This is a genomic window from Flavobacterium fontis, from assembly GCF_900129405.1.
In the GTDB taxonomy this organism is placed as follows: Bacteria; Bacteroidota; Bacteroidia; order Flavobacteriales; family Flavobacteriaceae; genus Flavobacterium; species Flavobacterium fontis.
In genome coordinates, this window is sequence record NZ_FQVQ01000011.1 from 1 (window position 1) to 113,893 (window position 113,893).

At 41.1% G+C, this 113,893-nt stretch carries 88 protein-coding genes, 1 pseudogene and 1 CRISPR repeat array; of the genes and pseudogenes, 34 read left to right on the forward strand and 55 right to left on the reverse strand.

What is annotated here, in order from left to right:
• Positions 1-5,638, reverse strand: a pseudogene (locus tag BUC17_RS09510) (hypothetical protein); the annotation flags it as partial.
• A 155-nt stretch (positions 5,639-5,793) separates the two neighbouring features.
• Here BUC17_RS09510 and folE point away from each other — a divergent pair.
• From folE to lgt, 4 genes are all read left to right on the forward strand, one after another.
• Positions 5,794-6,465 carry a GTP cyclohydrolase I FolE gene (folE, locus tag BUC17_RS09515; RefSeq protein WP_073363708.1) on the forward strand — a complete coding sequence of 224 codons (672 nt, stop codon included), beginning with the start codon at positions 5,794-5,796 and terminating at the stop codon, positions 6,463-6,465.
• Between the two features lie 5 nt (positions 6,466-6,470).
• Positions 6,471-7,955, forward strand: coding sequence for a cysteine--tRNA ligase (gene cysS, locus BUC17_RS09520; RefSeq protein WP_073363711.1), 1,485 nt, complete (start codon positions 6,471-6,473; stop codon positions 7,953-7,955).
• 4 nt (positions 7,956-7,959) lie between these two features.
• Entirely contained in the window at positions 7,960-8,205 is a 246-nt protein-coding gene (gene yidD, locus BUC17_RS09525) for a membrane protein insertion efficiency factor YidD (RefSeq protein ID WP_073363713.1), read from the forward strand.
• A gap of 65 nt (positions 8,206-8,270) precedes the next feature.
• Positions 8,271-9,197: a prolipoprotein diacylglyceryl transferase gene (gene lgt, locus BUC17_RS09530; protein WP_073363715.1), complete on the forward strand. Its 927-nt coding sequence runs from the start codon at positions 8,271-8,273 to the stop codon at positions 9,195-9,197.
• A gap of 284 nt (positions 9,198-9,481) precedes the next feature.
• Here lgt and secDF read toward each other — a convergent pair whose 3' ends face one another.
• The 8 genes from secDF to BUC17_RS09570 all read right to left on the reverse strand — a co-directional run bounded on the left by secDF (position 9,482) and on the right by BUC17_RS09570 (position 24,923).
• Positions 9,482-12,517 (reverse strand): protein translocase subunit SecDF, encoded by a 3,036-nt coding sequence (gene secDF, locus BUC17_RS09535; RefSeq protein WP_073363717.1) that lies wholly within the window; start codon positions 12,515-12,517, stop codon positions 9,482-9,484.
• Between the two features lie 222 nt (positions 12,518-12,739).
• Positions 12,740-13,675, reverse strand: coding sequence for a malate dehydrogenase (locus BUC17_RS09540; RefSeq protein WP_073363719.1), 936 nt, complete (start codon positions 13,673-13,675; stop codon positions 12,740-12,742).
• Between the two features lie 151 nt (positions 13,676-13,826).
• Complete coding sequence (gyrB, locus tag BUC17_RS09545; RefSeq protein WP_073363721.1) at positions 13,827-15,767, reverse strand: DNA topoisomerase (ATP-hydrolyzing) subunit B; 1,941 nt, start codon at positions 15,765-15,767, stop codon at positions 13,827-13,829.
• A 317-nt stretch (positions 15,768-16,084) separates the two neighbouring features.
• Entirely contained in the window at positions 16,085-17,701 is a 1,617-nt protein-coding gene (asnB, locus tag BUC17_RS09550) for an asparagine synthase B (protein ID WP_073363723.1), read from the reverse strand.
• Positions 17,702-17,872: 171 nt separating this feature from the next.
• Positions 17,873-19,609, reverse strand: coding sequence for a hypothetical protein (locus BUC17_RS09555; protein WP_143161771.1), 1,737 nt, complete (start codon positions 19,607-19,609; stop codon positions 17,873-17,875).
• Positions 19,610-19,630: 21 nt separating this feature from the next.
• Entirely contained in the window at positions 19,631-20,074 is a 444-nt protein-coding gene (locus BUC17_RS09560; protein ID WP_073363727.1) for a hypothetical protein, read from the reverse strand.
• A gap of 56 nt (positions 20,075-20,130) precedes the next feature.
• A complete protein-coding gene (locus tag BUC17_RS09565; protein WP_234977700.1) occupies positions 20,131-21,900 on the reverse strand; it encodes a TonB-dependent receptor in 1,770 nt (589 codons plus the stop codon).
• Between the two features lie 8 nt (positions 21,901-21,908).
• The gene (locus tag BUC17_RS09570; RefSeq protein ID WP_073363729.1) at positions 21,909-24,923 is read right to left on the reverse strand and encodes a tetratricopeptide repeat protein; all 3,015 of its coding nucleotides are present in this window, start codon (positions 24,921-24,923) and stop codon (positions 21,909-21,911) included.
• 258 nt (positions 24,924-25,181) lie between these two features.
• Here BUC17_RS09570 and BUC17_RS09575 point away from each other — a divergent pair, with 258 nt between their 5' ends.
• Genes BUC17_RS09575 through BUC17_RS09585 form a run of 3 tightly spaced genes read left to right on the forward strand, consistent with a single transcriptional unit; the run spans position 25,182 to position 27,894 of the window.
• On the forward strand, positions 25,182-25,865 hold the full coding sequence (locus BUC17_RS09575) for a cell division ATP-binding protein FtsE (RefSeq protein ID WP_073363731.1): 684 nt from the start codon (positions 25,182-25,184) through the stop codon (positions 25,863-25,865).
• A gap of 3 nt (positions 25,866-25,868) precedes the next feature.
• Entirely contained in the window at positions 25,869-26,972 is a 1,104-nt protein-coding gene (locus BUC17_RS09580; protein WP_143161772.1) for a glycosyltransferase, read from the forward strand.
• On the forward strand, positions 26,959-27,894 hold the full coding sequence (locus BUC17_RS09585) for a glycosyltransferase family 2 protein (RefSeq protein ID WP_073363735.1): 936 nt from the start codon (positions 26,959-26,961) through the stop codon (positions 27,892-27,894). The genes BUC17_RS09580 and BUC17_RS09585 overlap by 14 nt, the downstream gene beginning before the upstream one ends.
• Here BUC17_RS09585 and BUC17_RS09590 read toward each other — a convergent pair.
• Together BUC17_RS09590 and BUC17_RS09595 are read right to left on the reverse strand one after the other, a co-directional pair.
• Positions 27,891-28,289 (reverse strand): sugar 3,4-ketoisomerase, encoded by a 399-nt coding sequence (locus tag BUC17_RS09590; RefSeq protein ID WP_073363891.1) that lies wholly within the window; start codon positions 28,287-28,289, stop codon positions 27,891-27,893. The two genes, BUC17_RS09585 and BUC17_RS09590, sit on opposite strands and share 4 nt — an antisense overlap.
• Entirely contained in the window at positions 28,286-29,395 is a 1,110-nt protein-coding gene (locus BUC17_RS09595; RefSeq protein WP_073363737.1) for a glycosyltransferase, read from the reverse strand. The genes BUC17_RS09590 and BUC17_RS09595 overlap by 4 nt, the downstream gene beginning before the upstream one ends.
• 32 nt (positions 29,396-29,427) lie before the next feature.
• On the opposite strand from BUC17_RS09595, the gene BUC17_RS09600 reads away from it, so the two are divergent.
• Genes BUC17_RS09600 through BUC17_RS09615 form a run of 4 tightly spaced genes read left to right on the forward strand, consistent with a single transcriptional unit; the run spans position 29,428 to position 33,601 of the window.
• Positions 29,428-30,576, forward strand: coding sequence for a glycosyltransferase (locus tag BUC17_RS09600; protein ID WP_073363740.1), 1,149 nt, complete (start codon positions 29,428-29,430; stop codon positions 30,574-30,576).
• 17 nt (positions 30,577-30,593) lie between these two features.
• Positions 30,594-32,207 (forward strand): hypothetical protein, encoded by a 1,614-nt coding sequence (locus tag BUC17_RS09605; RefSeq protein ID WP_073363742.1) that lies wholly within the window; start codon positions 30,594-30,596, stop codon positions 32,205-32,207.
• The gene (locus BUC17_RS09610) at positions 32,164-33,024 is read left to right on the forward strand and encodes a UbiA prenyltransferase family protein (protein WP_073363744.1); all 861 of its coding nucleotides are present in this window, start codon (positions 32,164-32,166) and stop codon (positions 33,022-33,024) included. The genes BUC17_RS09605 and BUC17_RS09610 overlap by 44 nt, the downstream gene beginning before the upstream one ends.
• On the forward strand, positions 33,017-33,601 hold the full coding sequence (locus BUC17_RS09615) for an HAD family hydrolase (protein WP_073363747.1): 585 nt from the start codon (positions 33,017-33,019) through the stop codon (positions 33,599-33,601). The genes BUC17_RS09610 and BUC17_RS09615 overlap by 8 nt, the downstream gene beginning before the upstream one ends.
• Here BUC17_RS09615 and BUC17_RS09620 read toward each other — a convergent pair.
• From BUC17_RS09620 to BUC17_RS09630, 3 genes are read right to left on the reverse strand one after another with little or no spacing between them, the layout of a single operon-like run.
• Positions 33,563-34,828: an O-antigen translocase gene (locus BUC17_RS09620; protein WP_143161773.1), complete on the reverse strand. Its 1,266-nt coding sequence runs from the start codon at positions 34,826-34,828 to the stop codon at positions 33,563-33,565. The two genes, BUC17_RS09615 and BUC17_RS09620, sit on opposite strands and share 39 nt — an antisense overlap.
• Positions 34,825-35,910 (reverse strand): DegT/DnrJ/EryC1/StrS family aminotransferase, encoded by a 1,086-nt coding sequence (locus BUC17_RS09625; protein WP_073363752.1) that lies wholly within the window; start codon positions 35,908-35,910, stop codon positions 34,825-34,827. Before BUC17_RS09625 ends, BUC17_RS09620 begins: the two co-directional genes overlap by 4 nt.
• A complete protein-coding gene (locus BUC17_RS09630) occupies positions 35,907-36,878 on the reverse strand; it encodes a GNAT family N-acetyltransferase (protein WP_073363754.1) in 972 nt (323 codons plus the stop codon). The genes BUC17_RS09625 and BUC17_RS09630 overlap by 4 nt, the downstream gene beginning before the upstream one ends.
• A 109-nt stretch (positions 36,879-36,987) precedes the next feature.
• On the opposite strand from BUC17_RS09630, the gene BUC17_RS09635 reads away from it, so the two are divergent.
• From BUC17_RS09635 to BUC17_RS09665, 7 genes are all read left to right on the forward strand, one after another.
• Positions 36,988-38,799 carry a T9SS type B sorting domain-containing protein gene (locus tag BUC17_RS09635; RefSeq protein WP_073363756.1) on the forward strand — a complete coding sequence of 604 codons (1,812 nt, stop codon included), beginning with the start codon at positions 36,988-36,990 and terminating at the stop codon, positions 38,797-38,799.
• Positions 38,800-38,844: 45 nt separating this feature from the next.
• Positions 38,845-39,636: a TrmH family RNA methyltransferase gene (locus BUC17_RS09640; protein WP_073363894.1), complete on the forward strand. Its 792-nt coding sequence runs from the start codon at positions 38,845-38,847 to the stop codon at positions 39,634-39,636.
• A 12-nt stretch (positions 39,637-39,648) separates the two neighbouring features.
• Positions 39,649-41,199 carry a serine hydrolase gene (locus BUC17_RS09645; RefSeq protein ID WP_073363758.1) on the forward strand — a complete coding sequence of 517 codons (1,551 nt, stop codon included), beginning with the start codon at positions 39,649-39,651 and terminating at the stop codon, positions 41,197-41,199.
• Between the two features lie 160 nt (positions 41,200-41,359).
• Positions 41,360-43,072 (forward strand): T6SS effector amidase Tae4 family protein, encoded by a 1,713-nt coding sequence (locus BUC17_RS09650; protein WP_159433944.1) that lies wholly within the window; start codon positions 41,360-41,362, stop codon positions 43,070-43,072.
• Positions 43,057-43,503 (forward strand): hypothetical protein, encoded by a 447-nt coding sequence (locus tag BUC17_RS09655; RefSeq protein WP_073363763.1) that lies wholly within the window; start codon positions 43,057-43,059, stop codon positions 43,501-43,503. Before BUC17_RS09650 ends, BUC17_RS09655 begins: the two co-directional genes overlap by 16 nt.
• 118 nt (positions 43,504-43,621) lie before the next feature.
• Positions 43,622-45,838, forward strand: coding sequence for a RelA/SpoT family protein (locus tag BUC17_RS09660; RefSeq protein ID WP_073363765.1), 2,217 nt, complete (start codon positions 43,622-43,624; stop codon positions 45,836-45,838).
• A 148-nt stretch (positions 45,839-45,986) separates the two neighbouring features.
• Complete coding sequence (locus BUC17_RS09665; protein ID WP_073363896.1) at positions 45,987-46,856, forward strand: HAEPLYID family protein; 870 nt, start codon at positions 45,987-45,989, stop codon at positions 46,854-46,856.
• A 17-nt stretch (positions 46,857-46,873) separates the two neighbouring features.
• Here BUC17_RS09665 and BUC17_RS09670 read toward each other — a convergent pair whose 3' ends face one another.
• The 3 genes from BUC17_RS09670 to BUC17_RS09680 all read right to left on the reverse strand — a co-directional run bounded on the left by BUC17_RS09670 (position 46,874) and on the right by BUC17_RS09680 (position 48,678).
• Complete coding sequence (locus tag BUC17_RS09670) at positions 46,874-47,086, reverse strand: hypothetical protein (RefSeq protein ID WP_073363768.1); 213 nt, start codon at positions 47,084-47,086, stop codon at positions 46,874-46,876.
• 14 nt (positions 47,087-47,100) lie between these two features.
• Positions 47,101-48,216 carry a DEAD/DEAH box helicase gene (locus BUC17_RS09675; protein ID WP_073363771.1) on the reverse strand — a complete coding sequence of 372 codons (1,116 nt, stop codon included), beginning with the start codon at positions 48,214-48,216 and terminating at the stop codon, positions 47,101-47,103.
• Between the two features lie 171 nt (positions 48,217-48,387).
• Positions 48,388-48,678, reverse strand: a complete 291-nt coding sequence (locus BUC17_RS09680) for an RNA recognition motif domain-containing protein (RefSeq protein WP_073363772.1) — start codon at positions 48,676-48,678, stop codon at positions 48,388-48,390.
• Between the two features lie 376 nt (positions 48,679-49,054).
• Between BUC17_RS09680 and BUC17_RS09685 the strand changes: the two genes are divergently transcribed.
• Positions 49,055-49,507 carry a Fur family transcriptional regulator gene (locus BUC17_RS09685; RefSeq protein ID WP_073363774.1) on the forward strand — a complete coding sequence of 151 codons (453 nt, stop codon included), beginning with the start codon at positions 49,055-49,057 and terminating at the stop codon, positions 49,505-49,507.
• 26 nt (positions 49,508-49,533) lie between these two features.
• A complete protein-coding gene (locus tag BUC17_RS09690; protein WP_073363776.1) occupies positions 49,534-50,805 on the forward strand; it encodes an adenylosuccinate synthase in 1,272 nt (423 codons plus the stop codon).
• Positions 50,806-50,841: 36 nt separating this feature from the next.
• Here the strand turns inward: BUC17_RS09690 and BUC17_RS09695 are convergent, their stop codons facing one another.
• Positions 50,842-52,704 (reverse strand): alpha-amylase family glycosyl hydrolase, encoded by a 1,863-nt coding sequence (locus BUC17_RS09695; protein ID WP_083544878.1) that lies wholly within the window; start codon positions 52,702-52,704, stop codon positions 50,842-50,844.
• Positions 52,705-52,836: 132 nt separating this feature from the next.
• On the opposite strand from BUC17_RS09695, the gene BUC17_RS09700 reads away from it, so the two are divergent.
• The 6 genes from BUC17_RS09700 to hemN all read left to right on the forward strand — a co-directional run bounded on the left by BUC17_RS09700 (position 52,837) and on the right by hemN (position 61,705).
• Entirely contained in the window at positions 52,837-54,474 is a 1,638-nt protein-coding gene (locus tag BUC17_RS09700; protein WP_073363780.1) for an OstA-like protein, read from the forward strand.
• Between the two features lie 20 nt (positions 54,475-54,494).
• Complete coding sequence (locus tag BUC17_RS09705; RefSeq protein ID WP_073363782.1) at positions 54,495-55,706, forward strand: aspartate aminotransferase family protein; 1,212 nt, start codon at positions 54,495-54,497, stop codon at positions 55,704-55,706.
• A 94-nt stretch (positions 55,707-55,800) separates the two neighbouring features.
• Positions 55,801-57,195, forward strand: coding sequence for a tetratricopeptide repeat protein (locus BUC17_RS09710; RefSeq protein WP_073363784.1), 1,395 nt, complete (start codon positions 55,801-55,803; stop codon positions 57,193-57,195).
• Positions 57,195-57,953, forward strand: a complete 759-nt coding sequence (locus tag BUC17_RS09715) for a shikimate dehydrogenase family protein (protein ID WP_073363787.1) — start codon at positions 57,195-57,197, stop codon at positions 57,951-57,953. Before BUC17_RS09710 ends, BUC17_RS09715 begins: the two co-directional genes overlap by 1 nt.
• 118 nt (positions 57,954-58,071) lie before the next feature.
• Entirely contained in the window at positions 58,072-60,261 is a 2,190-nt protein-coding gene (locus BUC17_RS09720) for a DUF349 domain-containing protein (protein ID WP_234977701.1), read from the forward strand.
• Positions 60,262-60,340: 79 nt separating this feature from the next.
• Entirely contained in the window at positions 60,341-61,705 is a 1,365-nt protein-coding gene (gene hemN / locus BUC17_RS09725) for an oxygen-independent coproporphyrinogen III oxidase (protein WP_073363789.1), read from the forward strand.
• 405 nt (positions 61,706-62,110) lie between these two features.
• Here the strand turns inward: hemN and BUC17_RS09735 are convergent, their stop codons facing one another.
• The 10 genes from BUC17_RS09735 to BUC17_RS09780 all read right to left on the reverse strand — a co-directional run bounded on the left by BUC17_RS09735 (position 62,111) and on the right by BUC17_RS09780 (position 72,895).
• Positions 62,111-62,818 carry a nuclease-related domain-containing protein gene (locus BUC17_RS09735; RefSeq protein ID WP_073363793.1) on the reverse strand — a complete coding sequence of 236 codons (708 nt, stop codon included), beginning with the start codon at positions 62,816-62,818 and terminating at the stop codon, positions 62,111-62,113.
• 925 nt (positions 62,819-63,743) lie between these two features.
• Positions 63,744-63,974, reverse strand: coding sequence for an HP1242/YdcH family protein (locus tag BUC17_RS09740; RefSeq protein WP_083544872.1), 231 nt, complete (start codon positions 63,972-63,974; stop codon positions 63,744-63,746).
• A gap of 24 nt (positions 63,975-63,998) precedes the next feature.
• Complete coding sequence (locus tag BUC17_RS09745) at positions 63,999-64,700, reverse strand: sulfite exporter TauE/SafE family protein (RefSeq protein WP_073363797.1); 702 nt, start codon at positions 64,698-64,700, stop codon at positions 63,999-64,001.
• A 3-nt stretch (positions 64,701-64,703) separates the two neighbouring features.
• Positions 64,704-65,150 (reverse strand): FixH family protein, encoded by a 447-nt coding sequence (locus BUC17_RS09750; protein ID WP_073363800.1) that lies wholly within the window; start codon positions 65,148-65,150, stop codon positions 64,704-64,706.
• A gap of 275 nt (positions 65,151-65,425) precedes the next feature.
• Entirely contained in the window at positions 65,426-66,850 is a 1,425-nt protein-coding gene (gene ccoG / locus BUC17_RS09755; protein ID WP_073363802.1) for a cytochrome c oxidase accessory protein CcoG, read from the reverse strand.
• 59 nt (positions 66,851-66,909) lie between these two features.
• Positions 66,910-67,845: a cbb3-type cytochrome c oxidase N-terminal domain-containing protein gene (locus BUC17_RS09760; RefSeq protein WP_073363804.1), complete on the reverse strand. Its 936-nt coding sequence runs from the start codon at positions 67,843-67,845 to the stop codon at positions 66,910-66,912.
• On the reverse strand, positions 67,845-68,042 hold the full coding sequence (locus tag BUC17_RS09765) for a cytochrome C oxidase subunit IV (RefSeq protein ID WP_073363806.1): 198 nt from the start codon (positions 68,040-68,042) through the stop codon (positions 67,845-67,847). Before BUC17_RS09765 ends, BUC17_RS09760 begins: the two co-directional genes overlap by 1 nt.
• Positions 68,043-68,047: 5 nt before the next feature.
• A complete protein-coding gene (gene ccoN / locus BUC17_RS09770; RefSeq protein ID WP_073363808.1) occupies positions 68,048-70,225 on the reverse strand; it encodes a cytochrome-c oxidase, cbb3-type subunit I in 2,178 nt (725 codons plus the stop codon).
• A 2-nt stretch (positions 70,226-70,227) separates the two neighbouring features.
• Complete coding sequence (gene ccoS / locus BUC17_RS09775) at positions 70,228-70,422, reverse strand: cbb3-type cytochrome oxidase assembly protein CcoS (RefSeq protein WP_073363810.1); 195 nt, start codon at positions 70,420-70,422, stop codon at positions 70,228-70,230.
• A 61-nt stretch (positions 70,423-70,483) separates the two neighbouring features.
• On the reverse strand, positions 70,484-72,895 hold the full coding sequence (locus BUC17_RS09780; protein ID WP_073363812.1) for a heavy metal translocating P-type ATPase: 2,412 nt from the start codon (positions 72,893-72,895) through the stop codon (positions 70,484-70,486).
• A gap of 124 nt (positions 72,896-73,019) precedes the next feature.
• Between BUC17_RS09780 and BUC17_RS09785 the strand changes: the two genes are divergently transcribed.
• Positions 73,020-73,700 carry a Crp/Fnr family transcriptional regulator gene (locus tag BUC17_RS09785; RefSeq protein ID WP_073363815.1) on the forward strand — a complete coding sequence of 227 codons (681 nt, stop codon included), beginning with the start codon at positions 73,020-73,022 and terminating at the stop codon, positions 73,698-73,700.
• Positions 73,701-74,188: 488 nt separating this feature from the next.
• On the opposite strand, the gene BUC17_RS09790 is transcribed toward BUC17_RS09785, so the two are convergent.
• The 6 genes from BUC17_RS09790 to BUC17_RS09815 form a co-directional block, all read right to left on the reverse strand.
• Positions 74,189-75,625 carry an APC family permease gene (locus BUC17_RS09790; protein ID WP_073363817.1) on the reverse strand — a complete coding sequence of 479 codons (1,437 nt, stop codon included), beginning with the start codon at positions 75,623-75,625 and terminating at the stop codon, positions 74,189-74,191.
• A 194-nt stretch (positions 75,626-75,819) separates the two neighbouring features.
• Complete coding sequence (gene mazG / locus BUC17_RS09795) at positions 75,820-76,593, reverse strand: nucleoside triphosphate pyrophosphohydrolase (protein WP_073363819.1); 774 nt, start codon at positions 76,591-76,593, stop codon at positions 75,820-75,822.
• An 80-nt stretch (positions 76,594-76,673) separates the two neighbouring features.
• Complete coding sequence (locus BUC17_RS09800) at positions 76,674-77,147, reverse strand: DUF5606 family protein (RefSeq protein ID WP_073363821.1); 474 nt, start codon at positions 77,145-77,147, stop codon at positions 76,674-76,676.
• Between the two features lie 45 nt (positions 77,148-77,192).
• Entirely contained in the window at positions 77,193-77,780 is a 588-nt protein-coding gene (gene def, locus BUC17_RS09805) for a peptide deformylase (protein WP_073363823.1), read from the reverse strand.
• Between the two features lie 57 nt (positions 77,781-77,837).
• Complete coding sequence (ruvX, locus tag BUC17_RS09810) at positions 77,838-78,254, reverse strand: Holliday junction resolvase RuvX (RefSeq protein ID WP_073363825.1); 417 nt, start codon at positions 78,252-78,254, stop codon at positions 77,838-77,840.
• 16 nt (positions 78,255-78,270) lie between these two features.
• Positions 78,271-79,119 (reverse strand): copper resistance protein NlpE N-terminal domain-containing protein, encoded by an 849-nt coding sequence (locus BUC17_RS09815; protein WP_073363827.1) that lies wholly within the window; start codon positions 79,117-79,119, stop codon positions 78,271-78,273.
• Positions 79,120-79,227: 108 nt separating this feature from the next.
• On the opposite strand from BUC17_RS09815, the gene BUC17_RS09820 reads away from it, so the two are divergent.
• The 3 genes from BUC17_RS09820 (at position 79,228) to BUC17_RS09830 (ending at position 82,179) form a co-directional block, all read left to right on the forward strand.
• Positions 79,228-80,112 carry a hypothetical protein gene (locus BUC17_RS09820; RefSeq protein ID WP_073363829.1) on the forward strand — a complete coding sequence of 295 codons (885 nt, stop codon included), beginning with the start codon at positions 79,228-79,230 and terminating at the stop codon, positions 80,110-80,112.
• A 41-nt stretch (positions 80,113-80,153) separates the two neighbouring features.
• Entirely contained in the window at positions 80,154-80,969 is an 816-nt protein-coding gene (locus BUC17_RS09825) for a 2,3,4,5-tetrahydropyridine-2,6-dicarboxylate N-succinyltransferase (protein WP_073363900.1), read from the forward strand.
• Positions 80,970-81,612: 643 nt separating this feature from the next.
• The gene (locus BUC17_RS09830; protein ID WP_073363831.1) at positions 81,613-82,179 is read left to right on the forward strand and encodes a 5'-methylthioadenosine/S-adenosylhomocysteine nucleosidase family protein; all 567 of its coding nucleotides are present in this window, start codon (positions 81,613-81,615) and stop codon (positions 82,177-82,179) included.
• A gap of 337 nt (positions 82,180-82,516) precedes the next feature.
• On the opposite strand, the gene BUC17_RS09835 is transcribed toward BUC17_RS09830, so the two are convergent.
• Together BUC17_RS09835 and BUC17_RS09840 are read right to left on the reverse strand one after the other, a co-directional pair.
• Positions 82,517-82,702 (reverse strand): hypothetical protein, encoded by a 186-nt coding sequence (locus BUC17_RS09835; protein WP_073363833.1) that lies wholly within the window; start codon positions 82,700-82,702, stop codon positions 82,517-82,519.
• A gap of 94 nt (positions 82,703-82,796) precedes the next feature.
• Positions 82,797-83,561, reverse strand: coding sequence for a patatin-like phospholipase domain-containing protein (locus BUC17_RS09840; RefSeq protein ID WP_073363835.1), 765 nt, complete (start codon positions 83,559-83,561; stop codon positions 82,797-82,799).
• A gap of 252 nt (positions 83,562-83,813) precedes the next feature.
• Here BUC17_RS09840 and BUC17_RS09845 point away from each other — a divergent pair, with 252 nt between their 5' ends.
• A complete protein-coding gene (locus BUC17_RS09845) occupies positions 83,814-84,011 on the forward strand; it encodes a hypothetical protein (protein WP_073363837.1) in 198 nt (65 codons plus the stop codon).
• 336 nt (positions 84,012-84,347) lie between these two features.
• On the opposite strand, the gene BUC17_RS09850 is transcribed toward BUC17_RS09845, so the two are convergent.
• The 4 genes from BUC17_RS09850 to BUC17_RS09870 form a co-directional block, all read right to left on the reverse strand.
• Positions 84,348-85,382 (reverse strand): PorP/SprF family type IX secretion system membrane protein, encoded by a 1,035-nt coding sequence (locus BUC17_RS09850; protein WP_073363839.1) that lies wholly within the window; start codon positions 85,380-85,382, stop codon positions 84,348-84,350.
• A 4-nt stretch (positions 85,383-85,386) separates the two neighbouring features.
• The gene (locus BUC17_RS09855) at positions 85,387-92,034 is read right to left on the reverse strand and encodes a PKD-like domain-containing protein (protein WP_083544874.1); all 6,648 of its coding nucleotides are present in this window, start codon (positions 92,032-92,034) and stop codon (positions 85,387-85,389) included.
• 266 nt (positions 92,035-92,300) lie between these two features.
• A complete protein-coding gene (locus BUC17_RS09865) occupies positions 92,301-92,702 on the reverse strand; it encodes a hypothetical protein (protein WP_073363845.1) in 402 nt (133 codons plus the stop codon).
• A gap of 3 nt (positions 92,703-92,705) precedes the next feature.
• Positions 92,706-93,509, reverse strand: coding sequence for an endonuclease/exonuclease/phosphatase family protein (locus tag BUC17_RS09870; protein ID WP_073363847.1), 804 nt, complete (start codon positions 93,507-93,509; stop codon positions 92,706-92,708).
• Between the two features lie 100 nt (positions 93,510-93,609).
• Here BUC17_RS09870 and cas1 point away from each other — a divergent pair, with 100 nt between their 5' ends.
• Both cas1 and cas2 read left to right on the forward strand, forming a co-directional pair.
• Positions 93,610-94,497 (forward strand): type II CRISPR-associated endonuclease Cas1, encoded by an 888-nt coding sequence (gene cas1 / locus BUC17_RS09875; protein ID WP_073363849.1) that lies wholly within the window; start codon positions 93,610-93,612, stop codon positions 94,495-94,497.
• Entirely contained in the window at positions 94,488-94,817 is a 330-nt protein-coding gene (gene cas2, locus BUC17_RS09880; protein WP_073363851.1) for a CRISPR-associated endonuclease Cas2, read from the forward strand. The genes cas1 and cas2 overlap by 10 nt, the downstream gene beginning before the upstream one ends.
• Before the next feature lie 105 nt (positions 94,818-94,922).
• Positions 94,923-95,996: direct repeats of the CRISPR family, unit length 36 nt; unit sequence AATATCGTTGTTTCCAATCTTTAATCAAACCACAAC.
• 850 nt (positions 95,997-96,846) lie between these two features.
• Here the strand turns inward: cas2 and BUC17_RS09885 are convergent.
• The 15 genes from BUC17_RS09885 to BUC17_RS14105 form a co-directional block, all read right to left on the reverse strand.
• Complete coding sequence (locus BUC17_RS09885; protein WP_073363853.1) at positions 96,847-97,143, reverse strand: type II toxin-antitoxin system RelE/ParE family toxin; 297 nt, start codon at positions 97,141-97,143, stop codon at positions 96,847-96,849.
• The gene (locus BUC17_RS09890; RefSeq protein ID WP_073363855.1) at positions 97,136-97,378 is read right to left on the reverse strand and encodes a ribbon-helix-helix domain-containing protein; all 243 of its coding nucleotides are present in this window, start codon (positions 97,376-97,378) and stop codon (positions 97,136-97,138) included. Before BUC17_RS09890 ends, BUC17_RS09885 begins: the two co-directional genes overlap by 8 nt.
• Positions 97,379-97,423: 45 nt before the next feature.
• Positions 97,424-99,289, reverse strand: coding sequence for a type II CRISPR RNA-guided endonuclease Cas9 (cas9, locus tag BUC17_RS09895; RefSeq protein ID WP_073363858.1), 1,866 nt, complete (start codon positions 99,287-99,289; stop codon positions 97,424-97,426).
• A gap of 135 nt (positions 99,290-99,424) precedes the next feature.
• Positions 99,425-100,792, reverse strand: coding sequence for a type II CRISPR RNA-guided endonuclease Cas9 (cas9, locus tag BUC17_RS09900; protein WP_073363860.1), 1,368 nt, complete (start codon positions 100,790-100,792; stop codon positions 99,425-99,427).
• Between the two features lie 229 nt (positions 100,793-101,021).
• Positions 101,022-102,068 (reverse strand): type I restriction endonuclease, encoded by a 1,047-nt coding sequence (locus BUC17_RS09905; protein WP_073363863.1) that lies wholly within the window; start codon positions 102,066-102,068, stop codon positions 101,022-101,024.
• 115 nt (positions 102,069-102,183) lie between these two features.
• On the reverse strand, positions 102,184-102,456 hold the full coding sequence (locus BUC17_RS14100; RefSeq protein ID WP_073363865.1) for a hypothetical protein: 273 nt from the start codon (positions 102,454-102,456) through the stop codon (positions 102,184-102,186).
• A gap of 83 nt (positions 102,457-102,539) precedes the next feature.
• Positions 102,540-103,481 carry a ligand-gated ion channel gene (locus BUC17_RS09915; protein ID WP_143161774.1) on the reverse strand — a complete coding sequence of 314 codons (942 nt, stop codon included), beginning with the start codon at positions 103,479-103,481 and terminating at the stop codon, positions 102,540-102,542.
• Positions 103,482-103,991 (reverse strand): hypothetical protein, encoded by a 510-nt coding sequence (locus tag BUC17_RS09920; RefSeq protein WP_073363870.1) that lies wholly within the window; start codon positions 103,989-103,991, stop codon positions 103,482-103,484.
• Between the two features lies 1 nt (position 103,992).
• Positions 103,993-105,732 (reverse strand): hypothetical protein, encoded by a 1,740-nt coding sequence (locus BUC17_RS09925; protein WP_073363872.1) that lies wholly within the window; start codon positions 105,730-105,732, stop codon positions 103,993-103,995.
• The gene (locus BUC17_RS09930) at positions 105,733-107,277 is read right to left on the reverse strand and encodes a DUF4407 domain-containing protein (RefSeq protein WP_073363875.1); all 1,545 of its coding nucleotides are present in this window, start codon (positions 107,275-107,277) and stop codon (positions 105,733-105,735) included.
• The gene (locus tag BUC17_RS09935; RefSeq protein WP_234977702.1) at positions 107,277-108,362 is read right to left on the reverse strand and encodes a DUF4407 domain-containing protein; all 1,086 of its coding nucleotides are present in this window, start codon (positions 108,360-108,362) and stop codon (positions 107,277-107,279) included. The genes BUC17_RS09930 and BUC17_RS09935 overlap by 1 nt, the downstream gene beginning before the upstream one ends.
• Positions 108,363-108,478: 116 nt before the next feature.
• On the reverse strand, positions 108,479-108,964 hold the full coding sequence (locus BUC17_RS09940) for a hypothetical protein (RefSeq protein ID WP_073363877.1): 486 nt from the start codon (positions 108,962-108,964) through the stop codon (positions 108,479-108,481).
• Positions 108,965-109,255: 291 nt separating this feature from the next.
• Entirely contained in the window at positions 109,256-109,921 is a 666-nt protein-coding gene (locus BUC17_RS09945) for a helix-turn-helix domain-containing protein (RefSeq protein ID WP_073363879.1), read from the reverse strand.
• Positions 109,922-109,924: 3 nt separating this feature from the next.
• The gene (locus BUC17_RS09950) at positions 109,925-111,574 is read right to left on the reverse strand and encodes a tetratricopeptide repeat-containing sensor histidine kinase (RefSeq protein WP_073363881.1); all 1,650 of its coding nucleotides are present in this window, start codon (positions 111,572-111,574) and stop codon (positions 109,925-109,927) included.
• A 36-nt stretch (positions 111,575-111,610) separates the two neighbouring features.
• On the reverse strand, positions 111,611-111,781 hold the full coding sequence (locus BUC17_RS14105) for a hypothetical protein (RefSeq protein WP_159433945.1): 171 nt from the start codon (positions 111,779-111,781) through the stop codon (positions 111,611-111,613).
• 341 nt (positions 111,782-112,122) lie between these two features.
• Between BUC17_RS14105 and BUC17_RS09955 the strand changes: the two genes are divergently transcribed.
• Complete coding sequence (locus BUC17_RS09955) at positions 112,123-113,004, forward strand: hypothetical protein (RefSeq protein ID WP_073363883.1); 882 nt, start codon at positions 112,123-112,125, stop codon at positions 113,002-113,004.
• Positions 113,005-113,893 lie beyond the last annotated feature (889 nt).

Here is a 113,893-nt window from a genome sequence, read left to right on the forward strand (position 1 = left end):
ACGTATCGGTTGGATTCACGGTAATGGTTCCCGTTAAGGAAGGGAAACCACATGCACCACCTGTTGTTGTCACAGTATACGTGTACGGTGAACCCGCTGCTGAAACAGGGGACCCGTTTATCGTTACCGTATTTCCAGTAACCGTAGCGGTCACTCCATTGGGCAATCCCGTTACTGTAGCTCCTGTAGCTGTTCCACCGAAAGTATAGGTGATAGCGTTGATTGCTCCGTTTTCACATACCGTTTGTGCCGCAGTAGCAGGCGCTGATGTCAGTGCTAAGGTTGCCAACGGTTGAACTGTAATCGTTCCCGTTAAGGTAGGAGCGCCACAAGTGCCCCCAGTAGTTGCTACATTGAATGTATACGGTGAACCCGCCAAAACACTAGGAGTTCCACTTATAATTACTGAATTTCCTGAAATCGAGGAAGAAACTCCTGTTGGAAGTCCAGTAACCGTGGCTCCAGTTGCCGAACCTCCAAAAGTGTACACAATATTGGTAATAGGTTCATTGATACAAACTGTTTGATTGGCCAAAAATGGCGTTGAACTTAACACGAGAGTGGCACCAATATTAACAGTAATCGATCCTGCTAGAGAAGGTGCACCACAATTTCCACCTGTCGTTGTTATGGTATAATTAAAGGGCGAACCTGCATTATTGGTAGGAGTTCCAGAGATAGTGGCAACATTACCCACTACTTGAACCGTTACACCTGGAGGTAAACCTACAACGTTTACACCGGTTGCTGTTCCACCAAAAGTGTATACAATATCTGTTATTGGAGTATTCACACACAAGGTTTGATTGGTAGTCGTTGCAGCAGATGTTAAAACAAGCGTTGCTTGAGGTTGTACCGTTAAGGTAGCTGTTAAGGATGGAGTACCACAATTTCCTCCTGTAGTTTGTATTGTAATGGTAAATGGAGAACCTGTGATTGTCGATGGTGATCCACTGATGGTTAAGGTATTTCCTGAAACAGTTTGATTTAAACCTACAGGTAAACCACTAGCCACAATTCCAGTAGCAGACCCTCCGAAAGTATAAACAATCGGGGTAATAGGTGAATTAACACAAACAGTTTGATTATCTGTTCCAGCGGCTGACGTTAATGAAAGGGTTGTAACTGGATTTACCGTAATCGTACCGGTTAATGAGGGTGTTCCACAATTTCCACCTGTTGTAGATACCGTGTAAGTAAATGGCGAACCAACAGCTGAAGTAGGAGTACCATTGATGGCCACTGTATTACCCGTGACAGTGGCAGAAACACCCGCAGGAAGACCTGCAACTGAAGCCCCCGTTACCGTTCCTCCAAAAGTATAAGTGATTGTATTTATGGGTGAATTAGCACATACTGTTTGGTTAGCCGTAGCTCCAGCAGATGTTAAATTCAATGTCCCAATGGGTTCTATGGTAATTGTTCCCGTTACTGTGGGCGAACCACAACTTCCTCCAGTAGTTGAAACGGTAAACGTGAAAGGAGAACCTGTAGTAGTTGTGGGGGTACCTGAAATTGTCAATGTATTACCCGACACTCCAAAACTAACCCCAGCAGGCAATCCAGAAACTGTAGCTCCAGTAGCCGTTCCACCAAAATTATAAGTGATGGGAACAATAGCCTGATTAAGACAAATGGTTTGATTGGCTGTAGCAGGAGCTGAAGTTAAATTTAAAAAAGCACCCGGATTTACGGTAATCGTTCCTGTAGCAGTTGGATTACCACAACCTACCCCTGTTAACGTTACCGTATAATTGAACGGTGAACCTATAGTAGTTGTGGGTGTACCTGAAATAGTAAGTGTTGTTCCACTCACAGAAAAACTAACTCCTGGGGGTAAGCCTGTAACGTTTGCACCCGTTGCCCCACTGAATGTATAGGTGATGGGTGTGATGGGTGTATTTTCACATACGGTCTGATTTGAAGTAGCTGGTGTAGAAGTCAGTAGTATACTCGCACTTGAAACTACATTTACTTCAATTAACGCAAAAGGCCTACACGTAGGATCACTCGGTGCAGGATTGGCAATTGCATAAACATAGTAGGTTCCCAATACATTGGGCAAAGAACCTGCGGTTCCTAATATACCGGGGTTATACGTAGCCACATTAGAGGCATTGGGTGTAGCATTGCCTAACAATGTTCCGCCCGTATACATATTATTTCCTACCTGAGGTGTTGTAAAATAAACAAAAGAAATCGCGTTGGTTCCTGTAAAAGTCGTAGAAACCGACAATGGATTAACATCAGCACCTAAACACAACGCTTGAGTAGCAGATGGACTAGCGATGGTAGGACACAAAGAACAATCTATCAATGAAATATTAAACGGACGAATACGAATACAACCCGTAAAAATATTGTACAAACTCATGTAAATGGTTTGACTTGTCCCTGAACTCAACACATAAGCTGAAGGATTACCAATTGAATTCGCTGCTAAATTTTCGGCATCCGATTGATTGGTATAATAATACACTTCATAATCACCCGAACCTACTAAAGGACCCAGTACTGTTGGTTCATTGGTAGTTAAATTGAAAACATTGTTGGGCAAACAGTTCTCAATCGCTTGAGCGGGTTGTGTATCATCGGGACTAACCTCAATAGTGATGGGCTTGGTTACGGTGCGAACCGTACCACAAACATTATAACGTACTTGAGCAGTATACGTTTTTGTGGAGGTTGGACAAACCGCAATACTTGGCGTATTTCCAATAACTGTCGCACCATCCAACCATTGAATAGTGGTTAATGAATTCCCTGATGGAGTAAACCGCCAAGATTCATTATTCGCTACCCATGTCCCTGTATTTCGCCCGGGAGGAGTAATTGCTTGTGTACCTGTAGCATTGTGAAGACCTAATACCGCATTACCACTATTCCAGTTTGCACACACTGTACGACGGGTAACGTGAACATCTATAACATTGGTTCCTTCATACAAAACCAACTGACTCTCCTGAAGACCTTGAGCTGTACCACACGAGAATAATGGCATGTTACGCACATTGACAATCAATTTTCGACAAGGAGCAATTCCATCAACAATATAACTGATCTGGACAGCTGGATTCGAAGGTACTGCTGGATTCGTATCCTGCATTGGGAAATAAATCGAATTCCTCCATAAAGGATTCATAGCAGCACTTGGAATAGCTTGGGTAAATGCCCAACCACTCCCCGCACCTGTTGCACATAAACGGGTAGGATCAACTAAAAACGTCAAAAACGTATTGGTTCCTACTTGGAATTGATTGTAACACTGACCATAAAAACTAAAGTTAAAAGGAATATTTACAGGATCTGAAAAACGATCATCTGAAGTACACAAAGCCGTTGCTAATACCCCTAGTGGATTCTCTGGTGCAAACGGAATCGAACTTACTGTGTAGGATGTCGTATCTTTTATATCTAAAAAACTTGCATTCAGTACCGTACAACTGGTATCATTACATAGCAATTGATCGGTCGCTGTGACATCAAAATCATTTGTACAACAATCTGTTATAATAGAAAACACTCCAGGAAACGGGGCTGTTGCAGAACATCCGCTTATGGTATTGGTAATAGTTACCGAATAACTTCCAGGAACTGTTGTATTAAAAGAGGCTACATTTCCGGGTGCAGGTGCTCCCGTTGGAACAGACCAGGTATAGGTATAGGTTCCAGGATAGGAAGGTGTGGCTGTAATTACTGCGGGTGAAGTATCGCCTAAACATTTCACCACATTATTGACCATAACTCCAGGCTGTGGATTCACGGTAATTGTATAAGAAGCCGTCACATCAGCACATCCACTTAAGGATCCCGTGACTGTAATCGTAGCCGTTTGAGGAACTGTCGTACTATTACTTGCTGTGAATGAAGCAATGTTCCCTGTACCTGATCCACCAATAGTTAAATTGGGATTTGAATTGGTCCAAGAAAATGTTGCTCCTGGCTGTGAACTAGTAAATACTTGCGCAGGAACTGTAGCCCCAGTGCAATAGGTTTGATTCGAAGGAACAGAAATCGATAGCGTTGAAACCGTCACTGTCACGGATTGTGTAGCATTACAAGTGACATTGGTTGTGAATGCAATGTCATCCAAAGCAAAGTCATTTCCTGAAGATGCAGTATTGGTATCAATAATGGCAATATCAGCTACTGTACTTGCTCCTGAATTCCAGGTATAAGTTACTTGTGTCCAATTCCCACAAGCAATAGTCGAAGGCGCTTGTGCTACCCCAAGAGAAACGCCATTAATACGTACTTGAAGTGTAGCATAATTTAATAATGCCAAAGATTGAACCCAATAGGAAAAAGTATACACAGAACCAGCCGTTACAGGAACTTGTTGACGCCAAACGATGTCCGTACCACCATTGGAAGTTGAACCATCAACCACCATCATATTCCCTGAACCCGTAGTATGGTCAGGACAATTAGTAAATGCATTAAACCACGTGTTTGGATTGGCAACAATACCATAAATCTTCTGAGTTGAATTGGTATTAACAGGTAGAAAAGCATAGTCCGTATTAAATCCAATATTACCTTGGGTAAAATCACCATTGAATATTAAATTTCGGGTGACGTTCGCAGGGGAAGTTACGGTATAGGTTGTGGTCGCTGTGGGACTCACAACAGGTGTTGCACTCGTAGGGTTGGTTAACGAGGGATCCGCTGGGGAAGCCGTCCATGTGTAGGTAGTTCCACCGTTCACCGATAGAGTAGTATTCCCTCCTGAACAGATGCTCGTATTCGGAGAAACAATCAACGGATTCGCCGCAGGAACAATAGTGACATTATTTTGAGAAGCTGTATTTCCCGCCGTATCGGTTACACTGACGGTGTAAGTACCAACCGGTAAGTTTGGAAAAATACCTGTTGCGTTATTTTGGGTAACTGGTCCCGTAACAGCGAAGTTCGTATAAGGAGCCGTTCCTCCAATTCCATATAAAGCAATAGAGCCCGTAGCGGGAGCTGCACACAACGGACTTACCGTTGAAAATCGAACTCCTAACGGTTGTGGCGGGGGTAAAACGGCTAAATCGTCGATTGCAAAATCATTACCTACAAAACTCGTATTGAAATTACGCAATTCAATATTTACACAAGAATTTGTTGGGGTAAAGGTATAAACGCGCTGCACCCACCCTGCTGTGGTTAAGGGTGCCAACGTTGAAGCGGGTGAAGAGGTCACAGTAGCATTGTTAAACACCACTCGAATATCTGCTTGTGTTGCTGGCCCTGTGACATTGGGAGATATCGAACGCACCCAATACTGAAACGTATAAGTTGCACCAACCACTAAACCACAAACGCCACCACCATTATTTCCAGCTTTCCAAAAACTCGGGTTTCCACCATCGGAACTTCCATCAAACCACAACATATTTCCGGTTCCTGTAGTGTGATCCCCTGTCGAAATAAAGTTGGTCGTATTGTAAGGCTGCGGGTTTGTAGCAACCGCATAATTCCCTGCACTAGTGGTCCCCGTTGGAGCTGGAACAAACGTATATCCTGTTGCATTTATGTTAAAACCTATCCCTACTCCTCCCATTTCAAAATCGCCATTAACCAATAAATTTTGAGCGTTTAACTGGTTAAAAAACAGAGTAATAAAGAATAATTTGAGTGTAAAAAGTTTCATTCGAGCGTAATTTTTAAGGCCTAAAAATAGTTAAAATAAAAGTAACAATTTCTTAAAATTCGCATTTTTTATTTTTGAATGAGAATCTGAGCTTTTTAAGCCATTTATAGCTATCTTTGCGGTTCAATTTTTAGTAAAAAAACGCTTACTTACGCATGATTTCTGAAGATCAATTACACGACGATATTGGCAATAATCACATCGCTACCAATGCGTCTACTCCCCTTCGAACAGATGCTTTTGAACTGACCGAAGATCAAAAAATAGAACTGATAAAAAAAGATGTACAAAACATCCTACATACTTTGGGAATGGATCTCTCCGACGATAGTCTCAAAGGAACACCCAACCGTGTAGCTAAAATGTTTGTGAAGGAAATCTTTGGCGGACTCAATCCCCAAAAAAAACCAAGCTCGTCTACGTTCGAAAATAAATACAAGTACAACGAAATGCTTGTAGAAAAAAACATCACGGTGTATTCTACTTGCGAGCACCACTTACTACCCATTGTGGGACGTGCCCATGTTGCCTACATTTCCAATGGTAAAGTAGTCGGCCTTTCCAAAATGAATCGTATTGTTGACTATTATGCAAAGCGTCCGCAAGTGCAAGAACGACTCACCATACAAATCGTTCATGAATTGCAACAGGTTTTAAACACGGAAGACGTCGCGTGTATCATCGATGCCAAGCATTTATGCGTCAATTCTCGTGGCATTCGCGACATTGAAAGCAGTACAGTTACCGCTGAATTTGGAGGCAAATTCAAAGAAGAAGCCGTTCGCCGTGAATTTTTAGAATATATTAAATTGGATACCCAATTCTAATCCTCATGAATCCTTTATATCAAAACCAAACACTTAAAATTTACAATTCACTCACCGGAAACAAAGAGGTATTCACTCCTTTGGTAGAGGGCAATGTGGGCATGTATGTCTGTGGCCCAACCGTGTATAGCAATGTACACATGGGAAATCTACGGACGTTTATGAGTTTTGATATGATTTACCGTTACCTCACCCACTTGGGCTATAAAGTTCGCTATGTACGTAACATCACCGATGCAGGACACCTCACCGATGATGGGAACGTCGATAACGATCGCTTTGTGAAACAGTCGCGTTTGGAAAAACTCGAACCCATGGAAGTGGTTCAAAAATATACGGTTGATTTTCATCGGGTGCTCGAACTTTTTAATTTGTTACCCCCAAGTATCGAACCCACAGCTACGGGACATATCGTGGAGCAAATAGAACTCACCCAAAAACTAATTGAAACAGGATTTGCTTACGAAAGTAAGGGTTCGGTATATTTTGACGTGCTCGCCTATAACCAAAAAGGGCTCAACTATGGGGCTTTAAGCAACCGTAATATTGAAGAACTTTTGGCCAATACACGGGACTTAGACGGTCAAGATGAAAAGAAAAACCCGCAAGATTTTGCACTCTGGAAAAAAGCCTCCCCTGCACATATTATGCGGTGGAATTCTCCTTGGGGTGAAGGATTTCCGGGTTGGCACCTAGAGTGTACCGCCATGAGCACGAAATACCTTGGCGAACAATTTGATATTCACGGAGGAGGTTTAGATCTTAAATTCCCCCACCACGAATGCGAAGTAGCGCAAGGAAAAGCATGCAATGGGAAAGACCCTGTACGGTACTGGATGCACGCCAATATGCTTACCATGAATGGTTTGCGTATGAGTAAATCTACAGGGAACTATATTCTCCCCATGGATTTATTTGAAGGAACCAATGCTTTTTTTGAAAAAGCTTTTGATCCAGCAGTCGTACGATTTTGCTTTCTGCAAGCACACTACCGAAGCGTACTCGATATTTCCAATGAAGCGATGATGGCTAGTGAAAAAGGATACCAACGCCTTATGGAAGCCATTGATTTGATCGAAAAACTTAAACCAAGTAACACATCCACTTTAGATGTTTCAGCATGGGTAGCGTCTTGTTATGAAGCCATGAACGATGATTTCAACACCACCATTCTCATGGCCCATTTGTTTGAAGGCGTTCGATGGATTAATTTAGTTAATGATCAAAAGGAAACCTTGACTGCTGCAGACATAGAACGTTTGCAACAAACAATGAAGGCCTTTGTTTTTGATGTTTTGGGACTTCGCAATAGTAAAAAAGAAGCCTCTCACAGCGATAAATTATCGGGGGTTATCGAAATGTTAATCGCCATGCGAAACCAAGCTCGAGCCGATAAAAATTGGGGACTTTCCGACGAAATTCGCGATCGTTTGGCCGCTTTGGGAATCACCCTAAAAGACGGAAAAGACGGGACCACATTTACCTTATAAACGCATGCTCAAAAAAATTATCGTAGCACCCCTACTGATAATCATTCGTTTTTATCAAGTAGCCATTTCACCTTTCATGCCCGCTACTTGTCGGTTTCATCCTACTTGTTCCAACTATTGTATCGAAGCGTTACGCATTCACGGTCCTATCAAAGGTTTTTGGTTGGGTCTCAAACGAATCCTATCCTGTCACCCTTGGGGAAAATCGGGCTACGACCCTGTTCCACCAAAAAATCAATCGGATTTATAACATATTTTTAAGGCACACCCCAAATTAATTCCTTATTTTTGGAGGTAATCTAATACCTAAAAACAATGATTTGGAACCCTATGGAAGGTATCCATCTTGGACCCTTGACCATCCGTATTTATAGCCTCATGTTTGTTATCGCCTTTGCGTTGGGGTGGTATATCATGAAACGTATTTATGAAAATGAAAAAGAATCCATGGAAAAATTGGACACTTTGTTCATTTGGACGGTTTTAGCCACTTTATTGGGCGCTCGTTTGGGACAAGTCTTCTTCTACGATTGGGAATATTTTAAAAACCATAAATTAGAAATCCTCCTCCCCTTTCGTTTTGAACCTGAATTTCAATTTACTGGTTTTGCAGGATTAGCGAGTCATGGTGCCGCGATTGCGATCATTATCACGATGTATTTTTACAGTAAAAAAATCATCAATCGACCGTTGCTTTGGGTACTCGATCGTGTAGTTATTCCCGTAGCTAGTGGCGCTGTTTTTGTACGAATCGGAAATTTTTTCAACTCTGAAATTACCGGACTAGCCACAGATGCTTCCAACCCTTTTGCCGTAAAATTTGTGCGAGAATATTACAGTCCCGAAACGATCATGGCCAAAACAGGTATCCCGAATCCCGATGCTGCTTATGATGCCCTAGTCAACAATCCTAAATTTGCTTCCCTCCTCGCTCAGGTACCTTATAGCCATCCCGCGCAATTGTATGAATCGTTTTGTTACATTTTTGTCTTTGCGTTGTTATTCTTTTTGTACTGGCGAACCAAAGCAGCTGAGAAACACGGACTTATCTTTGGGGTGTTCTTAATAGCGCTTTGGTCTATTCGTTTTGTCGTGGAATTTGTCAAGTCGAAACAAGGGGGCTTAGAAGATGTTTTCGGACAGTTTACAACGGGACAATGGTTGAGTATTCCTTTTATACTCGTAGGACTCTATTTCTTATTTATGGCAGAAAAACCGTTACCGGAAGATATAGAATTGTAATCAATTAATTTAGCATAGTCTATAACGCCTTTCGGGGCGTTTTTTTTATGTCCTAAAGAAAGTAAAACCCCTATTTCGAACTTCCCTCATGAAGCGAAAAATCTGTTAACTTAGGTCGATTTCACAACAAAACAAGGGCTGTTTTTACCCCCACATAAAAGAGAACTATATTGCACATAAACTATTCTTGAATTGCGGGAATACAACCCCCAAAGCTTACAAATTTGGGTAAAAAAAAACGCCACTCCCAAAGGAATGGCGCTTTTCTATATAATTTAAATCGCTTATTGTTGATCGGTGAAGTGTCGTTTTTCAATATCATCAATAGCACTCTTATTCATCGTATCAACCAATACTGGTGTTGCAATAAACAAGGAGGAGTACGTACCCACAATAATACCAATCAACATGGCAAATACGAAACCACGAATTGATTCACCGCCAAAGATAAACATGATTAACAATACCATAATCATCGTCAAAGATGTATTCAATGTACGAGATAAGGTTGTATTAATAGAAGCGTTTACAACATCTTTAAAGTGTCCTTTTCGATCACCAGCCAAGAACTCACGTACACGGTCAAATACAATTACCGTATCGTTCATCGAGTATCCAATTACAGTCAAAATCGCAGCAATAAAATGCTGGTCCATTTCCATATGGAACGGTGCATACTTGTAGAATAATGAATACACACCCAATACAAAGATTACATCGTGGAATACCGCAGCAATGGCTCCCAATGAATATTGCCATTTACGGAACGAAATAATCAAATACAATCCAACAATCGCCATAGCACCAATAACCGCCCAGAAAGAGTTGGTTTTGATATCGGCCGAAATCGCAGCCCCCACTTTGGAAGACTGTAAAACACCGATTTTTTTGCCATCGTAATTGTTGATGAATTGCTTATAGGATGTCCCTGGGAAATAACTTTTTAAAGCATTGTAAAGCTTTTCATTAACTTCTTTATCGGTATTGACGGACTCGTCTTTGATTTTGTATTTGGTTGTTAACTTCAACTGGTCGTCATCACCAAAAACTTTGGCTTCTACCGTTGTCCCAAATTCTTTGGTTAAGGCCTCAGCGATTACGGAAGGCTCTACTGCTTTGGTGAACTTCACTTGGAATGTACGTCCACCCACAAAATCAACTCCTTCATCCAATCCATTTAAGTAAAAGGAAACGCAACTTACGATGACCACCAAGGTAGAGAAGATATACGAATACTTTTTAATACCGATATAATCAAAATTGAACCCTGTAAACCAGTTTTTGGTAATTGGGGTAGTAAAGGCCAACGGTTTGTTGCCCGCTACGTCTTTATCAATGAAAATACGTGCAATAAAGATCGAAGTAAACAAAGTTGTAAAAATACCGATCAATAAAGTGGTCGCAAACCCTTGAATAGGACCCGTACCGAAAATGAAAAGAATGGCTCCAGTCAAAACGTGCGTTACGTTGGCATCAATGATTGAACGCATCGCTCCTTTCCATCCGTAGGAGGAACGTACAGCATCGCTCAACGATTTCCCATCACGCAATTCTTCCTTGGCGCGTTCATAAATAATAATGTTGGCATCTACCGCAGTTCCTAAAGTTAATACGATACCGGCAATACCTGGTAAAGTTAATACCGCACCTAAACTAGCTAAAATACCAAACAAGAACAATAAGTTTACAATCAACGCCATGTTGGCATATAAACCAGCTTTGCCGTAGTAGAACATCATCCAGAAACATACTAGGATCAATCCTACGATAGAAGAAATCGTTCCAGCATCGATCGCTTTCTGACCTAATGAAGGTCCAACTACTTCCGATTGAACAATTTCTGCCGCCGCTGGTAATTTACCTGCACGCAATACATTGGCTAAGTCTTTGGTTTCAGCCACATCAAAGTTTCCTGAAATTTCAGAACGTCCACCAGCAATCGGACCCGAAGAAACACCCGGTGCAGAATATACTACATTATCCAAAACAATCGCAATGAATCCTTTGTCGGTGTAAGCTTTTCCAGTCATTTCTTCCCAAACTTTGGCCCCTTGACCGTTCATTTGCATCGAAACCGCTGGTTTACCCATTTGGTCAAACGTATCGCGTGCATCCACAATAACACCACCACTTAAAGGAGCCTTGTTGTCTTTGTTGCCTTTTAAAGCATACAATTCAAACGTTTGACTCTCCTTCTTTGTTTTTGGATCTTTTGTCGTAGTCCCTTTGCTCCATACAAACTTCGCAAAACGCTTGTCGGCTGGAAGTAAGTTGCGAATTTCAGGACGACGTAAATAGTTATTTACCTTGGCCGTATCTTGTACCGCAACAATCGCCAATACAGGTCCGCCACCAATAGATACAAATTTATCCAATAACGGATTGTTGCCTTTGGCTCCTGCCACAGTATCCTTCGATTTGCTGTTACCCAACATCTTCGCGATAGAGTCATTGGCAGAAGGTGCAGCGGTAACCGTTGTTGCTTTTTCAGTCGCTTTCAACGCTTCATTAGCGGTTTGTAAAAAGCCTCCTAACTCATCTACACGGTAGGTTTCCCAGAACTCCAACTGCGCAGTTGACTGTAATAATTTCTTAATACGGTCTTCATCTTTAGCGCCTGGCAATTCGACCAAAATACGTCCGGTTTGTCCTAACTTAGCAATATTTGGTTGGGTTACCCCAAATTTATCAATACGCTTGCGCAATACGCCAAAGGCTGAATCTACGGACTCATCCACTTTACGACGAATGACTTTCTTCACTTGATCATTGGTCATGTTGAAGTTGATTTCATCCGACAAGTTGCGGTTGGCAAAAATATCAGGAGAAGCTAACTTTACAGAAGTCCCCGCGGCTGCCTCATCAAAAGCACGGAAGAAAGCATCCAAATATGACTCGTTTCCTTGTTGAATTTTGGCCGCATTATCCAACGCTTTATTGAAAACTGCGTTTTTAGACTCATTAGCCAAACCACGTAAGACGTCTTTAACAGAAATCTGAAGGATTACGTTAATCCCTCCCTCCAAGTCCAATCCTTTGTTGATTTGTTTGTTGCTTACATCCTCATAGGTGTAGTCGGCAAAACCAAGACTGAAAACCTCTACTTTTTTCAATGAATCCAAATAACTCACCTCCAAGGCATTCAACTCCGGAAGGGGTTGCCCAGGGGTAGGGTTTTTCTTGATTTGTGCCAATTTTTGCTCGGCATATGCCTTGGCGTCTTTCTTAATTCCATTCGCTACAAAAGTGAATGAAAGCTGGTAAATACTTACCAAAGCAAATAAAATTGCAAAAAACTTAACGAGTCCTTTATTCTGCATTACTCCTAAAAATTAATTAATTTTTGTTAACTCTTCACCAAAAACATCCATCGCAGGCTAAGCGGTTGATTCTCAGAAAAAACCAACAGTCTATCCCACAGACAGATTTTTTGAAACGTGCAAATATAAAATTAACCGAATGATTAACAAATTATTTAGACACTTATTATTAAAAAAAAGACCGCAAAATTGCGGTCTCATTTCTATTTCGAAAAGATTAAATTATCCTAAAATCGATTTCAAATCGCCATTCATCGCGCGAACGGCATCGGCACTTTTTGCAAACAAGGCTTTTTCCGCATCGTTCAAGGCAATATCTACAATTTGCTCTACCCCGTTTTTACCAATAATACAAGGTACACCCATACAAATATCGTCTTGACCGTATTCGCCTTCTAACAGTACCGAACATGGAATCATTTTTTTCTGGTCGTTCAAAATGGCATCCACCAAATACGCCACTGAGGCGCCCGGTGCATACCAAGCGGAAGTTCCTAATAATCCCGTTAAGGTAGCCCCGCCAACCATCGTATCGGCCGCTACTTTTGCCAAAGCCTCTTCCGATAAGAATTGTGAAACAGGTACGCCATTGTAGGAAGCCAAACGCGTCAACGGAATCATGGTGGTATCACCGTGTCCGCCAATCACCATCCCTTGAATATCGTTGGCTGGCTTGTCCATCGCTTGCGACAAGAAATATTTGAAACGCGAGCTATCCAACGCACCTCCCATACCGATGATACGGTTTTTCGGTAAGCCCGTTGCTTTCAACGTCAAATAGGTCATCGTGTCCATCGGGTTGGAAACCACCACTACAATCGCATTAGGAGAATGCGCCAACAATTGTTCGGCCACTCCTTTAACGATCCCTGCGTTGATTCCAATCAACTCTTCACGGGTCATCCCCGGTTTTCTTGGAATTCCCGAAGTAATCACCACCACATCACTACCCGCCGTTTTGCTGTAATCGTTGGTGCTTCCAACCACTTTCGTATTAAATCCTAAAGTCGTTTGCGTTTGCATGATATCCATCGCTTTCCCTTCTGCAAAGCCTTCTTTGATATCTACGACCACAATTTCACTGGCAATTCTTCGGTGAGCAATCGCATCTACGCATGTTGCGCCTACGTTTCCTGCTCCTACTATCGTAACTTTCATTGTAAAATGTAATTAATAAGTTTGTATTATTTTTTATTTTTTGAAGCTATTCCCGCTGTCCGTTTCAATCTTTTTTGTTGTACCGTAACCGGATAAAACAAAAAAGGATTTCCACTACCATCGGGGCTAGGACATCCTTTTTCAAATTTCGTTAGGCATCAATTTTCGCGTATACAGCATTTTTCTCGATGAAGTCGCGACGCGGTGGCACCTCATCCCCCATCAACATCGAGAAGATGCGATCGGCTTCGGTGAGGTTGTCAATCGTCACCTGACGCAATGTACGCATACTCGGATCCATTGTAGTTTCCCACAACTGCTCCGCGTTCATTTCTCCCAAACCTTTATACCGTTGTACACTGGTGCCTCCTCCCATTTGTTGCGAAATCAAATCGCGTTGGTCGTCGTTCCATGCATACTCTTTTTTCGTTCCTTTTTTCACCATATACAATGGGGGTGACGCAATATACACGTGTCCCGCCTCAATCAACTCACGCATGAATCGGAAGAAGAACGTCAAAATCAAGGTCGAAATGTGGCTACCGTCCACGTCGGCATCGGTCATGATGATGACTTTGTGGTAACGCAATTTTTCCAAGTTCAACGCCTTACTGTCTTCTTCGGTCCCAATGGTAATACCCAGTGCGGTAAAGATGTTGCGAATCTCTTCGTTTTCAAAAACTTTGTGGTGCATCGCTTTTTCCACATTCAAAATCTTACCGCGTAACGGTAAAATCGCTTGGAAATTTCGATCGCGCCCTTGTTTGGCTGTTCCTCCCGCCGAGTCCCCCTCGACCAAGTAAATCTCACATTTTGCTGGATCTTGTTCGGAACAGTCGGATAATTTCCCTGGCAATCCGCCACCGCCTAAAACGGTTTTGCGTTGCACCATCTCGCGCGCTTTCTTTGCCGCGTGACGTGCTTGTGCTGCCAAAATTACTTTCTGAACAATCGTGCGAGCGTCATTCGGATTTTCTTCCAAATAATTCTCCAACATTTCCGAAACCGCTTGCGATACCGGTGAAACGACCTCACGGTTCCCCAATTTGGTTTTGGTTTGCCCTTCAAATTGCGGTTCGGCTACTTTCACCGAAATAATGGCGGTCAATCCCTCACGGAAATCGTCCCCTGAAATCTCAAATTTCAGTTTGTCCAACATCCCCGAAGCATCGGCATATTTTTTCAACGTACGCGTTAATCCCATACGGAATCCTTGTAGGTGCGTTCCTCCCTCGTGCGTGTTGATATTGTTGACGTAGGAGAAAATATTTTCTGAATAACTATCGTTGTAAATCAAGGCTACTTCCACTGGAATTTCGCCTTTATCATTTTCCATATTGATCACGCTGGCAATGATCGGCATTCGGTTTCCATCCAAGAATTTAACGAATTCTTTCAACCCTTCTTTCGAATGGAACGTTTCGGAAACAGGATTACCTTTATCATCGGTATGACGCAAATCGGTCAAAGTGATGGAAATCCCTTTGTTCAAAAACGACAATTCACGCATACGCGCCGCTAAGGTATCGTACGAATATTCTAAAGTTTGGGTGAAAATCGTACCATCGGGTTTAAACGAAACCGTCGTACCGCGCTTGTCTGTAGTACCAATTTGTTTTACTGGATACAAAGCTTTTCCGCGTTCGTACTCTTGTTCCCATACTTTACCATCGCGGTACACTGTAGCACGCAGATGATCCGAGAGCGCATTCACACACGAAACCCCTACCCCGTGCAAACCACCGGAAACTTTATAGGAATCTTTATCAAACTTCCCTCCAGCTCCAATTTTGGTCATAACCACCTCAAGGGCAGATACACCTTCTTTTTTATGTAAATCCACCGGAATTCCCCGGCCATTATCTTCAACGGTAATCGAATTATCGGCATTAATGGTCACACGAATGGTGTCGCAATGGCCTGCCAAAGCTTCGTCAATGGAATTGTCCACTACTTCATACACCAAATGGTGCAATCCGCGCACGCCTGTATCCCCAATATACATGGAAGGACGCATCCGTACGTGCTCCATTCCCTCTAACGCCTGAATACTGTCGGCGGAATACGCGTTCTTTTTAACTTCTTCGCTCATAAAAAATCTCAGAATTTTGTCTAACACGCAAATATAAAAAATCAAAGACGATTTTAAAGCGCTATAAGGCGATTTATAGGCTAAGTTATCAACATTTATGTTTAATAATCGTTTCGGCTTTTAAATCAAAAATAAAGCCTAAAAAAGACCTATTTTAAATCCTATTTCTATACCCTTGATTTTTAGCGTGCTAGAAAATAAAAATGATAGCCCCCCACAGGAACTCTAATTTTCCTCCCTAAAAACGAAAACGCCTGCAGTGGCAACTACAGGCATTTTCAAACAAACAAACTAAACTTCTAATTGAAAAAAATTATTTACACGGGCAAAGAGGTTTTGGCGATTTCAGGATCTGCTTGCACGTGGGCTGTATTGGCGCGACCGCTAGGATCTTGGTTTTCTTGCCATTTTGGAATCCACTTACGCACGGTTTGTGCTGCACTCATTTGCGGGAAATGTTTGTGGAATATCGTACGGTAGAAATAGGCTTCTTTGGTGGCTGGCGTATTGTACGGGAACAACTCCGCCGCTTGCTCCATCTGCGCATCAGTCACTTGGGCCGCACAGTAGTCAATCAAGGTGTCAATCCAATTGTACCCAACCCCATCTGAAAATTGCTCTTTTTGACGCCACAATACTTCTTGGGGTAAATAAGGTTGCTCGGGTGTATCGAAGGCTTTGCGCAAAATGTATTTCTCTACCCCATCATAGGTTTTAGGCAATTTTTCCTCCCCTTTAATCAACATCGCATAGTCTAAAAAGGCTTTGTCCAAAAACGGAACGCGGGCTTCCAAACCGTGGGCCATAGTCGACTTGTCAGCACGTAACAAATCGGCCGTAAACAACTTCTGTACGCGTTCGATGGTCTCTTTGGTAAAATCAACCGTACTCGGAGCATTTCTAAAATACAAATACCCGCCAAACACCTCATCGGCCCCTTCACCCGATAGCACCACTTTGATCCCGTTTTCGGTAATGGCTTTGGCTAAGAAATACATCGGTGTACTCGCCCGAATGGACGTTACATCGTAGGTTTCTAAATGCCATACTAATTTTTCTAAGATTGCTATCCCTTGTTCAATGGTAAAATGAATCTCATGGTGTTTGGTACCTAAGAATTCAGCTACTTTACGTGCCGCTACCGCATCGGGAGCATTGGGGTCCAACCCGATCGAAAACGAATGCAAGGTTTTGCCTTGTTCTTTCAACAAACGGGAGGCAATAGAGGACGTTAAGGAGGAATCCAAGCCTCCGGATAACAATACGCCAATTGGCACATCACTCATCAAGCGTTTGCGGGTGGCCTCGGTCAATTTTTCGCGAAGCAAAGCTAAATCGGCTTCTTCGACACAAGCGGTATACTCTTCATAAGTTGGATTATAATATTTCACAAAACCCGTTTCAGGGGTGTAATAATGCCCTGGGGGAAAGGTAGAAAAGGTAGTGCACTGATCGGCCAAAGCCTTCATCTCGGAGGCAAAGTACATGCGACCGCGTTCGTCCACTCCATAGTACAACGGTTTTACCCCCAACGGATCGCGTCCAGCAATATAGTTGTCGCCATCGATAACAACAAAGGCAAAATCGCCATCTAGTTGATCGACAAAATCATACCCAAATTCTTCGTACAAATGCACAATAACCTCTGAATCGGATTGGGTACGAAAGGTATGCCCTTTCAACACACCTTCCCGTAACGCATGATGGTTGTATATCTCGCCGTTATGCACCATCCAAGCCGATTTTGTCCCTTGAATGGGCTGCTTACCTGAATGTAAATCTATAATAGACAAGCGTTCATGACTCAAAAAATGGCCTTGTTCCGTGATATGTATATCGCTCTCATCGGGTCCACGATGAGCCATGCGTTTTGACAAAGTTTTAATCAATTGTTCGTCTTTTCCTTTTCCTATAATGGCTAAAAATCCACACATATGCGTTCCTTTTTTTTATTTTTATTATGGAAGCAAAATTGAGGTATAATGTGTTATTTTAAAATCAATAAGCGTGTTTTGGTTTAAAATAAAAACTAAAACACGCTTAATTAAAGTAAAAGTTAAGAAAAGTGATTACTTAACACCGTTCTTGTTTACAAAATGAAAGTCTCATTCCCTACGCACATATCCTTTGGCCGTAAAAGGCAAGGACGCTAAGACCGCATTTAATCGGGCGCCCGCTACTTCCTGTTGTGCTAACTCAGGCAAATTATACACATAGTTCAAATACAAATAATAGAACAATTGCCGGTTGTACACATCCAAATCGGAGGCGGTGATGGCTTCTAAGATGGTTTTCTCAATGTTTTCTCGATCCTGCGATTCGGCCAAAGCACGTCCCATGCGACCAATTGAACCGAAATAATGATGTTGTGACGCTTGGTCAATACGCAACGTTATACCCAAAACCAGGTCGATGAGATTGATGTCTAAAACTTCCAATTCCCGGATGTAGGTTTTACGTCCCGCATAGGCATAACTCCCATCGCTTACACGGTCAAATCGATCGTTCATGATGTCTAAATGACTGCGCAAAAAGATTTCCCAATGGGTTGTTTCTGCGGCGAGTACTGCAATTTCTTGGGCATGGATACGGGGCCTTTGGTCCATACTACAACCGCCAACGACCCGGCGGCGGCGTTTCATTTCGAGCGCTTCCCGAGGTCCTATTGTCCAGGCTATTACACGCTCCAAATTGTCATTGGACTGGGAGTGTGTTTTTGCCTCTTCATACGCACTGTGCAACAAACTGCTAAATTTTTTATCGGTCGCATAAAGGGTTTGAACCCGTTCGGCTAATTGAGATTCCCAAATACTATCTTGGGCTTGGTTGTACCGAAAATTTGCTTCATTTTTATCTATTAACTGTTGTCGCTCTTCTTTAGACATTCGTTGTAAACGTAGATACAATCTAGAAGGTTTGTGGGATTCATAGGGGTATACGGCTACTGCGGTATCAACAGCTGTGGTATCTACAAGGGTAAAGTCAACAGCTGTAGTATCTACCGCAACATAATCGACTTTCTCCATGGAATCATAAGCGATAGCCGCCGTTGTATCGGGAGTTTCGTCATCATTCAATTGATCCAAGGTATAGGCCAACTCATAATCGTAAGGCCTCGGTTTAACTCGGTTATACTTTTTTTCCAAATAACTCCAAAACTTATCAAAAGCTTTGGTGTGTTTGCGGTTAAAAAGTTCATACGAATCGCGCTCTGCTAGCATCACCGTTTGTGTGGTATCGATCATGCACAAAGCATATTGTATGGCCCTCGAATAGTTGGCCGGTAACGAAACTGCTGTTGGCGTGGATGTAAAATAGATCGCGGCGAGGTGTTCACTTTTATCATAATCTGAAACCTCATAGGAATACACCCATTTTTGCGCCAAAGGTTCTTTAAACTGGGACTGAAAATCGGCCAATTCAAATTCTAAATCGTGTTGATCATTGCTGTTCAAATCCAACATTTGCCAACCAATCATGCTTTTTTTTTCGTAATTGGTATAGCGATACTCATGAAGAGGCAACTGGGCAAAAGTTTCAGTTGCGTACTTTTGCCTTAACGTTTCAGGAGCCATTCCAGCCTTCATATCAGCCAAAGCTTCTTTGCATCGCGAGCCGTCTAAAGTCACGTAGTACCCATGGGCTTGGGGCATACTTTGAAAGCGCTTACTGAAATCACAGACTTTGAACTTTAAATTCAAAGAATCAACAATATGCTTTAATTTACCTACGGCGGCTGGGGAATAAATGAGACCGTTTTCGTGTACTTTAAATTCTCCGTAAGACTGAGAACAAACCATTGGGGCGATGCACAAGGCAAGGAGGGTGATACAGTATTTCATGGCGTTACATTTATTGTATAACTACCAAATTGCTGTAATCGTATAATTTTTACCGTTTATTTGTGTAGAAAAACCAACTGTTTGTCCGAATAATGCACTTCCTAAAGGAGCTTGGGGCGAAACGGCCATGATGGTGTGGTCGCCCAATGTGATTTTGGGTAATGCTGCAGCGATAAATAATCTTAGACCGCTTACCTCTACCAGACTTCCCAAGGCGACACGCGTGTGACGAACCGAGGGATCCATGCGATCAATAATGGCTTTTTGTTGACGTACTTCTTGCAACTTCATCGCCAATTTTTCTTGTTCCAAATGCATCATGGATAAGGCAGTTTCATGTTTGTCGCCTGCTGACCCTTTGGCATCGTTTTGCGCTCCATCGGTGAGCTGGGCAATCATATCTTGAAAGACATCCATTCGGTCTTGCAGTAATTGCTGGTAATATGCTTTTATTTCGGACTTCATACATAAAAAAACCTGCAAGAGGATCTTACAGGTTGGGAAAGTTACGATAGAAAAAATTAGAAATCAAACTTAAAATGGGCGCCCAACAAAAGTTGTATGCCTTGCACAGGATAATTGAACCAACGTTGGTAATTTTGATTGGTCAAATTATGTCCGCGTAAGAAAAACGTAATCCGGTCACTATGTTTGTAGCCTACATGCGCGTTGAGATCGATAAAACTTTTTAAAGTAATATCGCGTGTAATAAAGGTAGGTTGCACCACGGCCGCATCATCGGTATAACGGAATTGATCTTTGCGTTCCCCCACAAAAAATACGGAGGCTCCTGCATACCATTTGGGAGTAAACACCACATCAATAGCAGAGCGCATTTCAAGAGCCGGCAAGTTCCATGCTTCTGCTTGTGCATCGGTACTAAAACTGCTTACAGTGGCTTGACCGCTCCATTGTACATTTTTGGAAATATCGGCTTTTAGTTCCCCAAACAGCTGTAACGTATTCAATTTATCATACACTACATTAAAAGAATTTGCCCAAACATACCCGTTGGGATTGGTTGAAAAGCTGTCGTAAACATTGGAGGTAAACAGCGCACGATTGTCTTCTGTAAGGTAAGAAGCCCGCACATTATACCCGATGGTATTGGCTAGTTTTCCTTTTAATCCGACAAAAACATCGTATTTCTGATCGGTGGGAGCAATGGCTAAGGTGGGGGAAACAAAGAAGTTTTCCTGCACAAAATCACGATACGCGTTTTGTTTCAAATTTCCTTCCGCTCCCGCATAGGCAACCATAATATCGCCAACTACTTTATAGCTTACATTGATTTTGGGATAGACAAAAAAGCGACTCTCCCCTCCTTCTGTGGCGGCACTGTAAAAGAATGCTGCCCCTAATTGAGCCGAAAAATCACCGTCGGTTAATTGAAATGAGGGTTGCACGCCGATATTGGCAAACCCGTAATTGATTTCGGTTGCTCCTACATAGCTTCGCGCAAAACTGCCATTGAGGTAATCAAAAACTACATCCAAGCCAATATTTTCACCCGCTACGGGAAAGGCAAAAGAAGGTTTTAGCACGACCCGATTCTCAGCCGAATCAAAACGATCGGAAAAACGAGTAAAGCGCAACATGGCCTCTTTGAAGGCCCCTTGATTGAATCCTACGCGTCCCCCTGCATATAAGGTTTGGTACACTTGTTTGGGTTCGATACCACTGTAAAACAAATCCGCTTGTTCTGAAGTGAGTCCCTCGGTAAAATAACTGTTAATGCCATACCAACGATAGGCCTGCCGCTGGAATCCGCCCTCGGCTGCCCATGACATGGTACTGGATTTCCCCCCGTAGGTAAGGTCCAAACCTGTATTGGAAAATTTATCCTCCAACTCCACATTTTTAATACCACCTTGGGAGGATAAATGACGTAACATCAAACCGAAGTAATTGCCGTCTTCGAAATTGTGGTTTAAAAACAATTCCCCATTGACATTGCCATAATTTCCTGCCGCCAAGGTCGCATAATTGGAAAACAAGCGCGCTTTTGGATCTTGTTCAACAGCGGCAGCCTTCCCTTTGGCTGGGGTAAACGTTGACGCCACGGGAAAAGAAAAAATAGTGTATTGAATGGTTTCCCGTTTGGTAGTTTCTTCATCATCCAAACTGGGCGTTTCTTTCACTTTGAAAGCATCCGAAATTGTGGGCGTATAGGGCTTTACCACATTGACCACTTCGGTGCCGATATTTTCATTTTGTTTTTGGGCATATCCCCCAAAAGCACTCAAGAAAACACTACTTAATAGAATATATTGCAAACGTTTGTTCATCATGGCATCTGTTATTTTTCAAGGGACGAATTGGTTTTTGCTTCTTCAGCTTTGATACGGGTAAGTTCGGCTTGGGCTTCTTGCACCACATCGGCGTACTCGGTAAAGTTTTGGCTCACCCCTTCCAATATAGCGGTGGCTTGGAAACTGTCTTTCAAACCGTAATAATTTTTAGCCATGACAATCAATCCTTTGGCACCAAAATATTTGTAGCCCGAATAATCCTTGGCCAATTTTTGAACCACCTTATTCGATTCGGCAAATTTTCCATCCTTATGTTTAAAATAGGCATCATAATACAAAGCCTCTGCAGCCAATTCACCTTTGGCAATTTTCAACAAATTGGCATAGGCCAAACGCGCTTTGGGTTCGTCGTCCGACTTAATCGCCGAGCGAGCAACGATAATTTGCGCATCGCTCTTTATTTTATTATCTGTTTTTGGATTGGCTAAAACTTTATCAGCATATACAACCGCTTGGGCATAATTCTCGGTTTCGTAATACGCCCGCATCAAGTTGGCTTGCGCAAAGGTTTTGTTTTGTGGAAAATCAGCTTCGGCTTCCAAACGTTCCAAGACAGGCTTCGCGGCCGCATAATTATTCTTTTTCAAATGAATCTCACACAAACGCGCCAAAGATTGTTCGGTAAATTCGTTTTTTGGACGTGCAATCACTTGCTCATAGCGGGGCACAGCATTTTCACTTAACCCATCGGCATAATAGGTTTGCGCTAAATAAAAGTTGGCTTTCAACGCATGAGCACCCTGCGGAAATTTGGCCAAATACCCGTTTAAAGAAGAAATAGCCAACTTGGTATTGTTTTGCAAATATTGCTTTTCGGCAGCTGTATACGTGTCGTCATCCAACTCTTTGTCGGTCACTTCGACAAAATTGAGGGTGCGTACCCAAGAGGCATACTCGTCAACTTTTCCGTTATCGACATAAATTAACCGCGCTGTGGCTACTGCTTCCAAGGCTTCTGGGGTTCCAGGATAATCGGCAGCGACTTTCTTGAATTTGCCTAAAGCTGCCTCGTCTTGATTGCCGTTATAGTACACCAATCCTTGACGCAACACCGCTTTGGCGGCATAGGTTCCACTTGGAAATTCTTTCAACAACGCATCATAAGTTTTGATGGCTAGATCGGCTTTCCCTTCAGTGACATAGGTATTTGCCAATTCAAACAAGGCGTCATCGCGGTAGGGTGAAGACTTAAAACTTTGTAAAAACCGATTGAAGTCCTCAATCTTGCGGTCATTTTTGGACACAAATCCATAACTTATGGCTTTTTGGTAGGCGGCGTAATCGGCATCCACCCCTTTCATATCGATGGCTTTGTTGTAAGCATCCATCGCGGGCCAATATTTGGACGTCACAAAACGGCTGTCCCCTAAGCGCAAATAGGCATCATTCAAACGGGTTCGATCGTCTTTAACGGCATCTATTTGCTTTTGGAAATAATTACCCGCTTGATCGTATTCCTTTTGCTTAAAATAGCAATAGGCAATCGCATAGTTGATGTTTTTGTACTCGGGTGTATTTTTGGCTTCGGCCATGCCCTCAAACTGTTTGAAACTCAATAGTGCCTCTTGGAAATTATTGAACAAATAGTCGATTTCCCCTTTCCAGAAGGTGGCACGCGCCGTAAACTTGGCATCTCGTGGATCGCGAAGAGAGGCTTTAAATAAAACCTGGGCTTCTTTGTAATCACCATCGGTATACAACTCCAAGCCGCGGTAAAACGCTACTTTTTGGTAGGCAGCACGCAATTCTGGCGCTTTATTTTGTTCCAACAAATACAAGGCTTCTTTGTAATTTTTGGAAGTGATGTACGAATTAATCAACAAGCCCTCAACCTCAGCTTTGTTGGGAGAATTTGGATATTTTTTCAAAAACCCCGAAAGTATATCCGGTACACTCTGAAACGAGTTTCCGATATCGTAACTTAATTTGGCGTAATTCAAACTGGCATCTTCTTGAATTTTGAGATCAAAATCCATTTCAGAAGCACTTTTAAAAGCTGTTAAGGCTTGGGGTTTACGTTCGGTACGCATATAGCTCTCACCCAGATGATAATAGGCGTTTTGCGCTACCGCATCTATACCGTCGATGATTTTATTGAACTGTAAAATGGCATTTTCATAATCTTTTTGTTGGTAATAGGTATACCCCAATTGGTAATAATCCGTATTGCTCCATTTGCCCTTTTTGCCTTTGTATTCCTTTAAATAAGGTAAGGCTTCGGCGTAATTTTTAAGGTTAAAATAACTTTCCCCTATAATTTTATTCAACTCCGACTTTTCGGCTGGCGACGATTTGGCCATGGCCGTTTTTCCTTCGGCGATTGCCTTTTCAAAAGCGCCTTGACGGAAACTCATGTCCGCTTGGAAGTATGAAAGCTTCTCTTTGTATTTTTCATCCCCAGCAACTTGCTCAAAATACTTGGAGGCATCTTTAAAATTATCGCCTTCGTAAGCAATCACGCCGAGATAATAACGCGCTTGAGGACCATAGGTTTTGGTATTGGCGACCCGGTTGAAATAAGAGGAGGCTTCTTTAATTTTCTTATCCGCAAAATAGGCATACCCTTTTTGAAAATTGAATTTATCCTGCTGCTCTGGAGTAAGCGTACTTTCGTCAACTTTATCAAAATACGTAAGTGCCCGTCCGAAATCATTTTGTGCAAAATAATAGTGCGCCATGTCGATATACGTTTGGTTCAACTTGGTGCTCGACGGATAATTCGTAGCAAACGCCTCCACCAATTGCGGCGCATCGGGTTGGTTGAGTTGCAAGGCACACGAAGCGATATAGTAGGCGCAATCGGCTTGTATGTCGGGATTCTTTTGACTCCGACGAACCGTTTCAAACAACCACTGGGCCGCTTGGTATTGTTGATCGTTGTACAAAGCAACAGCGCGGTCCATTTCGGAGCGGTTGTGGGTGTATACTGCCGATTGTTGGGCGGTCACTATCGGGGTGACTGCCAAGCCATTAAACAGTAAAAATAATTCTAATTTGCGCATGAGAATCCAATTTAGCGATAATTCAAAAATAAAGTACTCCCTTGGATAACGGGAGGTGCCGATGTTTTATTATAAACATTTTTCTTAACAAAAAGGCAGTGTTGCGTTTCCTTTCTACATCAAATTCAACTCAAAAAAAGCTTGATGCAACCCACTTCCCCATGCGCTCATGGGTAATGGTTTCCGAGTTATTGCTTAAAATTTATTTTGAAAACCTCCGTTATCTTACTACTTTTACCCCACTTAACAATCCTATCTATGTCAAACGCTGTCGTTTCGCTACAACAAGCCACCATTTATCAAGAGAATCGGGTCATCCTATCGCAAGTCAATTTGGAAGTCAATCCGGGTGATTTTTTGTATATCATTGGAAAAAGTGGTACGGGAAAAAGTAGTTTGATGAAAACCTTGTATGGAGATTTGCCGTTAACCCAAGGACAAGGCCATGTGGTGGACTATGATTTGGCTGCTTTGAAGGAAAAAGACATTCCTTTTCTTCGCCGAAAATTGGGCGTAGTATTCCAAGATTTTAAACTCCTCCCCGACCGTAGCATTCAAGAAAACATGTTGTTTGTGCTCAAAGCAACGGGATGGACCGATAAAAATGCGATGCAGGATAAAATCGACGAAGTGCTAACCCATGTGGGCATGAAAGGATTTGCAGCCAAAATGCCGCACCAACTCTCGGGAGGTGAGCAACAACGAGTGGCCATTGCTCGGGCTTTGTTGAATGATCCAGAAGTCATATTAGCCGACGAACCTACCGGAAATCTCGATCCACAAACGAGTGCTGAAGTCCTGGAATTGTTGAAAAAAATTAACGCCAACGGCAAAACCATCATCATGGCGACCCACGATTATGCGTTGTTGTTAAAATATCCTTCCAAAACCTTAAAATGTGAAGACGGAGCCCTGTTTGAAGTGGTTCAAAAAACGGTGTAACTAGTGGCACAAAAGGTCCTAGTCATATCTGGCGTAAGCATGAAAGAAGGCGGAATCCGAACGGTTCTTACCGAAGCTTTAACCGCGCTTAACACGTATGCTTTCGACCATAACCTAAAAGTATATGCTTTGGTTCCTGATGCACAGGATTACGTCTTTTCGCATATCGAGTGCATCGGTTTTCCCAAGGCCAAAAAAAGTTGGTGGAATCGGATTTGGATTGAATATGTAGTATTTAAAAGACTCTCCCAAAAAATAAAACCCGATTTCTGGTTATCTTTACACGACACTACCCCAAATGTAGCATGTCCCAATCGGTTTATGTATGCCCATCATCCTACAGTGGTGTACCAACCAAAATTCAGTGATTGGTATTTTAATTATAAAATCGGGGTTTTTGCCTTACTCTATCATTGGGTTTACCGTTGGAATATTCATAAAAATAAGGCGGTGTTTGTGCAACAGCAATCATTGTATAACTATTTTAAAAAACGAGGCGTTCGCAAAATTATTCGTTGCCCTTGGCAGGAAACCCGTATACCTTCGTTTTCATCGCTCCGGCAAAAACCTGATCGAAAACTGTTATTCTACCCCTTAATTCCTCGGAGTTTTAAAAATGTTGAAATTCTTGGAGAAGCCTTACAATTGCTTTCGCCTGAAGAAAATGCACAATTGGAGATTTGGCTAACATTTTCCAAAAATGAGAATCGATATGCCCGTTACCTTGCACAAAAATACCCCTTGAACAATCTTTGTTTCATTGGAAAACTATCGCGAGAAGAAGTTTTTGCGCACTATGAAATCATGGATGCGTTGATTTTTCCCTCCCGACTTGAAACTTGGGGATTACCCATTAGCGAAGCAAAAGCGATGCAAAAACCGCTATGGGTAGCCGATGTACCGTATGCGCATGAAACGGTAGGCACGTATGAAAATGTCGTATTTTTCAATCCCAATAATCCCCAACAACTAGCCGATACCCTGCGTCAATGGCTACAGGGCAAAGCCGTTTATACCGGTAACCAAGCCGTGCAAGGCGAAGGTCTAGTATTAGAAAATTGGACCGCGATGTTTGACTTTATATGTTCTGCCCATGCCAAAGTTTAGCGTCATCATCCCGCTCTATAACAAGGCGAACTTTATTGCAAGTACCCTTGAAAGCATCATAGTTCAAACGGAACAAGATTTTGAACTTATCATCGTCAATGATGCCTCGACCGATGCAAGTCGTTCTGTTGTAGAAGCCATGAATTTGACCAACGTATGTTGGATTGACCATGAAACCAACCAAGGTTTATCGGCCACACGAAATACTGGAATAAGGGCCGCTCAAGGAACCTATATTACCTTTTTGGATGCTGATGATGTTTGGGAACCCTACTTTTTGGAACGAATTGGACAACTCCAAGCGGATTTTCCAGAAGCGCGAATATGGGCCACTAACTATTGGGAATGGTATGATAATCAACTCCTTTTGCCCCATAATTCAGGACGTCAATGGGAACCGAATTTTAAAGGTATTATCTCATTTTTTAAGGAAAATATTGGGCAAGGAATCTATAACCATGGTAGTGTCTGTTTTCATCGATCTGTTTTTGAAACCGCCGGGTATTACGATACCGGATTAGACTTTTCGGAAGATATCGATTTCAATATTCGCGCCAACTACCATTTTACTTTGGCCTATTCCAATGAACCCTGTATGCGATACCGTATGGCTGTTTCAGGACAAATGACACTGGGGGCGCTAAATCAGCAACGTGTGCCTCATTTTACATCCTATTTGGAATGGGAAAAATCAGATCCTTCTTTAAAAAAATACCTCGATTTTGAACGCTATGTCTTGGTCAAAAAACTGAAAATTTCTGGACGCACTAGCGAAGCTAAACTACTTTTACAACAATTGAATACGGCTCATTTAAATTGGAAACAGCGGCTCCTTCTCCATGCACCAGCTTGGATTTTACAGGGTATTTTAGCACTTAAACGCATTGGAATTCGCTGGGGAATTAAAGTAAGTTCGTATTAAAGCTCCTTGAGGTAATTGAGGTATTCACGATATACCCGAATGTAATCTGCTTCGTCATAGGGTGCAGAAGCGAGTACCATACAAACAGCTCCCGAAGTGAAGTTTTCCAATTCGCGCCAAATATTGTTTTCGATTAACAAACCTTTGTCGGGTCGATTTAAGGTGATGCGTTCAACGTGCTTGCCGTCTTTTAAAACCACATCAAAACTCCCTGAGACAGGTACTAACAATTGTTGTAAGTTCTTGTGTGCATGACCACCTCGCTTGGATCCTGCAGGAACATCATATAAATAATATACCCGTTGAATGGGAAAGGGAATCGTATCCAATTCCACTACAGCCAAGTTCCCTTTGGGATTTTTAATACGAGGGATGTCAATGAGGGTGTACTTCATAGAAATGTTTTGAACCATTGCACCCACTGTTCCCCAATCATAGAAAGATCGAGATGACTCACACTTTGGGACGCATTGGTTTTACAACGTAAATATACGGTTTTATCTTCAATCAAACGATGCATTCCTGAAAGGAAAGCCTCTTCATCCTGATCGGGAATCAGTAATCCGTTATTTTCATGGGAGATTATTTCTGAAGGACCCGAAAAACAATCATAAGAAAGAACGGGTGTTCCTGCAGCTAAAGACTCAATCAAAACGGATGGAAATCCTTCAAAACGACTCGTAAGTGTGGTGTAAAGTGCGTTTTTATAATAGGGAAAAGGATTGGCAACATTGCCCATAAAATGAATCTTTTCTGCGCAAGAAAGGGCCTTAGCTTGAGCCATGATTTCAGTCAAAAGCGGGCCATCGCCTAGCAAAACCAAATGAATGTCCCAACTGGGCAACTTTGAAGCGGCATATAGTGCAATGAGCCGATCAAACTGTTTAACTCCGTCGCGAAAACTCCCCACAGCAAGAATGTATTGGGTAGGTGTTACAACCGATTCCAATTGCCACTCGGCGATTTGTTTAAGGTCAATCGGGTTGTAAAACAATTGACAAGCAGGATAATGATCTTCTGCAATGATTCGTTGTTGTATTGCGCCTGAAACGGCCACGATGGCTTTGGCCTTGTGGTAAATAGCATCACTTATCCAGCGGGGCTTCGGAAAATATAAATGTTTCGCCGAACTGTGCACCATAAGTAAATAAGGCGATCGGTACACCCATCGATGAATGATTAATTCTTGAAAAGGTTTGATTTTTACGCGGTTATCAATAATAAGGTCGAAGGATTCATTCTTAAAAAATGTATTGAACTGTCGAAACCGTTTCAACCGCTGTACCAAACGTCTCCAACCCCGTGCCTTATCATCGCCCCCAACGGCAACAAGTTGACCACAAAAAGGATACGTAACTTGGGGAACCACAACCACATGGTGAACCGAAATTCCTTGCGCTTCAAAGTAACACGAAACTTGCGCAGCCCAACGCTCTGCACCCCCACCAGCGAGCTGATCCGATACAATACATAAGCGTAAGTTTTTGGGTGTCGCGTTCAATTTTTTGTATTTTAGCAACAAATATAACGAAAGTGAGGATATTACTGTTGGGGGAATTCAGCCGGCTGCACAATACGTTGAAAGAAGGGTTGGTAACCCTGGGTCACGAGGTCGTTTTGGTCAACAATGGTGATGGTTTCAAAAACTACCCTGCCGATTATTCGATTCGAGCTCACTTTTTTACCTCCCCCTTAGGAACCTTAATCCGCAAAGCATGGCATCGTCTCTTTCGGTATGATTTGGCCTTACTCGAACATGGTGTACGATGCTGGGGACTCATTCACAAACTAAAGGGGTTTGATATTGTGCAATGCATCAACGAAAAACCCATCCAAACGCTCCCTCGTTTAGAGTATTATTTATTGCAAAAAATTATTCGTCAAAACAAACACTGCTTTCTACTCAGTTGTGGTGTCGATGCGATTAACCTACCGCATTTGTTGGCTCAAAAAGAACGCTACTCCATTTTGACGCCTTATTTTGAAAATCCAACAGCCACGGCACAGGAATATGCTTTCATGTGGGAATACCAAACGCCTTCCCACCAAAAAATTCATCGATTGCTGATGACCCATTGCCAAGGCATAATAGCCTCCGATCTCGATTATGTGGCGCCCCTTCGCAACCATCCCAAATACCTTGGATTAATTCCGAATCCCATCAATACCCAGAAAAATAGCTACACCCCGCCTGCACTCGGCGAAAAAGTAGTTGTTTTTTTAGGGATTAATTCGGGAACTTATCACGTAAAAGGGATTCGTTTTTTTGAAAAAGCATTGCAGGAAATCCAATCCCGATGGGGCGATCGAACCGAAATTATCATCACCCGCGATGTTCCCTATGCAACCTATCACGGGCATTTTCAACGGGCCCATTTATTGTTGGACCAAGTCTATGCGTTGGATCAAGGATACAATGCACTTGAAGCTATGGCCCAAGGGAAGGTGGTTTTCACAGGAGCAGAACAAGAGTTTTTAACGCATTATGGGATACAAGCCAATACGGTAGCCATCAATGCACTGCCCGATGTGGATTATTTGGTGAAACAAATCGAAAGCTTTATTCAATCCCCCGAAAAAATCAAAGAAGTCAGTGAACGTGCCCAGGCATTTATCCGCCAGCACCATGATCACATCACTATTGCCAAAACCTATTGCCAACGATGGGAGTCCGTAATCTAAGTTTTTACCTTGTCCTTATGGCTGGCGCAGCCTATATCGCTACACAGGGGTTGGACCTTTGGGATAGCGGTTACATTATCGGCTACTCTTGGCGCATAGCTGAAGGAGCACTACCCTACAAAGATTTTTTTTACAAAGGTCCACCGGCAACACTCTTTCTTTGGTCGATAGGGGTTAAAGTACTACCCGTTTGGGGACAGTATTATTTTTTAAAACTCATCAATTGGTTGCTTTTCGGTTGGCAAACACAGTTGTGGCTCGCGGGAATTGAGCGTGGTTTGGCGTGGAAAATCCCCAATCGCAACCTTATCGGATGGATTGGTGTTGTTTTTTCTGTTCAGTTTTTTCCCATGTATCCTTGGCCTACCACAGACGGACTGTTGTATAGTGCCATTGCTTTTTATTTGTGGACCTTGTGTTTTAAAACCTATAAAATCAACTTTTACATTCTCTGGATCGGACTTTTTAGTATAGCAGCCGCTTTGACCAAACAATCGTTTTATGCGGTTCCCGTTGCTTTTTTATGTGCCACAGCCCTGCGCTATCCGTGGCGAACCGTGGGGTATCTTTTCCTGAGTCAATTGTTGGGATTGGGATTGTTTCTCGGCGCCCTTACATCCTTTACTCCCTTAGAAAATTTTCTCTCCCACACTACAGGAGAGACCACCCTATCCGCGTTAATTTACAGCGGTGTAATCAATTATTTCACTGCTTATCAAGAAATTGAACTCCTTTGGGCTCCTTTACTTTGTATGGTGTTGGCCTGGGGAATATGGGTGTTGAAAATGCGTTGTCGTTGGGAAAAAAGTTTGCAATTACTTGCATTATGCTTTGGAATTTATGGTATAATTTGGGCGATTGTTGTCTCTTTTCATGAGGGTTCGCGACTCCTCTGGCTTGGAATAGTAATCGGTATGATGGCTTTACTGGGGACCAAAACTAATCGGGACAAAGCCAGTGTTTTCGGCCTCGTTTTGGCAGTGGCTTGGTGTGCCGCCATCAGTTTAGGTTATCCTTTTCCTATTTTAATGGGAACCAGTTTGTTGGTACTTTTCTTGTGGCTTTTACAAATACAATTCCCGTCGTATACCTCACTTGCGCAAGGCCTATTAATCATCGGAATCATTTGTGGAACGGCCTACCAATACCATCCCTATGCCGAACGTCCGCTCAATGAACTGCATTACGACTTGGGCACGGTGAGTCCAAAACTCGCCGGTATAAAAACGAGTAAAGTACATTACGAAAAGTGGCAAGAACTCCAAAAACTCCAGCGTCAATTTCGCCATAAAACACCTATTGTTGCGCCCAATATGGCGTTATTTTATTATGCCATGGACATTCAAAATCCACTCCCAGCCGATTGGTTACTGAATTGGGAAATTCATCGCGATCCCAAAACCCTGCTGGAGATTGCCAGTTCGACAGAAAACGTTATTTTCGTAGAAAAGTCTTTTGTGCGTGGAAATGAACACTTCATGCCCCAAAAACGTGAGGATTTTAGTATGGTTACAGATTATATCGTTCGTCACTTTCGTCTTCAACAGGAAACAAAACATTTTTTGATTTACAACGGAACTCCCTTAGATGCACCCTTACCTCAAACTTCTTCGCCCCGAACATTACCTTAAAAACAGTTTTGTAGGGGCACCGTTATTTTTTGCGGGGCATGAACTCGGAAATGGGATTGCACCTACGATGGGGGCATTTATCGCTTTTTGTGGAATGGCAAGTGCCGTTTACATTTTCAATGATTACCATGATATCGCCGAAGACCGACTGCACCCTGAAAAAAAGAAACGTCCCTTGGCCGCCGGCAGCATTTCGGTGCAATCAGCATGGCGTTTGGGTGGAATAGTAAGCCTACTTGCCCTTGCTTTGGGTTTTTATATTCATCCTGGAGTAGCTGGAGTACTGGGCGTCTATGCCCTACTCAATATCGCTTATACATTACAACTTAAAAAGTGGCCTTACCTCGATATCACCATTATAGCCCTCGGTTTTGTCCTCCGTTTGGTGGCAGGAAGTCAGGCAAGTCAGGCAAACTTATCACCGTGGATTTTGGGAGAAACGTTCCTACTCGCCTTGTTTTTGGCGTTGGCTAAACGACGCACCGAAGTCCTTCTTTATCATCGAGGCCTGGTAACGCGCAAGAATATTGACCGTTATAGACTAAAATGGGTTGATTGTGGACTGATTGTACTGAGTATACTTTTACTTTCGGGCTATATTTGGTATTGCTTTACCCCCGAAGTTATGCGACGCTATGGCTCTGAATGGGTAGTGGTATCGGCGGTTTTTGTGGCGATTGGACTCATACGATACCTCCAATTGGCTTTATTGAAACAAACCCTTAAATCGCCAAATAGTGTCTTGCTTGACGATCGCATTATTCAAGGAGCGCTATTGGGGTGGATTATCTTTTTGGGAGGATTGTTATATGGCTAGTGAAAAATTGATTTTGGTGGACTTTGATCATACCTTGTACCGTCGGGATAGTTTAGTAGAATTTACCCGATACGCGGTGGGAACACGCCGTTGGTTTTGGGGTATAGTCCGATTAATGCCTATACTAATTGGGAATCGAATTCGACTCCGCGATGGAGCTTCTACCAAAGCCGCTTGGTTGCGCTATTTCTTTGGTGGATGGCCTGCCGACACATTTCAAGCCACGGGAAAATCATTTGCATTGCATCAAATTGACCGTCACCTCGACCCAACCCTATACCCGTATCTAAAGACACTACACAACGGCACGATTGTCATTGTCACCGCTTCGGCAGCCGAATGGATTGGGGCTTGGACGGAACGGGAGGGCTTCCAACTTTTAGCCACAAGGTTAAAATATGCCGAAGGAAAATTAAATGGCGAACTGGAGGGGGCCAATTGCAATGGTCCTGAAAAAGTGCAGCGCGTTAAAATGAGTTATGATTTAAACCAATACGCCACCATTGAAGTCTATGGAAAAGGTCGAGGTGACCGTGAACTATTGGGATTGGCGAAAGCGGTACAACAGCACCAATAGCAAAAAATAAACCGCGTAATTTAGGGTATAGGCATACAATAAGCCCAACAGACCATAGCTTGGAATCCACAAGGAACATAAAAAATACAGTAAAGCCAAAGAACCCATTTCGGTGATTAAAAATTGGACTGTTTGTCGCTTCGCAAAAAAACGATACCCCAACAATAAAGCTAAGGCTTTACAAAAATCACCCAACAATTGCCAGATCAATACCGAAGTAATCGGCTGAAATTCATCGGTATATAAAAAAGTAATTAAAGGATTGCGCAACAGGTAAATCAAAAGCAATCCCAATCCAAAAAGCGGTATGATTTTTCCATAATACGCCCGAAAGACTTCTCGATCGGCAGCACGACTTTCGGATTGCACCAGCTTCGGCAAGAAATACAATCCGATAAGGGTAGTGACAAAAACAAAATAAAATCCCGACAATCGATTCAACGCTTCCCAATATCCCGCCTGCTCCAAACCATGAAAAGCAATCAATTTTTTTCGAATTAGAATCAACACCCAAGGGCCTACCACAGAAGATGCTAAGGCCATGAGTGAATAATGACTTAAATCGCGGATAAACGACCATTGAACCCTAAGTTGGAAACGATGTAATGTGTTTCGAAGCGCCCAAGCAGACAACCCAAACGATACCGCGGGGGCAACAACGACGGCCAATAAGGCACCCCAAGTGGCATAAAAGTACACCAACCCAACTGTGGCACCTAATCCTAGAATAGCACCAAAGGTTTGAATTTTCACCACCTCACGAAAAGCCTCCAATCCGTTGAGAATCGCTACCAAAACAATCGCTACCAGATACCAGGGCAATGCTGCGGCAATCCACCACCATAAGGAGGTATCAGCGGTAAATCCTTCTAGCAACATGGGATTCCAAAGCACGGCCAAACTCCCAATTCCCAAGGAAGTTAGAAGCGCAACTGCCGTTAATACAGTCAATACCGTATTTATAAATGCGGCTTGTTTATTGGGATCATTACGGTATTCGGTGGTGTATTTGACAATTCCATTGGTCATGCCAAGCGTGGCAATATTTTCTACGGCAGTGATAAAATTTCGAAGGTTGCCCACCCATGCCATTCCCGTAGGACCGATACATAGGGCTACTACCTTGGCCGAAATTAATCCTGTCCCCATACGCACAAGTACCGACAGGCTATTGAGCGAGGTAATCCGCCAGAGTTCATGTTCTTTTATGTATTGGCGCCATTTCACCCTGGAAATGCATTTAAACAGTCAATAATAACTTGCTGTTCCTCAAAAGTAAGTACAGGACTTATCGGCAAGCTCAACACTTCGCGATGCAACTGTTCAGTCACGGGTAGGGCATCGGTTGCGCTATTTTGTAATGCCGCTTGATTGTGTGGCGCTATAGGATAGTGAATCATGGTTTGAATGCCATTGTCCAGCAAATAGGCTTGCAACGCTTCGCGCTTTGGTGTTCGAATTACATACAAATGAAAAGCATGCAGCGATGGATCAGCCACCTGTGGTAATTGTATTTGGGGATGATTAATTCCTTGAGCATACCGTGCCGCCAATTGGCGACGGTGCTCATTTTCGGCCAATAAATGAGGTAAGCGCACGAGTAAAAATGCCGCTTGGAGTTCATCCAAACGCGAATTGGTACCAGGCAGGGAATGTACATATTTTTCAGGAGAGCCGTAATTGCGAAGAAGGCGAACCTGCGCGGCAACTTCGGCATCATCGGTTACCACAGCCCCAGCATCGCCCAATGCGCCCAAGTTTTTACCGGGATAAAAACTAAATGTTTTACAATAACTTCCAAAAAATGAAATCCCATGGGCTTGGGCAGCGTCTTCAAAAAGCGCTAACTGATGTTCTTCGGCCAAAGCAGCCAAAGCCTCCATCGAAGCCCGTTGACCGTACAAATGCACCACCATAATCCCTTTTACTTTTGGCGTAATTGCCCGTTTTGTTTGTAGGGGACAAAGGGTAAACGTCACAGGATCGGGTTCGACCAACACCGGAACCAAGCCCGCTTGTTGGATGCCCAAAATAGTGGCAATATAGGTATTGGCAGGCACGATGATATGATCGCCTTCCTGCAAACGTCCCAGTTGAATATAAGCCCGGAGTAGTAGTGCAATGGCATCCAATCCGTTGCCAACTCCAATGGCGTAACGAGCGCCGCATAACGAGGCAAATTCAGACTCAAATTGCTGTACCGCGTCGCCCAAGATAAACCATCCTTTGTGGAGCACTTCGTCCAGTTTTTGATGGTAGGCCTCAGTATAGCGCGCGTTTATTTTTTGAAGGTCTAAAAACGGAATCATAGTAAAACCTGACTTAAATGGGTGTGATGTGCGGTGGGGACTTGGTAATAGTGTTGAACAACAGGTTGCGCACCATACGATTCTTTCCAAAACTGTAATCCGCTGTTGACTTGTTTGCCTTGATTTTCATTGGAAATGCCAAAATCAAATACCTCACAATCAGCATATACTTCGGTTATCAAATGATGGTATAAGAAGTCCAAAGCTCCCGTTTCAGAGCGGCGTTGGTCGGCAGCTACATATTGCGGATGGGCTACCCTACCCGTATCAAAAACCGTAGTCCCAGCTACCAATTGCGCTTCTTCATATACGTTAAAATGGCGAATGTGTTTGGGAAATTTTTGATGTAAATAGGTTATTTCTTCCACCGAATGTACCGGTTGCGCTTGATGTCGATCGCGAAGATTGGGAATCAATAAGGTGTGCCAAAATGCCTCAAAATGGGTTTCCTCTACAATCGTAAGTCCGTTTTTTTGTCCTCTACGAATACTCTCCCTGCGGGTTTTACTAATGGCCAACGGCTGCCGCAAATTGACCGTAGCTAATAAATCGGCGCGATGAATTTTTGCCCCACATAACTGCATCAAATAGGCAAGGTCGCCATTGAATTCGCAACAATAAAAGGGAGGAATCTCTTTAAGGTACAATGTTGTAAATCCTTGGGATGCTGCATACGCCAACAAGGCTTTGAATATAGCCAACACCTCCGAAAAATGAAGTCCTTTCGAAAGCACCAATCCCCCATAGGTTAACCCATAATGCGAATAGAGCGCTTCCTCAACTTGATGTGCTGGCAAAACTGCACAGAGTTGCCCATTTTTTTCCACACACAAAGAAGCATCTTGAAATCGATCGGCATGGTACTCCATAAAATGCCGGTGAAACAAAAAAGTACCGTTGCGGGACTGGGCAACAAAAGCATTCCAGGCTTCAAAATCGGCGGAGGTATATGTTCTAACCTGATACAAATCGACTGGCTATCTGTGAATTAAAATGTTTTAAGGGCAACAAACCCTTTTCAAAAATACGCATAAATCAAAATAAATCACTAATTTTCGAAGCATTAAACAAATTTCAATGTCTGTGCGGTTTTTTATACTCTTCGCCTTTTGTATTTTTTTTTCCTGGGAAAACAATGCCCAAAACATCGCCTTATACCAACAATTTAACGGCCGTTACGACTTTACTTTTGTAGGGAACACCCTCAATTTGGGTGAAAATAATACCAGTCAAGGGTGTGCCGAATTGATTGCGCCGTCTTCAAGTGCCGTGATGAATTTAACCCCAAGCCAACAATTGTACAAAGCCTATCTGTACTGGGCTGGCTCGGGATCGGGCGATACTACAGTTCAACTGAACGGACAACCGATTTCTGCGCAACGACTGTTTACCAATACGTTAATCAATAGCGGCCTCACTTATTTTAGTGCTTTTGCCGAAGTTACCGCAGCTGTGGCAAGTACAGGTAATGGAACTTATACGTTATCCGAATTGGATGTTAGCGCTGTGCTGAATTCCAATGCAGGGTATTGCACCAACCGTACCAATTTTGCGGGCTGGACCTTGGTTATCATTTACACCGATCCTTCCCTACCCATCAACCAATTGAATCTTTATGATGGTTTGCAAAATATCCCCACTTCTATTGATATCACGCTGACCAATTTGAATGTGGTAGATAATGACGGAGCCAAAATTGGTTTTGTTGCTTGGGAAGGCGATCGGGGTTTGGCTATCAACGAAAGTTTACGCATCAACGGGACTGTCTTAAGTAATCCGCCACTGAATCCCGCCAACAATGCCTTCAATGGAACCAATAGCGTTACGGGGAGTAACCAATTGTACAATATGGATTTGGACATTTATTCCATTCAAAATAACATCCAATTGGGCGATACTTCAGCCTTGATACAACTCACCTCGGGTCAAGATATGGTGTTGATGAATGTTATTTTAACCACTTTCAACAGTCAACTTCCCGATGCTGTTTTGGCCATTGATGCCATAGAAAAAACCTGTGATTCCAATGTTATCAACGTACAATATACGGTCTCCAATCCCAACGCTACCGACCCCTTACCCGCCAACACCCCGATTGCATTTTATACCGAGGGTATCTTACTAGGACAAACCGCTACGCAAAACATCCTTCCAATCAATGGGACGGAATCGGGACAAATTACGCTAACATTACCCAATACAATTGTTTCCACATTTACGGTCGTGGGCCAGGTAGATGATACCGGCAATGGACAAGGAGTGGTTTTGGAGTTGAACGAAACCAACAATGGAGCTAACTTTTCGGATACGCTGATTTTTAAACCCGAGGTCACTGATTTAGCCCCTTTGGTGAGTTGCAACTTAGGATTCACGCGTGGGATTTTTAATTTTCAAAATTATGCCGATACCGCTTTTGATGCGAGTGAGGCAACGTTTATTGGATTTTATGAAAGCTTGGCCAACGCCGACGCCGGAATAAATTCGATTGCCAATCCAGAGGATTATACGGCTATACAAACACCCCAGACCATTTATTTTCGGGTTGAAAATGCAAGCTGTTATCAAATTGGACAATTTGAGTTACAAACAAAAAATTGCCCCCCAACAATTTACAATTACGTTTCTGCCAACAACGATGGAGCCAATGATTTCTTTACCATTGAAGGACTTTATGGCATTTTTTTTCAATTTGAATTGGAAATCTACAACCGATGGGGGCGTTTGGTTTGGAAAGGAAATCATACACAATCGCCTTGGGACGGATTTGCCAACCAACCCCATACCGTGAGTAACTACATTTCCCCAAAAGGAACCTATTATTACATCCTGAGATTAAACGACCCAGGCTTTCCCGAACCCTACGTTGGTTGGTTGTATTTCACCTTTTAAGGTTTCCTACTTTTCTTGTATTTTAGCCGTTTTAAATCAGTTGTTTTGAAACAAATACAATCGCCACAAAATCCATTGATAAAATCGTTGCTGCTCCTGCAAGAAAAAGCCAAAGCGCGCAAACAATCGGGCACTTTTCTCATTGAAGGCCAGCGGGAAATCACATTGGCTTTGCAAGGAGGATATCAATTGGAAACGGTTTTATTTGTCCCCGAAATGATAGCGACAACATCCCTTCAGTCCCAAGTACCCCAATCGGTAACCTGGATTGAAATCAGTCGAGAAGTCTATCAAAAATTAGCCTATCGCGATACCACAGAGGGAATTATTGCGGTGGCAAAAATGCAAAATCACGAACTCGAGACGTTGATTCTCCCTCAAAACCCGCTGCTACTTGTGGCTGAAGCTATTGAAAAACCTGGAAATCTAGGCGCTTTGTTACGAACTGCCGATGCCGTGGGCGCCGATGCCGTGGTAATTGCCAATCCCAAGACCGATTTGTACAATCCCAACATTGTTCGTTCGAGTGTAGGATGCTTATTTACCAATTCAATTGCTACGGGAACTTCAGCCGAGGTTATTTCTTTTTTACAACAAAAAAATATTGCCATCTACAGTGCCACGCTGCAAAACGCCAATGCCTATCATGAAAATGATTATACCGGACCAACCGCTCTGGTCGTCGGAACAGAAGCCACCGGACTCACTGAAGCGTGGCGTGAAGCCGCAACACAAAACATTATCATTCCCATGTCGGGGACTATCGATTCGATGAATGTCTCGGTAGCCGCCGCAATTTTACTTTTCGAAGCCAAACGTCAACGCGGCTTTACATAAAATCTTTCCCCCATGAAACAACTCTTTTTTTCTATGCTTTTCCTTTCCATAGGAAGTGTACAAGCCCAAATTACTGAAGCGCAAGTCGATGATGTGGTCGAACGAACCCGCAAAGCCTTTAATGTTCCCGGAATCGCCGTGGGCATTGTCAAAGATGGAAAACTTGTACTAGCCAAAGGATATGGAATACGAAATGCCAAAACCCAGGAAAAAGTCGATGCCCAAACCTTATTTGCGGTTGCTTCCAATACCAAAGCCATGACCGCAGCGGCCTTGGGGCAGTTGGTCGACCAAAAAAAAATACACTGGGACGATAAGGTGGTGCAATACCTTCCCAATTTTAAAATGTACAATGCGTATGTAACCGCCGAATTTACCATCAGGGATTTGCTGACGCATCGCAGTGGCTTGGGATTGGGCGCAGGGGATTTGATGATTTGGCCCGACGGACATAATTTCACGCGAAATGATATCGTGCAAAACATCCAGTATTTAAAACCTGTTTCGGGATTCCGAGCCAAATACGATTACGACAACCTGTTGTATATTATTGCAGGCGAAGTTGTTGCAAAAGTAAGTGGTCAATCGTGGAATGCCTATGTGGAACAACATTTGATGACCCCTTTACGCATGTCGCGTAGCGCCACTTCTTGGGAACGGGTAAAAGATACCACCAATTGCAGTGTACCGCATGTGCCTACCGAGAATGGATTACAAGTGATTCCGCGCTACACCAATTCAATTTTTGATGCCGCTGCTGGCGTGTATACCTCGGTTGAAGATTGGAGCCATTGGGTTATAGCGCAGTTGCAACAGGGAACTTATGGCCCTTTGGCAACGGAAACCCTTTTTTCGAAAACCACACACCAAGAAATGTGGAAGCCCCAAACGTTGATGCCTATCAGCGGAGTGGCTCCCTACCGATGCCATTTTAAAGCCTACGGACTGGGCTGGCAATTGACCGATATCAACGGTCATTTACAAGTTTCACACACGGGAGGTTTGGATGGAATGGTCACCCAAACCGTACTGTTTCCTGAGCTGCAACTGGGCATCATCGTGTTTACCAACCAACAAAGTGGCGCTGCTTTTACCGCAATTTCCAACACCATCAAAGATGCCTACTTGGGGTTGCAACACCCCGATCATGTGACCACGCTGCAATCGGATCGTGCCACCAAAGAAGCGCAAGCCGATCAGATTACTGCTACCATCTGGCGTCAAGTAACCGAAAACGAGCAGGTAAAAGGCTATCGCCCGAAAAAATTCATGCTGGGGGAGTATCATGACCCTTGGTTTGGAGCGGTTACCATCAGCGAAGGCAAAAACAAAATATTATTTACCTCCCACCGTTCACCTCGCCTCACAGGAACATTGCACTGGGTGAAAGACGATCACTTTGCCGTAAAATGGTTCAACCGTAGCTTGATGGCCGACGCTCATGTGTATTTTAAACGCAATGCCGATGGAAAACTAATCGGTTTTACCATGGCACCTATTTCGCCATTGACCGATTTTAGTTACGATTTTCAAGATTTGAATTTTTCGAAGGTTACTGATTAATAATTGGATAATATGAAAATGAAAATTCACTTCATATTATTGATTGCTTTTCTATGGCGCAATAAATTCTTTTTAATAGACATGAAATTTTTTATAAAATAATTAATGTTTTAATTTAATGTGTATATTAGCATTATTATTATTTATAATCCTTTTTATTATGAAATTCAAGTACCAAACAGTTAATTTATTTCTATTTTTTTGTTTTTTAACGGTAAGTTGTAGTAAAGATATCTATGAAAATCCCTCAAATAGTCTACAAAGTGAGAAAAAGTTTATTTCTTATGAAGATTTTAAAAGGCATTCAACAGCGTTTAATGTTTATGAAAAATTAAATAGTTCTAATACTAACAATCTAAACAATATTTCATCAAATAATCAAACTAGGTTGATTTATAATGAAGCTTTTAATTTTTTCATTAACACCGACAAAATTTTATTTTTCTCAAATGAAAATCTTACGACTTTCACATTTGAAATTTACAGAAATAGAGTTGATTTCGATAAAAAAGAAAATTTAGTTATATCAGTTAAAGATAACACAATTTACGAGTGTTATATTGCCGAATACTCATTTAACGATAATGAAATAAATCAATTAAATCAAGGTTTTTCATTGTCAAATATAACTGACAAATTGAATCTTAAAACTTTAAATAATATTCAAATAAATAATAACTATGGTGGTACTATTTATCATGATGTTTACGGTAATTGCTACGTAGTTGATAAAATAAATGACTTAGGAAATGGTGAAATAGAAACAACTTTTATTCAGATTAAATGTCCAGAGTCTCTCGATTCTGGTCCTTCAACAGGTGGTTCTAACTCGGGTGGTGTAAATGTCATTATAATAGGTGGCGGAAGTAGTATTAATATTGGTTCAGGCCAATGGATGAGTATAGGTGGTGGTGGGAATGGTGAATTTAACACAATCGGAAATATTAATATCATAACCGACAATCCAAATTCATCTTCTATCCCTTTTTTGATTACTTCACCAGTTTTGGCAGACAACACTAATTCAGGATTAAATTTTGTTTTGGTAAAAGAACTAAAGAAATACATTAATTTAACAAATCAACAATTTAACTTCCTGTTGAATAATAATTCATTTTCTAGTCACTTTTTAAATTATTTAGAAACAAATAATTTTAATTCTGAAAGTATAGAATTTATTGAATGGAGCCTAAATTTTATAATTGAAAATAGTGATATTACTTATGAAGAATTTGAAAATTTCTTTATGAGAGAATCGGAAGGATTAGATGGTGAATATAATGAGAATTATTGGTCCGATCCAAATTTAACTTTTCCAACACAAACTTTACCTAGTTTTGATAATTTTAAAAATTCATGTCCAAGTAAATATAAAAATGGATTGACAGTTTGTACTGAAATAGGTGGTGAGTTATTAACAATGTATAATCAGGTTACATCTAGCGGAAATAAATTTAATACATGCGCTATTAGAATATCGAGAGCATTGAACTATTCGGGCGTTACAATTCCTGCTCTTCCTGATAATCCCAACGGCACAAAAAACACTGTTCAAGGAATGGATGGCAAAAATTACATTATTAATGCTAAAGTTTTGAATAGTTGGTTAAGAAAGACATTCGGAACAAACAATTCAAATTATCATCATTTTGATTCAACACAAGCAGGTGTAAAAGGGAAAAACTTTGTTAATTTAACAGCCGGAATGAATGGAATTTATTCAATGGTTGCATTACCCTCCATCCAATCTACATGGGGTTCTGGTCATGTTGATATCATTGAAAATGGAAATTGTTGGTTAGGAAGTCATTTTTTTGATCCAAATAATAATTTTATTCCTGTAAATTATATAGATATATGGATTTTAGATTGATTAAATTATTATTATTTTTTATATCGGTTTTATTTTTTCTTGGTTGTTCTTCAATTAATTTTGAAAAATACACCCCAAACTTTGGAACTGAAAAGCAAGGTTGGAAAAACAATTTTAAAACGGAGTTTTTTGTCAAATGCCTTCAAAAAGGAATCAATAACGATACACTCACCCGAATATTAACTTCCAAAGACCTATTATATTATAATGCCAATCCGTTGGAATTTCAACACCAATGGGCCGATAGTTTAGCGCTTGCTGTTATTCAAAATCAACCCCTTCCCATTTTTCCCCATTGTGAAGATTGTGATGAATCTCGAGAGGCAAAAAAACGATTCATTTGTGGAAATTGCCTTAATTATTATGCAAGTCGGGAGCTCGATTCCATAGCTGAAGTGGCCTACAAAAAACACATCACTGATAAAAAATAGGAATGCTACTTCTTTCATCATACAATAAAAAATAAAGACGGATATCAATAAAACCTATCTTTCTATCTTGCAAAATTGCCTGAAAAAGTTGTACATTTAGCCAACTAAGCGATTTCCCATGCACGAGATAGATTTAGAAGAAGAAAAAAAAGCCCTAGCACGCGAGTACAAGGAGCTGTTGCGGATTAGTTACCAAACCTTGACCGAGGACGATAAAAAACTGATTCGCAAAGCCTTTGATGTAGCTGTCGATGCTCACAAAGACCAACGTCGGAAGTCGGGAGAAGCCTATATTTTTCATCCCATCGGAGTGGCCAAAATAGTGGCTTCTGAGATTGGTTTGGGTGCTACCGGAATTGCCGCGGCCTTGTTGCACGATGTGGTAGAAGACACGCCCATTTCGGTGGAGGACATTGAGCGCTTGTTCAATCCAAAAATTGCCCAATTAGTAGGTGGATTGACCAAAATTGCACAGGTAAAAAAAGACATGAACATCTCGATGCAGGCGGAGAATTTCCGAAAAATGCTGCTTACGTTAAACGATGATGTTCGGGTAATTCTCATCAAAATCGCCGACCGCTTGCACAACATGCAAACGATGGATTCCATGCCGCAATACAAGCAAGAGAAAATTGCTTCGGAAACTTTATACATCTATGCGCCTCTCGCCCACCGTTTGGGATTGTACAACATCAAAACCCAATTGGAAGATTTGGGGTTGAAATATACCGAACCGACCATTTACAACGACATCGTTAGTAAAATCAAAGAAACCAAAGAAGAGCAAGATGCTTATATCAAAATGGTGTCGGATGTGCTGCGAAAATCTTTGGACGAAGAAGGCATTGAGTATATCATCAAGGGCCGACCCAAATCCATTTATTCGATTCGTCGTAAAATGATGGTGCAGCGCGTGACCTTTGATGAAGTATACGACAAATTTGCATTACGCATTATTTATAAATCCAATACCCACGACGAAAAATTCCTTGCATGGAAAATTTATTCCGTCGTAACCGACCATTATCGTCCGAGTCCGAGCCGTTTGCGCGACTGGATTTCATCGCCCAAATCGACAGGGTATGAAGCCTTGCACATCACCGTCATGGGTCCGAAAGGCCGTTGGGTCGAAATACAAGTTCGAAGCGAACGCATGGACGAAATCGCGGAAAAAGGATACGCGGCGCATTACAAATACAAACAAGGCGCTACGGAAGAATCTGGACTTGAAAAATGGCTGAACTTGTTGAAAGAAGCATTGGAAAACTCAGAATCCAACGCGGTGGATTTTGTGGAGGATTTCAAAATGAACTTGTATGCTAAGGAGATTTTTGTTTTCACCCCCAAAGGCGAAATCAAATCGTTACCAAAAGGAGCTACCTCTCTAGATTTTGCTTTTAGCATCCACTCCGAAATCGGAATCAAAACGCGCGGTACTCGGGTCAATGGACGGTTAGTGCCTTTAAACCATGAACTAAAAAGTGGCGATCAGGTGGAAGTCATCACCTCTCCGCACCAAAAGCCAACGATCAACTGGTTGGACTATGTAACGACTTCCCGTGCGAAAAATAAAATTCGCAGCGTTCTAAACGAAAACACCAAAAAAATTGCTGAAGAAGGCAAAGAATTACTCACGCGAAAACTAAAGCATTTGAAGATTACTTTAAATGAATCGGTGGTGAATGAATTGGTAAATTATTTTAAACTAAAAACCAGTTTAGACCTGTTTTACCGGGTGGGCATTGGCGCCATAGAAAACCAGCAATTAAAAGACTATGCCGCCCAGAAAAGCAATACGTTGATTAATTTCTTTAAGAATAAAATCAAACGCAGCCATAGCAACAATCCCGAGGAAATCAACCGCCCCGAGTTGACAAGCAACTATGACCTATTGGTTTTTGGTAAAGAACAAGACCGCTTGGATTACAAACTGGCATCGTGTTGCAATCCGATTCCGGGAGATGAAGTTTTTGGGTTTGTCACCATCAACGAAGGCATCAAGGTGCATAAAAAGGACTGTCCCAATGCGATTAGCTTACAATCCAATTACGCCTACCGCATTATGCAAGCCCGTTGGATCGATTCGACCAAACAAGAGTTTAAAGTGATGTTAAACATCACAGGCATGGATACGTTGGGCTTAACGAATGAACTCACCAAAGTGATTTCCAACCAAATGCATGTAAACATACAAAGTATTTCCTTGAGTGGCGAAGCGGGAATTTTCAACGGACAAGTTACTGTAATTGTTCAGAACAATCAGATATTAAAGCGCATGATTGAAAATATCAAAAAAATAGACGGTATTGAAAAAGTGTCGCGTGTGTACAGTTAATTTAAATTAAAATTTCTTAAGGTTTGATTTTCAAAAATTAAAGTCGATTTCACTATAATCAGTTGATGCAAGTACTATTATATTTTTGTTAAAAATGCATTACCCAAGACGAAAAAAATTGGGGAAACGTTATTCTTGCAAAAAAAAAATGATGACAAAAGCTTTTCTTTTACTAGGACTTTTACTGATAAGTGGGTTTGGATTTGCCCAAGAGGATAAAGAGTTACAAAACGAAATAAAAGACAGTTTGTACATCCAAGAAATAGAAAACAAATCCAATCCCGACAAAGTGTTGCATGCTGAACCTCTATTTATTGATTTAATTCGTGATTTGGGGGCGCGAAAAGGAGAAAAAGAATGGAATGTTGGAATGGGACTTACCGACAACGGAAACTATGACCGTTATACTGCTCTAGTCGAATATGAGTGGGCACCCGTGGATCGCTTGGGACTGGAAGTTGAACTCCCATTTTCATTTTACTACCCGATTCAGGGGAATACTACAGCACCTGGAAGTAAATTAAATAGTCTTAAAGTAGCGGCACAATATTCATTTTACGTCTCCGAAAAGCATAAAACGAGTATGGCGTTGGGGTACATCCACGAAATTGAACTCAATGAATTTAAACAATACCAAAGCAGCCCTTGGATTACAGGATTTGTGTACAATCCCTTTTTTGTAGCAGCCAAACGTTGGGGCAATAACTTCCACACCTTGTTGTATACAGGACCCGTTGTGGTTCATCATTTTGACAAAAAATCCCAAGACTTATTTTGGCAAATTAATAGCAACTTCCACTATATGATTTCGGGAACACGAAATTTCGTGGGGATAGAATTAAACAAAGTAGCTACAGGTAAAGACTTCGACATGACCATCCGTCCACAAATGCGGGTTGGTATTGCCGATAACTTTATGGTTGGCATCGTTACTGGAATCCCCATTAACCGAGAAAACGAACGTTTTAGTTCATTTCTCCGGTTAATTTATGAGCCTGGACATACCAAAAAGCACTAATTGATTTAGAATCAACGTTAGGGATTTTTTGTTGTTTCTTTTTTAATCACCAGTTTTGGTTCTGGCTTAGTATCGGTAAAATGACCGTTTTCATCCACATAGATGAGCATGCTGTCAAACCCTTTGCCCTTGTTATTGTGCAACTTTCGGTCGGCTTTCTTTTGATCTTTTTCTTTTTGTTTGAGGATTTTTTTCTTGTGTTGTTGTTTTTTGGAAAACGAGTCTGCCATAGAGAATAATCGAATTAATGAGTAAGTTGATGAATGGGTTTGCCATTTTGTTTGACGATTTGACGCCACATAGCCGATTCGTTGGGCGTACAAAAACTAATCGCTTGACCGCTCAATCCAGCGCGACCTGTTCGACCAATACGATGCACATACGTTTCCACTTCGGTCGGTAAGTCGTAATTGATCACCAAAGGCAAGGCTTCGATATCAATACCACGGGCGGCAATGTCGGTAGCCACCATCACTTGAATGGTTTGCGCTTTAAAATCTGCCAATGCTTTTTGACGGGCCGATTGCGACTTGTTGCCGTGAATTGCTGCCGCAGTAACGCCTTGTTTGCTTAATTTTTGAACCAATTTATTAGCACCGTGCTTGGTTTTGGTAAACAACAAACATTGGTGCCCGTTATGATTGCGCAATACCGATAACAAAATCGGTTCTTTATCTTGCGGTTCCACCACATATACGGCCTGTTCTATCACCGCTTTGATCGACGACACCGGTTGCGCATCAACTTGCATGGGATTGTTGAGAAAAAGCGGAATTAATTTGCGAATGGTATCGGGAAATGTAGCTGTAAAAAACAAGGTTTGTCGCTGTTGTGGTAAAAAACGCAATAACGCCTTCATATCGTGAATGAATCCCATGTCGAGCATGCGATCGGCTTCATCCAAAACAAGGGCTTCTAAATGGCGAAGATCGATAAGATTACGGCGTAATAAATCCAATAATCGTCCTGGAGTTGCCACAATAATTGCTGGCTTTTGGTGCAACGCTTGAATTTGTTTTCCTTCTGAAACACCACCAAAAATGGGCTGAGAACGAAAAGGTAATCCCGAACCCAATTGCGTAAACGTAGCTTCAACTTGTAGCGTCAATTCGCGGGTGGGCGTCACCACCAAAACACGAATTTGACCCGAAGTTGTGGGTTTATTTTGGGTTAGTTGTTGTAAAATGGGCAACACGAAAGCAGCGGTTTTTCCGGTTCCTGTTTGCGCACAACCAATGAGATCGTGGCCTTGTAACAAAAGAGGAATGGCTTTCTGTTGAATGAGTGAAGGCTGGGTGTAGCCCGCTTCGGTGATCGCTTTTTGGAGCACGGGAAGCAATGAAAAATCTTGAAATGTCATAGGATCGAATGTAAAATTATATTCGAACTTCCTATAGTATTCGTCTTATGAAGTAGAAAGGGAAAAACAGGATTGACCCACAACGCACAGAACGCCAAAAATGACGTTCTGCCATGTTGTAGGGCTATAGAGCGACTCTTGCACGCCGAAAGGCAAATACCAAGAAGTCGTTTAGTACCTTTTGTACGATTGAAACGAGTTACGCGATTGTGAACGCTCTTCACGAGGACGTGCTTCAGCAACGTTAATGTCAAAATTGTCTACCGAAGTGTTGTTTAATCCTTGAATCGCGCGTTGGCCTTCTTCTTTTTGAGCCATCTCTACGAATGCAAATCCACGAGGACGTCCCGTTTCACGATCAGTAATAATTTTTGCAGAATTAACTTCACCATACGCGCTGAATAATTCGCGCAAATCTGATTCTGAGGTATGGTAGCTCAGGTTGGAAACATAAATGTTCATAATAAAATTGTTTTAATGATTAAAAAAGGCAGTACTGAAACGCCAAAACTGAAAAAGAAAAGAAGTCATTAAAACAAAATTCACTATCCAGAACGAGCATTGGCAGAGAACCAATCGGGTACAAAGGTAGCGGTAAAGTAACGTTTCCGCTTTTTAAAACACATTTATTTTCATTTTTACAGTCATACCAAGGGTTGCCAAAGCAGGTAAAACGAGTAAAAAAGGGATTCCAGCGCTTAAACCAACGATTTTTGAAACTTTAGAGAGGCATATCGTTGCCCAATTTTTACAGTCGTTTTGGGAATGAAAATAGGAATCGTTTAAAAATGAGCGTCAAGTTTTGCCTCTTGGCAACAAAAAAGTATCTTTGTAACCTATGACACAAATTGCTTCGGATAACGCTAAAAATCAGGAGACCGTAAAGAATGTTTTTACGGCCTATTTGGAAACCAACGGGCATCGAAAAACACCCGAACGCTATGCCATTTTACAAGAAATTTACGATAGTGAAGAACATTTTGACATCGAGAATTTGTATATCAAAATGAAAAACAAAAACTATCGGGTGAGTCGAGCGACCTTGTACAATACCATTGAACTCCTTCTCGACTGTGGACTAGTGCGCAAACATCAATTTGGTCAAAATCAGGCGCATTATGAAAAATCATACTTCGACAAGCAACACGATCATATTATTATGACCGATACAGGCGAAGTGATCGAATTTTGTGATCCACGTATTCAAACCATCAAAAAAACCATGGAAGAAATTTTTGGGATAGAAATTCACAACCATTCCCTCTATTTCTACGCCAGTAAAAAAGCATAACTCCACACAACACAAACAACACAACAATGACTGTAGATTTACTGTTAGGATTACAATGGGGTGACGAAGGCAAAGGAAAAATTGTCGACGTACTCACCTCAAAGTATGACATTATTGCCCGTTTTCAGGGCGGACCCAATGCGGGACACACTTTAGAATTTGACGGCATCAAACACGTATTGCGTACTATTCCCTCGGGTATTTTCCATGCCAATTCCATCAATATCATCGGGAATGGTGTGGTGATTGATCCCGTGGTCTTTCAAAAGGAAATTGAAGGCTTGGCAAAATTCAATATGGATATAACGTCCAAATTGTTCATTTCACGAAAAGCACATCTTATTTTACCGACCCACCGTTTATTGGATGCCGCCTCAGAAACCGCCAAAGGAAAAGCCAAAATCGGTTCTACCCTCAAAGGTATTGGTCCAACCTACATGGATAAAACGGGACGCAACGGTATTCGTGTGGGCGACATTGAATTGAATGACTTCAAGGAACGCTACCGACAATTGGCCAACAAACACGAAGAAATGATTAAATTCTACGATGTGGCGATTCAATACAACTTGGCAGAAATGGAAACTGAGTTTTTTGCCGCAATCGAAGCCTTGAAAAAATTGACCTTTATCGACAGTGAAGAATATTTAGCCCAAGCGCAAAAAGCTGGAAAATCCATTTTATGTGAAGGCGCTCAGGGTTCGCTACTCGATGTTGACTTTGGTACCTATCCTTTTGTCACTTCCTCCAATACCACTGCTGCCGGAGCGTGTACCGGATTAGGTATTGCACCCAATAAAATCAAAGACGTTTTCGGAATATTCAAGGCCTACACTACACGAGTAGGAAGTGGCCCCTTCCCTACCGAATTGTTTGATGAAGTCGGCGCTACGATGGCTCGAGTTGGCAACGAATTCGGCTCGGTTACCGGACGCCAACGCCGCTGCGGATGGTTGGACCTCGTGGCGTTAAAATATGCCATTCAAATCAATGGAGTGACCCAATTAATGATGATGAAAGGCGATGTACTTTCGGGATTCGAAACGTTGAAAGTCTGTACCGCTTACCAATACAAAGGGAAAACCATTCACCATTTGCCCTACAATATTGAAGAGGAAAATGTCACGCCAATTTACACGGAATTTAAAGGTTGGAACGCCGATTTAACAGGGTTAACAACCTTTGAGAGCTTGCCGCAAGAGTTAAAAGATTACATCGCATTTATCGAACAGGAAGTCGAAGTACCGATTAAGGTTGTCTCCGTGGGTCCCGATCGAAAACAAACGATAGTGAGATAATAAAAAAAACCGTTCGCATTGAACGGTTTTTTTGTCTTATAACTTTAACACCAAGGACTCACTTCCTTTTAACTTCACTGGAAGTTGCCCTTTGCCTTGACTCACTTTCAAAGAAACCGTAGTGCCGTACAAAACATCTTTTACTGGATACGTACCGTCTTTGAGTCCCCACAACCGAATCAACTCAGCGGGAATTTGCAACGTGTAATCCACCTCACGGTACGAATCAAAATTAGACACAACGATCAACTTCTCCGTGGCCGACCAACGTGCAAAAGCGTATTGTTGTCCGTCGTAATTGGGTGTTGACGCATTGGGTGCGTGTAAGTCCATATAATTGCCCATCACCGCCGAACTTTTGGCACTAAAGGTCAATAATCGTTTGTAGAAATCCCGGAGTGCTTTTTCACTATCCGAAAGTTGTCCGCCATCAAATTTACCGTTGTTCATCCATCGTTGGTGATGCGGTACGCCCACGTAATCAAAAATACTGGTACGTGTTGGTTTTCCAAAACCACCTTCCTCCAAACCGGGTTCGCCTACTTCCTGTCCAAAATAAATCATGATAGGAGCTGAACTCAAAAGGGTTGAAACCACCATTAAGGGTTTCCCGCGTTCCGGAGTTCCCGCAAAATCAACACTTGCCAAACGTTGCTCGTCATGGTTGTCTAAAAAGTGTAACATGTGACGCTCAATATCTTGGTTGCGTTTGCGTATGTCGGTCAATCCATCAGAAAGCGCCTGTCCCCGAATCATTGCTTTCAAATGATCATAGGTTTCCACCTTGTCGTAGAGGTAATCCATTTTACCTTTAAAAATGTAATTGCGGTACTCGTTGGGATTGTATACTTCAGCCAAAAGAAAGGCTTCAGGATTTTTCATTTTGATCGAGGAGTTCAAAAAACTCCAAAATTCATAAGGAACCATTTCAGCCATATCATAACGGAAACCATCGACTCCTTTTTCCAACCAATACATCGCAATTTCGCGAAACTTCAACCACGAATTGGGCACATCCTTGTCTTTCCAATACGCATAATGCTCCGCATAGGTTTTTTTCTCAAAACCCTCAGGCAATTCAGGGAAATCTTTGGAACCATCGGGACGGATACCATAATTTACCTTAACGGTCTCGTACCAATCGTTAATATCAGGCTTTGCCGCTCGAGAGCCGTTTCCGGTCCATTTGGCTGGATTTTCATCAAATTGCCCATCCAATAACGGATGTTCATCCCCGCCAAGAGGCTTGTAATCGGGTGATGTAGGCACTTGAAACGGTTGCCCTGGAATGTAATAAAAATTGTTATTACGGTTGTACTCTTGCGTCACGTCATCGTCTTCCCCAAAGTCTTTTACTCCCTCGGGTTTTGACAAACTCTTGTATTTACGGGCAATGTGGTTGGGAACAATATCAATGATGACTTTCATTCCGTTTTTATGGGTGCGTTCAATCAAGGCCTCAAACTCTTGCAAACGCGTCAAGGGATCGACAGCCAAGTCGGGATTTACATTGTAATAATCCTTCACCGCATAAGGTGAACCCGCACGTCCTTTTACCACATCGGGATCATCGTCACTTATGCCGTAGGGCTTGTAATCGGCTACCACCGCGTGATGGGGCACTCCTGTATACCAAATGTGTGTAACGCCCAACCCTTTGATTTCCTCTAACGCTTTGTCGGTAAAATCATTAAATTTTCCAACGCCATTTTCTTCCTTGGTCCCCCAAGGTTTGTTGGTGGTATTGGTATTGCCAAATAATCGGGTAAAAACTTGATAAACGACTTTTTTCTGTTCCACAGGTGTTACTTTTTTGGGAGGTTGTGATGGAGTTTTGGGGGCTTGTGCTTGAACTTGAAAGGCAAATGCCAAGCCGGCCATCCAGATGTATTTATGCATGGTACATTGTTTTTTCATGATGAAACACAAATATAGAAATTCGTCGGGGATTCTCTAGGCTAATAAAAAAAACTTAATACCGAAAACCAACGGGGGCTTTTTCATAAATTTGCCCCACTAAACTATAGGAATTTGAGACGTATCCTTGTTTTTCTTTTTTTACTACTCGGGTGGTGCCAATATGCCTTGGGGCAACGTCCTCCGGGGAGTATTCAAATTGAAAATGCCGACTTTCAAGACATTAACCAATTTGAAATTCCCGATGCCGTTTTGCTCACGGGAAATGTTCGCGTGCGTCATGAAGGGGTCGTGATGACCTGCAACAAAGCCTATTTTTTTCAGAAAGAAAATTATATCAAAGCCTTTGGACAAGTACAAATGGTGCAAGGCGACACTTTGTACCTCAACAGCACTTATGCCGAATATAACGGAAATGTAAAAAAAGCCTATGCTACGGGGAATGTAATCATGCGCTCCCCCGAATCGAGTTTGGTGACCGATACCATTCATTTTGACCGAATGAAACAAGAAGCCTTTTACAAAACCAAAGGCGTCATTACCAACCGAAATAATACACTCAAAAGCGATGCGGGCACGTATTATGTGAAAGAAAAAAAATACCGTTTTCTTACCGCAGTAGAACTCAAAAACCCGGAATACACAATTCGCTCTAATCACTTGGACTATTATACCAGTTCGGGACATTCGTACCTCTTTGGTCCTTCGACGATCACGGGAAAAGACAACTTTATTTATACCGAAAACGGATTTTACAATACCAAAAAAAATGTCGGTCACTTTCTGAGGAAGTCGTATATCAAATATAAAGACCGGAAAATTGAAGGCGACAGTTTGTATTTTGACCGTACGCGGGAATTCTCTTCGGGGACACGAAACGTCAAAATTACCGATACGATCAACCGCGCCATCATTAAAGGACATTATGCCGAATTGTACAAAAAACAAGATTCCGTGTATATGACCCGTCGTGCCTCGGTGCGCTATTGGGTAGAAAACGACTCGATGTTTGTGCATGCCAAGAAAATCTATCTCACGGGGAAACCGGGAGCGCGAATTATTCGTGGGGAAAAAAATGTGCGGTTTTTCAAAACGGACATGAGTGGAAAATGCGACTCTTTACACTCCGATCAAAAAGTGGCCCTGACCAAACTCATCGGGAAACCGATACTTTGGAATGGCGACAAACAACTCACCGGCGATGTCATGCATCTCATTGGCAATAATGCTACGGAAAAACTCGATTCGCTAAAAGTACTCAACAATGCGTTTATCATTTCCAAAGACACGCTGGGCGCGGGTTTCAATCAGGTTAAAGGAATAAATCTGTATGGAAAGTTTCGGGAAAACAAATTGTATGAAGTCGATGTGGTCAAAAATAACGAAGTCATTTACTTTATGCGAAACGACAAAAACGAACTCATCGGCATCGATAAAACGGCTTGTAGTCGCATAAATATGACCCTCAATGGAAATGATGTCGATACCATTACTTTTTTTGATCGCGTAAACGGAACCTTGTACCCAGAGGAAGATTTTCCCGAGAATGTGCGGAAACTCCGGGGCTTTGTATGGCGCATTGAGGAGCGAATAAATTCCAAAGAAGATATTTTCCCTCCCGAAGAAGCCGAAGCCGAAGCGGCGTTGCAAGAACAAGCGCGCAAAGAGGCTACAAAACCCGCTGTCCCAATGCCTATTCGAAAAGAAACATTGAATTACGACAAAACGAGCCGTTCGACCAAAACGAAATAAAACCTACAACGCTACGGTATATGACCTTGAAATCGGACTTTTTACGATACCAAGCCCAAACCTCACCCTACCCACTCGGGATGGAAGTTTCCCATGCCGTGGGTTCGTATATTTATGACACCCAAAACAAAGCGTATTTGGACTTTGTGGCGGGCGTTTCGGCTTGCTCCCTAGGGCATCAGCATCCACGGGTAAATCAAGCGATTATTGATCAATTGCATAAGTATTCGCATGTTATGGTCTATGGCGAATATGCACAACATCCAGCAACGGAATATTGCAAATTATTGGTGCAAAACTTACCTCCCGAATTAAATAAAGTGTATTTGGTCAATTCAGGGACCGAAGCCACAGAAGGCGCCCTCAAATTGGCCCGCCGCGTTACAGGAAGAAGTCAGCTAATTTCCTGCCACAACGCCTATCACGGCAACACCATGGGATCGATGAGTGTAATGGGGTTTGAAGAGCGCAAACAAATCTTTCGTCCCTTGGTGCCCGATGTCGAATTTATTACGTTCAATAACGAAGCGGATATCGCAAAAATTACCACCCGTACCGCCGGAATTATCTTGGAAAGTATTCAGGGTGGTGCGGGATTTATCCAACCCGAAAATGATTTCTTATTGAAAGTCAAACAGCGTTGTGAAGCTGTAGGAGCCTTGATGATTGTTGATGAAATCCAACCCGGATTTGGACGCACGGGGAAATTATTTGGCTTTGAAAACTATAATGTTGTACCCGATGTGGTCATTATTGGCAAAGGCATGGCAGGAGGTATGCCCGTTGGAGGTTTTATCGCCAACGAACGCTATATGGATTTATTAAGTCACAACCCTAAGCTCGGCCATATCACAACCTTTGGAGGACATCCCGTGATTGCAGCGGCTAGTTTAGCCACGTTGCAAGAAATACTCGAAAAAGACTATGCGGCCCAAGCTTTGGAAAAAGAAAAATTGTTTCGCCGTCTTTTGGTACACCCTTTGATAGAAGAAGTTAGGGGCCGCGGATTAATGTTGGCGGCGATGACCGCTGATCCAGAGATTACGAATCGCGCCATTTTCAAATGCCAAGACAAAGGACTTATCCTATTTTGGTTATTGTTTGAAGGAAAAGCCATACGGATTACCCCACCGCTGACTGTTTCTGAGGCGGAAATTCGCGAAGGTTGTGCCATCCTGTTGGAGGCGTTAGACGAGATTATGACTGAGGATAAGCATGTTACCCTTAGTTAGTGTTAATTAAATTGTTTAAAACAATTCCTGTTTTTTTCCGTTTTTCCTCAAGGGTTACGTACCTTTAAGTAGTGCAACCTAAACCCCAATGACTATGTATTTGAATCACGAAGAAGACGACTACAATTTATCGCTCTCCCGTTTTGAGTCGATGTTGAAAACCAATAAGGTGTTCTTCTTCGATTCGGAGGAGTTTGAAGAGATTATCTTGTATTATTTGGACATGGGAAAAACTAATTTGGCAAAAAAAGCACTCAAATTAGGCTTGGAACAGCATCCAAAATCAACAGGGTTAAAATTGGTTCAAGTAGAAATGTTGGTGTACGAAGACAAGTTGGACGCCGCCGAAAAACTATTGAATGAATTGTATGCCATTGAACCGCACAACGAAGAAATTTATATCCAACGCGCCAGCATTTACTCCAAACGCGACAACCATGAAAAAGCGGTAGCCTGTTTGAAAAAAGCGCTCGAGTATACTGATGACCATGCCGATGTTTACAATTTGATGGGGATGGAATATTTATTTATGGACGATTTAGAATCGGCAAAATCCTGTTTCATTCAATGTTTGGAAGAAGATATTGCAGACCAATCGGCCTTATATAATGTGGTGTATTGTTTTGAATTTCTAGACCAAAATGCCGCCGCTATCGACTATTTGAAAACCTACATTGATCGTAATCCTTACAGTGAAATTGCTTGGCATCAATCGGGACGGTTGTACTATGGGTTAAAAGATTATGAAAATGCCGTACGTGCCTTTGAATTTGCTACCTATATCGACGAGACCTTTGTAGGCGCTTTTATGGAAAAAGGGAAGGCTTTGGAGCGTTTGAAGCGCTACACGGAAGCCATTGAAAGCTACGAGCAAACCCTTGCTTTAGACGACCCAACATCGTATGCTTTGTTGCGAATTGGCAAATGCTACGAAAAAGTGGGCAACAAAGTAGCTGCCCTTAAATATTATAACCAAACCGTCCACGAAGATCCGTTATTGGACAAAGGTTGGATAGCGATTACCGATTTTTATATTCGTCAAAAAAATTATTCCAAAGCGCTCTATTATGTCAATAAAGCCCTCGGAATTGACGATCAAAACAGCAGCTATTGGAAACGGTACGCAACCATCAATAAGGCCCTCTTTTTATTTGAAGAAGCTGAACACGGGTACCGAAAAGCGGTTGAGTTTGGCGATTACGAATTGGATACCTGGTTGTTTTGGGTCGACATGATGTATCAAATGGGTGAAAATGATAATGCGATACTTGCGTTACTTCAAGCCAGTGAATATTTTCCCGAAGCCTATGAAATTGAGTACCGCATGGCAGGCTTGTATTTTACGCTTGAAATGGAAGAAAAAGGAAGTTATCATCTTGCCAATGCCTTGCGGTTGAATGCAACCCATTACACCTTATTGGAAGAGTTGTTTCCGCAAGTGATGGACCTGAATAGCATCCAAAAAGCACTCCGAAAATACCGCAAATAATGGCCCCATCTTCCGAAAAACGCTTTGGCCTTTTGGGACGAAACATTGCGTATTCCTTTTCACGTGGGTATTTTGCAAAAAAGTTTGAAGCGCCGCAATGGCAACACTGTCGCTATGACAATTACGATCTGCCCGAGGCTGCTCAAATTAAACCTTTGTTACAAACCCAACCCTATCTGAATGGCTTAAATGTAACCGTTCCCTACAAAGAAGCCGTCATCCCTTTTTTGGATGATTTGGATCCCATTGCCCGACAAATTGGAGCTGTAAATACGATCCAATGGCTCCCCGATGGTACAACCCTAGGCCACAATACCGATTGGTACGGATTTCAACAAGCATTAGCACCGCACTTAGCGCCCCATCATCAACGCGCCCTCGTCTTGGGAACCGGAGGCGCTGCCAAAGCGATACGTTACGCGTTGCAACATTTGGGTATACCCTACACCTTGGTCAGTCGTTCAGGCGAAGAGGGAACCCTTTCCTACGCCGAAATCACGCCCGAAATCATGCATGCCCACACCCTTGTTATTCAATGTACCCCTTTGGGAACCTTTCCCGAGGTAGAGGCCTGTCCCCCAATACCCTACTCCTATTTTACGCCGCTTCACCTAGCGTTTGATTTGGTATACAATCCGCCTAAAACCCGTTTTTTAACCTTAGCTGAAGCACAAGGCGCTGCCATAGAAAATGGGTATTCCATGTTGGTTCACCAAGCAGAAAAGGCCTGGGAAATCTGGAACAGCACCAACGTATAGCCGTAAATCCTGTCTTTTCAATTTCTTTACACACAGAAACCTAGCTTTTACTTTGAATTTTAGGACGACTTTAGTATCTTTCGCCCTAATTATTGTATAACCCCTACAACCTAAACGAATGTCTGAAGTAGTGAATGACAACCTGAATCCCGAAATGGAGGGTTCAGATGGAATGGAAAACCAAGCGAATGTAGACGCGAATACGACCGAAAACGCAACTACTCCTGAGGAATCAACCCCTATAGAGAGTCCAATTCCCGATACCGAAGTGGAAGCTGCTTTATCGGAGGAAACGGAAGAAACGCCCGAAATTGAAGTGATTTCTGGGGATGAAGCCGATGCTCCTGTGGCGCAAGAAACCGCTGTGGAATCAAATGAAATCACAGCCGCCGAAGCAACCCCTGAACGTGAAGAAACGACGCCTTCCGAGACTATTGTAGCGGTGACTCCCGAAGAAAGTCAGGAATCCGCTGTCTCTGAAACCCATGAGGAAGCCCTTTCGGCTATCGCTGAAGCCAATGCCGAAGAAAGCGAAGATGAAACCCTGAAGGGACGTCACGAGATTCCTATGGAAGATTATGATGCCTTTTCGATGGAGCAATTGGTCGCTGCTTTAGAAGGTTTGGTCGCTGTTGAGCACGTGATGACCGTTCGTGAGCATGTGGAAGAAGTTCGCAAAGCCTTCCTTTCCAAATTCCACCATTTTATCGATGAAAAACGCGATGAGTTTTTGGCGGAAAACCCCGACACTACTGAAGATTTCCACTATGATTTCCCTTTAAAAAAGCGATTTGACACGCTTTATACCACCTATCGTGACAAAAAGAATGCCCATTTCAAATCGTTGCAAAATGCGTTAAAATCCAATTTGGAGAAGCGCGAAGCTTTGGTAGAAGAATTGAAAAATGTGGTCGCCCAATCGGGAGGTAATATTGCTCAAGCCTTGAAACAGCTCGCTGACATTCGCGAACGCTGGAAAAATGCAGGACCTATACCAAAGGACAAATACAACCACGTTTGGAACAACTACCACTTCCATTTGGAAAACTTCTATGATGTATTACATTTGGATCGTGAGGCCCGCGATTTGGAATTCAAAAATAATTTAGAGCAAAAGCAACGAATTATCGCCCGTGTTGAGGAATTAACGCAAGAAAGCGATATCAACAAAGCCTTCCGTGAGTTGCAAGATCTCCACCGCATTTGGAAAGAAGACATTGGTCCTGTTTCCAAAGAGGTACGTGAGAGTTTGTGGCAACGTTTTAGCGAGCTTACCAAACAAATGCACGACAAACGCGAATCGTTATCCGAAGAATTCCGTAAACGCGAGCAAGAAAATCTGGCGAAAAAGCAAGAGATCATTGCCGCTTTGGAGGTACTTGCTACCGAGCGCGTAGACAGTCATGCGTTGTGGGTGCAACAAATTGCTAAAGTAGAGGCGTTACGCAATACTTTTTTTGCCACCGGTAAAGTCCCTTCAGAAGTGAATGAAGCGACTTGGGCAGCGTTTAAAACAGCCGTTCGTAATTTTAACGCTTTAAAAAATTCCTTCTACAAGGACATTAAAAAAGGGCAAAACGATAATTTGAGTCGCAAGCAAGCCTTGGTGGCTCGTGCCAATGAATTGAAAGATGCCGATGATTTTGCGGCAACCACGCCCATCATGAAGCAGATTCAGGAAGAGTGGAAAACCATTGGTCATGTTCCTCGAAAATTCTCCGACAGTTTGTGGAAAGAATTTAAAGACGCTTGCAACACCTACTTTGACCGCTTGAAAGAAAGTAAGAAAGAAGAAAATTCGGTCGAATTGGAAGCTTTCAATAACAAAAAAGCGTATTTAGAACAATTGCGTTCTTTTGAATTGGTAGGCGATCACAAAACCGACTTGGACGCCATCAAAGCGCATATCGAGCAATGGAAAAGTTTTGGTAAGGTTCCTTTCAACCGCCGTCATATTGAAGGTAAATTCAACAAAATTTTGGATGCTTTATTTGAAAAATTAAGCGCTAGCAAAAAAGAAGGCGAGATGCATCGTTTTTCAAGCAAGTTAGAATCATTAGCGGGCGATGGCAGCCGTAAATTGGACCATGAAAAATTGTTCATCATGCGTAAAATTGACGAAGTACAGCATGAAATCTTCCAGTTGGAAAACAATATTCAATTCTTCCAAAATGCTAAAAACAACCCTATTGTCAACGAAGTGAAGAAAAACATCGAGCGCCACAAAGCGGATTTAGCTACGTGGAAAGAAAAGCTTAAACAAATTAATGTTTTGATAAAACAACAACAACAAGAATCCGCTGAATAAGCGGATTTTTTTTTGGGCATGATAAATATCATACCTTACGCCATGGCCGCATCCTATCTTTGAGGCAAATTCTGTAGTCATGGCCACTTCTCTCATTCAAAAATATAACGTGCCGGGACCCCGATACACCAGTTATCCCACGGTTCCGTACTGGAATGATGCGACTTTTAGTACCGAGGGATGGCTCCACACTTTGCTGCACGCTTTTCACGAAACCAATGCGACGCAAGGTATCAGTCTCTACATTCATCTCCCCTTTTGCGAAAGTTTATGCACGTTTTGTGGCTGTCACAAACGCATTACCAAGCGGCATGAGGTTGAACACCCTTATATCGAGGCAGTATTGAAAGAATGGAATTTATACTGCGAGTTATTACCCAAGAAACCCCATATTCGCGAAATCCATTTGGGTGGAGGTACGCCTACTTTTTTTTCTGCGGAAAATCTTAAGCGACTCATCCACGGAATATTGAAGGAAGCCCATGTCGTTCCCGAACATGAATTTAGCTTCGAAGGGCATCCCAACAATACCACACGCGAACATTTACAGGTGTTGTACGACCTAGGGTTTCGTCGTGTAAGTTTTGGTGTACAAGATTACTCGCCAACCGTTCAAAACGCCATTCATCGCGTGCAATCGTTTCATCAAGTGGCAAAAGTTACTTTTTGGGCACGGGAAATTGGGTATACATCCATCGGACATGATATCATTTTTGGGTTGCCTTTTCAAACCCTTGCCGACGTAGAAGACACTATCGATAAAACCAAATCCCTACTCCCCGATCGTCTCGCTTTTTACAGTTATGCCCATGTGCCGTGGATAAAAGGCAATGGCCAACGCGGATTTCAGGATCAAGATGTGCCGCGTGACGAGGTGAAGCGGCAATTGTATGAAGAAGGGAAAAAACGCTTGTTGGCACATCATTACCACGAAATTGGGATGGACCATTTTGCCCGAACTACCGATTCGATGTACCATGCCTTTGAAAACGGCACCTTGCACCGGAATTTCATGGGATATACCGTGACCCAAACCAAAGTAATGATCGGATTGGGCGTTTCGTCGATTGGCGACAGTTGGTATGGTTTTGCACAAAACGAAAAGGTCTTAGAAACCTACTATGCCCGCTTGGAAGCCAACGAACTCCCTGTGCTTCGGGGCCATCTTCTCACGGAGGAAGACCTGATTATCCGCCGTCATATTCTCAATTTAATGTGCCATTTTGAAACCCAATGGGAAACCGAAGACCTTTACTTCAAGGAGATTCCAAAAGTTTTGGCACAACTCCAAGAAATGGAGCACGACGGTTTGGTTATCCTTGGACTGGATCACCTGGTGGTCACCGAGAAAGGCAAACCCTTTATCCGTAACATTTGTATGGCGTTTGACTTGCATTTGCAACGTTCGGCTCCCCAAACACAGCTGTTTTCGATGACGGTGTAGGGGGGTCAAGTTTCAGGTTTCAGGTTGGTGGAAAAGTGTAATCCAACTGCTAATGAACTAACTCTTCTACAGAAAGTCAGCTTAGGAGCTCAGAGGCTCAGTATCTCAGGAGCTTTAAAAAAGTTTCTGGTTGGTGGAAAAGTGGAGAAGGTGGAAAAGTGTAATCCTACTGCTAGTGAACTGACTCCTCTACAGGAGGCCAGCTCAGAGGCTCAGCGTCTCAGCTTCTCAGCGGCTTTAAAAAAGTTTCAGGTTGGTGGAAAAGTGGAAAAGGTGGAAAAGTGTAATCCTACTGCTAGTGAACTGACTCCTCTACAGGAGGCCAGCTCAGAGGCTCAGCTTCTCAGAAGCTTTTAAAAGTTTCAGATTGATCTCAGATTGAAAATCCGCGTAATAAAAACTGGTTTAATACATACGAAATCTTCTCTTCGAAACCATTTTTTTGATATCCGAAATGTGTCGTTCCCTAATATGGACATTAGCACCATTATTTACAGCATTTCGCAATAAGTTAATAATTTGCAGTTTATTAGAATAATTTGCAGGTTGATTGTTGGACACTATTTGATTTACAACGTCTATTACTTCATCAGACTTGCAGAGGAATACATTTTTTGGTATGGATTCTAATTTTTTGAACTCACAATTTCCAAAAAATACTACAACTGAATAAAATGGAATACGATCAAATTGGGTGAGTTTAACTTTCAAATCAAAAATATGGTTTCTATTCTGTAGTATTGGATTGTAAAAACGGTGTTTTACACTACCATATGATAAAACTTGAGTCCAATTTTTTTGATCTCCATTACCAAATATCCAGCCGCTATAATCCTTAACTTCAAATACAATTATTCCTACTTTGGTAGGCAAAACAAGATCAATTTGACAATAACCACCATCTCTTCTTGCTAAGTATAAATCGTGAAATATAGCCTTAGGAGAAAAATTGGCTTTGAGAAGCATGAGTACTAATTCTAGTTCTGAAGTGGTTCCACGATCTAAAGAAGTAGCTGTTTTAATTAATTTTCTATCCTTCTCTTCCTTAAGAAAAATGTAGAGAATAATAACAATTAGTAATAGTATAGCAAATGTTAGAATTGCTACTCTCATATCTCAATATTGAAGGGTAAACGACTACAAACTAATATCTAACAAAAAAATTACAATCTATTATTCAGCAATAACATCCGCTTTCGTTTTTTGTTTTCGAAAGGACCAATGCTCAAGTTTCCCAGACAAGAGTAACACGAGCCAATAACCCCATCCGAAAAAAAGGGCAAAATAAAAATTAGAGCCAAAAAAATCGCTATCGCGGAAGTACGAGGCTATCAAGTTGACTGTACTCGAAATAAAACAACACAAAAAAAGAAAAAGCAGTTTAATGGGTAGGTTTTTCATAACGTTTTGGCTTTAATAGATTAAGCTACTTTTAATTGAAATTTGGATACATCATACACGAAACATTCCAAAGGTTATAGAATGCTACGTAATTAGTGACTACAATGATTTACTAAATTAATTTTTTCCCACGAAAAATACAATGCCTCGCACAGATTATAAATTTAAATAAATGCTAAGTTGGAGGACTGTTGCGGAGCAGCGTGCTACTTAAAACACTTTGCGGAGTTGGGAGCTGGGATTCGTTTTTTAGTTCACCACGCGAAAGGATTCGCGCGGTAGCGGGGGATTGTGAAATAATTGATGACAGCAATCTTCATTTTTTTTACTAAAATAAATAATAATTCTACAAGGAAAACTGTTTTTATATTTGTCTAAACTTTAAATATCCGACTTTAACCATTTCCATTTGCAATAAAACAAAACAACTGAATGCTCTTACTGATGACTGTTGACTGTTGACTGTTGACTGATGACTGATGACTTACGACTCTCCGACTTACGACTTACGACTCCCCGACTGTTGACTTACGACTTAAGACTGTTGACTTAAGACTTCCAACTCATAATTCATAATTCATAACTCCAAACTAAAAAGCACGCCTCCCAGCGTGCTTTTCATTCTAAACCCAAAAAATTACGTTTGCAAGCGACGGTAAAGGTCGTCTTTCAAATGGAGTAATTTTGCTTTTAACACATGGGCGTGTTCGTCTGTAACGACTTCTTCGCTCGTGTTGATGCGGTGAATTTGATGCTCCAATTCGTCGTAAGCATCAAATAATTTGCGAAAATGAACATCGCTCACTTTCAACGCGTGAATGCGTTCGGCGAGTTCGGGAAATTCGTGTAGTAAACTATGTCGTTCCATACCTATTGAGTATTAATGTTTGATTTAATGACAATTGGCTTGGGCTTGCACCCATAGCGAAGTAGTTGTGGGCGATAGATAAGGGATGCCCAATCCCATGCCGCGAACAATAAACAAGACGCCTATGCCTACCGCTACTACGGGAATGAGTTGCTGCAAACGCTGCCGCACAGGAACCGTAATCCACGATTGGGCATACACTACAAGACTCATCAACGGTATTGTCCCCAAACCATACAAAAGCATGTAGCCCACACTTTCAGTTAGTCGCGGCATCGCCAAGGCGCCAAACAGAGCGGCATACACCATTCCACAGGGCAAAAACCCGTTCAAGAGTCCGATGGTAAACAACGCATCGGGGGATTTACGCTTAAACTGTTGCCCCAAATGACTTTTGACCGCTGCAATAGCACGGTAAACGGGTTGTGAAAAATTGTATCGGGCAAAGACCTTTTCGGGAATCAAGGCGATGGCAATCATTAAAATCCCAACCACAATGGACAGTTGCTGTTGCATGCCGGCGAGATAAAACCCACGGCCGAGGAGTCCAAACACGAATCCCAGCACCCCATACGCCGTCAATCGACCCAAGTGATACAACAGAATTTGCAAGGCTTTACGGGACGTATTGGCACGATCGACAGGCAAAAGCAAGGCTATGGGTCCGCACATACCGATACAGTGCAAACTGCTGATGATTCCGAGAAATAAGGCCGCGATCAACATGGGTTAAAAAAATACGGTTTGCTTGCTAATATATCCTTTACCTTCGTATGTCCAATGAATGGAAATGTCCCAACGACCGTCTGCCAAAGCGCTTTTAGGTATGAGCAAATGTGGACTGGATAACGAAATCGGAATTTCGAAATCGAGCTTTTGACTAGACGGTCTGTAAAAGGACACTTTTCCGCTAATTTTTGTACAATCAAACGAGGATGGAAAAGCCACCTCAATGCCCTCGGGCGTTTTGGTGCATACCACTTTCTCGCGAAGACCCAAAGCATTGTTCTCGCGTTCTAAATCCCGCTCGAAGGTCTGCTCTTTCAAATAATATTTTTCAACGACCAATTCGTTGTCGTATTTTGAATTGGACTGCACGCGAAATACAAAGAATAAGATAAAACTCATAAAGAGTATAAACGCGATGACAATTCCGGTTCCCCAATTTATTTTCATGGTGTTTTTTTTTAGTGATTAGTGACTAGTGATTAGTGACTAGTGACTAGTGATTAGTGATTAGTGACCTGCCTTTGCTGGCAGGCAGGCTAGTAATTAGTGGCTCCTTACTCCAAGAAGGAATACTTTCTAATAAACTGAACACTAATAATAACATTCTGCCTCTGTTTACTATTTACTGCTACTGCTTACTGTACACTGTATACTGTATACTGTATACTGTATACTGTATACTGAACACTGTACACTGAACACTGTACACTGAACACTGCCAACTAATCAAACCTCCTCGGTCCGTTAAAATTCGCAGTGGTCGATTCAATCCGTTCATTTCCTTCATATACCTCGATTTTCAACACGAGTTTTTCATCGTGAAGCAAACGTTCGGGGATTTTGATAAACAAGGTCGCTTCGCCAAGCGCATCCGCGGGAACTTTCAGTGAAGTAGCCCCCACCAGTTGAATAACGCCTTCGGAAGGGTCGACCAACTTGAATGTAACCTTTTTAAAATCGGTGGTGGTTTTGTTGACCACTTTGCAATTGTAAATGTTCACAATCGTATCTTTTTCTTGCAAAAACAACTGCCCTGGTGCCGATAAAATCGTAGCTTCAACTTGATTGCGCAAGAAAAGCATACCGATAAAAATCCCAGTAAGGATTGCCAATACCGCTGCATACCCTTTCATGCGAAGCGTAAACTTAAACGGCTCCTTTTTGTTGATCTCGTCTTCGCTGGCATAGCGAATCAAACCTTTGGGCAATCCCACCCGCTCCATAATCGTATCACATTCATCGATACATGCTGTGCAATTCACACATTCGAGCTGTGTTCCGTTGCGAATATCAATACCCGTTGGACACACATGGATACAGGCTTTACAATCGATACAATCGCCTTTACCCACCGCAGCACGGTCTTCGTCTTTGACATATTTGGCTCGTCCCGATGTCCCTTCGCCCCGCACGTGATCGTAGGCTACATTGATTGATTTATTGTCCAACAACACGCCTTGTAAACGTCCATACGGACAAGCGATAATGCATACCTGCTCGCGAAACCAAGCGTAGATAAAATAAAATACCGCCGAGAAAATCAATACCGCAATAAGCGTTGACGTATTGTGCGTAGGCCCTTCTTTGATAAAAGCGATAACGGTGTCACTGCCTTTCAAATAGGCCAAAAACACATTGGCAATGGCAAATGAAATCAGGTAAAACACGATCCATTTCGTCACGCGTTTCCGTATTTTTTCGCCATCCCACTCTTGCTTAGCCAGACGAATTTGCTGGTTACGGTCGCCTTCAATCCAATATTCAATACGGCGAAACACCATTTCCATAAATATCGTTTGGGGACAAAACCATCCGCAAAAAATTCGCCCAAAAGCCACCGTAAATAGAGCCAATCCCACTACCCCAATGATCATTGAAATCACAAACAGGTGAAAGTCTTGGGGCCAAAACGGGAATCCGAAAATATTGAAGCGACGTTCAAGAACGTTGAAGAGCAAAAATTGGTGACCGTTGATTTTTACAAACGGCGCTCCGAAGAGAAACACCAACAAGAAATAACTTACTATTTTTCTGCGGTCGTAATACCGTCCCACAGGTTTTTTGGGAAAAATAAAGGCGCGTTTTCCTTTTTGATCGATAGTAGCTATCGTATCGCGGAAACTGTCGTCATGCAACGGACTGGCCATGATAATAAGGGTTTGGGTTTAGCAATTGGGTCCCGCGTCGCCTTGGGACCCGTGAATGATTATTTTGCGCTAGGAATCGAATCCGCAGGCTTGGAAGCATCGGCTGTGGGAGCAGCATCGTCTTTCCATACATCGCCTTCGGCTGGCTTGGCGCCCGCAGGTTTTGTTCCTTGCAAACTCCAAACATAGCTAGCCACTTTTTGAACATCTTTAGCATCCAGCGTTTTCCCCCAAGCGGCCATAGTGGGATTCCGAGGGCTACCATCGTGAATGACTTTGAATACATTTTTAATACCGCCGCCGTTCAACCAATGGGTATCGGTAAGATTAGGGCCTACCAACCCACCACCTTGGGGACCGTGACAAGCAGCGCACACATTTTTATAAATTTCTTGCCCTTTCGACAAACTGGCAGGATCGGTTAAAGCAGTAACTTGATCAAGTGAAATCGTCTCTTTGGGACTGTTGCCTTTGAATTTCAACATTTCCTCTTCGGCGAGCGCTACTTCAGTTTCAAACTCTTGGGCTTGATTTTCACCGCCAAAGAAATGGTAGCGCACCAGATAAATACCTGCAAAAATGATGGTCACATAAAAAAGATACACCCACCACGGAGGCAATACATTGTCGAGTTCGCGAATACCATCGTAGTCGTGATCGAGCATGACATCGGCTTCTTGCTCTACTGCTTTCGAACGGGTAAGCTTCGACATCCAATGTTGGTACCATTGGCTATCCACAAATGAAACAGTTTGCGCCTCCTCGAGCTGTTTCTTTTGCTCTTCGGTCAATAAATGATAGGTGACTTTATCTACGGCACTTACTACTATTTCAATGGCAACCAAAAGGAAAAGAAAAACCGCCAAAAATAAGGCTACCATAGGATACTTCACAAAAGCCGGTCTATCGCCCGAATCGATGAAATACTCCAATGCGACCAGCACAATGGCAAAGAGTAAGGGCACGCGTACGTAGGATGGAAATAATTTTTTCATTAGAAATTATGTTTTTCAGTTAGTGATTCGTCGTCGTTTAAAGGGAGATTGCTCACGGTATTCAGAGTTTCCTTGCTGTAGGTCATGGCCCAAACGGTAAACAACACAAAGGCAGTAAAGAAAATCGAAAGGGAAATAATCGGGTAAATCTCTACCCCAGCAATCGTTTCTAAATTATGTTTTACAAACTTCAACATGTCAATTAAGGTTTAGGTTTAGCTGCGGTATCCGTGCCTAAGCGTTGTAAATAAGCAATCAAGGCAATAATTTCACGATCCTTCAGCGGCACATTGGTTTCTGCTCCAAATGATTTTTGGATTTGCGAATCCTTCATCAAACTCGCTTCAATCTTTTTGGCTTGCGCTTCCATGTGTTGGGGTGCATTGGCAATGTCTTCTGGAGAATAGGGCACTCCTAAAGAAACCATAGCTTCCATTTTTTTCTGGGTCAAATGGGTATCCAATTTGTCGTGAATCAACCATTGGTAACGCGGCATAATCGAACCCGAAGAAATACTTTGGGGATCATACATGTGATTGAAATGCCACACATCGGGACGTCCACCGTTAAATGGTTTACCCGTTACGCCTTCGCGATGCAAATCAGGACCCGTACGTTTTGAACCCCACAAGAAGGGATGATCGTACACATATTCCCCCGATTTGGAGTAGTCGCCATACCGTTCTACTTCCGAGCGGAACGGACGAATTAATTGCGAGTGACAGCTTACACAACCTTCGCGGATGTACAAATCACGTCCTTCTAATTCCAACGGCGTATAGGGTTTTACAGCGGCTATGGTAGGAATATTGGACTCAACGAAAATGGTGGGTAAAATTTGCACCACACCTCCAATTAAAATGGCCAAAGTGGTGTAGAGTGAGAATTTAACCGGCTTACGTTCCAACCAAGCGTGCCAGCTTTCGCCTTTCAATCGGTTGGGACTGATGGGGGCTAAGGCAGGAGCTTCTGCAAAATCGTCGGCCACAGCAGCCCCTTTGCGAACGGTCATCACAATGTTATACACCAACACAAATACCCCGATTAAGTATAACGTTCCCCCAATGGCGCGCATCCAATACATCGGCATCAATTGCGTTACTGTTTCTAGAAAGTTTCCATATTGTAAGGCACTCCCATCGGGTTTAAATTGTTTCCACAATGACGCTTGGGTGAATCCAGAAACGTACATCGGTAAAGCATAGAAAATGATTCCTAGGGTACCAATCCAAAAGTGGAAATTGGCCAATTTTTCAGAAAATAACTTGGTTTTGGTCAAACGAGGAACCAACCAATAAAACATCCCGAAGGACAAGAATCCGTTCCAAGCCAAAGCCCCCACGTGAACGTGTGCAATGATCCAATCGGTAAAATGGGCAATCGCATTTACATTTTTCAAGGAAAGCATCGGCCCTTCAAAAGTGGCCATCCCGTAGCCTGTAATCGCGACAACGAAGAATTTCAAAACCGCATCGGTACGTACTTTATCCCAAACCCCACGAAGGGTCAATAAACCGTTGATCATCCCACCCCAAGAGGGCGCAATCAACATGACGGAGAAGACTACCCCAAGATTTTGCGCCCAATCGGGTAACGCAGAATACAACAAGTGGTGAGGCCCCGCCCAGATGTAGATAAAGATTAACGACCAGAAGTGGATGATAGACAAACGGTAGGAATAGACCGGACGGTTGGCCGCTTTGGGAACAAAGTAATACATCATTCCTAAAAAGGGCGTGGTCAAGAAAAACGCCACCGCATTGTGACCGTACCACCATTGTACTAAGGCATCTTGCACCCCTGCGTAGACGGAATACGATTTTAAACCGGCAACGGGTAATTCCAAACTGTTGAAAATGTGAAGCACTGCAACGGTTACAAAAGTGGCGATGTAAAACCAAATGGCGACATAAATGTGACGCTCTCTTCGTTTGATAATGGTCCCAATCATATTGATTCCAAAAACCACCCAAATCAGCGCAATGGCAATATCAATAGGCCATTCCAACTCGGCATATTCTTTAGAGGTAGTGTATCCTAACGGCAAGGTAATGGCGGCCGCTACGATAATCAATTGCCAGCCCCAAAAATGAATTTTGCTCAATACATCGCTAAACATGCGGGCTTTCAGCAAGCGTTGCATCGAGTAATACACCCCTGCAAACATGGCATTGCCCACAAAGGCAAAAATCACCGCATTGGTATGCAACGGGCGAAGTCTACCAAAACTCAAAAAAGAGACACCATTCGTTAGGTTAGGGAACATAAAGAGAAACGCCAGAAGCAATCCGACGAGCATCCCTACCACCCCAAAAACGATACTGGCATAGATGAAATTTCGAACAATCTTGTTGTCGTAATGAAATTGTTGCATTTCCATAATTATTGTTTTTCTTCGGTTATATTTAATTGATTTTTGTTTTTCGTTGTGTTGATGATTTCATCGTCAAATAACATACGCACCGACGGTGTATAATCGTCGTCGTATTGACCGGATTGTACCGCCTTGATAAAGGCCACCAAGAAAAAAACGGCCACGACGATACTGATACTGATTAAAAAATAAATGACACTCATACCTTAAATTTGTGTTAACAAAGTTAGATTCACCCCTTGGCTTAAAACATGATATTTATCATTAGGCCGCATTTTTCACTGTTTTTTTCGTTTGAAAGAATCGCTCACGGGCATACGCATTGCTCATCAAGGTGACAAAACTCACAATGGTTATCGTGCTCAAAGGCATGATTATCGCCGCCACAATGGGCAACAAGTTTCCTGTTACCGCATAGGTCAATCCCACAACATTATATAGAAGTGAAATCGCAAAACTCATGTAGATGATTTTCATCGCATTGCGGGCATACTGCAGGAAGTAGCCAATTTTCGAAAACTGAGATGCATCCAAGATCCCATCGCAGGCGGGAGAAAAAACATTTACATTTTCTGAAATCGATAGGCCCACATTACTCTGGGCCAAAGCTCCGGCATCGTTCAGCCCGTCCCCTACCATCATCACGTTTTTGCCTTCTTGTTGTAAAGCCTCGATGTAGGCCAACTTCGCTTCGGGTTTTTGGTTGAACACCAACGAGGTTCCTGCGGGCAACATTTTCTCCAAAATCTTACGCTCCCCATCGTTGTCGCCCGAAAGCACGACCAAATGATAGGATGCACTCAATCGTTCAAACAAAGCCTCCAAGCCTTCACGGTATTGGTTGTTGAACACATAACTGCCTTTGTAAACACCGTCAATTTCAACATGTACTTTGGTTTTCTTATGGGTGTTTTCACTGAGATGCTGTAAAAACTGAGACGAACCCAATTTGACCGCGTGTCCTTCTACCGTAGCAAATACCCCTTTGCCTGTCACCTCTTCAAAATGAGTGACCGTAGCTTTCTCTTGAGCGGGTAAATACTCGTAAAGCCTACGACTCAAGGGGTGATTGGAACCGCGAAGGGTATTTTTCAACAACCAAAGTTCGTGCGCGTCGAGTGGGCTACCCTCATACGTTATCGCCGTTTTTTTGTTGGTGGTAATGGTGCCCGTTTTATCAAAAACTATCGTATCGACTTGGGCCATTTGTTCAATGACCTGGGCATTTTTTAAGTACAACTGCTGTCTTCCCAAAATCCGCAAAACATTGCCCAACGTAAAAGGAGCTGTCAACGCCAAAGCACAAGGGCAGGCTACAATTAAAATAGCGGTAAACACATTGAAAGCGGTATCGGTATCGAGGAAAATCCAATAGCCAAAAGACACCAGCGCCAACAGTAATAAGGCAGGTGTAAAATAATGACTGATGCGGTCGGTGATGTTTTTGTGTTTGGAATGTAATTTCTTTTGAAACACATCATTGCTCCACAATTGGGTGAGGTAACTTTGAGAAACCGAGAACAAAACTTCCATTTCGATGACTTTGCCCAATTGTTTGCCGCCGGCGTAGATTTTATCGCCCGACTTTTTTTCGATAGGAACCGCCTCGCCTGTGACAAAACTGTAATCGATAGCCGCTTTTTCTGAGATCAAAATACCATCTACGGGAATCAACTCTTGGTTGCGAATCAACAAGCGATCGCCTTTTTCAATGGCATAAACTTGTACGGGTTCTTCGGTACCGTTGGGACTAATTTTGGTCACCGCAATGGGGAAATACGACTTATAATCACGTTCAAAAGAGAGGAAGTTATAGGTTTTTTGCTGAAACAATTTCCCCAACAACATGAAGAAAATCAGCCCGCACATGCTGTCAAAAAAACCTTGCCCATAATCCATCACAATATCTACCGTACTGCGCACAAACATGACAATGATACCCAAGGCTATCGGAATTTCGATATTGAGCATTTTGGCACGGATACTTTTCCATGCCGAAACATAGTAGCCGCTGGCCGAATACAACAAAGGCGGCAACGACAAGAAGAAAATCAACCAGCGAAAAAAGCCGCGGTACTGATTGATCCAAAATTCTTCGACTTCAAAGTACTCGGGAAACGATAAAAGCATAATGTTGCCAAATGAGAAAAAAGCCACCCCGATTTTGTAAATCAACGAGCGGTCGATTTTGTGTTTTTCGCCTTCGTAATTTTCCAAACTGATGTAGGGTTCATAGCCGATCGAGCATAGTAATTCGACCAAGGCTTTAAGCGAAATCTGTTGCGGGTCAAAGGAGATACGAACCTTTTTGGCGGGAAAGTTTACCTGCGCGCTGCCGATACCCGGATGTAACTTGTGTAGATTTTCCAAAATCCAAATACACGAGCTACAGTGAATATGCGGTAAGTACAGTGAAACAATATGGGTTGAAGCTTCTTCAAATTCGAGTAATTTGCTGACGATGGTGGCGTCGGTTAAAAAATCATATTTTCCATTAATGTCCGTGGGAGTGGCCCCGGGTGCGGCTTGAAAATCATAGTAGCACGTAAGATCGTTTTGACGAAAGATTTCGTAAACCGTTTTACAACCGTTGCAACAGAATTCTTTTTCCTCAAAAACAAGTACGTCCTTGTCTTGAATTGTTAAGCCACAATGATAACAATGCATTGTGTCCATAATTTGCTCATTTTTTACCTGTAACAAAGGTCACACAACCGCATTTTGTAAAATATGATATTTGTCATGCGAATATTTTTCTACATTTGAAAAACAAAAAACAAAAACAAAAAAACACACTCTTATGGGGAAATGTGAACAGTGCATTGTACGGGAATTCAGCTCCCTGAAGGCGCTTACCAAAGACGAACTCCTGCACATGGCGGAGTGTAAAGCGTCGTACACCATTAAGAAAGGTGAGGCAATTTTTGAAGAAGGCGAAAGCATTAATGGGGTCTATTGCGTCAAAGAAGGCGTCTGTAAAATGTCGAAACTAAGTTCCAACGGGAAAGACCAGATTGTCAAACTCGTCAAACCGGGCGAACTCCTCGGACAGCGTTCGTTGATTAGTGAAGAACCTGCTAATTTAAGTGCCGTAGCGCTCGAAGATATGCAAGTGTGCTTCATCCCAAAATCGGAAATCATGTCGTTTTTCAACAAAAACAACAATTTCTCGATGAATATGATGCGTACTATTTGTGGCGACCTGCGCGACGCCGACGACCATATGGTGACGATGGCGCAGAAAACGGTCAAAGAACGCTTGGCCGAAACCTTGTTGTACCTTGAGGATAATTTTGGTAAAAACGACGACGGCACGCTGCGTATTCAGCTATCCCGAGAAGAACTGGCGGGCATGATTGGCACGGCTACAGAAAGTTGCATACGCCTGTTATCAGAACTTAATAAGTTAGGGTATATCGAATTAATCGGCAAAAAAATCGCCTTAAAAGAACGCCAAAAACTCAAACGAATGGCCGAGTAATCACGCTAATGTGTATATTATGGAATTCAAGACCTTAACCCTGCAGCAATGCGGGGTTTTTGGGTTTTAAGGGTTTCAGGTTTCAAGTTTAAGGTTTAAGGTTTCAAGTTTAAGGTTTAAGGTTAATACCGTGATAATTGAAAGTTTACGATATTAAAATTATGAGCCTGCCTGCCGACAAGCAGGTTAAGAATTATGAGTTATGAATTATGAGTTATGAATTATGAGTTATGAGTTATGAATTATGACTGACGACTTATGACTGTTAACTGTTGACTGATGACTGCCGACTGATGACTTACGACTTACGACTTACGACTAATAATTTGAAAATGAGTTGATTTGAAGATTTGAAAATGTTCTTTCTAAGAAATAGTTGTTTACTGACGACTGTTGACTGATCACTGTTAACTGTTGACTGATCACTGCCGACTGTTGACTGATCACTGCCGACTGATGACTTACGACTTACGACTTACGACTGATTACTACAACTTTTTTTTCAAAAACAAATAATACACCGGTACGCCCAAGGCTACAATCCCCAAACCTAAACCGGCGTTGCGGGTGTCGTAGACTAACAAGGCCACACAAATCGCAGCCGTGATCACCATATACAATAAGGGTACAAAAGGATAGCCAAACGCTTTGTAAGGTCGCTCGGCATCGGGTTCGCGCTTCCGCAGGATAAAGAGTCCGCCAATAGTCAAAATATAAAACAACAACGAAGCAAAGGTGGCATAGGTGAGTAAATCGCCATACTTACCTGTCATACACAAAAAAGATGCCCAAACGGCTTGTACCCACAAGGCGCGAGCCGGCACTTCTTTGTCGTTGAGTTCGCCTGCCTTTTTGAAGAACAAACCGTCTTGAGCCATGGCATAAAACAAACGCCCTCCGCTTAAAATAAGTCCGCTGTTACAACCAAACGTCGACACCATGATCAACCCAGCCATGACCAACACGCCCACATTGCCCATAATCACACTGGCCGCTGCCGCACCCACCCGATCTTCAGACGCAAACATAATCCCGCGCTCCATAACCGTAGTGCCGTCGGGCGAACCGTTGAGCGGCAATAATGACAAATACGCCACATTCGCCAACAAATAGATGATGGTTACAATCAAGGTCCCCAAAAACAAACTGCGCGGAATATTGCGCTTCGGGTCTTTGATTTCCCCCGCGATAAACGTCACATTATTCCACGCATCACTCGAAAACAACGGATTGATAATGGTTGCCCCCATAACGCCCAACAACGCCACGCCGCTCAACAGCGAAACCGTCAGGGTGCCGTCGTTTTGAACCGTTTTTTTGGCGTCCCATGCCGAGGCAAAGTTCGCCGTAAGCACCTCCGATTGCAATCCTACATACAACCCAAGGATGATTAACGCAAAAAGTGCTATCAACTTGGCCGAAGTAAACACCAATTGAATGATTTTCCCGTTTTGAACGCCACGGGTATTGATGTAGGTCAGTAAAAAAATACTGAGTATGGCTAAAATTTGTTTGTTGGTAAATACAAAACTTTCATAGGCAAAAATCTTTTGTTCCAACACAGGAAAGAAAACCGCTGTATAATTGGCAAACGCCACAGCAACCGCCGCGATCACTCCCGTTTGAATCACCGTAAACACCGTCCATCCGTAGAGAAATGACACGAGTTTTCCATAGGCGCGCTGAATATACACAAACTGTCCACCCGCATTCGGCATCATACCCGCCAACTCGCCATAACTGAGCGCTGCCGACATCGTAAGGAGTCCGGTGATGAACCACAACACCAATATCCAAGCGGCCGAACCCACATCACGGGCCATAGCTGATGTTACCAAAAAGATCCCCGAACCAATCATCGAGCCCGCTACCAAACTGGTCGCGTCAATGAGTCCGAGCCTGCGTTTTAATTCGTGTTTTTCCATAGTAGAGGTTAGACGTTAGACTTTAGTCTTTATACTTTAGTTGTTGATTTTTATATTTCTAATTTCTCCATTACAATTTTAACTAATTGCCACATCGCCACATTGACTAATTGACTCATCGTCACATCGCCACATTGACACATCGCCACATTGACACATCGTCACATTGACACATTGACACATAGACACATTAATCACAATTTCTTCGCCTCATTCCAATACACATCCATTTCCGCCAAGGTCATATCGGCTAGGGATTTTCCCATAGCGTTGACCTTTTCCTCCAAATATTGAAAGCGCTTGATAAACTTTTTGTTGGTACGTTCCAAAGCGTCCTCGGGATTGACATTCAAAAACCGAGCGTAATTGATCATTGAAAACAGCACATCGCCAAACTCCGATTCGATACGGTCCAGGTTGCCGGTCGCCACTTCCTCCTGCAATTCGTGCAATTCTTCTTGAACCTTTTCCCAAACCTGCTCGGGTTGCTCCCAATCGAAGCCTACGCCTTTGGCTTTGTCTTGCACCCGACTGGCTTTTACCATGGCAGGTAACCCTTTGGGCACACCTTCCAATACCGATTTTTTTCCTTCTTTTAACTTCAACTTTTCCCAATTGCGCTTCACTTCCTCCTCATCAGCCACGACCACATCGCCATAAATATGCGGATGCCGGTGGATGAGTTTATCGCAAATTTCGTGGGCCACATCGGCTATATCAAAAGCGTGGGTTTCACTTCCAATTTTGGCATAAAAAACAATGTGCAACAGGAGATCGCCCAACTCTTTTTTGACTTCTTCTAGGTTGTTGTCCAAAATAGCATCGCCCAATTCATAGGTTTCTTCAATGGTCAAATGTCGTAGGGATTGCAGGGTTTGCTTCTTATCCCAGGGACATTTTTCACGTAAATCGTCCATAATATCGAGCAATCGATTGAAGGCTTGCAGTTGTGCTTCGCGGGTATTCATGGGTATCGTTTTGGGTAAAAATAAGAAATCCCGACCGTTAAATCGATCGGGATAAAAGATATTTAGTTCACAAGGCGAATTTACTCGCTTTTCTTGGTAGTTTTCTTTTTGGCTTTCACCTCTTCTACCACTTGTTCTTTGATTTCTTCTGCATTTTCAACAACCGGCTCATCTTTAGAAACCAATCCTTTCGCTTGTAAAATATTGTACCAATTCAATACTTTTTTGATATCAGAAGCATACACGCGATCCTGATCGTAATCGGGCAACACGGTTTCAAAGTACGCAATCAATTTGGCATTATCTTCTTTGTGAGAAAGCGCTGGACCTTCGTTTTCCAATTGTGCAATAGCACGCAACACCTCAACCAAGGGTTTTTCTTCAGTATAGGTGTACATTGAAATTTCCGACAACAAACTCACATTACTGCGTAAGCCAACGGTAATTCGTTTTCCGTCCAATAACGATTCGGCAACGAAACCCGAACGCGTTTGTATTTTCAACTCATAAAGCCCGGGTTTTCCGGAAATGGCCAATATTTTATCAATTTTCATACTGAGTGTATTTTTAATGGGGGCAAATATATTTATTTGTTTGTATTAACGTCCTTTTTTATTGTAAAAACGCATACGATAGTCCGGACGCGCCTTTCCATCCATAATATTTTGAAGTTTTTTCTTAATTAACGTGCGTTTCAGCATTGAAATTTTATCGGTAAATAAAATCCCTTCAATGTGGTCGTATTCGTGCTGAATCACCCGCGCGATTAATCCGTCGAAAACTTCTGTTTTTTCCACAAAATGCTCGTCACAATACTGCAAAGTCACGCGTTCTTTTCGGTACACATCTTCGCGAACATCGGGAATACTCAAACAGCCTTCGTTAAAACCCCACTCCTCGCCTTCCTCTTTGAGAATTTGCGCATTAATAAAGGTGCGCTTAAATCCTTTCAATTGGGCACTTTCTTCCGCGCTCAGGGATTCACTATCTGCAAAAGGTTCGGTATCAATTACAAACAAGCGAATGGGCAATCCAATTTGAGGGGCCGCCAATCCCACGCCATACGCATTGTACATGGTATCGTACATGTTGTGAATGAGTTCGGATAACTGCGGATAATCGGGGGTAATGGATTCCCCAACCTTTCGTAAAACTGGGTCGCCGTAACCCACTATGGGTAAAATCATGGATGTATTTTTAAGGATGGGGCAAAAGTAGGAAAAAAAACAGCGATGCTAAAGGATTTATATCATTTTACGGCTCAGATACTCTTGCAATAAAATGGTGGCTGCAATTTCATCGACCAATCCTTTGTTTTGGCGTTGCTTCTTTGTGAGTCCGCTATCAATCATGGTTTGAAAAGCCATTTTTGAGGTAAAACGCTCGTCCACACGTACCACGGGGATTTCAGGAAAAGTGGCTTGAAATTGCACCACAAAAGCATCTACCAAAGGGGCACTTTCCGAGGGTAAACCGTTCATCTGTTTGGGTTCGCCAATTAAAACGCTTCGCACGTCCTCTTTTTTAAAATAATCGACCAAAAAAGGAAACAATTGCGCCGTGTCGACCGTGGTGAGTCCCGAGGCAATAATTTGCAAATCATCTGTAACGGCTATACCCGTGCGTTTGCGTCCGTAATCGAGGGCTAAAATTCGTGGCATGCGACAAAGATACAGATTATTTGGCCGCGGTAAATTGGGCCAATACCGTTTTCCCTTGACGCAGCTGTAATTGGTCTTTTTGGATGAAATAGGCATCGACTTGCGATAACATTTTAACAAAAGCCGCCTCGACTTGATCATCGGGACAGGCCATCTTGGTCGAAATAATTGCGGTAAAAGCCAACCCATCCACCGAAGGCATAATATATTGTCCGCCAATTTGATTACAACCCACATACGCAGTAAAACGTGCGTCTTTGGACAGTAACGTTAGGGTAAATGGTTTTTTGGAGGATGAAATTTTCTTTTTCATAAGGGTATGCAAGCGCCATTCGGTTCCTGCTAAGGCAAAGGTAACGGGTGCGGCAGGCGTTGTTCCTTTGACCACCGTAGCTTCTTTGGCCACCAGCAATTCCCCTGTTTGTGCATCTTTTTTCATTTTTGTCAAACGATAGCGGGAGGCTAAATCGCCCGTAATGGGTTTTCCTTGCAAATCCAATTGCTGCAAAACGCCCTCCAAAACAGCATACGCATAGGGACCGCCCTTTTGATTATCCAACTGAATTTGCGTTTCGTTGGCATTCCAACCATACGTTCCGCGCACTACAAAAGGCGTATCGGACTTACCTAAATAACGGGTCGTTAAAACAAAATGGGTGGTATCCTGCAATTCCAACTGCGTCTCGATTCCTTCACAATCGGCACAGGGCAACACGCCTTTATATACCCCGAGATAATCCAACGTTTGTTTGGCAGAGGTTACCTTGGGGGTCGTTTGAGGGGAAGGTTCGGGTTTGGTTTCTTTGGATGTACAAGAAAACAAGACAAACGCTAGTGTAACAAGAAGGGAAACCGAGTACCGCATGGTGTAATGATTTTGAGTTCAAAACTAAAGAGATTACGGAACAATTTTCTTAAAAAATGTGTAAACTTTAGCACAACGCAAACGCAACGGGATTGGTATATTTGTGGAATGAATGCAACACAGCACCTCTTGTTTGTCGCTTTTGGGCACCGCGACTATCAAAATGAATTGATTTGGGCACTGATGTCCTTGGCGCGTGCGCATCCCGAACCTGCATTTCACATCCATATTTTCTCCGACGATACGGCGTATCTTCAATCGCAACTTCCCTTACCTGTAACCTATCATGTTCTGACGTCCGACCAACTTACCGAGGCAAAAGGACCGTCTAATTATGCTTACCGCGTCAAGATTAAAATTCTACAAGACTGCTTGAAACGCTACACGGGCTCCTTCTTATACCTTGATACCGACTGTTTGATCACAGCGCCTTTGACTCCCATTTTTGAAGCCCTTGAAAAAGGAATGGTGTTTATGGATAAAAATGAAGGAGCGTTAAAGGCCAATACCGGGGGAATCGCTCGCAAAATGAAAAAAGTGTTGCGCAAACAAGCTGCATTTCCTTTGCCCAACGGTGAACTAATTACGTTGAGTGAAGCCTTTGAAGTTTGGAATTCGGGATGTATTGGGGTTTCCAACCAACATCTCCCGCTTTTGTATCGCGCCGAAGCCTTTATGGATGCGTTGTATGCGACCTACCCGTTGTTTAGTATGGAACAGATTGCCGTTTCGGAAGCGCTGCAACGTGAACCCCTGGCGGAAAGTAAAAATTGGGTGCATCATTATTGGTATTTTAAAGAATTCAGACCCGTAATTCAGGCGTTTTTAGCACATTATCCCGTTTGGGAAGATCGATTGGAAAAGGCTCCGCTGTGGGATCCATGGCAACTTTCGGCAGGCAAACGTCGGTACAAACAACTCGGATTTTGGGGCCGAACCTTCCAAAAAATTAGCTTGGGCTACCGATGGAAAAATCCAGAGTTCCGTCCTTAAAAAACAAACAAACTGCTATCTTTGTCACTCAATTTTTAGACATGACAACACTACAACAAACCATAGAAAAAGCGTGGGAAAACCGCGAATTATTGAAAGAAGAAACCACGCAACAGGCAATCCGCGAAGTGATTAACCTTTTGGATGCAGGAACACTTCGGGTCGCCCAACCCATCGAAGGCGGTTGGCAAGTAAACGAATGGGTGAAGAAAGCCGTCGTGATGTACTTCCCCATTCAAAAAATGGAAACTTTTGAAGTGGGAATTTTCGAATACCACGATAAAATGCCTTTAAAACGAGGATATGCCGAGAAAGGAATTCGCGTGGTGCCCCATGCCGTAGCGCGTCACGGGGCCTATATCTCCAAAGGCGTAATTTTAATGCCGAGTTATGTCAACATCGGGGCCTATGTCGATGAAGGTACGATGGTCGATACTTGGGCTACCGTAGGGAGTTGTGCACAAATTGGGAAAGAAGTCCACTTAAGCGGTGGTGTCGGCATTGGCGGCGTTTTGGAACCCTTGCAAGCGGCCCCCGTAATTATTGAAGATGGTGCGTTCATTGGTTCGCGTTGCATTGTGGTTGAAGGCGTGCGGGTTGAAAAAGAAGCCGTTTTAGGAGCCAATGTTTGCTTGACCGCCTCAACAAAAATCATCGATGTAACAGGAAGCGAACCCGTTGAATACAAAGGCGTAGTCCCTGCCCGCTCGGTGGTGATCCCAGGAAGTTATACTAAAGAATTTGGCGCCGGAAGTTACCAAGTACCTTGTGCACTCATCATCGGAAAACGCAAACCTTCGACCGACCTCAAAACGTCGTTGAATGATGCGTTACGCGAGTATGATGTGGCGGTGTAAGAAGGTTTCAGGTTTAAAGTTTCAGGTTTAAAGTTTCAGGTTTAAAGTTTAAGGTTTTTCCCAAAAATTCGAAATCAGGTTGTATTCATGAAAATTAATGATATAAATTTCTCAGAAGCTCAGCGGCTCAGAGTCTCAGCAGCTTTAGATAGTTTAAGGTTTAAGGTTTAAAGTTTAAGGTTTTTACCAAAATTTCGAAATCAGTTTGAATTCTTGAAAACTCATGTTTGGAATTTCTCAGAAGCTCAGCGGCTCAGAGTCTCAGCAGCTTTAGATAGTTTAAGGTTTAAGGTTTAAAGTTTAAGGTTTTTCTCGAAGTTTCGGAATCAGGTTGTATTCTTGAAAATTCATGTTAGGAATTTCTCAGAAGCTCAGCGGCTCAGAAACTCAGAAGCTTTAGAGCGTTTCAGGTTTCAGGTTTAAAGTTTAAGGTTTTTACCAAAATTTCGAAATCAGTTTGAATTCTTGAAAACTCATGTTTGGAATTTCTCAGAAGCTCAGCGGCTCAGAGTCTCAGCAGCTTTAGATAGTTTCAGGTTTAAGGTTTAAAGTTTAAGGTTAGAACCGTTTAAAAAAGAAATTTACTCTTTTATAGAAACATTTAAAATTTAAAATTCAAAATTTAAAATTTACAATAACCCCAATGATTCGCTCCTTCTCTTCTCAGGAAATCCTTTTTTGTTTTGCGTTAGAATCCGAAGCGGCGGATGTCTTTGACGGTCATAATGTTTTGTTTACAGGTATTGGGAAAGTGCAAGCGGCGTATGCCTTGACTAAAGCCTTGGCGACGCAACGACCGAAGCTCATTATCAATTTGGGAACCGTGGGCAGTACCCATTTCCCGAAAGGAACCGTGGTGCATTGTACCCAATTTGTACAACGCGATATGGATGTGCGTGGGTTGGGTTTTAAATTATACGAAACACCGTTGTCGGGGCTTCCTGTGGTGTTGGAGTATGGCGAATCCTTTGCGGGACTTCCTCATGCGGTGTGTGGTACGGGGGACAGTTTTGAAATGGAACATGCCGAATCGTTGTATACCGTAGTAGATATGGAAGCGTATGCCCTTGCCTACATCGCCCAACAAGAAAAGATTCCGTTTTTATGCCTCAAATACATCTCCGACGGCGCCGACGATAATGCCGCCAACGACTGGACCGAACAGGTGCACAAGGCCGCAGAAGCGTATGGGAAACTTTTGTTGGTTTAAATAAGCTCCTGATCCCCTACGGAACACTGCTCACTGTAGACTGAACACCGCCCACTGAACGCTGTACACTGAACACTGAACACTGAACACTGAACACTGAGACTGAGACTGAGACTGCAACAACCAACAACCAACAACTGACAACCGACAACCGACAACAAACAACCGACAACCAACAACCAACAATCAACAACCGACAACCGACAACCAACAACCAACAACCAACAACTGACAACCAACAACCGACAACCGACAACCATACTTTGGGGGCCAAGGGCAACTCATAACCCATAACTCATAACTAAAAAAACCCGACACTTCCGCATCGGGTTTTCTCCTACTCCTTCGTACCACGATTTCGAAACAAACGCCCCAAAATCCACGATACGATAAAACTCACCGCTGCACCTGTGGCAGCCAACAAAACCGTACGTAACACCTCACCCGAAGTTAAGGTGGGAACCAAACACAAAGCCGTTCCAACAAACGTACCCGTCACCGTTCCATTACCTGAAGAAGACATAGGTCAAGCCATAGTATTCCCTCGCCGTTGGCAACTTCCCTCCTACTACATTATCATTCCCTTGGGGAAACTGCCAACCTTGAGGAAAAGAGAATTAGGGCGTTGGTACACCGTCTACCTGTACAATCGATAACGGATTAAATGCCCCGTTTCGCAACGAATACGACTGACCGTTGACTTCCTGAAAGAAAGCGATACCCGCTACCAAAAACAACGGATGCGTACTGTTGGCCGTTAAGGTGAGCGTCTCACTCAAATCAGCGGTGGGCATCCCATTCCAAGGGAGTAAGGCCGACTCCCCCAAAGCCACTTCATACTGCTCCAGCTCAAAATCAATCGAGGCCGCACCATACATCACCTTAAAATGGGTAGTCCCCTCAGGAACCGTAACCATTTGATTCGGAATAAAGGGCGGCAAGTTCAACGTAAACGCCCCCGTAGCGCGATCAATAGCAGTTGTAAACGGAGCATACAAACTCGTCCCCAACGTACCGCGGTTGTTAAACTCAAACCCACTCAACAAAGTGGTTTCACCATCAATCACATTGCGTTGACCACGCACACTTACCGCATCGGCTTGCAGTACCTTTATCATTTGTTGGTGCAAACGACTCACCATACGTGCGTCAGACGCATTCAACAATAACGGACGAAACGCTGTCCGCAACACGCGACCCGCCTTACCCGCGCGGCCAAACTCACTAACATTCTCACGAGTACGCTGAAAGGCAGGGTCGTTTTGAATACGACTGCGTTCAACCCCTCCTTTTTCACGAACTAAAAACCCATCGATAGTTTTGTAGAACGTAATGTCACCCAAGGTGCCTTTAATCTTAATCAGGCCTTTCTGTCTTGCCATAATTTCTAAAATTTAAAAAATTAATACTCATTCATTCTCCTTCATTCGACAGTGTTGCAACATTTTGTGCGAAAGAACAAGACAAAGATGTGGGAATTTCGACCACACTTCAAAACGCCGAGATCAAGAACCAACTATTTTCGATGATTTCTTATACTTTTTTATACTTTTTGACGTTATGAAAAAATCGTAAAAGCCACAATATTTGAATGTTATATATAAATTTTTATAAACCTTTAAATTGTAACCGCCATGAAAACAACCAGAGTTTGCATCTATCCCAAAGATGTACAGCGCATCACAGGCAAAACCTACACCCAAGCCCGCCTGTACCTCAAAAAAATCAAAAAAAGCCTCAACAAAGAGGAACACCAACTCCTTTCCGTCCAGGAATTTTGCCACTACTCAGGCCTACCCTATGACGAAGTACTGCGCTCCATCACGGACTGAAACTAGAAAACCACCGAGGAGGTGGTTTTTTGTTATTATTACCCAAAAGAGTTTAATTAAAACTTTAAAAAAAAGCATGAATAAGGAAGATTAATATATCTTTCAACTAATAATAAAAATATTACCCTTGTAAAACATTTAAAATAATGATATATAAATTCCAAAAGTAGTAATCAGGGGAATCAAAATACATTTTTCTACCCTCAAAAAAAAAGCCCGAATCGCTTCGGGCTATAAAAAAGGCATATACGAAAGGGTTTGGATGTAAATCCGAGCCAAAAGTAAAGGCCTCTGAGAAATAGATTTTACGGATTTCCGTAAAAGTGTTTTTTTTAGTTACATACGTTGATACCCTCCTTCTCCATTGCGCTTTAAACGCATTTTGTAATTGTCACATTTCGAACAATTGCGCCCCGTTATCCAGGTCAGTGTAAGTTCGTGCACCCCGCCCGTTCGAGGCAAACCAGAAGTATTTATGTCAAAGGAATATCCCAAACGAAAATCACCCAATACAAAAGTAGCAACTGGATTCAATGAAGTTAAAAGATGACTATTTGTAGCGCGCCGTTCCAAATTCACCACACTCATCACACCGAATGAAAATGCTCCATAATCGATAATCGTACCCACATCCAAACGATTGTACTGTCCTTGGCGCATATAATTCCCAACAAACTGAAAAGTCGTTCCTTCAGGTAGAAAAAAACTAGGTGTCCCCGTCATCTCATAAAAGTAGCCGCCATGTAAAGAGAAAAATAAATCTAAAGGAACATTTCCATTTTCAACAAAAGTGATATCTGGGCGATTCAAATGCTTTACAGATAATCCAACCCAAGTCGTCTCATTATCCAACAATACCCCTGCCCCAAAATCCATAAAAAATAATCGATTAGTGTTTCGTAAAACCCAAGGATCGATAGTACTCCCCGCAATTTGTTCTGTATTGATATTTATTTGATCTTCTAACAATAACCCTTGAAAACCAAAACTTTTGGTTCCTAATCCGCCCTCCAAACCAAAGCGCAATCGCCAATCATAATCCAATTCAACAATGTATGAAGCTGCAGCTTTGGCACTAAAAAAATTATAATTCGTAAAGTCTTCCGTGTGGTTTTGTAAAGTCAACCCAAGACCAATATTATCGGTAACCAAATTATTCACAAATCCAAATTGGGTGTCAATGCGACGTTGATCATTTGGCCACTGCCGACGATGAACCAACCCCATATTCCAAGTATTAGCCATGCCTGTAAACGCAGGACTCAACGCTTCTGGTAAATTATAAAATTGAGTGAAAATAGGATCTTGAGCATAGCTAATAAAGGGAATATAAAAGATACCTAAACAGAGTTTGAATATATATTTTCGCATAATATTACTTGATTAAAACAAACGTTTGGGTAGCTTCAATACGCGTGTTATAAAACGTAGTGGCTGTTACCTTACAATAATAATTTCCATTTTCTGCCGGTTGCCCTTTAATCATTGCATCCCATCCTATCAAGGTATCCCCTTGTTCAAAATAAATCAAGGAACCCCACGAATCATAAACCGATAAAGTGACTTCTTTCAATCGTTTGGTTACTGGGCGATAGGTGTCATTTACGCCATCTTTATTAGGAGTAAATGCTGAAGGAATGGCCAGAAAATAACCTTGTTCAACCCACAATGAAATAATTTTTTTATAAACACATCCAAAGGGATAATACACCGTTTGCGTCACAATATACTGTCCAGGACTACTGTACACATGAACTGGGTTTAATTCATTAGAAAAAGTACCGTCCCCAAAATCCCAAACTACATTCAAATAATCTCCAGTAAGCATACTGGTAAAGGTGATGGGATCATTTATAGAATATATGCCATAAGTTGCATATCCAATAGACGAAGTATCAAAATCAACCGTTCCCAATTGAATCAAATCAACATTCACCGTGTAGGTGGCAATACATCCCGCAGCATCGGTTACCGTCAAAGTAACAATACCTTCTTCATCTGTAGTCATTATCTCACCGTTCACTCCTGAAATAATACCACTTGACCATTGATACGTAAATGGAGGAACTCCGCCAGTTGCTGAGGCAACAAATCGTTGAAAAACCGTTTTCTGCTCACAATCATGGGTGACTTGCTCATCAACAGTTATAGCAATAGGACTCGGTCTGAAAATGGTATATTGAGCCTGTTGTATACAGCCATTAGCATCGGTTACTAGAACTGCATAGTTCCCATTGGGTATTTGATTCAAATCCTCTTGCGTACTTCCATTCGTCCAAGCATAAGTATAAGGAGGTGTTCCGCCTGAAACAATCAAATCTATTGAACCACTTGTAGGTGTAGTACAATCTATTGCATTCGTCAATTGTGCATTCAACACCAAAGGCTGAGGCTCGGTAATAATGAATGTCCTCACAATTTGACAAGGTTTACTATCTGTTATAGTTACGGTGTACACACCCGGAGGTAAGTTATTACGTGTGGTTCCCGCAGTACTTCCATCACTCCATACCAAACTTACAGGAGCTATTCCCCCAACCAGATTCAATTGAATCGAACCGTTATTAGCCCCAAAACAACTAATCGTATTTACTACAGGAGTAACCGTAAACAATGGCGCTTCTGGAATAATGATAGAGGTAGTTTGCACACATCCCACCGCATCAGTAACGGTTATAGTATAAGTTCCAGCGGCTAAATTTGTTTGATTTAATACGGTAGATAAATTGTTCCAAGTAAATTGATACGGAGCTATACCACCACTAATATTGACCGTAAAACTTGCATCATTTGCGCCATAGCATGTTATTGGGGTTGTCGAATAATTAATCTGAATTAGAGGATTCTCTGTCAAAGTAACTGTCAATGTTTGTAAACAACCTTGTGCATCCGAAACTTCCAAACTATACGTCCCTGCAACAATTCCTGAAAGATCTCTAGTGCTTGCTGAAAAACCATTGGGTCCTGTCCATGAATAAACATAATCAAGCGGTAATGGATTTGGAGTTCCTCCTTGAACATCTATTGTTATGGCTCCTGTTGCAGTTCCATAACATAGAACATTGGTTTGACTTATCAAATTTACTTCCAATGGTAAGGGTTGAGTAATCGTAAATGTTTCGGTTTTCGGTCCACAATTATTGGCATCTGTAACGGTTACAACATAAGTCCCTGGCCCAAGATTTGTAATATCTTCAGAAGTAGCATAAGCATTTCCGTTTTTTGTCCAACTAATGCTGTAATTACCCGTGCCTCCACTAATACTCAAACTAATGCTTCCGTTATCAGCGTTGAAACAAGTGATATCATTTTCATCATCTACCGTGATGACAATATCGGTTGGCTCTGTAAGGGTATATGAAGATGTAAAAGGACATCCTCCAGCATCTAAAATGGTTACTTGATAAACGCCAGGCGCTAAATTAGAAATCGAGGAACTTGTAGCACTAAACCCATTTGGTCCTGTCCAATTTATCTGATAGGGATCCCCCGATGGAAAAGGGATTCCTCCGGTGATGGCCGTAACTATCGAAGCAGAGTTAACACCAAAACAAGAAGAATTGGCAACCACCACATTGGGATTAATCGCCGGATTGACAATAACGGTTACAGTAAATGAAGGACCTACACAAACACCCGATGTAGGCGTCACTGTATAGGTTACAGTGGCAGGACTTGACGTCGTATTGATTAACGTTTGACTGATATTGGGTTGGGGTGTAAGTACAGCAGTAGCACCTACGACCGAGCCTGCCGGCATTACAGTAGGTACTCCCCAGGTATAAGTTGTCCCGATTGGAATAAGATTACTTCCTGTTGGATCAGGTGTTATTGAAAAAGTAGCTCCACTACAAATAGTAGTAGTTTCAGGAGCAATTAGGGGATTTGGTTGGATAATCACTTCAGCGGTATTCGAAGAGATAACGGAACAACCGCCACTAATCGATGGAAAGGAGACAATACAATAATAGTAGGTAGTTCCCGCGATTGTTGAAGGAGGCGCATAGGTAGCCGAAGTGGCACCATTTATTGGAGTACCGCCCACAGTGGAATCGATAGTATTCGAATACCATTGGTAATCGGGTGTCCCTACTCCATTCACGAGAGTAAAGGAAAGTAATGAAGGGATTTGCCCCAAACAAACTTCACTGTTTACCGGTTGAGTAACAAAATCAGGGGCTAAATTGACAATAACAGTCGCTATTGAACTGGTTACGGCACAACCATTCCCACTACTTTGAGTAACAATACAATAGTAATAAAAAGTACCCGCTACTTGAGTAGGTGGTGTAAAGGAAGCATTGGTCTCCCCTGCAATTATCACCCCAGCAGTGGTACTGTTAGTTGGTGACACATACCATTGATAAGAATAACTAGTACCCACCCCACCAATGACTTGTACAGCTAAAGTAGTGGAAGGCGTGTTTTGACATACGGTTTGCGTGAGCAATGGTTGTGTGGTAATCGTTGGATCAGGCACAACGTCAACCTCAGCAATTGCGCTGGTAATTACACCACATCCTGCACCATTGAGGGTTATAATGACATAATAATAAAAAGTGCCCGTATTGGTAAAAGCAGCAGGGGTAAAACTGGCTGCATTTGTACCAACAGGAGTGCCACCTGTAGTAGAATTAGTAGTATTACTGTACCATTGATATATGGGTGTACCCACACCGCCTGAATAGGAAACGGTTAATGCTGGGATTATGCCTCCAACACAAATGCTTTGCGTGCTGAGCGGCTGACTAGTAATTGTTGGTAGAGGATTAATGGTAACCACAGCAGTGGCAGAGGTAACACTAGTACACCCACCTGAGGTAAAGGTAATCACACAATAATAAGAACCCGATTGGGTTGAGCTAGGCAAATAACTAGCTGAGGTTGCCCCTGTGATTGGACCATTTGAATCAAACCATTGGTAGGATGGTGTTCCCGTTCCATTCGTGAAGGCAACTGTCAATGGAGCGATGGTAGAACCCTCACAAACCGTGATTGATTGGGGCTGTGTAGTTATAGAGGGAGCTGGAACCACTGTTACTGCGGCAGTAGCACTTGTGACACTACATCCCACAGATGACTGACTTATAACACAATAGTAATATAACGTTCCAATTGCTGTTGTAGGTGGGTTGAATGTTGCATTTGTTTGACCAGATAGTAAAACACCACCTGTATTGCTATTCGAAGTATTGCTAAACCACTGATAGGTAAAGACACCAGTTCCTCCACTTGCATCAACACTCAATATAGTAGGAGCTGTATTTTGACATTGGATTTGACTAGGTAGAGGTTGAGTGGTAACGATTGGGTCAGCAACCACATTGACCTCTGCAACAGTGCTTGTAACTGTCCCGCAACCACTACCACTCAAACTTACTACAGCATAATAGTAAAAGGTTCCCGTGTTTGTAAATACTGGAGGCGTAAATGTGGATGAATTACTTCCTAAAGGTGTTCCGCCAACTGTACTATTGGTTGTATTTACAAACCACTGATAGCTTGCATTCCCTAAACCACCTGAATATGCAACTGAAAACGGACTCACCGTAGCGCCCACACATACGGTTTGCGTTGGCAAAGGTGGCGAAGTGATCGTAGGTAAGGGACTGACCGTTACAGCGGCAACCGCCGAGGTTAATCCCGAACATCCATTTGAGGCCAAACTAATCAAACAATAATAGTATAAAGTGCCTACCGTATTGGTAGGTGGAGTGTAAGTAGCATTGGTAGCGCCAGAAATAATTACCCCACCAATTGTACTGTTGGTCGTATTGGAATACCATTGATACGTGGGGGTAACCGTTGCACTATTCAAACTAACGGTCAATGGCAAAACGGTTCCTCCCAAACATACCGAACTCGATACGGGTTGTGCAGTTATTAAGGGAGCGGGATTTACAGTAACCGTATAAGTAAAAGTTGCCCCTACACAGTTAGAAAAGGTAGGCGTTACAACATAAGTAACAGTTCCCGGATTTGTGCTTGTTGTCGTAAGGGTTTGTGGCGGTATCGTTGCACCAGTCCCCGAAGCCGTAAATCCAGTTACACCAGAAGTAGCCGTAGCGCTCCAAGTAAATGTAGTTCCCGAAGGATTAGCGGTTAAAGCAATAGGAGCCGTTGCTGTACCCGAACAAATCGTTTGACTGGTTACAGTATTGGTTACTGTAGGAGCTACATTAACCGTAAAACTCTGTGTAGCCGTCGTAGAAGTACCACATTCGTTGGTAGCCGTAAAAGACACCGTATAAGGGCCACCTGTAGGATAAGAAATGGTTCCAGGATTGAGAGACGTTGACGATGAAGGTGTACCCCCAGGAAAACTCCACGCATAAGTTAGCGTACCGCCTGAAGGTGCGCAATTAGTAACCGACCCCACAGGAGTGATATTGGCTGTGCCACAAGAATTAGAAATAGGACTAATAGAAACCGTTGGAGGCTTTTTCACAATAACGGTTTGAGTTGTTACAGCAGTTCCACAGGAATTGGTAACCGAAAGCCGTATCGTATAAGTCCCCGACTCGGTAAAGTTATAGGTTGCATTGGCAGAAGTTTGATTGGGTATCGGGGGAATACTAGAGCCACAAAAGTTAGGAGAATGGGTAACTTGCCACAAATAAGTAGGGGTCGAACATTGATTGGCTACATTGGTCGTATTGGTAGCCGTGACAGCGAGCGGAGCACATCCCTCAGTAGTAGACAAAGAAAACTGAGGCGACAACGGACTCCCCACACAGATTGTTTTCACTTCGGTATCAATGCCGCAACGATTACCCGTTTTTAAAGTTATGGTATAAACCCCGGGAACAGTAAAGTTTAAACAAAGTTGATTGGATCCTGTTAACCATAAACTTGCATCAGTTGAACCAAAATCGTTACCTAGTAAACTTCCTCCCACTAAATTAAAACCGGTAGAGGGGGAAACTGACCAAATAATATTTGGATTAGAGCAAGTTGTACCAATGACTTGATTCCCCTGAGAGGTATTTGTAAAACAAACTTGATTTCCAATACATGGATTTGTTGGAACAGTAAAATCTGCTATGGGTTGTGCACTAACATATATAGGAACAACACTCACGGAGGAAGTACCACATGGGTTGGTAGCAACAATATTTGCTTTAAATGAGTTTGGAAATGAATTACTACCATCAGAACTTGTAGTGTTACATGAGGAACTTGTAAATGTATGGGTAACACTAGCTGGAGGAGGATGATTAAATACTTGTGGATTAGATCCATCATTAAATGTTACCGTATAAAGTGTTCCTGCTGGATTATTACTAGTTCCAGTTATAGGAAAAGATAATGTTTGAGAAGAACATATATCCGTATTTCCAGGATTTCCCAAGGCTACAGCAGGATTAGAACCAACAAACACTATATAGTTTTTGTTAACGATACATCCATTTGAACCTACAATAGTATAAGTCATATTCCAAAGACCAACTGAATATACATGAGTTAGCGTAGTCCATGAATTCCCAATAAAATTAGGAGAACCATCACCCCAATTAATTGTATAGTTTTGATTTGTAGCTACTGAAGAAGATGTATTTGTAAAGTTAAAAGTAGAAGTCGCATTTGTACAAACTCTAAATACAGGTGTTCCATTAAATGTTGTTCCAGCACCCGTTCCGCCCATGGTGGCATCAGGCTGTGGAAGAATCGTAACCGTAACACTCCCCGAAACTGAAGCCGATTGCGTTGGATTTGAGCTATCACTCACCGAAACCAATTGATAGGTAAATGTACCTGAGGTTGTGGTAGGAGCTACCAATGATGCTGTGTTTCCAGTGGTAGTTGTCAACGTTTGTGGGGCACCACCATTAATGGTGTATGTAAATGTATAAGGAGCTACACCCCCACTCCCTGTAAAGGTAAGTGTAGGGCCTGTACTATTTTGACAAACCGTACCGCCCCCGGTCAACGTAGCCGTAGGCAACAATCGATCGTAGTCGTGACCATACCCCGAAACAGAAAACAAAATCAAACCAAGAATTGTAACAAATTTTGACATCATATTTTTTTTGAAAAATAATTGCTCTTTCTATGCTTTCAAATACGAATTTCATCGTATCCTAATCCTCATATCCACACAAGGTATAGCCTAAACCTTGAGCTTCTTTCAAACTTTTTTTTACTATTTCATGCGTACAAGCTCGCAATCCTCGACAGGATTTCGTAAAATGATACTTATGCGCCGTTTTACTAACACAAACATAAACATCATTCTTTTGGGAGGAAGGAAGAAACAACACAAAAACAAGTACCAATAATACCTTCATTTTACTTCACACTGAGTTTATACGCATTTCCTAGGGTATCAGTAGCTAATAAAGCTCCTTTCCCTATCCATTCTGTTTTTATTCCAATAGTCCCCAATTGAGGATGTGTCAACTTCCCTTCGCCATATTTACCCGCCACTTGCACTGCACCCGAAACTTTAGTTCCTGCTTCATCTTCCCCCTCAACGGTATACGCGTATTGATACGTGCCGTCGTTTCGTGTTAGTCGATATTCAAATTTTTCATTTGTCTCTGGATAAACAGTATCAATATCCGTGACCGAAGTATCGACCATCTTCTCCTCTTGGGGTTTGGATAAAAGAGGTTGCGGAGGTAAACTAGCCTCTCTTTTACAGGCTAAAAAACTCAGAATTAGAAGTATTGTATAAATATACCGTATCATACCTTATAAAAATTCAAGAGTAACAAGAATTGGAACATGATCGCTTAATGCACGAGCCGCACTAAAGTCTGAAAACAACCGATAAAAGTGTAAAACCGTAGGGTTGACTATCCGAACAAAATCTTTTGGATACCAAATATTATCGAAGGGCTTTGAAAGACAATCTCCATCAGCGCAGCTCTTTTTCAATGAGGTTTTTTGTGCAGTAAATGCGGGTAAATACCCCTGTTGTCGTAAAGGATTAAAAACAGTATTAGAATCAGAGCAATTGAAATCCCCCAAAAATAACAAACGTAGTTGAGGATATTGGGTCGGTAAAAACTTAAAATACTTAATTTCTCTTTCAGGCTGCTTACTTGCTGTAATGGCATGAAAATTCACCAACGTAAAGTTGTGCACTTCAAATTGAAAGGTAGCATAATACGGCTCTCGATCAATAGCTTGCGCCCAAGTAGCCTCCAACCAAGGCTTCCCGATTAATTTTACGCGCGAAGGTTTCCATAAATAGGCATACCGTTCGGTCTTGTAGGCGCTGCTTACCGTGGGAGCACTCACCACATAATCCCATTGACTCCCTTTTCGATTCAACGCATCGGCCAAAGCAGCCACCTGTTGAGCCCCTCCTGGTCCAGCTACTACTTCTTGAAGCGCTACAATATCATAAGTTCGTAAGTATTGGGCCAAAAAGGCAATCTCCTCTTTGGTCTTTGAAGCTCCAAAATTGGCAATATTCCAACTAACTACCTGAACCTGGGCAATTAGTCCCTGAAACGCAAACAGGATGATGAAAAGAAAACGATACGGCATGGAGACAAATTTACGCCTCAAAAATAGTGGAAATCAAAAGTATACCATTACGGATTTCCGTAAAATACTACAAATTATTCTCTTTTATTTTAACTAAAAAATGATAAAACGTACCCTCCTACTCGAAAACAAAGCTTCCATTACAACGCAACACCAGCAATTAGTTATAAAAACGGAGCACCGTGAAGCAACTGTTCCCATAGAGGACATTGGCTTTGTCGTCATTGATCACCCTGAAATCTATATTAGCATTTCGGCAATGAATTTTTTGGTGGAACACAATGCAGCACTTATTATTTGCCACCCTAAAAATCACTTACCCAATGGCTTGTTTATGAACCTCAACAGCCATCATATTCAACAAGAAATCTTCAAACACCAAATTAAGGCAAGTGCGCCCTTGAAAAAACAACTATGGCAACAAACCATCGTTGAAAAAATTACCAATCAAGGAATACTCCTTGAAAAAGTAACGGGAGATAAAAACACCTTTTCTTTTTTAGCAAGTAAAGTGTTAAGCGGTGATACGACCAACATGGAAGGGGTTGCGGCCAATTGGTATTGGAAATCATTCTTTGAACAGCAATTTAAACGCGAACGTTTTGGCAAGTATCCCAATAACTTTTTAAACTATGGGTATGCCCTACTTCGAGCAGCTACAGCGCGTTCATTAGCTGGGAGCGGTTTATTGAACACCCTCGGAATTCATCACAAAAGTAAATACAATGCTTTTGCCTTGGCCGATGACATCATGGAACCTTTTCGTCCCTTGGTTGATGAAAAAGTGTGGGAACTTACCCAACGATTTTCCGAGGAAGAACTAACGACAACCATCAAATCGGAACTTTTACAAGTGTTGACACGAACCGTCTATTTTGGGGAGGAGAAAAGTCCATTGATGGTCGGGCTCCAACGTACAACCAGTTCCTTACAACAATGTTTTACGGGAGAGCGGAAAAAGATAAACTACCCCAAGTTATGGAACTGAATGGTTACCGAATCATGTGGCTGTTTGTTTTTTTTGATTTACCAACGGAGACGAAAAAAGATCGTAGAAATGCATCGCTTTTTCGGAAAAACCTGCTAAAAGATGGATTTACCATGATGCAGTATTCGGTTTATGTGCGGCATTGTGCGAGTAGTGAAAGTGCCGATGTACATGAAAATCGGACTCATCTTTTGTTGCCCCCACTAGGAAAAGTGAGTTTATTACGAATCACGGACAAGCAGTTTGGAAACATCCTTAACTTTTGGGGCAAAGCGGAAGTCCCCAAAGCACCGCAACCAACGCAGTTGGAACTATTCTAAATGAAAAAATGCTCCAATACGGGTTTATCACGTCCGTAAAGAAGCATTTTTTTAAAACGATATTCACTACTAATTTCCTGACATACAACCGCTAAGCGCGGCGGTAATATCGTTGTTTCCAATCTTTAATCAAACCACAACGATTATATTTACCCTAATATTTTTTTTCAAAATATCGTTGTTTCCAATCTTTAATCAAACCACAACGCGGGTTTTCCCATTTCAATATTTCAACCGAATATCGTTGTTTCCAATCTTTAATCAAACCACAACTAGTTTCTTTTACACGTTCTATCATTGATTAATATCGTTGTTTCCAATCTTTAATCAAACCACAACAGAGGGTATAAAGCAAAAACTTCTTATTCAAATATCGTTGTTTCCAATCTTTAATCAAACCACAACGGAATGTCACCATCCGCTTTTCGGATAGAAATATCGTTGTTTCCAATCTTTAATCAAACCACAACCTTCTGTGGCATATAGTTTAAATTTAGAGTAATATCGTTGTTTCCAATCTTTAATCAAACCACAACTTTAGGTCATCGCTCCAATGCCTACCCGTTAATATCGTTGTTTCCAATCTTTAATCAAACCACAACCGAGAAGCTTGTGTTACGCGTCGCAATCCTAATATCGTTGTTTCCAATCTTTAATCAAACCACAACAGGTTTTGGTTAATAATTCATGCTGCTTTCAATATCGTTGTTTCCAATCTTTAATCAAACCACAACGCTTTCCTAAGCCCTCCCAAAAGGTGCATAAATATCGTTGTTTCCAATCTTTAATCAAACCACAACTTGACCCGCCGTATGGGATTGAAAGGTCAGAATATCGTTGTTTCCAATCTTTAATCAAACCACAACCAATATCGTACTTATAAACGCAGGCAGGTAAATATCGTTGTTTCCAATCTTTAATCAAACCACAACATACAAATAATTTGTTATTTTTTGTTTTTAAATATCGTTGTTTCCAATCTTTAATCAAACCACAACCTAACTGAGTTTTAATGTAATCCTCATTAGAATATCGTTGTTTCCAATCTTTAATCAAATGAATTCACAAACACTCCGCTAAAAAATTAACACTGGGTGTTTGTAAACCACAACGTCCTCTTAATTCCTTATTTAACGGGAAAAAATATCGTTGTTTCCAATCTTTAATCTAATGAATTCACAAACACTCCGATAAAAATTAACACTTGGTGTTTGTAAATGAATTCACAAACACTCCGCTAAAAAATTAACACTGGGTGTTTGTAAACCACAACGTCCTCTTAATTCCTTATTTAACGGGAAAAAATATCGTTGTTTCCAATCTTTAATCAAACCACAACTCCCTACCTAAGCGTGCAATATCCCCCGTGAATATCGTTGTTTCCAATCTTTAATCAAATGAATTCACAAACACTCCGCTAAAAAATTAACACTGGGTGTTTGTAAACCACAACCTTTTCCCCAAGCAATTCTTTTACATCGCCAATATCGTTGTTTCCAATCTTTAATCTAATGAATTCACAAACACTCCGATAAAAATTAACACTGGGTGTTTGTAAACCACAACGTCCTCATAATTCCTTATTTAACGGAAAAAAATATCGTTGTTTCCAATCTTTAATCAAATGAATTCACAAACACTCCGCTAAAAAATTAACACTGGGTGTTTGTAAACCACAACAGACATGAAAATGTATTTCACTTTTTTACGAATATCGTTGTTTACTCCCGAAGCTTCGGGGTTAATCAAATATATTCACAAACACTCCGCTAAAAAATTAACACTGGGTGTTTGTAAACCACAACTATAATTGTTTTAGCATTGTTTAGATGTTCAATATCGTTGTTTCCAATCTTTAATCTAATGAATTCACAAACACTCCGCTAAAAATTAACACTTGGTGTTTGTAAATGAATTCACAAACACTCCGCTAAAAAATAAACACTGGGTGTTTGTAAACCACAACGGACTTAGCTATGTAAAAAAGTCCGTTGTGGTTTGAGCTGTTAAAAACTTTGGAAATTTTATGTCAATGAACTAAATGCTGCATTTCAAAATCTTGCCTTCCAATAATCGTAACGATGAGCACTCCATCCGTCTTAACTTTAAAATAAATAGCTTCTACACCACAAACACATTTATGATAATTGGATTTTATTGTTGGGACAATAGGAAACATATAAGGATTTTTGGCAATCTTACTGAAGCAGTCATGCATCAATTCGAAATACTTATCCGCTTGATCCACACCAAACTGATTGATACCATACTCATAAATGCGTAACAAATCCTGTTTCGCAAGCTCGCTCAAATCATAGTTATACATTCAAACGCTTTTTAAATTCAGCGAGCATATCATCTTTGGTTTGCTTTTTAGCAATACCACTGTTTTCACCCAATTCAATTTTCATACGCACAAATTCATGGTATTCTTCTTGCTTTCTGGCCTGTTGAATTAAAAAATTTACCGCTTCACTTTTACTAGTAAATTCTTCTTTAGCCACTTGCTGTTTTAACCATTCATCGTTTTGATTGGCTAAAGTGATAGTTTGTCGTGCCATAACCTTTGTATTTAGTGGTGTAAATATACACCAATTCGTATTGAGTTACAACTTTTGAATTTGCCCAGATACTGAAATTTTTACCTTTAATGGCTTAAATGTAAACCAACCTGTTTTCCCATCTCCAAATCCTCTGATCTGATAGAATTGATTATCAGTCACTGTTGAAGACAAATGTTTTCTAAAAAAATAATCTCCAGATGTCAACTTTTGAACCCTGTAGAGATGCTCTTTAAGAATATCATAATCAAGACTTTGCCAATCAACTTGATTTTTATCCAATCCCAACAAAAACATATCATTGATATGCAGTGTAGTCACTATTTCTTTACCATCAGGAGGTAGTTGATAAACCGGTTGCCCTGTACGTTTACGTTCGACAACAGTCCAAAAGGTAACAACGTCTTCTTTCATATTCCCTTTTTCATTTTTGTAGATTAATACATGATGGTTATTTCTAGGATTCACCCATTGATTCACATTGTCCTTTAATTGTTCGGCTCCTCCAATGTTTTCGCGCATCCTTACCTTCAAAATAGGTACTGGCTCTCCATTTTTATTGGGTAAAAACAATTGTGGCTGTTTAATTCCATTTTCGTCAACTATAAAAAATGTATTCGCAGGAAGATTTCCCTTAACAAATCCACCTAATTCCATTACACGCTTACGAATACCATTTTTAATGGCTTCATCCACAACTTTTTCTAATTGCTTTTCTGTCTCAATTGAATCTATGGATTTACGAACATGGAATGCTTCTTCACCATGAACAGTTCGTTTTCCATAAACCGTTTCCTTATGCAATTGACCTCGAGCGGCAACTCCTAAATTTGTATATTTCTTTCCGTTTTTCTCAACTGTTTTTGTGCGAACTGTTATGTCATTAGCTACACGCTTGTGGGAAACAAGTATGCGCTCTACGGCAACTTCTGCATCTCTACGAAATGATTCCCATGGTAATGGAAATTGTTTCAATTCTGTATTGCGATTATACCGATTCCATCGTGACAATTCTTGCACATACGACACTTTTGTACAAGCCATCACAAGAGCGTCAATAGCATGGTGCCGATGATCTTCACGTGTTTTCTCATTGGCATCATTTAATATATTATTCATGCCCCACTTTTGACGTAGATTAGAAGTCGCTTGACCCGGTGAAACTTGGACATTTTTACATATTTTCAATAAATAGTTCTTGGCTTCTTTACTGATAAATCGGGTATCGTTCAATTGTCTAGTTGAAAAATCATCATCAAACTTTTGTTGCACAAATCGTTTAAACTTTTGATACGCGTTTGGATACTCCTTTGTGTCCGAAAACAACTTTAAGGCTCGCTCTTTAATAGCTGACCAATTGGCTTCATCGGAACCGTAAAATTCATATGGTGTCTTATCGCCTTTACGTCTATTTTCATCGGCATAACAAAGTGTTTTATTGGCAAAACTATCATTCAAAGAACGACTCCATGGGTGTATATGCTCAATCTGAACTTCTCCTGAAAACAATTGCTGTATCGAAATTGTTTTACCAGTATAGGGACACGTATGTTTACATTCCTCCCACAACTTATATAATAAAATAGAATCATGAGTCACTCGCTGCCCCTCTTCTATCAAGCGAGCTTTAACCCGATCATTTTCCTTCTCCAAACGTTTTTGTTCCCGTCGAATCTTGTTGCGTTGCATTTTGGACACTTTTAAGTCCCTTGCCATTTCAACTTTTATCTCGTCAATACTTCCATACAAATCCAATAATTCATTTACGAGTTTCCGTAGTTCAAAAAGTGCCGTTGTAACAATAGGGTTTCGTAAAGCTTGTAATTCTTTGTCGGCCTCTTTGTTAACTGGTAATCGATCCAACACCTCTGAAACTTCAATGGTAGCGGAGTGATGATACAACTTTCGCATTTGATGATCTGATATACCATAGTCATCCCGAAGAATACTCTTGATTATTTCAATAAAACCGCCTTTCGTTTTTGATCGAACAATTCCTTCAACGTTATCAATTAAATAATCTCGTTTCTCCGCTGTTAGTGTTCCCTATTGTTCTCCAAATACATTCCTTATTCCACCCATTACAACAGCAACATCATACGTAAAGCCCATTTTTAAAAAGGGGAGAATATTCGTAATGGCCTTTCTACTCAAACTTGAATAGCCGTCTTTGAGATTGAATTTTGCAATATCTTCTGCCTGCGCTTCAGAAAAGGCCCAGTTCTTTAGGGCATATTCTTTCAAATTCGATTTACTATCAAAAAAATATAAAACATGCCAGATGTCTTCTTTTTGTTTATCGGTAAAGGAGAACCACGTTGAACCAAAAAACTTTTTATTGGACAAATGGGATATGGTGTAAGCCCCGACAATTTTGTCATCATCTTTATAATTGAACTTGTACTCAGCACTTTCTTTACCAATAACCTTTCGCAATCTTTTAAAATCAGGTTTTTCATTGGTAAATAGAAACATGGCCAATTTCTCTTTTTCCTCTAACGTGATCTTTTTTCCATTATATTCTACTGTGTTGACCCATTGCCATACACGGAACTCTTCAAAAGGAATAGCACTCAAAGGACATTTGGTTTTAGTAGGTTCAAATGAACAGTTCCCAACTAAATGTTTTTGGGAACGCAAAGGACGCTGGTGAAATAAAATCCCATCCTCTTGATAGCCATCCAATTTTCTACCACCAAAAAGAGTTTTTAATTCTTGATTAAGTGCTTTATGATATTGAGCTTGTTTATCCCAAATCAACTCAAACTCATCAACATACATTTTCCGTGTTGTATAGCGGTTTCGAATGCGCTCCAACCCCTGTTGAAAGGGTTGATTTTCCTTAGGATAGATGGAATAAAGGTAAGAACCCAAAGTGGTCTCTTGCAATTTTTCTTGAGTTGCAGTAATACCAATCTTTCCTTCCTTCAAATTTCCTTTAAATATAGCTCCATCATCTGTGCCGCCTTTCCGACTGTTACTTAAAAAACCACGTCTTTGAATGATATGATAAAGCAATCGCCCTAACTCCTCTAAAGCAATGGGTTCATTAACCGCTCGATTTCTAAGTTCATAGGGATTAAGTGCAAACCATGCTGCTAATTTGGCTTCGGGAAATGTTTTCGTTTGCTTCCACGTTTCAAAATCTTGAGCTTTCAACGGACACATGCTATGTTCGGAAAGCGCTTTCAAAAGTACTTTTTTACGTAATCGGCGTCTGAAAAACTGACGTCGAATACCACGAGCCCCAGTTCTTGAGGCATTTTTAGACAGCTCACCTTCTCCATCACCTAAATTCTCAACACCCATTGGGAATATTCGACTTCCCATTCCGACTATTTTCTCTTGAACATCATCTATTAATGCCCACCCAATACTATTCGTTCCTAAATCTAAACCTAATATACGTGCCATATACAATCAATTAAATTTTAAAGATAAAAAGAAAATTTCTTGCCTTTTTACAGATTTCCGTAAACCAATTAAAAATCTTTTTTCTAAGTTTGTATCAGATTAAAATTTCCAATCTTTAATCTTATCACAATAAGGCTATATGCCGTAGATGAAAATCTTTAGTCCTGCTTCGGTGGGACTTTTTTTATACAAAAACCCGGCGATGGCCGGGCTTTAATTGTTATTTGAATTATTCATACAGTTTAATCGTCTCCAACAACAACTCTTCAAACTGATAAATATCCTCTACAGATTGAATCAAATGCCGTTGTTCATTGCGATCGGTATCAAAGAGTCCGATGTATTTTTTACCCCCGTTAAAATGCAAACGACATATTGGTTTTCGGTTATTGTCGTCCAATAAAATCCCAAAATACGATTGGGTATCGCGATGAACTATTCTAGAAATAGGCAGCTTTCTTCGTAAAATGGCTACAACAATTCGATAGCCTTCCAACTCCTCATCGGTGGTTGCCACTTTGGAGACTTCGGGTTCGTCCAATTGGTCCTTTTCCTGTAAAATTACTTCCTGGTTCAACGCCGACTGCAATCGCTCATTTATACGCTCACCAATCATTTGACCAAAGGCCTTTTGAACCAACTCTTTAAACTCCTCCATTACCTTTTCCGTCATTCGACCGGTGTGAATGCGAGAGGCAAAAAGTCGCACAAACTCTGGACTTGGACTTTCCACTTCGGCCTCAATTTGCTTACGGATTTCTTTAATATACTTCAATGAACTGGCATTGTCCAAAATTGAATTCACATCAAAACTGGACTTATGAAACTTCCCAATCTCATGGATCAATGAATCCCGCAGATGGGTGATGTCAAACTCCAAAAAAGGACGTTCATCCATTTTATTTTTTTCGTCCAAGTCGGTGAAAAACTGATAGTGAATCCCATTGGTGAGCAACGCAAAACGGGTTTTTGAAACATGAAAATACCGAAACAACTGCGACCCATGCACCGAAAGCTTCTCGTTCCAATGTTTGCATTCGATAATCAGGATGGGATCTCCTTCCTGCATAATGGCATAATCCACCTTCTCCCCTTTTTTGATGCCCAAATCGGCTACATACTCGGGTACCACCTCCAAAGGATTGAACGTATCATAGCCCAACGCATTAATAAAAGGCAATACAAAAGCATGCTTGGTAGATTCCTCCGTTTCAATTCGATCCTTGAGTTGCTGAATCTTCTCGGCTAATTGGCGTAACTGTACTTGTAATTCCATAGTGTTGGTTTTTAAGGTTAACCAAACTTAGGAAGCCCTGTGAGAATAATTTTACGGATTTACGTAAAATGATATTTTTTTATATCCCAATTGAATATTAAACAAATTTTGACATCTAAATGATAGTTACAATATATGTTGCTATCAAAAAAAAGATAAAAATTATTGGAAGATAAATATATGGTTCGAATTTTGGTCGATTATCTCCAACCTTTAATTTTCTCAACCATTCAAACAATAAAGGTATCCATAATAAGATGATTAAAGAAAATTCTACTTTTTCACTTAAACCATATGAATTTATAATTTCTTTGAGAATCGTTGACAATGTAAAAACATATGATATTTCTAAAATAAATTTTAAAACTTTAATTGTTAGATTTTTCATTTTCAATTTTTTTATAATTTATGTAAAATATGTTGCTCATTCAATGAATTAAATTTATTATTTTTTAATTCTTAGTTAAAATTTTAATTCAAATATGAAATCGTAATTGATACAACAATTCCAAAATAGATTAGAGTAGAAATTAAAAATACAATAAAATCAATTTTCAAAGAATCTTTAAGTTTAAATCGTTGTTCTGATATTGCATAAACTGAAAATAGAGCAATAAAAATGAATGTCACTAAATGTATTTTATCAGATAAATTAAATGAATCAGAAATTGGCAGGTAAGATTCAGTAATATATTTGTTTCCGATTGCTGTAAATAAAGAACCTACAATCAATGCAAGCTTTTCTTCACTCAATTTATTAGGTAAAAAGACACTCATGACTGTGAGAAAAAAAGAAATAAATAGAACAATGAACATTTTCCAATAAATATTCCAACAATCTCTTTCCAAAGGGACTTGAATGTTTATTGCATCTAAAACGTTTTTTTTATCAGAATTTATAATACCAAAATCAGAATTCCATTCTTTAGACTTTACAGAAATTTGGGGAATACCAACCTCCCATTTATCAATAAAATTAGGTCTTATCAATGAATTCTTTGTATCTAATTGAATGATCTTATCACCTTTGTAATGTGTATTTAATTCGATATAATAATCCAAACATTGTTTGTCAAAAGGAAATTTTGAAACATCCATTTTGGTCAAAATTTTAGCTTGAATCTTTAATAAATAATGATGTTTAGAACCTAATCGATTATGTTCCTGGAGTAAAAGCTTGAAATCAATCATTCTGTCAACATCCAAGAAATTTGAGACATCATAAACTAAATCCTCTTTTATCAGTTCTTCCTCGGATTTTATCCAAACATAAAATATAGACTCAAATGATGATTTAATATAATCAACATCATAAATATTATCTACATATATACCCACACTTAATGTATCTTTAGTTTGGCTCATTAACAATGAAGATAAAAACAAAAATAAAAGTGAAATAGATTTTTTCATTTAATAAATAAAGTTTGTCGCTATTTGAGGTAAATACCAATTCAACAAGTCCTTAAATGGGTTAATAATAGAAAACGAAAAAAACAAATTAATTAGCATTAGAACTAAAAACAAACTTGTATTTGAATTTTCTAACTCCACTATCAAAGACCTCCCTCCAATAATGATTCCAAATAATTTAAAAATTAGATAATTACTTGATACTGCTAAAACTATTGCTAAACCAAAGTAGATAACTAAACGATATAAAATTTGGAAGAAAGTATCATTTATTTCTTTAGCATGTATGATTGTCTCAATTGTTGTTTCACTGGCTTGAACCGATGCACCACAATAAACAAAAAAAGGTAAAATTATTCCTAACAACCAAATCAAATAACTTTTATTTAATTGCATTTCATCTACTATTTGCATTTTTCTAGATCTTGTATAATAGGAAAGACCTACAAATAAAATAATCGTAGCAATAATTACTGCCAAGATTGAGAAAAAGATACTCTGTTTATCCATATTAATTTGATTTAAGTGAAATTCTCCAATAATTTAAATTCATGTAGCTTTTCCCAATCCTACCCGCTGGGATATCAGGCGCTGTGGTCTCCCACATTACATATTTTTTATTTTGATTGCTATAATTTATACCTGAAAATGGCAAATTTATAGCTATCATAGAATGACCATAAAATTCACTACTCATTAGAGCAACATCATACTTGTAATGACTTAAAATAGTAAATAATAATAATGCTCTTGTGTCACAATCTCCTTCTAGAGTATAAACAAATTCTAAGGGTGAATTAATTCCAAACTTTTGATATCCTGAACATTTATTACCTTGCATGAGATAATCTCTAATAAACTTATCGTTGTATAATTGCGCATTACATTCATTTTCAAGAATCAAAGTATAAGGTATATCTTGAATACAACTTACAATCATTTCTGAAAATTTAATGTCATTTAATTTGTTCTTTTTTCTAATACTATCAAACATTCGATACAAACCATCCAATTTAGACTCATCATTCCCTTTTAACATATACACCATTTGATCATAATTTCTTGGAGTTGAGGAAGTCAAGTTAATACTATTTTTAAACCTTGATGATTGCTTAATTTCAAATAATTTCAAAGTATAATATCCTTGATAAATATTACCTTCATAATCTTGCCATTTTCTAAACCTTTTTACCAATGAGTCATTACCAATACTTATAGTTGTCGAATCGTTGTCGATAGGTTCATATACTACATTTTCACGACTATCTTCTATCTTTGGCTTTGGAATAATATTTGGAATATGAACCAAAGAACATGTTTTAAAAATTGAAACAATAAAAAACAACCAGAATATTATTCCTAATATCCCAAACATCCACCTAAAGACACTAGAAAATCGGTTAATTAAATAAGTTATACAGTAAATTAGAATTATAATACCTATTACAGGAAAAGCATAATAAATAAAAAACACTATTAATACTATAGAAAACAAATAACCAAAAATAGACAAGCATCCTTTTTCTGTTGATGTACCACATGGTATTTTTTCCCATGGCCCCCAAACAGTGTCTGGATGATGCTTGCAAAAATATTCATAGCGTTTATAACACTCCTTTTCTTCAAATTCACCAGTTTTTATACCATTAGATTTGCATGGTTTTTTAATTCTACCATCTTCTTCATCATCTTCATTGTCATCAACATCTATTACATCTATAAGTACAACCTTATTTATTTCTTCAACTTCATCTCTTTCATAATCAAAAACATAACCCGTAATATATGCATTAAAGGTTCCAAATACTTCATTTCCGTCTATTTGATGCTCTTTACGATTAATAGTAAACTCATACAGTTGAGGTTCTAAAACATTTATACCAAATGTTTTGTTATTGGCTGAGATAATAACAGGTAAAATTTGAGGTAATTTTTCCTTAGGGAAAACACTAACTTTTATTTTCTTAGCATTGGTAATATTTTTAAAATCATGAGGGAAAGAAAATGGTTTATTTTTACTAAAATCTTCAACTGAATTACAATTAACTTCTGCTTCATAGATTTCAAAATCAAATAAACTGGATTTATCACTATCATCAGGAATTTTATTACCTCTATACTTACCTGATAATGTTCCTTTTAAATACGTTTTACGAGGCGTTAAAATCTCTTTCGTAACTTTTATATAGTCAAAACCATCCTCTCCAACGAAAGGTTCCTCATTGATTATATTTACAATTTTTTCATTCATCTAGATTTCTTCTGTTCCTTCTTTATGATTATTGTATACAAAATCTAGTAGACCAACCTCTGTATTGATTATGGGTAGTTTTTTTTCTCTTATAGTTCTAAAAGGCATATCAAGCCAATGTTCATATTTGACAATGATTTCATCTTTTAATTCTGTATTAACCAATTCCTGATATACAAGATAGCGCTTTAGGTTTATACTTTTTAATTTGTTCAATAGTGGATCTAATTTATCCCTAACTGACTTATTATATTGTTTAACATTGTCAGTGAGTATTTTGGAGAATTTATCTTTTGTTTGGTTATATTCAATAAGAATTGTTTTGTGTTCAATCAGCATCCTCATGAAGTAATAGTCAGAGGTTTTAATTTGATTTATATTGATTGATATAATTTTATTTTCCAGCCAATTGAAATCTGTCGTGTTGATGAGTTCATTTCTTAATTTAATAATCTCCGGTTTATGATTTTCTAATTGGAATATTTTCGTTGAAATATCCCGAGCTTTGTATTTAAAGTAGATAGGTAATAAAAAAACTAAACAAACTATACTAGTAATAAACCATGACAATGGATTTTCAACTAATAAAATTTGTATGGTTTTCACATAGAAATTACTTTTATTGAGTAGTTCGTTTAATTTATTATAATTACTTATTTTCTCATACATTAATGATATCATTTTAGATTTGAAGTTTTTGAAATCATTATTAAAATATCCAGATATTGAAATAGAATTTAATGTAGCTACAAAACTAATATCAGTAGCTATCTCACCATTTAATTGCCTTTCTAAATCATTAATGATGAAATTTTTTTTTAGTTTCTCCGAACTTGACAAAATCAAGCGATTGTCTATTTTCTTTAACTGATTTAGTTTTTTAGTGGCATCTATTACAAATACTGAATCACGATTAATTTTATTCTTAATTAATTGTAAATTAACAGAAATCAAGGAAATATCATCAGCATTGAGCTTATTAGTAATCTTTTGATTTAAAACCTTTTGATTTTCTAATTCAGATTCAATTAAATGTTTATTGGTTACTATATAAAGTTTAATGCTTTCTTCAATTTTATGTTGATCAATCTCTGTTTTTACACTTGAACCCAATAGATCATAATTTAGGGGTTGTGCAATGATAATGGCCAAGAGCATCATAAAACTAATGCGTAAAAACATAGAAAAAGTTAAAAATCGGTTTTGTATATCAGTGTTCTCAACTACCGCTTTTTTATTTCTTTTCTTTTTTGATTCAGACGGTATAATAGCAGGTGAAATGGTATGAAGTAGAAGTAAATACATATTCACCACCATAGCTCCCCAAAATATCCCGATAAATACACTTAGAAGAGATGCCCGTTGAAATAGTGAAATACAGAATAATGTAGCACTAAAAAAACAACCAATAAAAATTAACAATACAAAAAAACCAATAAGTGCAAACCGTTTCTGTATGCCCCAATTGCATCTTTTTAAGATGTAGTTGTCTTCGCCTGAACAAGTGAAAAGGAAGAGTCGTATGTCACTAAGTTTTTTATTCATTACTCATTAATACCTTTGATATAATCATCAAGATTATCATCTATTTTTTTCATCTCACGTTCTTTGTACTTAGTCACAGCATATTTGGTCAACTCTTTTTGGATATTAGTGACCATCTTCTTTTCAAAGATGATGCGTTCGGCTTCGTGATTTATGGTTAAATGTCTTTCTACTCCCTCTTTGTCTTTGTATTTATCATATTGCACTTCAATTCCATACTCTGCTTTAAGTAATTCATCTCTGTTTTCAGCGAGATAATCATAAGTAGTTTTGGTAAGCATTAATTTGAAAAAAATAGGGGTTAACTCAATTGCCATAAATAATAATGTTATGAAAAGAGAGATCCAAAAACCCGCTACTTCATGAGCTATTTTGATTCGCTCTAACAAACCATCTAATCCATTTGCAACTTTTTCTCCCTCTTTTATTCTTTTCTCTCTTTCTTTTTCTAAAACGAGAATTTCACTATTGACTCTTTTGTAATCTACATTATCTTCAAGTCTTGAAATTTCAATATTGTTGTTTTTTAGTTGACTTTTATATTCTTCACACTTATCTTTACAACCACCATTAGCAGTTTGAAAATCAATCCTTGTTTTTAAAGTGTCAGAAATTTTTTGTAATTGAATTATTCTTGTTTCAAATTTTTTTATTTCGTTTTTCTTTAAATTTATTTCGTTCCTGTAAGTTGAGTCAATTTTATTTATATAAATCTGTTTTTGTTCAATTTGCTTTTCATGTAACTTAATATCTATCTCTGTCTTAAACATCCTAATCTCAACTGGTTTGGAAATAGTGAGCGCTATTATCATTCCCATCATTATTCTCGGTAATGCGCTTTTCAATTCTCCAGATGTTATAGCTTCAGTTCCATCTCCTTTTCCAGTACTAGTAACTATAAATCTGTCAATATTAAAAATCATTAACCCCCAAATCACACCAAAAATTAATGCAAAGAAAACTGTATTTATGTCAACCGGGTTATCTATCGCTGAACCTCGATTTTCAAAAATGGTATAAAAAGCATATCCGCCTGCCAATCCTGCCATTGCACCTGTTGCAAATACGATTCCACCAAGGCACATGTATTTTATTTGGTCTGAATAAGTAGCTCGCTCAAGAAGATATCTATCTCCACCTGCACATTTCCATAGTTAGCGCATTAAAGGACTTGACTTCGGCAATTGGTAATAATCTCTTATCATAAAAAATCAGTTTGGTTATATTCAGTTTGAATAATTTCTAGATGAATTGGTTCAATAAAAACTTTTGGTGAACCAAAAAATATTTGTTTTAAATTAATACCCGTTAATGGATAATTAGAAGTAACAACTTTACGTTCATTCAATTGGAATTGAAAATTATCTAATTCTGTCTTGAATTTCACAGAATTCAAACGATTAGAAATTTGTAATTGAATTTCATACTCTTTTGATTGAAAAAATCCTTGCACTTTAAACCGTATTGGATTTGTAACATTTGAAATATTAAAGATTTTTATTCCAGAGGTTAATTCTATCTTGCCATTAAACGAATAATACAAGGCATTTTTAAAAGAATAGTTAATAATTACAAAACTTTGTTCAAAAAGGTGCTTATTGAAGTAGTGTAATTCTGATTCCTCAAGCCTTTTATTTAGCCTAAAAAGAATTTTAAAAAATCGAAAAATAATAATTATTACTGTCATATTTTTTGAAATACAATTACAATTCACCAAATTATAATTTTTTTTAAAATTTAGTTATTTAATACTCGTAACAAAACTGCTGTAATTTTATAAATTTATATCAACTCCATTTTACGGATTTCCGCATTTGCCAAAAAAAATCAATCAAACTCCAAGGTTATAAAAAAGAAAGAAGCAAGAAGAAAACGTAATAAATCACTACAGTAATAGCATTTTAAAAAAAAAATCAATTAAGAAGAAATCCAACAAAAAGCTGGGCGGTAAATCTGTAAACAGCTCTGCAGGGGCAAACTAAATAACCCCTTGATCCTTGGCCAACGAAATCAAATGCATCAAGGTGCGGGCGTTAAACGAATCCCGTAGCCGGTACAGACGTTTTTCAATAGTGCTTTTACTGTGGGGAGTAATGCCTAAAACTTTAAATCGTGCTTCCATTTCATCCAAGCTGTACCCTGCCGCCAATTGCTCCAACAAATGGAGTTCGTAACCGTCTAGCGAGACAAAACTCGAAGCTCGCATGGTCGTTTGAAGTTCGGGCGCATAATACCGTTCGCCCGCCGCTACAGTCAATAAAGCCGTTTTCAATTGCTCCAAACTACGGCGGCCTTTCAAGACATAGCCCCCAATGCCATGTTCGTGATACAACTGTTGAATTCGAAATGGTTTGTCTTCAATCGAATACACCACTACAGCGAGTTGCGGATCAAAAGCCTTCACTTGGGCCACCAAAGCCTCACCGCCCGTTATAGCATCCTGACGATGGTCTTTTTCAAAGGACAAATCCGTAATCAGCAATTCAAAAGGACGTCCCTGCAATGCCTCCGCTTTGAGTTTCGTCCAAGCATCTTCACAATACTTGACTACCACAACCTCATGAGCTCCCAAGGATTCAACCAACTGAACTACCGAGAGCGCAATACTATCAATATCCTCTACAACAAGTACTTTTTGAAACATAACCTACGATTTTGGAATACGAAACTGACATTGCCAGCCCGCATTCGGTTGGGAGTCAAAACTAATACTTCCCCCTAAGGTAAAAATGCGGTTTTCCGCATTCGACAATCCATTTTTTAAAATAGTAGCCACTTCCCCACCCTTACCATTGTCGGTATAGGTTACCGTAACACCCCGTTTATCGGGAATAAATCGAACCTGAACACGGGTGGCGCCACTGTGTTTTTTCATATTGACCAACAACTCCTGAAGTACACGATACAACGTAATCTTCGCCTCCCGTCGGAAATTACCCCAAGGAACTGCTCCTACATCAAGCGCCAAAACACGCGTTTGTGGCGAACTAAATCCAGCCATCAACTCTTTCAATTCATTTTCAAATCGTTCCCCCGTATCGATAACCCCCGAGGACCGCGACAACGAACGGGTTTGCGCATACAAAGCATCCAACCGATCCAACAAAGTATCTTTATCCGGCGAGTCTGGGGTTTGCTGCTCTACAAAAGATAAGGTTTGAAACATATCGTTGGCCAATTCATCGTGCAGCTTTTTCGACATACGCAACTCTGTTTCATAAGTAGCACGCAACACCCGATAGCGCATTCGCAAACGTTGGTATACAAAATAGCCCCCTCCCGCACACAAAAGGACACCCAAGGCAATAAAGAGCAGTTGCAACTGTGAGCGAAACCGTTCATTCTCCTTACGTACCTGAGATGCATCATAAATCACACTGGTAAAATAAACTTTTGCCTTCGAACGCACCACTCCCAAACTGTCCGAAAGTCGTAAAAACCGTTCCATAGGCTCCTTGGCCTTTTCATTGGGCAAGGCTTGAATTAAATAGCGTAACGCCTCCAACCGATCTTCGGGATGATGGAGCTGTGTGGCAAAGCTGTAGGCTTTTTGAGCCCAAAATGCCGCTGAATCACGTTGCCCTTGACGCAGATAATAAGCCGCATAATGCATAGTGCTGGCCGTAAGTTCAAGAGGATTGCCCAAAGAATCCCTAAGACGGTAGGCCCTATCCAACCACACTTTGGATTTAGGATGATTCAAATATAGGGCGGCGGTGGCTTGATTGTCGCGAATCTTGGCATAACAGTCGGGTAAGGTGTCCAAACCCGGCGTTTGAATAAGCTTCGTATAGTAAGTTAATGCCCTTGGATAATCCTGTGCTTGGAGGTATAAATACCCTATATTATTGCGTAAGAGGAGTTGATCTTTAGCATCAGTTTTTAGCGCCAAGGCACGCTCCATATATATTTTTGCATTAACATAATCATGTTGCTCACTAAAATTATTACCCAAAGCCGCATACACATTCGAACGATACAATGTGTCTTTTAAATACGATAAAGTTTGGGTAAGTATAGAATCGGCACCGGCATAATCTCCCAATCGCGTTTGTATTTTGGCCATTTCAATACTGCTGTAAGCTTTCCATCGGGGTGTGGTGTCATTCGTGTAATTCAAGGAGCGATAATAATGTCCAAAAGCCTTCTGAAAATCATAGTTTGCCTTGGCCGAGTCGGCAGCATCCAAACAGGCATAATAGCGCGAACTTAAATCGTTGGGACGGTCGTTACAACTGGCTACAAGACCTATGAAAACAAGAGCAAAAAAAAACGGGAAATGAGTGGCCAACTTCATTTCCCGAAAATACAAAACGTTTCCTACAATTCAAAGTTAAGGTTTAGGTCTTGGATTGTTAGGATCACCCAACTGTCCACCCGTGCTGTCACGGAGTTGAAGAGTTTGAGTTGTGTTTTCTGATTGGCTTGAGATAGGTTCATCGGCCGTACAAGACACAAAGGCAAGGGTAGCCACTACCGCGAGGGCTAAAACTATTTTTTTCATGATTTTTTAGATTAAATGAAACTTGGATTTTTCGATGTACCGATGAGCTAAGGGTGACAAAACACACCTTGTCTGTGATACATCCGAGTTTGGGAAGTACGGTGATGGGAAACGGCAACGTGATTTTTTACTTCCCGAAAAAAACTTCGGTTACCGTCCGACCACCGGGTTGTAATCACTGTTGTACAAAAGTTCCAAAGCGCTTAGGAACCGCAGCAATCACAGGGCAAAGGAAAACCCTAAAAGAGCAGTGATTACAAGACCTTTCCGATATTTCCGGTCTTTCCTAGAATTTCCTGTTTTTATTATCTTTAGGGAATAAAATCCAAGAGTTAATAGTCATGAAAACGATAGACACCTATGCCCAAGCGATACTAGAATACCTCGCCTTGAAAGCCATAGAAAATGGATGGGATCCAAAAACCACCAATCGAAGTGACTTACGCGAATACCTTGCACAATTGGTTGAAAAAGGGAGTCATGATAATGACCTACGCGCTATTCAACACGGGTTAAAACTAAACCAAGAGGTCAAAGGAAATACGGTTCGACGATGCAGTGCGGAAGAATTTCGCAGTGTAGAGAATTTTATCAAAGGAAAAACAGCCAAACCCAGTACTATAGTAGTTGAACTGGCAGCGGTGATAGCCCAATTTCCGCTACGCCCCTACGCAAAATACCGCCATACCGATGAGAATCAAACGAGTGAAAAAATAAATGAACTCCTCACTCCTCCAATAAAGGATGAGTTACGACCAGAAAAGGAGAAAACAACACGCTTAGAACAAAAAGTGAATCCCCTCCCCCGAGCAAGTAAAGTAACTTGGAAAAATGGAATTGGGATTGCAGGGTTGATTGGGTTATTGGTATGGGGAATTACTAGTTCCTTAAACCAACCCGAATGTATGCAATGGCAGGAAAATCGATATGTTTTGGTAGATTGCCAGAAAAAGATGGCCCTAGGAGAAGCCCTGGTCATCGGATATGATAAGGAAGAATTCCAACAGCGTAAAGTGGATCTAAAAGATAGTACCGTTTTCTTTAAAAATGGCAAACCCTTGTATTTTTACTGCAAGGTCAACAATACCCCAGAATTCTTTACCCAAGATGGCAATCATCCTGTGTACAGAGAAAAACAATTGCAGGTCATAACAGGGTATGTGGTTCAAAAATATTTGGTGAATCAAAAAAACAGAAATACTGAAAATAAAGATTTGGAATAGATAAAAAGGTTCCCAACAGGTTTCGATTAAATTAATTGTATTAAAATAACCTTCTAATCGTAATTTCATTCCTTTTATAGTATTTACATAATCCAAACCAATCCACTCTTCGCCCCGTTTTGCAGCCAAAAAAACACCACACTTTTATAACCATTCCTTTCCCTTTCAAAGCAGCAAAAAAAATACATGCGCATAAGCCCTGGGGCAACGCCATTCCATGTATACCAAATACCAAAACAAGGAGGCAAATAACCCCAAAAAAACAGCTCCCCCTGCGATGCTCCATAGATGCGCCATAGATACGCCATAGATAGTCCATGAGGAGTCCATGAAAAACTATTCCAAAACCCATAGTCGAAAAGCATAAAAAATAGTCAAAAACCATCGAAAATTTACCCCCCAATCCCTAACCCATAAAGCACTATGCGCAACTATACCAAAATAGCACTGTAACAATAAAATAAAAATGATTAACAAAGCTTCTAAGCTCCTAAGACGCTAAGCTGCTGAGCTCACACTACCCACTGAACACTGCTCACTGTACACTGAACACTGTATACTGAACACTGCCCACTGAACACTGCGACTGAGACTGAGACTGCGACTGAAAACTACGAACAGCGAGCTTCGCGCAACCTCTGCCCCTTTGCGGTTAAAATAGAGGCAAGAAGAAAGAAGAAAGAAGAAAGAGAAAAGAATTTGTGAAACAAGAGCTTCTGAGCTCCTACTGAACCCTGCTCACTGTACACTGAATACTGTATACTGAACACCACCAACTGAAACCTGCTCACTGTACACTGTACTTCCCTAATTAGAGTTGACCGTTTTTAAACATTAATTTCATTGTTAAAAATAGTAATAGATTTTTGCTCAAAAGTACTTTTGAGCA

Excerpts from the sequence above, each read along its gene's own strand:
- BUC17_RS09790 (WP_073363817.1), bottom strand. The coding sequence starts at position 75,625 with ATGGAAAAACACGAATTAAAACGCAGGCTCGGACTCATTGACGCGACC.
- cas9 (WP_073363858.1), bottom strand. The coding sequence starts at position 99,289 with ATGCGAAAGTTGTATCATCACTCCGCTACCATTGAAGTTTCAGAGGTG.
- BUC17_RS09765 (WP_073363806.1), bottom strand. The coding sequence starts at position 68,042 with ATGTTGAAGTTTGTAAAACATAATTTAGAAACGATTGCTGGGGTAGAG.
- BUC17_RS09945 (WP_073363879.1), bottom strand. The coding sequence starts at position 109,921 with ATGTTTCAAAAAGTACTTGTTGTAGAGGATATTGATAGTATTGCGCTC.
- cas2 (WP_073363851.1), top strand. The coding sequence starts at position 94,488 with ATGGAACTGAATGGTTACCGAATCATGTGGCTGTTTGTTTTTTTTGAT.
- BUC17_RS09645 (WP_073363758.1), top strand. The coding sequence starts at position 39,649 with ATGAAACAACTCTTTTTTTCTATGCTTTTCCTTTCCATAGGAAGTGTA.
- BUC17_RS09615 (WP_073363747.1), top strand. The coding sequence starts at position 33,017 with ATGGCTAGTGAAAAATTGATTTTGGTGGACTTTGATCATACCTTGTAC.
- BUC17_RS09845 (WP_073363837.1), top strand. The coding sequence starts at position 83,814 with ATGAAAACAACCAGAGTTTGCATCTATCCCAAAGATGTACAGCGCATC.
- BUC17_RS09830 (WP_073363831.1), top strand. The coding sequence starts at position 81,613 with ATGATTCGCTCCTTCTCTTCTCAGGAAATCCTTTTTTGTTTTGCGTTA.
- BUC17_RS09575 (WP_073363731.1), top strand. The coding sequence starts at position 25,182 with ATGTCAAACGCTGTCGTTTCGCTACAACAAGCCACCATTTATCAAGAG.
- ruvX (WP_073363825.1), bottom strand. The coding sequence starts at position 78,254 with ATGCCACGAATTTTAGCCCTCGATTACGGACGCAAACGCACGGGTATA.
- BUC17_RS09570 (WP_073363729.1), bottom strand. The coding sequence starts at position 24,923 with ATGCGCAAATTAGAATTATTTTTACTGTTTAATGGCTTGGCAGTCACC.
- def (WP_073363823.1), bottom strand. The coding sequence starts at position 77,780 with ATGATTTTACCCATAGTGGGTTACGGCGACCCAGTTTTACGAAAGGTT.
- BUC17_RS09760 (WP_073363804.1), bottom strand. The coding sequence starts at position 67,845 with ATGAAAAAATTATTTCCATCCTACGTACGCGTGCCCTTACTCTTTGCC.
- BUC17_RS09890 (WP_073363855.1), bottom strand. The coding sequence starts at position 97,378 with ATGGCACGACAAACTATCACTTTAGCCAATCAAAACGATGAATGGTTA.
- mazG (WP_073363819.1), bottom strand. The coding sequence starts at position 76,593 with ATGAATACCCGCGAAGCACAACTGCAAGCCTTCAATCGATTGCTCGAT.
- BUC17_RS09565 (WP_234977700.1), bottom strand. The coding sequence starts at position 21,900 with ATGATGAACAAACGTTTGCAATATATTCTATTAAGTAGTGTTTTCTTG.
- BUC17_RS09605 (WP_073363742.1), top strand. The coding sequence starts at position 30,594 with ATGGCTGGCGCAGCCTATATCGCTACACAGGGGTTGGACCTTTGGGAT.
- BUC17_RS09915 (WP_143161774.1), bottom strand. The coding sequence starts at position 103,481 with ATGAAAAAATCTATTTCACTTTTATTTTTGTTTTTATCTTCATTGTTA.
- BUC17_RS09740 (WP_083544872.1), bottom strand. The coding sequence starts at position 63,974 with ATGGAACGACATAGTTTACTACACGAATTTCCCGAACTCGCCGAACGC.
- BUC17_RS09850 (WP_073363839.1), bottom strand. The coding sequence starts at position 85,382 with ATGCGAAAATATATATTCAAACTCTGTTTAGGTATCTTTTATATTCCC.
- BUC17_RS09585 (WP_073363735.1), top strand. The coding sequence starts at position 26,959 with ATGCCAAAGTTTAGCGTCATCATCCCGCTCTATAACAAGGCGAACTTT.
- BUC17_RS09780 (WP_073363812.1), bottom strand. The coding sequence starts at position 72,895 with ATGGACACAATGCATTGTTATCATTGTGGCTTAACAATTCAAGACAAG.
- ccoS (WP_073363810.1), bottom strand. The coding sequence starts at position 70,422 with ATGAGTGTCATTTATTTTTTAATCAGTATCAGTATCGTCGTGGCCGTT.
- BUC17_RS09955 (WP_073363883.1), top strand. The coding sequence starts at position 112,123 with ATGAAAACGATAGACACCTATGCCCAAGCGATACTAGAATACCTCGCC.
- BUC17_RS09840 (WP_073363835.1), bottom strand. The coding sequence starts at position 83,561 with ATGGCAAGACAGAAAGGCCTGATTAAGATTAAAGGCACCTTGGGTGAC.
- BUC17_RS09710 (WP_073363784.1), top strand. The coding sequence starts at position 55,801 with ATGTATTTGAATCACGAAGAAGACGACTACAATTTATCGCTCTCCCGT.
- BUC17_RS09865 (WP_073363845.1), bottom strand. The coding sequence starts at position 92,702 with ATGATACGGTATATTTATACAATACTTCTAATTCTGAGTTTTTTAGCC.
- folE (WP_073363708.1), top strand. The coding sequence starts at position 5,794 with ATGATTTCTGAAGATCAATTACACGACGATATTGGCAATAATCACATC.
- ccoG (WP_073363802.1), bottom strand. The coding sequence starts at position 66,850 with ATGGCCAGTCCGTTGCATGACGACAGTTTCCGCGATACGATAGCTACT.
- BUC17_RS14105 (WP_159433945.1), bottom strand. The coding sequence starts at position 111,781 with ATGAAAAAAATAGTTTTAGCCCTCGCGGTAGTGGCTACCCTTGCCTTT.
- BUC17_RS14100 (WP_073363865.1), bottom strand. The coding sequence starts at position 102,456 with ATGAAAAATCTAACAATTAAAGTTTTAAAATTTATTTTAGAAATATCA.
- BUC17_RS09785 (WP_073363815.1), top strand. The coding sequence starts at position 73,020 with ATGGGGAAATGTGAACAGTGCATTGTACGGGAATTCAGCTCCCTGAAG.
- lgt (WP_073363715.1), top strand. The coding sequence starts at position 8,271 with ATGATTTGGAACCCTATGGAAGGTATCCATCTTGGACCCTTGACCATC.
- secDF (WP_073363717.1), bottom strand. The coding sequence starts at position 12,517 with ATGCAGAATAAAGGACTCGTTAAGTTTTTTGCAATTTTATTTGCTTTG.
- BUC17_RS09930 (WP_073363875.1), bottom strand. The coding sequence starts at position 107,277 with ATGAATAAAAAACTTAGTGACATACGACTCTTCCTTTTCACTTGTTCA.
- BUC17_RS09555 (WP_143161771.1), bottom strand. The coding sequence starts at position 19,609 with ATGAAATACTGTATCACCCTCCTTGCCTTGTGCATCGCCCCAATGGTT.
- hemN (WP_073363789.1), top strand. The coding sequence starts at position 60,341 with ATGGCCACTTCTCTCATTCAAAAATATAACGTGCCGGGACCCCGATAC.
- ccoN (WP_073363808.1), bottom strand. The coding sequence starts at position 70,225 with ATGGAAATGCAACAATTTCATTACGACAACAAGATTGTTCGAAATTTC.
- BUC17_RS09665 (WP_073363896.1), top strand. The coding sequence starts at position 45,987 with ATGATGACAAAAGCTTTTCTTTTACTAGGACTTTTACTGATAAGTGGG.
- BUC17_RS09670 (WP_073363768.1), bottom strand. The coding sequence starts at position 47,086 with ATGGCAGACTCGTTTTCCAAAAAACAACAACACAAGAAAAAAATCCTC.
- BUC17_RS09685 (WP_073363774.1), top strand. The coding sequence starts at position 49,055 with ATGACACAAATTGCTTCGGATAACGCTAAAAATCAGGAGACCGTAAAG.
- BUC17_RS09675 (WP_073363771.1), bottom strand. The coding sequence starts at position 48,216 with ATGACATTTCAAGATTTTTCATTGCTTCCCGTGCTCCAAAAAGCGATC.
- BUC17_RS09750 (WP_073363800.1), bottom strand. The coding sequence starts at position 65,150 with ATGAAAATAAATTGGGGAACCGGAATTGTCATCGCGTTTATACTCTTT.
- asnB (WP_073363723.1), bottom strand. The coding sequence starts at position 17,701 with ATGTGTGGATTTTTAGCCATTATAGGAAAAGGAAAAGACGAACAATTG.
- BUC17_RS09940 (WP_073363877.1), bottom strand. The coding sequence starts at position 108,964 with ATGACAGTAATAATTATTATTTTTCGATTTTTTAAAATTCTTTTTAGG.
- gyrB (WP_073363721.1), bottom strand. The coding sequence starts at position 15,767 with ATGAGCGAAGAAGTTAAAAAGAACGCGTATTCCGCCGACAGTATTCAG.
- cysS (WP_073363711.1), top strand. The coding sequence starts at position 6,471 with ATGAATCCTTTATATCAAAACCAAACACTTAAAATTTACAATTCACTC.
- BUC17_RS09690 (WP_073363776.1), top strand. The coding sequence starts at position 49,534 with ATGACTGTAGATTTACTGTTAGGATTACAATGGGGTGACGAAGGCAAA.
- BUC17_RS09610 (WP_073363744.1), top strand. The coding sequence starts at position 32,164 with ATGCACCCTTACCTCAAACTTCTTCGCCCCGAACATTACCTTAAAAAC.
- BUC17_RS09825 (WP_073363900.1), top strand. The coding sequence starts at position 80,154 with ATGACAACACTACAACAAACCATAGAAAAAGCGTGGGAAAACCGCGAA.
- cas9 (WP_073363860.1), bottom strand. The coding sequence starts at position 100,792 with ATGGCACGTATATTAGGTTTAGATTTAGGAACGAATAGTATTGGGTGG.
- yidD (WP_073363713.1), top strand. The coding sequence starts at position 7,960 with ATGCTCAAAAAAATTATCGTAGCACCCCTACTGATAATCATTCGTTTT.
- BUC17_RS09705 (WP_073363782.1), top strand. The coding sequence starts at position 54,495 with ATGACCTTGAAATCGGACTTTTTACGATACCAAGCCCAAACCTCACCC.
- cas1 (WP_073363849.1), top strand. The coding sequence starts at position 93,610 with ATGATAAAACGTACCCTCCTACTCGAAAACAAAGCTTCCATTACAACG.
- BUC17_RS09820 (WP_073363829.1), top strand. The coding sequence starts at position 79,228 with ATGAATGCAACACAGCACCTCTTGTTTGTCGCTTTTGGGCACCGCGAC.
- BUC17_RS09680 (WP_073363772.1), bottom strand. The coding sequence starts at position 48,678 with ATGAACATTTATGTTTCCAACCTGAGCTACCATACCTCAGAATCAGAT.
- BUC17_RS09925 (WP_073363872.1), bottom strand. The coding sequence starts at position 105,732 with ATGAATGAAAAAATTGTAAATATAATCAATGAGGAACCTTTCGTTGGA.
- BUC17_RS09855 (WP_083544874.1), bottom strand. The coding sequence starts at position 92,034 with ATGATGTCAAAATTTGTTACAATTCTTGGTTTGATTTTGTTTTCTGTT.
- BUC17_RS09870 (WP_073363847.1), bottom strand. The coding sequence starts at position 93,509 with ATGCCGTATCGTTTTCTTTTCATCATCCTGTTTGCGTTTCAGGGACTA.
- BUC17_RS09660 (WP_073363765.1), top strand. The coding sequence starts at position 43,622 with ATGCACGAGATAGATTTAGAAGAAGAAAAAAAAGCCCTAGCACGCGAG.
- BUC17_RS09625 (WP_073363752.1), bottom strand. The coding sequence starts at position 35,910 with ATGATTCCGTTTTTAGACCTTCAAAAAATAAACGCGCGCTATACTGAG.
- BUC17_RS09720 (WP_234977701.1), top strand. The coding sequence starts at position 58,072 with ATGTCTGAAGTAGTGAATGACAACCTGAATCCCGAAATGGAGGGTTCA.
- BUC17_RS09815 (WP_073363827.1), bottom strand. The coding sequence starts at position 79,119 with ATGCGGTACTCGGTTTCCCTTCTTGTTACACTAGCGTTTGTCTTGTTT.
- BUC17_RS09920 (WP_073363870.1), bottom strand. The coding sequence starts at position 103,991 with ATGGATAAACAGAGTATCTTTTTCTCAATCTTGGCAGTAATTATTGCT.
- BUC17_RS09540 (WP_073363719.1), bottom strand. The coding sequence starts at position 13,675 with ATGAAAGTTACGATAGTAGGAGCAGGAAACGTAGGCGCAACATGCGTA.
- BUC17_RS09650 (WP_159433944.1), top strand. The coding sequence starts at position 41,360 with ATGAAATTCAAGTACCAAACAGTTAATTTATTTCTATTTTTTTGTTTT.
- BUC17_RS09735 (WP_073363793.1), bottom strand. The coding sequence starts at position 62,818 with ATGAGAGTAGCAATTCTAACATTTGCTATACTATTACTAATTGTTATT.
- BUC17_RS09905 (WP_073363863.1), bottom strand. The coding sequence starts at position 102,068 with ATGGAATTACAAGTACAGTTACGCCAATTAGCCGAGAAGATTCAGCAA.
- BUC17_RS09950 (WP_073363881.1), bottom strand. The coding sequence starts at position 111,574 with ATGAAGTTGGCCACTCATTTCCCGTTTTTTTTTGCTCTTGTTTTCATA.
- BUC17_RS09935 (WP_234977702.1), bottom strand. The coding sequence starts at position 108,362 with ATGTGCCTTGGTGGAATCGTATTTGCAACAGGTGCAATGGCAGGATTG.
- BUC17_RS09695 (WP_083544878.1), bottom strand. The coding sequence starts at position 52,704 with ATGCATAAATACATCTGGATGGCCGGCTTGGCATTTGCCTTTCAAGTT.
- BUC17_RS09590 (WP_073363891.1), bottom strand. The coding sequence starts at position 28,289 with ATGAAGTACACCCTCATTGACATCCCTCGTATTAAAAATCCCAAAGGG.
- BUC17_RS09715 (WP_073363787.1), top strand. The coding sequence starts at position 57,195 with ATGGCCCCATCTTCCGAAAAACGCTTTGGCCTTTTGGGACGAAACATT.
- BUC17_RS09800 (WP_073363821.1), bottom strand. The coding sequence starts at position 77,147 with ATGAAAATTGATAAAATATTGGCCATTTCCGGAAAACCCGGGCTTTAT.
- BUC17_RS09635 (WP_073363756.1), top strand. The coding sequence starts at position 36,988 with ATGTCTGTGCGGTTTTTTATACTCTTCGCCTTTTGTATTTTTTTTTCC.
- BUC17_RS09835 (WP_073363833.1), bottom strand. The coding sequence starts at position 82,702 with ATGTCTTCTTCAGGTAATGGAACGGTGACGGGTACGTTTGTTGGAACG.
- BUC17_RS09885 (WP_073363853.1), bottom strand. The coding sequence starts at position 97,143 with ATGTATAACTATGATTTGAGCGAGCTTGCGAAACAGGATTTGTTACGC.
- BUC17_RS09560 (WP_073363727.1), bottom strand. The coding sequence starts at position 20,074 with ATGAAGTCCGAAATAAAAGCATATTACCAGCAATTACTGCAAGACCGA.
- BUC17_RS09655 (WP_073363763.1), top strand. The coding sequence starts at position 43,057 with ATGGATTTTAGATTGATTAAATTATTATTATTTTTTATATCGGTTTTA.
- BUC17_RS09745 (WP_073363797.1), bottom strand. The coding sequence starts at position 64,700 with ATGTTGATCGCGGCCTTATTTCTCGGAATCATCAGCAGTTTGCACTGT.